Origin of the sequence: Nocardioides sp. NPDC058538 (assembly GCF_042719275.1) — a bacterium.
In the GTDB taxonomy this organism is placed as follows: domain Bacteria; phylum Actinomycetota; class Actinomycetes; order Propionibacteriales; family Nocardioidaceae; genus Nocardioides.
Map to the genome: position 1 here is coordinate 1 of NZ_JBHXNY010000015.1, position 113,283 is coordinate 113,283.

Consider the following 113,283-nt stretch of genomic DNA (forward strand, 5'->3'; position numbering starts at 1 on the left):
CCCGCCCCAGCCTCCCCCCGTCTGTTTGAGCCCCCCTTCGCCTGCCTATCTCGCCCGTCCGGTGCGCTCTTGTCGTGGGGGGAGGCCCCCCCCCCGGCGCGAGTGACTTCTCGACGGGCTCGGCCCGGTTGGATCAGGTCAGTCGAACTTGCGCTTCTGCCGCGGCTTGCGGGGGCGGTCACCGAAGTCGGAGCTGCTGCCCGGCCGGCCGCCCTTGTCGAAGCGGCCGCCGGAGCGACGCACGGGCCCGCCGCCGGAGTCCTCGGAGAGCTCGATGAGCTTGCCGGAGATGCGGGTCGACTCGAGCGCCTTCCAGGTCTCGGGGGCCAGGTCCGCGGGGAGCTCGACGAGGGAGAAGTCGTTGCGGATCGAGATGTTGCCGAAGTCGGCGCGGCGCAGGCCGCCCTCGTTGGCGATGGCGCCGACGATCTGGCGCGGCTCGACGCGGTGGCGCTTGCCCACCTGGATCTTGTAGGTGGCCAGCGGTTGACCCGTCTGACGCGACGTACCCGTCTCGCGGCGAGGGCCGCGGTCGCTGTCGCGGTCATCGCGACGTCCGCGACGGTCCTCGTAGGCGGGCTTCTCGGGCTCGGGGTCGAGGAGCAGCGGCTCCTCGCCGTGGAGCACCGCGGCCAGAGCGGCCGCGACATCGACCTCGGGGACGTCGTGCTCATCGACGTAGTGACGCACGACCTCGCGGAAGAACTCGATGCGCTCGCCCTCCTGCAGCGCGGCGGTGATGCCGTCGTCGAAGCGGGAGAGGCGGGTCGCGTTGACCTCGTCGACCGAGGGCAGGTTCATCTGCTTCGGCGATGCCTTGGTGTGCTTCTCGATTGCGCGCAGCAGCCACCGCTCACGCGGGGTGACGAACGAGATCGCGTCGCCGGTGCGGCCGGCACGCCCGGTGCGGCCGATGCGGTGGACGTACGCCTCGACGTCGGTCGGCAGGTCGTAGTTGACCACGTGCGAGATCCGCTCGACATCAAGACCACGAGCCGCGACGTCGGTCGCGACCAGGATGTCCAGCGAGCCGTCCTTGAGCTGGTTGACGGTCTTCTCACGCTGGTTCTGAGCGATGTCACCGTTGATCGCGGTGGCCAGGAAACCTCGCGCGCGGAGCTTCTCGGCCAGCGACTCGGTCTCGGACTTGGTGCGCGTGAAGACGATCATGCCCTCGAAGTTCTCGACCTCGAGGATGCGGGTGAGCGCGTCGACCTTCTGGGGGTAGGACACCATCAGGTAGCGCTGGGTGATGTTGGTCGCGGTCTGGGTCTTCGCCTTGACCGAGATCTCCTTCGCATCGCGAAGGTACTTCTTCGACAGCCGGCGGATCTGCGCGGGCATCGTCGCCGAGAAGAGCGCGACCTGCTTGTCCTCGGGGGTGTCGGCGAGGATGGTCTCGACGTCCTCCGCGAAGCCCATGTTGAGCATCTCGTCGGCCTCGTCGAGCACCAGGAAGCGCAGCTGGGAGAGGTCGAGCGTGCCCTTCTCCAGGTGGTCCATGATCCGGCCGGGGGTGCCGACGACGACGTGGACGCCACGACGCAGCGCGGTCAGCTGCGGGCCGTAGCCCTGCCCGCCGTAGACCGGCAGGATGCGTACGCCGTTCAGGTTGGACGCGTAACGCTCGAACGCCTCGCACACCTGCAGGGCCAGCTCGCGCGTCGGCGCGAGCACCAGCGCCTGGGGCGCGTTCTGGTAGATGTCGAGGTTCGAGAGCACCGGCAGCGCGAACGCGGCGGTCTTCCCGGTGCCGGTCTGCGCGAGACCGACGACGTCGCGGCCCTCGAGCAGCGACGGGATGGTCGCGGCCTGGATCGCGCTCGGCGTCTCGTAACCGAGCGCCTTCACGGCGTCGAGGACACCGGCGGACAGACCGAGTGAGTCGAAGGTCGGACCCTGCTCTGCCTCCACGCTGGGCTCACCGCTGGTCGCTTCGGGCGCGGGAGTAGTGGATACGGCAGATTCAGCGTCGGTGCTCACCCTCCAACGGTAGGCCCATATAGCACGATCTCGACATTCCTCGGCGCGGTGGGCCCCGTCACTCAGGACACGATGACTTCGTCGCCGACTGCGATCTCACCGGGGTGCTCGACGCCGAGATGCACCGCCGCCCAGGTCTTGCCGCCCCACCTTCGATGGATCGCGAGCGTACGCAACGGCTCCTTGCTCTTCTCCAGCGTCACCGGATCGATGGTGGTCATCACGCAGCGCGGGACCGGCGAGACCACCCGGAACCGGACCGGACCGATGCCGATCTCGTTCCACCCGTCCTCCACGAACGCCTCCTCGGCACCCTCGACCAAGAGACTGGGCCGGAACCGCTGCGCGGTGATCGTCGCCTCGCTCCAGGAGTCGATCGCAGCGACCGAGGCGTCGGTGATCAGCGAGACCGCGGAGTCGTCCTGGAAGGCCGCGTGGTCGGAGGCGGCGAACCCGTCCTCGGCGTCGAGCACCCGCCGGAACGGGTCGTGGCACCACACCAGGGACAGGTCATCGCGGCCGAGGACACGGCGCAGCCACGTGTCGGCCTCCGGACCTGCCGGGCGCACACGCATCTTCGGACGTTTGAACATCTGGACGTCACGTACGTCCTGGCTCGGGAGCGCCACCTCCATCGGCTCGTGTCCGGGCGCACTCAGCCGGAGGTCGGCGCCGCCGCCGGTCGCCGGGGTGTCGGCGACGATGGTGAAGAGCTCCCGGATCTCCCGCGCGGAGACCAGCTCTCCCGCACCGTCGACGACCATCCACTCCCGGTCCCCGACGAGCCCGGCCCTGCCGACGTACGCCTCCTGCACCGGCCTGATCGCCGTCGACTTCACCGGATGGAGATTGATACCCGCCAGACGCATGGCCCGATTGAACCGCTCTTGGCTACTCAACGGTTACCGATTTAGCGAGATTCCGCGGCTTGTCGACGTCGTGACCGAGGGCCTTGGCGGCGTGGAAGGCGATCAGCTGGAGCGGGATGGTCAGCAGGATGGGGTCGAGCTCGACCTCGTTCTTCGGTACGTCGACGCGCAGCGCGTCGAGCTCGCCGAGGTCGACATCGGGGTGGGTGACGACGACCAGCGGCCCGCGGCGGGCGCTGATCTCGTGCAGGGCCGCGACGTTCCGGTCGGTCAGCTCGTCCTGCGGCACGATCGCCACGGTCGGAACGGACTCGGAGATCAGCGCGAGCGGACCGTGCTTGAGCTCGGAGGTCTGGTACGCCTCGGCGTGCCGGTAGGAGATCTCCTTCAGCTTCTGGGCGCCTTCGCGCGCGACCGGGTAGCCGCGTACGCGACCGACGAAGAACATCGACTCGGCCTCGGCCAGCCGGGCCGCGACCTCCTCGAGGTGTGACTCGCTCTTGAGGATCTCCTCGATCTGGGTCGGCAACGCCTGCAGGCCGGCGATGAGCCGCTTCCCGTCGGCGATCGAGAGGTCGCGTACGCGGCCCAGCTGGAGCGCCAGGAGCGAGAACGCGACGTACATGTTGGTGAGCGCCTTGGTCGAGGCGACCGCGATCTCCGGACCGGCGTGCAGGTAGATGCCGCCGTCGACCGCGCGCGCGATCGCCGAGCCGACGACGTTGACGACGCCGAGGACCCGGCCGCCCTTGCGCTTGATCTCCTGCACGGCGAGCAGCGTGTCGATCGTCTCGCCGGACTGGGACACCGCGACATAGAGGGTGTCGGGCTCGATGATCGGGTTGCGGTAGCGGAACTCCGACGCCGCCTCGGCGTCGGCGGGGACCCGGGCCAGCTCCTCGATCAGTCCGGCACCCATCTGGCCGACGTAGTAGGCCGAGCCGCAGCCGAGGATCTTCACCCGGCGGATCGCGCGCAGCTCGCGCGGGTCGAGGTTGAGCCCGCCGAGGTGGGCCGTGCCGAACCGCTCGTCGAGCCGCCCCCGCAGCGCCCGCTCGACCGAGGACGGCTGCTCCAGGATCTCGGTGAACATCCGCGGCTCGTCGGCGAGCTCGCCGTACTCGTACGCCGACGGGTCCACATCGACCTCGCGAGCCGTCGTGGTGGTCGTCGTCAGATCCTGGCGGAAGGTCGTGAAGCCGGTCGCGGTGATGGTCGCGAGCTCACCGTCGTCGAGGTGGGCGACGGTGGTGGTGTGGCGTACGACCGCGGCCAGGTCCGAGGCGACGTACATCTCCCCGTCGCCGACGCCGACGATCAGCGGTGAGCCGTTACGGGCGACGACCATGCGGTCGGGGAAGTCGGCATGCACGACAGCCAGGCCCCAGGTGCCCTCGACCTGGGAGAGCGCGTCGACGACCTTGGCCTCGAGCGTGTCTGCGGTCGACACTCCGATGAGGTGGGCGAAGACCTCGGTGTCGGTGTCGCTGACCAGCTCGACGCCCGCCTCGGTGAGCCGCCCCCGCAGCGAGGCGGCGTTGTCGACGATCCCGTTGTGGACCACGGCCACGCGACCGTCGGCGGAGACGTGCGGGTGGGCGTTGGCGTCGTTGGCCGGGCCATGGGTCGCCCACCGGGTGTGACCGATGCCGACCTTGCCGGCGAAGCGCTTCGGCAGGGCATCGACCAGATCGCGTACGCGGCCGGCCTTCTTCACCACCTGGAGCCTGCTGCCCAGCACCGCGACGCCCGCCGAGTCATAACCGCGGTGCTCCAGCCGGGCCAGCCCCTCGGTGAGCAGGCCAGCAGCCTGCTGGGGTCCGATGTAGCCGACGATTCCGCACATGTGTCCCGTCCAATCTTTCCGTCGTTCTATCCGTAGATGAGCCGTCGCAGCTGCCGTTCGGTCAGCTGCGGCGCGGCGACGACCCGCGCCCGAAGCTCCTCGGCGAGCTGCGCGAAGATCGCGTCGTTCTTCGCGCCGTAGGTCTTCAGCTGTGAATGCCGGCGGCGTACGTAGGCCTCGACCGGTTCGTCGAAGTACGCCACCACGTCCTCGATCACTCGCGCCGCCTCCGCGGGCACGAGCCCAGTGGTGGCGACCAGGTGGTCGATCAGCGCTTGCTCGGCCTTCACTCCACCAACTGTGAGCCACCCACGGGACAAGGTTCAAGTTTCTGCCCGATTTCGGGCAGGACTTGCCCTTTTGGCCCAAGTGGGGCGCCACGCGCCCGCCTAGCCCCTTTCGAGGGCTCGAAGTGGAGCACCGCACGCCACTTGGCCCACTGCTTGGACATAGGAGTGGGGGTGCGGTACCTTAGGTGAACACAAGGTGAACAGGAGGTGTCTGATGAACGGAAATAAAGTGACTGGCAAGCTCGAGCTCCGCTGGCTCCCCGTCGTCGACCGCCGCGGCCGTAAGCACATGGAGGCCCGCTGGGTCGAAGTCAGTGCACCCGCGACCGCTCGTCACGCTGCCTGACAACCGCTCAACACGCACGAGGCCCGCCCCCGACAGGGGAGCGGGCCTCGTGCATTTAGGGATAGCGTTGTCACTGCAACCAATTTTCCCCCCGTCGTCAGGAAAGGCCACGCGAGCGGGAACATTGGGAGAGATTCCCCCGTTATGATGATTGCAGTTTCAACCAATTCTTCCAGGAGCACACTCGCTATGGGTATTTTCAGCAAGAAGGACACGGCACCCGCCGAGACCGAGTTCGACGCCCCGACCGCCGCCATCGAGGACATCGCGGGTGACTACACCCTCGACATCGCCCACACCCGTCTGGGCTTCTCGGCTCGCCACGCGATGGTGACCACCGTCCGGGGCTCGTTCAAGGAGTTCGAGGGCACCGCGACGATCGACACCGCCGAGCCGTCCAAGTCCAAGGTCTCGCTGACGATCAAGGCTGCATCCGTCGACACCGGCAACGCCGACCGCGACGGCCACCTGCTCTCGGGCGACTTCTTCGAGAACGAGGCCCACCCCAACATCACCTTCGAGTCGACCGAGGTCGAGTTCGACGGCGAGACCTGGAACATCACCGGCGACCTGACCATCAAGGGCACCACCAAGTCGGTCACCGTTCCCTTCGAGCAGACCGGCTCCGCCAAGGACCCGTTCGGCAACACCCGCGTCGGCTTCGAGGGTGCGGTCGCGATCAACCGCACCGACTGGGGCCTCTCCTTCAACGCCGCCCTCGAGACCGGCGGCGTCCTCGTCTCCGAGAAGATCAAGCTCGAGTTCGACATCTCCGCGATCAAGAACGCGGACGAGGCTGCCTGATCCTGAGGTCGATCTGACCCACGACTGCGTCGGGGCCACCGGGAGATCTCCCGGTGGCCCCGACGCATCTCATCCGTGGATCGCTCAGGGCGCGTCCTGGACGTAGTAGTGCTTCTCCGCCCCGACCCGACCGACGCCGACGACGTCCACGGACGAAGAGTCACCGGTCGCTCCCCCGGCGAAGCCGACCTTGTCCGTGCCGAGATCGACACCGCGACCGCCGCCCAGGGGCGAGCCGGTGCCCTCGTCATGGTGGACGACGCCACCGCCGGCGGCATTGTCGACCGGAGACTCGACGTGCGCGCGGCCACTGGCCACGACCGTCGTCCCATCGGTCGTCACCGTCACGGCCGCGTCGCTGCCGGCCGCCGCTCCCGAGATCGTCACCGGACCCGCGGGTCCGCGGTCCGGAGTCTTGATCGGTTGCTGGGCCACCGAGGCGGCCCGGCCGTCGGCCTGCTCAGCGGACTGCGAGTCGGCGCAGGCGACCGCGGCACCGGCGACGATCAAGCCACCTGCCGCAAGGGTCACCGCCGCCGATCGCCGAAGTCCCTGGAGGACCTTCGAGTTCATCGCGTTCTCCTGACGTGGTCGGGGATTGAGGGAATGCGGGACCCCGTCAGCGCCTGCACCCGGCGCCCGAGCGCACGGGGATCGCGGCTGACACCGACGGGGTCCCGCCGAGCGGGGCGAGCGAGGTCCTGGTCACGCTCATAGCCCCACCCATCGGACCGGACGGATCGGCAGTCTGAGACGACTGGCCAGCTTCACGCCCGGTGGTAGATCCATGCAGGGCGACGCCCCCCGGCGTCCAATCGCCCACATGGATCCGTTGCTCGGTTCGACGCTCGACCGTCACGGCGCGTCCGGCATCACGAGCCGTCGCGGCACGGCTCACACCGTGGCCTCGACTGCTCGTCGAGGCCGTCACAGCCTCATTGCTCACCATGGACGCTCCCGAGTTCGGTCCGAATCAGAGCTTTCAGTACTTGTTACGTACGTCGATGCGCCGATGTTGCAGTTCTCGGAGAAATATCGAAGAAGTCCCGCAAACACGTCGCGGAGACGTGTTTGCGGGACTTTGTATCCGAGTCAGTAGCCCCTCAGTGCACCTCCGTCGTCGAGCTCAGCTCCTCGACGACACCCTCGTCGCCCGCGTCGACCGAGTAGTCCGCCGCCGAGGTGGCGTCCTCACCGTCCGGCACGTTGAGCGCCCTCAGGATCGGGGTCAGGACGACGACCACGATGAGATTGAGCAGGAACGCGGTGAGCGCGATGTAGATAGGCGTCTCCGTGCCCGGGAACGGCGCCAAGGGTCCACCGAAATGCTCCTGCGTGGGCGAGGAGACGCCGTACGCGACGATCGTCCCGTACGCCATCCCGACCGCCCAGCCGGCCAGGACCGCCCACCGGTGGAACCACCGGGTGTAGAGCCCGACGACGATCGCCGGCAGCGTCTGCAGGATCCAGACACCGCCGAGCAGCTGCAGGTTGATGGCGTACGACTTCGAGAGCGCCAGCACGAAGATCAGCGCTCCGAACTTCACGATCAGGGACACGATCTTGGCCTGCTTGGCCTCGTCCTGCGGGGTCGCGTCGGGCTTCAGGTAGGCCTTGTAGATGTTGCGCGTCCACAGGTTCGCCGCCGCGATCGACATGATCGCCGCCGGCACCAGCGCACCGATGACGACGGCCGCGTAGGCGACGCCCGCGAACCACGCCGGGAACTGGTCCTCGAAGAGCTGCGGGATCGCCAGCTGCGGGTTCGGCGGGTCGCCGACCATGACCCCCGCCGCGAGGGCGACGAACCCGAGCAGCGCCAGGAGCCCCAGCAGGAACGAGTACGCCGGCAGCAGCGAGGCGTTGCGGCGGATCACGTTGCGGCTGCGGGTGGAGAGGACGCCGGTGATCGAGTGCGGGTACATGAACAGCGCGAGCGCCGAGCCGAGGGCCAGGGAGGCGTAGGCCCACTGGCCGGCCGCCTGCGACGGGAACAGCGCCTTCGGGGCGGCGTCGCCGGCGGCGATCGCGTCGGCGTTCTCGGTGTTGAACGTGTCGAAGCTGTTCTGCACCGTGTCGAAGATGTTCGCCCAGCCACCGAGCTGGGACGGGATGTAGAGGATCGCCACGATGATCACGATGTAGATCAGCGAGTCCTTCACGAACGCGATCAGCGCCGGCGCCCGCAACCCGGAGGAGTACGTGTAGGCGGCGAGCACCGCGAACGCGATGAAGAGCGGCAGGTCACGGATGAACCAGTTCGAGGAGTCGCTCTGCAGACCCATCACCTCGAGCACGACCTCCATGCCCACCAGCTGCAGCGCGATGTACGGCATCGTGGCCAGCAGGCCGGTGACCGCGACGGCCAGACCCAGGGACCTGGATCCGTAGCGGCCGACGACGAAGTCGGCCGGGGTGACGTAGCCGTGCTTGTGCGAGACCGACCACAGCTTCGGCAGGAACGCGAAGATCAGCGGGTAGACGAGGATCGTGTAGGGCACCGCGAAGAACCCGACCGCCGATCCGGCGAACAGCGTCGCGGGCACCGCGATGAAGGTGTACGCCGTGTAGAGGTCGCCTCCGATGAGGAACCAGGCCACGAACGTACCGAAGCCGCGGCCACCAAGACCCCACTCGTCGAGGTTGTCCATCGACTTCGCCCGGCGCCAGCGCGCGGCGGAGAAGCCGAGGATCGTGACCAGCAGGAAGAGGAAGGCGAAGACGGAGACCGCTACCACGCTCACTGGCCACCCTCCTTCCACGGGCGCCCGGCGGTGGCACGGTCACGCCGGAACGCGGCCTTGGCGACGAAGTAGGCGATGGTCGTGAACAGGACCGAACAGGGGATGAGGACGAGCTGGAACCAGAAGTAGAACGGGAATCCGGCGAACGTCGGATCCTCCTTCGCGTACAGCGGCACCGCGAGTGACGGCGCTGCTGCCGCGAACAGGAGGACCCCGACAAGGATCCACGAGCCCTTGGACGAGGACGGCATGGGTCACCTCCGAGAATCTGTCGAAGTGGGGTTCGGACGATCTGTGACCTTGGTCACAATTGCGGACGGTGTCCAGCCCAATTGGACCGATACGACGACGAACGGTCGTTCTGCCGGGACGAACGGTCGAATCGCCTGCCGAGGAACCCCTTCAGGGCTAGCCTGCGAGGTGATCCTCCCCCTCGGCACAGGAGCGCCCCATGAGCACTGAAGTCCCCCGGATCGACCGCCGCCGTCTGCTCGGCGCTGCCGCAGCCGGCGCCGTGGCGGCACCGCTTCTCGCCGGTTCGGCGGGAGCCTCGACCGAGCAGGTCTCACCGCTGGGTGGTGGGGCGGCGGTCAGGACCGGCGCCGAGCGAGCCGCCGGCGACGGCTGGTCGGTGCTGTCTGGCGATCGGGTCGGCATCATCACCAACCCCACCGGCGTGCTCGGCAACCTGCGCAACATCGTCGACGAGATGCACGAGTCGGGAGCGGTCCGGATCGCCGGTGTCTTCGGTCCCGAGCACGGCTTCCGCGGCACCGCTCAGGCGGGCGGCTCGGAGGGCACCTTCGTCGACGAGCGCACCGGGCTGACCGTCTACGACGCCTACGGCGCCAACGTGGCGAAGATGACCGAGCTGTTCACGACCGCCGACGTCGAGACCGTCGTCTTCGACATCCAGGACGTCGGCTCCCGGTTCTACACCTACATCTGGACGATGTGGACGGCGATGCAGGCGGCCGTCGCGACCGAGAAGCGCTTCGTGGTCCTCGACCGCCCCAACCCCGTGGGCGGGACCGCCCGCGGACCGATGATGACCGCGGCGTACACCTCGGGCGTCGGCGCCCGCGAGATCGTCCAGCAGCACGGGATGTCGGTCGGTGAGCTCGCCCGGTTCTTCGACGGCGAGTTCCTCGGGGAGCACGCCGGCGGGCAGCTGGCGCAGCTCGACATCGTCCAGGTCTCCGGCTGGCGGAGAAGGACGTTGTACGCCGACACCGGTCTCGACTTCGTTCTGCCGAGCCCCAACATGCCGACCTCCGACGCCGCGCTGGCCTACCCCGGCACCTGCATGTTCGAGGGCACCAACCTGTCCGAGGGACGTGGCACCACCAAGCCGTTCGAGCTGATCGGGGCGCCGTTCGTCGACCACCGCTGGGCCGCGGCGCTGGAGGAGGCGAACCTGCCGGGCGTGACGTTCCGGGAGGCGTACTTCAACCCCTCGGTCAACAAGTTCGCCGGCCAGGTCTGCGGCGGGGTGCAGGTCACGATCCAGGATCGCGACCGCTTCGATCCCGTCCGCACCGGCGTCGAGATGCTGGTCACTGCCAAGGCCCTCTACCCGGAGTTCGCCTGGCGCCAGGACTCCTGGGACACCGCCCGGCCGTTCTGGATCGACAAGCTCACCGGGTCGACGAGGCTGCGTACGCAGATCGACGCGGGCGCCACCGGCGACGAGGTCGAGGCGGCCTGGCGAGACGAGCTGGCCGACTTCGACGCGACCCGTCGCCAGTACCTGCTCTACCGCTGACCTCGCCCACCCGGCGAGGTCAGCGGAGGTCAGCGAAGGGCGGCGGTGGCGGCTGCGAGGGCGGTGACGCGGTCCCAGTCACCGGAGGCGAGCGCGTCGGCGGGGGTGAGCCAGGAGCCGCCGACGCAGCCGACGTTGCCGAGGCTGAGGTAGCTGGGGGCGGTCGCGAGCGAGATGCCGCCGGTGGGGCAGAAGCGCGCGTCGGGGAGCACGGACGGCAGCGAGCCCAGGTACTTGACGCCGCCGGAGGCCTCTGCCGGGAAGAACTTCATCGCGGTGTGGCCGGTCTCGAGCACCGCGATGGCCTCGGAGACGGTGGCCGTGCCGGGCAGGAACGGTAGGCCGGTGTCGCGCATCGCGCCGTGCAGCGTCGGGGTGGCACCCGGCGAGACCAGGAACTGGGCGCCGGCCGCGGCGGCCTCCTTGGCGAGCACGGGAGTGGTCACGGTGCCGGCGCCGATCAGGACCTCCGGCACCTCCTCGGCGATGGCTCGGATGGCGTCGAGAGCCACCGGCGTACGCAGGGTCAGCTCGACCACGGGCACGCCACCCTCGGCGAGGGCACGGGCCACGGGCACCGCCTGGTCGACGGAGTCGACGACGACGACCGGGATCACCGGGGAGAGGTCGAGCAGGTGGGCGGAGGTGAGGTCAGACATGAACGGGGGTCTCCTGGGGCGAGGCGAACTGGAAGACGGACGCGCCGGTGTCGGCGGAGCCGACGGTGGCGCGGAAGGCGGAGAAGAGCTCTCGGCCGGTGCCGCGCCACTCGGCGTCGAGCGGCGCCCGACCGGTGGTGGGACGGTGCGCGAACTCGTCGGCGTCGACCCCGATGCTCAGGGTGCCGGCGACGGCGTCGACAGTGATCAGGTCGCCGTCCTGCACGCGGGCGAGCGGGCCGCCGAGCGCGGCCTCGGGGGTGAGGTGGATGGCCGCGGGCACCTTCCCCGACGCGCCAGACATCCGGCCGTCGGTGACGATGGCGACGTGCTGGCCGCGGTCCTGCATCACCCCGAGAGCCGGGGTCAGCTTGTGCAGCTCGGGCATGCCGTTGGCCGCGGGGCCCTGGTAGCGGATCACCGCGACGAAGTCGCGCCCGTCGAGGCGCTTCTCGGAGAAGGCGGTCAGGAAGTCGGCCTGGTCGTCGAAGACGACCGCCGGGGCGGAGACCACCTGGTGCTCGGGCGCGACCGCCGAGGTCTTGATGACGGCGGTGCCGAGCTCGCCGGTCAGCACCCGCAGACCACCGTCGCTTGAGAACGGGTCGTCTGCCGGGCGCAGCACGTCGAGGTCGCCGGAGACCGGGGCGCCCTCGACCAGCTCGATCTCGCCGTCGCGGGTGAGCCGCGACTCCTGGGTGTAGGCCGACAGGCCCGGGCCCAGGATCGTGGTCACGTCCTCGTGGAGCAGACCGGCCTCGAGCAGGGTGCGGACCAGGAAGCTGACGCCACCGGCGGCATGGAAGTGGTTCACGTCGGCGGAGCCGTTGGGGTACATCCGGCTCAGCAGCGGGACCACCGGCGACAGGTCGGAGATGTCGGCCCAGGTCAGCTGGATCCCGGCGGCGCGGGCGATCGCGACCAGGTGGAGGGTGTGGTTGGTCGAGCCGCCCGAGGCGAGCAGCGCGACACAGGCGTTGATGATCGACTTCTCGTCGATCATCTCGCCCACACCCGGGCCGCCGGTGAGCGCCAGCTCGGTGGCACGCGCGGCGGCGGCGCGGTTGAGCGCGGCCCGCAGCAGGGTGTCCGGCGAGGCGAACGAGGAGCCCGGCAGGTGCAGCCCGAGCACCTCCATCAGCAGCTGGTTGGAGTTGGCGGTGCCGTAGAAGGTGCAGGTGCCGCGGGAGTGGTAGCTGGCGGCCTCGGCCTCGAGCAGCTCCTCGCGGGTGGCCTCGCCTGCTGCGTACCGCTGTCGGACGCGGGCCTTCTCCTTGTTGGGGAGCCCCGAGGACATCGGGCCGGCCGGCACGAAGACGGTCGGCAGGTGACCGAACGAGAGGGCCCCGATCAGCAGGCCGGGCACGATCTTGTCGCACACGCCGAGCATCAGCGCGGCGTCGAACATGTCGTGCGAGAGGGCGATCCCGGCCGACATGGCGATCACGTCACGGGAGAAGAGGGAGACCTGCATCCCGTCGCGGCCCTGGGTGATGCCGTCGCACATCGCGGGTACGCCGCCGGCGACCTGCGCGAGCCCGCCGGCCCGCATCACCGCGGCCTTGAGGAGCGGCGGGTAGGTCTCGTAGGGCGCATGCGCGGAGAGCATGTCGTTGTAGGAGGTCACGATCGCGACGTTGGGCTTCGCGGCGGGGGTGACCACCTTGAGCTCGGCCTTCGTCGGCGCGGTGGAGGCCGCGAAGCCGTGGGCCAGGTTGCTGCACGCGAGCCGGCCGCGGGCGGGTCCGGTCGCACGGGCGGACGCGATGCGGGACAGGTAGTCGGCCCGCGTGGCCGCGGAACGCTCGATGAGGCGGGCGGTGACGTCAGCGACGGTTGGGGAAACGGCGGTCACGGGTCCTCCAAAAGACAGTGTGCTTTGGCACACCTTGACACGATCTTTGGATCGATACAAGTAATTCTTTGGTACATGAAAGACATAAGGGGCGTACGCTTCACCCCATGCCCGAGATGACAACCGCCGCCGACGTCCTCGCTCTGGTGCGTTCCGGACGCGCCCTGACCCGCAGCGATCTGCAGAAGACGACCGGTCTCTCGCGTACGGCTGTGGTCTCCCGGGTCTCGGCTCTCGTCGACGCCGGACTGATCCTCACCGGGGAGGAGCTCGCCTCCACCGGTGGCCGGCCTCCTGGCTCGCTGACCTTCAACGCCGACGCCGGGGTGGTGCTGGCGGTGGCGATCGGGCGCTCACGCAGCCAGCTCGCTGTCTTCGACCTCGACGGCCGCGAGCTCGCCGGCGACACCCGTGACCACGAGGTCGGGATCGCCGCCGACGACCTCATGCCCGACGTGACCGACCGGCTCGAGCGGCTCCTGGAAGGCATCGAGCCGCCCGTTCTCGGCGTCGGGATGAGCCTGCCCGGCGTCGTCGACCCCGTCCGCCTGGTCTCGGTCGACTCACCGGTGATGCGGGGCTGGGACGGCGTGGCGCTCGACCCCTACTTCGACCGGCTCACCGACGGGCCGCTGGTGCTCGTCAACGACACCGACGCGCTGGCCACCGCGGAGCTCTTCGGTAGCGGGCTGCACCCGCGCGACGCGCTCGTCGTGAAGGCGTCGACCGGTCTCGGCCTCGCGGTCATCGCCGACGGTCGGGTGCTGCGCGGCCACGCCGGTGCGGTCGGCGAGATCGGCCACACCCGGGTCGAGTCCGCCGGCGAGCGCCCCTGCCGCTGCGGTGCCACCGGGTGCCTGGAGACGGTCGCGGCCGGCTGGGCGCTGACGCAGGGCCTGGTCGACTCCGGCGTCTCAGCCGGACACATCCGCGACCTGGTCGCCGCCGCGCTCGCCGGCGACGCCATCGCCCGCGGCCTGCTGCGCGAGGCCGGTCGCCAGCTCGGCGAGGTGCTCGCGATCGCGATCAACCTGCTCAACCCGGAGGTGGTCGTCATCGGTGGCGACATGGCCGGGGCCTTCGACCTCTACACCGCGGGCGTACGCGAGACCGTCTACTCCCGCTCGACCGCCCTGGCCACCCGCGACCTGACCTTCGTCCCCTCCACCCACGCCGACTCCACCGGCATGGTCGGCTGTGCCGCGGTGGTCATCAACCACCTGCTCTCGCCCGAGCGCCTCGATGCCCACCTCGACGCCGTCGCCAAATGACCCCTACTTCGCTCCGACGGTGAAGGCTGCCTCCACCTCGGCGTAGACCGAGATGTCGTCGGGATCGAAGGCGAGATCGGGTGCTCCGGGGGCCGACTTCCGGGCTCCGGCCGGGGCCATCTCCATGTCCAACGCCGCCGCGTACGTCACCTCGCGGCTGACCCCGACGTCGTTGATGCTCCGGACCTCGACCGGACCGAGGTCGAGCGCATCGGCGTAGTCCTGCGCGCGCACCTTGGCCTGGCGCACCGCCTCCTGACGTACGTCACGCTCGACCTTCAGACGGCTCTCCTTGGTCAGCTGCCACGAGACGTGGTCGACCCGGAGTCCCTCGTTGCCCGCGGTGCGGCCGACCCATGTCGACAGCGCCTTGAAGTCGACGAACTCCGCCCAGAGGCCGACCGTCGCACGGTGCACCAGCGGCAGCTGCTTGCCGTCCTTGTGCCAGGGCCGCTCTGCCGACGTGCGCGCCCGCTGGATGACGAGCCTCTTGATCGCGCCCTCCCGCTCGAGCCGCTCGAGCTCCGTACGCACGCCGTGCAGCCCACGCCGCAGCTGCTCCATCACCGGCTCCGGCGCGGGGCCGTCGAACCGGACCTCGGCGGACACCACCCCTCGCTCCGGCGCCACCTCGACACTGTGGGACCCACGCACCTTGATCAGGACTTCGCTCATGCCGCCGCCTCCGTTCGATAGATCGAAGAGTGCGGAACCGGCGGCCTGAGGCCTGTTGTCGCTCGCTGGCGCTCGCTCATGCAACGAACGTACGTCCTCAGGACATATCCTCACCAGGGTGACCGCAACCAGCCGCCTCCGCCAGATGACCGGACGCGACCCGCACGAAGCGCATCGGGCCGCGACTCCCTTGGAGCTGCTCTTCGACCTCACCTTCGTCGTGGCCTTCGGCATGAGTGGCGACGAGCTGGCCCATCAGCTCGCGGAGGGCCACGTCGTGGCGGGGATCGTGGCGTTCTGCTTCGCCTCGTTCGCGATCTGCTGGGCCTGGATCAACTACTCCTGGATGGCCTCGGCCTACGACACCGACGACTGGGCGTTCCGGCTGCTCACGATGGTGCAGATGGTCGGCGTGATCATCATGGCTCTCGGCCTGCCGGAGATGTTCGAGAGCATCCACGAGGGCGATCGGCTCCACAACGAGATCCTGATCGCCGGGTACGTCGTGATGCGGGTCGCGCTCTGCGGCCAGTGGCTGCGCGCCTGGCGCCAGGATCCTGCCCGACGCGGCGCGCACCAGGTCTATCTGGTCACCATCCTCACAGCGCAGGTGCTCTGGTGCGTCATCGCGGTGCTGCCGCTGAGCGTGCCCGTCGCGTTCGCGGCGATGATGGTGCCGCTGGTGATCGAGCTGGTCGGCCCGTTCATCGCCGAGCGCCGCTTCGGCGGCACTCCCTGGCACGCGGACCACATCGCCGAGCGCTACGGGCTGCTGACGATCATCACCCTCGGCGAGGGCGTCATCGGCACCGTCGCGGTGATGTCCGCGATCGTCCACGAGCCGGAGCTGGGGTGGAGCCTCAACGCGATGTTGCTGCTCGCCGCCGGTATCGGCCTGACCTTCGGCCAGTGGTGGACCTACTTCATCATCCCCTGGGCCACGATGCTCGAGCGGCACCGCGACCGCTCGTTCCTGTGGGGCTACGGCCACATCCTGGTCTTCGCCTCGATCGCGGCCACCGGAGCCGGCCTCCACGTGGCCGCCTACCTGCTCGAGGACCATTCCGAGCTCGGCGAGGTCGGCACGGTCCTCTCCGTCGCCATTCCCGTCGGGGCGTACGCCCTGGTCCTCTACCTCCTCTACAACTCGTTCATGCACGTGATCGACCTGTTCCACATCATCCTGGCCGTCCTCACCGCGGCCGTCCTGGTCGCAAGCGTCCTGATGGCGGCCGCGGGCGTGCCGGTGGCGTGGTGCCTCGTGGTCGTGGCTCTGGCGCCGGTGGTCACCATCGTCGGCTACGAGGTTGTCGGCCACCGCCACATCGCCGACCACCTCGAGACCTTCTGATCAGGCCTTCGGGTCGGGGCCGGGCTCGTTGTCCTCGGTCTCCTCGACCTCGTCGATCTGCTCGGCGGTGACGGTGTGTTCGTCGTCGCCGGCCGCGAGGATGCCGTAGAGCTTGCGCCGGGTGTCGGCGAGAACGTCGGCGGCGGCCTGGCGCTGGGCGTCGGTGCCGGAGGTGGCGAGCTGCCACACGGCCGGGAGGACCTGGGCGAGCTCGCCGCCGAGGACTCCGAAGCCGGCCAGGTCGCCCAGACCGCTGGGACCACCACGACCGCCGCGGCCCTGGCCGCGGGCGTTGTCGACGGCCTTGTCGAACGGCGTCCAGACGGCTGCCAGCTCGTCGGCGTGCTCGGTGGCGTAGGTCTTGCCGGCCTCGGTCAGCCGGATCGCCCGGCGGCCGTGCTCGTCGTCGGACTCCACGAGACCCTCGTCCTCGAGCTGCTGGATGGTCGGGTAGACCGAGCCGGGGCTCGGCCGCCACTCACCCGAGCTGCGCTCGGAGATCTGCTGGATCACCTGGTAGCCGTTGATCACCTGGCCCTGCTCGGCCGCTTCGGCCATCACGTAGATGATGGCGGAGCGTACGTCACCACGACGGACCCGGGGACCGGGCCGCTGCGGGGGCTGGTTCTCGAAGCCGAGCAGTGCCGCGATCCACGGCGGCGGACCAGCCGGTCCACGACCGCGACCGTGGTGGCCACCCTGCCAACCGGGGCCGCCGGGTCCGCCCCAACCGGGACCACCCTGCCAGCCATGGGAGCGGCGTGGGCCGCCCTTGCCGAACTCTCGACCCATCTGGTCGATCCACTCACCCCAGGGGTTGCTGTTGTTGTACGTCATCAGGTTTCTCTCTAACTTTCGGAAGACTAGATCGCGTTCCTTCGCGATATATCGTGATCTTACGCCGAAGATCAGAGCGATTCAAGCCAAAACGAAGGGAGCCCCCAGATACCCGGGGGCTCCCTGACGTGACCCTGAGGGTCGCGAGTGCGATCAGACGCCGGGCGCCTGCGGCGGCGTCGGGTTCTGAGCGGTCGGCGCAGCAGCCGAACGCGCGCCGCTCTCGGCCTGGAGCCGCTCCAACTGCCGGGCGGCAGCGTCGCGACCGCCGAGACCGAAGGCGAGCGCCGCAGCAGCGGCACCACCGACGACCACGGCACCGAAGCCGAGGTTGATGATCGAGTCGGCAAGCCCCATGAAGCTCAGCCCGATCGCGACGAAGAGCACGATCGTGGCGTACTTCAGGATCTGCGACGCCGATCCGGGCACGATCTTCGCGAGCACCGAGGCGATCACGACACCGGCAGCGATGATCGCGCCACCGAAGACGACCCGTCCACCCAGCTCGAGCACCTCGGCGATGAACGCGGTGATCTGCGGGAACTCCAGCATCTGCGCCGCCATCACGGCGAAGAAGAGCACGATGCCGATCTGGATCACCTTGGTGATCGCCGGGGTCGCGCTCTGACCCTGCGGCAGCACGTCCATGGAGTGGAGGGCGCGGTCGAAGCCGAGCCCGTCGATGAGCTGACCGAGGACGTCGGCGGCGAAGCGGGCGATGACCACGCCGATGCCGAGCAGGATCGCGGCGGCGATGAGCTTCGGGATCGCGGCCAGGATCATGGCGAGCATGAGCTCCGCAGGCCGCGAGATCGAGCTGATCCCGAGAATCTGCAGAGAGGCGATGGCCACCACGATCATGATGATCGCGTAGAGAACGAGACCGATGACCTTGACGATCTGCGCGGCAGCACCCGAGGGCGCAGCCGATGCATCGTACGGGTCGGCGGCGGTGTCCACACCCACTGTCGCGTCGACCTGGCCGGAGAGCTTGCTGCCGCTGCCGAGCCACTTGTCGAACGGGACCGCACCGAGCGCGGTCTCGACGAGCTGGCGGACGACCTTGGCGACGAGCGCGCCGACGATGAAGACGAAGACCGCGCCGATGAGGTTGGGCAGGAAGCCCAGCACACCGTCGAGCAGGCCCTGGATCGGCGTCAGCACCGAGCTGAGCCCGAACAGGTCCAGCAGCGCGATCAGACCGAAGAGCCACACCAGCAAGGCGGCCACGGAACCGAGGCTCTTGCCGATGGTGTCCCCGTCATTTCCAGCCTTCTGGAGCACCGGGATCTTCGAGGTCAGCTTCGCGAACGCCCAAGCGACGATCTTCGCGATGATCCACGTGACCACCAGGATGACGATCGCGGCGAGCACCTTGCTCCCGAGACCCACCCAGTCGATGTCCTTCACGGCATCCATTTGTCTCTCCCCTCAATAGGGTTCTGAAAAGGTGCCTGAGATCGACGAGCAGCCCGAGTGATGCGCGCAACAGGCACCTCTGCTTCCAGAGACGTTCGTCCAGATGGAGCCTTGAAGCAAGTTTGGCGCTCCAGCGGACGCAAATAGGCAATTGATTTACAATCCCGCTTCTCCTGTAAGGAACGCCGTGAAACGTTGCCTAAGAGACCAACCAGGCAGCGTACGCATCGAAGGAGTAGGGCCGGCCGAGGAAGTCGGCGACCAGGTCGGCGGCGTCCTTCTCGCCACCGCGGGCGAGCACCAGATCGCGGTAGCGGCCCGCCACCTCCGGGTCGAACAGGTTGTCCCGGTCGAAGGCGCTGAACAGGTCCTTCGCGATGACCAGCGACCACATGTAGGTGTAGTAGGCCGAGGAGTAACCGCCCAGGTGGCCGAAGTTGGCGAAGAAGTGGGTGCCCTCGAGATAGGGGTAGGGAGAGTACGCCGCCTGGAGCTCCTCGAGCCGCTTGGTCAGATCGTCGGGCTGTTCCTTGTGGAACCAGTAGGAGATCGCGGCGTAGAACATCTGCTGCCGGGCGTGATAGCCCTTGCCGAAATCGTCCGCGGCCCGCATCCGCGCGACCAGGTCGGCGGGGATCGGCTCGCCGGCCGCGTTGGTGGCGAAGGTCTGGAGTACGTCGGCGTCCCAGGCCCACTCCTCGAGCATCTGGCTCGGCGCCTCGACGAAGTCCCACTCCGTCGCGACCCCGGAGAAGCGCGCCCACTCGCCCTGTCCGCCGAGCACGTGGTGGATCAGGTGGCCGAACTCGTGGAAGAGGGTCACCACGTGGTCGTGCTCCATCAGACCGCGGGAGAAGTTGCAGACCAGCACGCCCTCAGGGAGCTGCCGGCCCTTCACGCCGGGGGCGAGGTCGAACTGCGCGGCGTGCTTGTACTTGCCCTCGCGGGGGTGCAGATCGAGAAAGATCCGGCCGAGGGGCTCGTCGCCGTCCTGCTGATAGACGTCGAAGACGCTCACATCCTCGTGCCAGGTGACGACGTCGGCGACCGGCTCGTAGCGCAGTCCGAAGAGCCGGCCGGTGACGTCCAGCAGGCCCTGGTGCACCTTCGCGAAGTCGAAGAACGTACGCACCACCTGGCTGTCGACGTCGTACTTCTCCTGCCGCACCAGCTCCTCGTAGTAGAGCGCGTCGGCGGCGGAGACCGCACTGGCGCCGGGGACATCGCGGTCGTAGCGGTCGAGGAGCACCTCGAGGTCGCGCTTCATCCTCCCCTCGGAGGCACCGGCGATCTTGTCGATGAACTCCGGGATCGCCGGTCCCTCGCCGATCATCTTCACCGCGGCGTCGAAGGCGGGCCAGTCCTCGAAGCCGACCAGGTTCGCCAGCTCGTGACGCAGCGCGAACATCTCCTTCAGGACCGCGTCGTTGTGCGGCCAGCCGCGCTCGAGGCCGGCCACGGTGACGGCGCGACGGATCGCGGGATCCTTCACGAACATCCGGGCGGGAAGCGCGTCAGGGTAGTCGGTGGTGATCTCGACGAGCCCCTTGTCGTTGACCGGGTGCGCCTCCAGCCAGTCGGCCGGCATCCCGTCCAGCTGTTCGGGCGTGGCCAGGGTGATGCGTACGTCGTCCCGGGCCACCCGGGAGAACTCGAGGTTGAGCTCGGTGAGCCGTTCGTTGATCTCGGTGAGCCGGGCCCGGGTGGCGTCGTCGCGGTCGACGCCGGCGCGGGTGAAGTCCTGCAGCGTCTTCTCCAGGAGCCGCTCGGCCAGCGGGTCGAGCGCATCCGTCTGGTCTGATGGTAGGTCCGCGAACACCCGGTAGAGCGCCTGGTCCTGAGTGAGCTCGGTGCGCAGCCGGTCGACCTCGACCTCGGTGTCCTCGCACGCCGTCCGCACCGCCTCGACGGGATGAACATTGGCGAGCAGGCCGGCCAGGCCACCGAGCGAGCCGAGCTCCAGGGACAGCTCGTCCCAGGCCTCGAGCACCTCGATCGCCTCGCTCGGCGGCGCGGTCCGCAGCTTGTCGGCCAGCTCCCGCACATGGGCCAGCGTCGCGGACGTACGCTCCTTGACCCAGCTCTCCGCGGCTTCGGTGTCGGGCAGGGCAAGCGGCTCTGGCGTCATGCGGCAAGCCTGCCACGACCTGAAACGCTTCGCGGCCGAGATCCGGCGAAGCGTTGGTTCAGGTCCGAGGCTCAGTCGTCCCAGGAATACTCGTTCGGGAAGCGGTGGACCTCCTGCGGCCAGTCGAGGCAGACCGCCACCTTGCCGGCCCAGTAGCGCGCCGCCTCGTCATCGGGCACGTCGATGACCGTGAAGCCGCCGATGTGCTCCTTCGTCTCGACATAGGGACCGTCGGTGAAGACGGCCTCGCCGTTGTCCGCGTCGACGCTGAAGAGAGCGGTCGAGGCGTCGATCCCGCCGTTGGCGTAGACGAAGACCCCGGCCGCCTTCATCTCGTCGAGCACGGCCTTCGAGGCGATGCTCTTCTCGCGCAGCTGCTCCGTCGTGTGCTCGTCCACCCACTCGTCGTTGAACGCGATCATGTACTCGGGCATTCGTGTCGTCTCCTCGTCTCCGGGGCGGCCCGGTGACCGCCGCTCACTCCTTCTACGAACACACCTGCCTTGATCCGACAGCCCCGGACGAAATCAGTTCAAATTCGTCCGAGCTGGTCCCTGCGCCTGGTCAGCAGCGCGACCTCGGCGGCGTTCTCGGCGAGCTCGATGGCACTGTCGTACGCCACGCGGGACTCGCCGCTGCGGCCGAGGCGGCGCAGAAGATCGGCTCGGGTGGCATGGAAGGCGTGGTAGTCGTCCAGGCCGAGCCGGTCGATCTCGGCGAGCGCGACCTCGGGGCCGTCGAGCTCGGCGACGGCGATCGCCCGGTTGAGGCGGACGATGGGCGAGCCGTCGACCCGGATCATCTGGTCGTAGAGCGCGACGATCTGGGACCAGTCGGTGTCACGGGCGTCGCGCACCGAGGTGTGGACGGCGTTGATGGCGGCCAGGATCTGGTAGCGCCCGGGCCGCGGGCCGCCGCTCGCGACGACACCGAGCCGCTCGCGCACCAGCGCGTGACCCTCGGCGATCAGCGCGAGATCCCACGAGCCGCGGTCCTGCTCGTCGAGCCGGACCAGCTCTCCGGTCGCCGAGATCCGTGCCGTGCGCCGCGCCTCGATCAGCAGCATCAGAGCCAGCAGGCCGGCGACCTCGCCGTCGTCGGGGAGCAGCGCACGGACCAGGCGGGTCAGCCGGATGGCCTCGAGGGTCAGGTCGCCGCGTACGGGATTCTCGTGGCCGCCGGAGGAGAGGTAGCCCTCGTTGAAGACCAGGAAGAGGACGGCCAGAACACCCGAGACGCGCTCGGGGAGGTCGGCCGCCTCAGGAACCCGGTACGGGATGTGGGCGGCCTTGATCTTGGTCTTCGCACGGGTGATCCGCTGGCCCATCGTGGTCTCCTGGACCAGGAAGGCGTTCGCGATCTCGGGCACGGTCAGGCCGCCGACCATACGCAGCGTCAGCGCGATCCGCGCCTCGGGCGCGAGCGCGGGGTGGCAGCAGGTGAACAGCAGTCGGAGCCGGTCGTCATCGATCGCGCCGAGAGGCTCGTGCGGGGTGTCATCGTGCATCGCGACGGCCTCCTTCTGCTTGTCGTCACGCTTGGACTCGCGGCGGATCCGGTCGATCGCGCGGCGGTTGGCCGTGGTGGTGAGCCACGCGCCCGGGTTCGGCGGTACGCCATCGAGCGGCCAGCGCTCGACTGCGACCGTGAACGCCTCGGCCGCGGCCTCCTCGGCGATGTCGAGGTCGCCGAAGCGCTTGGTGAGACTGGCGACCACCCGTGCCCACTCCTCTTGGTGTGCGCGGGTGATCGCCTCGTCAATATCCGTCAACGGCGAGTCACGCCTCGGGGCCGGTCTGCATCGGACGCACCTCGACCTTGCCGAGGCAGGCCGCGGAGGCCTCGCCGGCAAGCTTGAGGGCGACATCGAGGTCGGGAACGTCGATGATCCAGAAGCCCGCCATGTACTCCTTGGCTTCTGCGTAGGGGCCGTCGGTGATGACCGGCTTCTCGCCCTGACCGTCGACGACGGTCGCCGTCTTCGCGGCATCGAGGCCGTCAGCGAAGACGAAGTAGCCCTCCTGCTGCAGCTTGTCGTTGAACTTCCCGGTCGCCTCGAACGACGCCATCATCTCTTCCTCCGAGGCGTAGCCGTAGTTCTCCTTCTCGTAGTCCGAGTCGGGACCCCAGACGGACATCAGGTACTTGGCCATGGTGCTCACTCCTTTGTGTCGGACGGCCTCGGTGGCCGCCTCTCACCCTTGCTACGAACGTCTACACCCCGATCCGACACCTCACATCAGAATTTCTCCAGGTAAATTCATTCGCTTAGCATTGCGAACCATGTCGAAGACCGCGCAACGATGAGCATCAGCTCCAAGCTCAGGGGTGCCGTCGCGGACACCCGCCCGCTCCAGGAGCCGCACTTCCGGCGCCTGTGGATCGCCGGGATCATCACCATGATCGGCGCGCAACTGACCGTCGTCGCGGTGCCGGCCCAGATCTACGCGGACACCGGCTCCTCGGCGTACGTCGGGCTGACGGGTGTCTTCGGACTGGTCCCGCTGATCGTCTTCGGCCTCTACGGTGGCGCGCTCGCGGACCACTTCGACCGGCGTACGATCCTGATGGTCTCGACCACCGGGCTGATCGGCACGAGTGCGCTCTTCTGGCTCCAGTCCGCGCTCGGCAACACCAACGTCTGGCTGCTGCTGTGCCTCTTCTCGGTCCAGCAGGCCTTCTTCGCGGTCAATCAGCCGACCCGGAACTCGCTCCTGCCCAAGATCCTGCCCACGCACCTGCTCCCGGCCGCCAACTCGCTGCAGATGACGGTCTTCCAGGCGGGCGCCATCGCGGGACCGCTGGTCGCGGGCGTGATGCTGCCGTTCACCGGGTTCACCTGGCTGTACGCCCTCGACACCGTCACCCTCTTCGCGACCCTCTACGCGGTCGTGCTGCTGCCGAGGCTCCCCGTCGAGGGCGCCGGCGCGAAGGTCCCCGGGCTGCGCTCGGTGTGGGACGGCTTCGCCTACCTGCGTCATCAGCCGGTGCTGCTGATGAGCTTCGTGGTCGACCTGATCGCGATGGTCTTCGCGATGCCGAGGGCGCTGTTCCCGCAGATCGCGCACGAGTCCTTCGGCGGCCCCGCTGAGGGCGGGATCGCGTTCGCGCTGCTCTTCGCGGCCATCCCTGCCGGCGCCGTGATCGGCGGGATCTTCTCCGGCTGGGTCTCGCGGATCGAGGCCCAGGGCCGCGTCGTCATCTACTGCATCGGCGTGTGGGCCTTCGGGATCACCCTCTTCGGGCTCACCGTGGCGTTCGCGGACCTCGCCGTGGACAAGCGCAGCACTGCTCTGATGCTGGGTCTCGCCGTGTTCTTCATGATGGTCGCCGGCGCCGCCGACGTGGCCTCCGCGGCCATCCGGATGTCGATCCTGCAGTCGGCGGCCGACGACAACGTACGCGGCCGGCTGCAGGGGGTCTTCACGGTCGTCGTCGCGGGCGGCCCGCGGGTGGCCGACGTCCTGCACGGAGGCGCGGCAGCCGTCGTCGGCACCGCGATCGCGACCACCGGAGGTGGCCTGCTCAACCTGCTCGGGATCGCGCTGTGTGCGCTACTCGTCCCGAGCTTCCTCGCGTACCGGGTCAACCGGACCGCGACCACCGAGCACGCTCTGATCGACAACGAAGGCTCGAAGTAGCCCGGCGAGCAGCTCGGGCTGGTCGATCGGCACCAGCGTGGAGGAGTCCTTGACGATCTCCAGCCGCGCGTCGGGATAGTGCGCCGCCAGGCGTGGACCGTGCTCGGCGGGCATCATCGTGTCCTGGTCGGCCCAGACGACGAGCACCGGCTTGGTGAACTTCTGCTGCCCCTCAGCCAGCTCGAGCAGCTCCTCGCGACCAGGAGCACCGCCGGCGAACTTGATGAAGTCGCGGCGGATAGCCCGGTCGGTCAGCGCCGGCGCGAACCAGCCGTGGACGAGGTCGTCGTAGAGGTGGTAGCTCTTGTCGACCGACATCCCGCCGTAGCCCGAGCTCATCTGCCGGAAGCTCTCCAGGCGCAGCAGCTGCAGCGCCGCGGTGAACAGCGGCGGCATCTTCGAGAGCACTGCCAGCGGCCTGGCCGCCTTGGGCGGGTAGTTGTCGAAGGCCTCACACGCCACCAGCGCCATCCGGGCGATGCGGTCGGTGCGGTCGGCGTTGATCAGGAACTGGCCACCGCCCCAGTCGTTGAGGACCAGGGTCACGTCGTGGAGGTCGAGCGCGTCGAGGAAGTCGCCGAGGATATTCGCGACACCCTGCTGGCTGAGGTCCGCGTCGGGCCGCATCGGCTGCCGGTGACCACCCAGCGGCAGCGTCGGCCGGATCACCCGGAAGCCACCGAGGTAGGGCAGCGCACGGCGCCACAGACGGCCGTCCATCGGCACTCCATGGAGGAGTACGAGGACAGGGCCGTCACCGCCGGTATCCTCGAAATCGATCGGACCGGCCGACAGCTCGACGCTGGGCATTCAGTGGGCTCCTCGAAGCAATGGCGTGGGGTGCCCACACCTTGCCCCCCGGGGAACAGGCGTGCAACGGGAATCGCCCAATTCCCTACTCATCTGGGTATATCGCAGGTCTTAGGTCCCTGAGCCACTAGGGCCGTGTTATACACCCCAGGGCTTCTGGTGGAGACCGACGAGACCCCGGCGCTCAGAGCCCGACCGGCAGGTCCTCCGCGGCTGCGAACGCCTCGATCCCCTTCGCCGGACCACGATCGTCGATCGCCTCGATGAGAGTGGCGAGGTCGTCGCGGCGGTCCTGCGAGACCAGCCAGGCCATCAGGCGCTGACCACGCGGGACGGTGGTCTCCTCGAAGGGGACACCGGCGTCGTACCAGAACTCGAGGACGGCGCCGCGCAGCAACGACCAGTAGCGGTCGGGGTCCTCGGTGGTGGGGTTGACGGCCGCGCGGAAGTGCTCCCACATGTCGATCGGGAGGATCTCGGTGCGCAGCGTACGCATCAGCTTCGCCGAGCCCGAGCCGGCTACCATCTCGACGGTCTGGCGCTTGGTGGTGATCCGCTCGAGCAGGTTGGCGATCTGGGCGCGCTTCTGGGTCGCGGAGGAGAAGTCGGAGCGGACCCGCCAGTCGTAGACGACGTCGGTGAGGATGTCGAAGCTCCTGGCGGCCAGGAACGCCTGGGTCAGGGCCACCTGGTCCTGGTAGCGGGTGCGCTCCGGGAAGGTGATCTCGTTGTCGGTCCAGAAGGAGCGCCGAAAGATCTTGTTCCACACGAACACGTCCGCGAGCATCAGCGGGGCGTCCTCGATCCGGCACCTGAGGCGAGTCCGGGTGTGGTTGCGGCGCATCAGCGGGGTGACGTACCTCCGCTCCTCGCCGTTCACGAGGGTGACGCGCTCGGCCGAGCCGGCGACGAAGTCGGAGCCCGTACGCCGCAGCGTCTTCACCATCGAGCTCCAGGCGTCGCGGGGCAGGATGTCATCGGGATCGACGAAGGTGAGCAGGTCACCGGTGGTGGCCTCGATCCCGGTGTGACGGGCGATCGAGACACCGGAGTTGGGCTGGCAGATCAGCGTGACCCGAGGATCCTGCGCGGCGATGCCCTTGACGATCTCGGCCGACCCGTCGGTGGAGCCGTCGTCGACGACGATCACCTCGATGGCGCAGACCTCACGCAACGGCTGATGAAGGATGCTGTCGAGGCTGTCGGCGACGTAGTCGGCCACGTTGTAGACAGGCACGACGACGCTGAGCAACCTCGGCTTCCTCCTTCTGATTCCCCCCACGCGCATCAACTCTAATTGGGTGCGCATCAGCGCGTCCTCGCGATGGTGAGCGTGTCGACCTCGGAGCCGTTGGTGGCGATGACTTCGAGGTCCAGCCTCGCCTGCCCGTGGGCGTCGCGCGGGTGCGCATCGAAGAACGCGACCGAGTGGGTCGCGTCGCCGACCGCGCGGTAGGTGGTGGCCTCGGGAATCTTCAGGCCGTTCTTGTCCGTGTAGTAGGAGAGCACCGGCAGCACATCGGGATAGGTCGAGCCGCCACCACCGCCGGCGGTGATGTAGATCGTCCCCTCGTTGGTGCTGACCGTGGAGCCGCGCGGCGCCTCCTGGACCGGCTTGCCGTCGCGCATCAGGTGGGTGCGCTCGTAGCAGTGGTTGTGGCCGTTGATCACGACGTCGACCTGGTAGCGGTCGAAGAGCGCCTCCCAGCGGTCGCGGATGCCACCGTCCGAGGCGTGCGCGATGTTGGTGCAGTAGGCGCACTGGTGGAAGCCGACCAGGATGAAGTCGATGTCCTGACGGGCCCGGAAGTCGGCCAGCCGCTCCTCGAGCCAGCTGTCCAGCGTCTCGCCGAGGTAGCCCGCGTTCCGCGTGTACTCGTACGTCGCGTCGTTGCCGTCGAGGGCGATGAAGGCGACGTTGCCGCGCACGAAGGAGTAGGTCTCCTGTCCGCCGCCGGCACCGTTGCCGGGGTGACGGAAGCGAGCGCGGTGGCCGTCGTAGCCGAGCTCGCCGTTGCCGTTCTCCATCTCGTGGTTGCCGACGACGGTCATCCACGGGATCGCGTCGGCGCTGGGCTGGATCTGGCTCAGGAACTCGTCCCAGACACCGAAGTCCTGCTGCGGCTCCTTGCTCTTGCCCTGGCCGCCGGTGTCGGCGTACGCGATGTCGCCGACGACGAAGGCGAACTCGGCGCGCTGCTGACGGATCAGGTTCACGTTGCGCGCCGCGTCCTCGGCGACGCCCATGTCGCCGAAGGCGGCGAAGCGGAAGGACCCGGTGGCCTTCGGGGCGGTGGTGAACGAGCCCCTGGTCGCGGTGCCCCCGTCGTGGCTGAGCCGGTAGTAGTAGCGCGTGCCCGGTCGCAGGTCGCTGAGGTCGACGTGGTGGTAGACGCTGTCGACTCGGATCGAGGAGAGCGACTCAGGCCTCAGGGTCAGGCCGTAGTCGGGGGTCACGCCCAGATCGAGCCGCGGCGCCTGCACCGACCCGGCGGTCGACCAGGAGACGTTCATCTGCTTGACCGGGTCGGCACCGTAGGACAGATGGAGGCCGGTGGCCGGTGCGGCCGACCTGGCCGCCTGCGTCCACAGCATCGGGCCGGCGACGACACCGGCACCACCGATCAGCCCGGCCTTGAGAAAGGTGCGCCTGGAAGGGGCCGTCATCGTCGGGCCAATGTGGGGGCTATCGGTCACGGGAGGATCAACGCATAGGTAGACGAGACGTTAGGCCACGTGCGGTGTCGCCGGGGTGAACGAGTGGTGATCGTTCGTCATGAGACAGCATGAGATACGGCCATTTGTGCACCGAAGGCTGCGTTGTCGCGCACCAGCGCGATGTTGGTCGCCAGCGAGTCGCCGCCGGTCAGCTCGACGATCCTGGCGAGCAGGAACGGGGTGATGTCCTTGCCGTGGATGTCGCGGGCCTCGGCGTCGGCGAGAGCCTGGTCGATGTGTTTCCCGATCACCTCGGCGGGGATCTCGTCGGCGGCCGGGACCGGGTTGGCGATGACCAGGCCGCCGGGGAGTCCGAGGTCCCAGGTCGCCTTCATGACGTTCGCCGCCTCCTCGGGGCCGTCGATGCGCAGCGGCGCCGCGAACCCGGACCTGCGGGAGTAGAAGGCCGGGAACTCGTCGCTCCCGTTGACCAGGACCGGCACCCCGTAGGTCTCCAGGGTCTCGAGGGTCAGGCCGATGTCGAGGATCGACTTCACGCCGGCGCTCACCACCGCGACCTGGGTGCGCGCGAGCTCGGTCAGGTCGGCGGAGACGTCGAAGGACGTCTCCGCGCCCCGGTGTACGCCACCGAGCCCACCGGTCACGAACGTCCTGATCCCCACCATCGCCGCCAGGCGCATGGTGGCCGCGACCGTGGTCGCGCCGTGGAGACCGCGGGCGACGACGTAGGGCAGGTCGCGGACGCTGACCTTGGTGACGTCGGGGTCGGAGGCGAGGAGCTCGAGGTCGTCGGGCGACAGACCGGCTCGAGGGATACCGTCGAGCAGCGCGATCGTGGCCGGGACGGCGCCGTTGTCGCGCACGATCTGCTCGACCTCGGTGGCCATCTTGACGTTGTCGGGATAGGGCATGCCGTGGCTGATGATCGTCGACTCCAGCGCGACGACCGGGCGGCCCTCGGCGAGCGCGACCCCGACCTCCTCGGTGAGCCGGACCTTCACGCCAGCTCCCGGACGAGGCTCTCGCTGAGGTCCATCCGGACGGTGTCGTGGGTGCCGCAGGTCAGCGCCGCCGCGGCATGCCCGAACCGCGCCGCCGCGACCAGGTCGACGCCGCGGAGCAGCTCGTGGGTGAACGCGGCCAGCATCGCGTCGCCCGCGCCGGTCACGTCGACGACGTCGGTCGGCACGGCGGGAAGCTCCTGGTAGACGTCGTTGTAGCTGATCACCGATCCGCGGGCGCCCAGGCGCACCCAGACGACGCCGACACCGCGGTCGTGCAGCGAGTGGACGGCCTTCTCGATCTCCGCGTCGGTGCCGGCGGGCAGGTCGGTCAGCGCGGCCAGCTCGGCCTGGTTGGGCGTGACCAGGTAGAGCTCGCGATCGGCCCGGATCAGGTCGCGCGCCCGCCTCGCCTTCGACACCGATACCGGGTCGAACCCGACAGGCACGTCGAACTCGCGGGCGAGGTCGATCGCCACGTCGGCCGTGCGGACCGGGATGTTGCCCTCGACGAGCACGCCGCGAGCGTTCTTGATCAGGTCGCGGGCCGCCTCCACGACCAGCGGGGAGAACTCGTCGGTCGCGGCCATGTCGGCCACCGCGACCACCAGCTCACCGGAGGAGTCGAGCACGGCGTTGTAGGTGCCGGTGCGTACGTCTGCCCGGCGGCGGACGTAGGTGCAGTCGACGCCGACGTCCTCGGTGTAGCTGATCACCTCGTCGCCGATCGGGTCGTCGCCGACGACCGAGACCAGCGCCACCGAGTCACCCAGCCGGGCGAGGTTCTCCGCGACGTTGCGGCCCACCCCGCCGGGCGAGAGGCCGGCCGATCCGGACATGCTCGAACCCATCACCACCTGCTCGTGCGCCCGAGCGTGGAGATCCATGTTGGAGCCGCCGATCACGACGATGTCTGGCGGAGATAGCGGGTTCATCACTTGAATCGTAAGTGGGGTGCACAGATCGCGCCCCCTCATAAAGTATGAACTTGGCGCGGCCACCCTGGTTCCTCGAGCCGAGAAGGTCGCTGCTCGTGCCCGATCGGGTCACGGAACCCAGACGTGGAGTCAGTACGTCAACTGGTCGGCGCCGCTTCCGCCAGCAAGCTTGTCGGTTCCGGAACCTCCGATGAGTCGGTCCGGATCATCTCCCCCGGACAACGTGTCGTTGCCGGATCCGCCGGAGAGCCAGTCCCGACCCGCTCCACCGAACAGCCAGTCAGCGCCACCTCCGGCCTCGACCTTGTCACCGCCAGCCTCACCCCAGATCCGGTCGGTGCCGCTACCAGCCTTGATCGTGTCCGCGCCGTACGATCCCCAGACTCGGTCGTTCCCGTCGCCGCCGACGAGCGTGTCTGATCCGGTGCCTCCGAACAGCCTGTCGTCTCCGGTGATGCCGTACGCCGAGTCGTCACCAGCGCCGGCGTACAGCTGGTCCTGATCCGCCCCACCCACGAGGAAGTCGTCCCCAAGACCGCCGTAGATGCGGTCGTTGCCCGGCCCCGCCCACATTGCGTCGTTACCCGCGCCGCCGTGGAGGAGGTCGTTCCCCGCACCGCCGTAGACGTCGCCGCCTCGGGCCCGGACGTAGACAGTGTCGGCACCGTTGCCCGCGCTGATGTAGGTGAAGTTGTTGCTGCCGTAGATGGTGTCGTTCCCGTTGCCCCCGTAGATCTCGGGCCCGGAAAACTCGACGATCCCGCCATAGATCAGATCGTCGCCGTCGCCTCCGTAGATCTTTCCGCGCGGACCATCCTCCACACGACAGATCGTGTCGTCGCCCGCAAGCCCGTAGGTTTCGTAGACGTTGTACCCGGTGAGGATGACGTCGTCGCCGTTGGTCGGGCTCTCGCCGTACCGCATGTCGACCGTGACCGTCTTTCCACCGCAGGTCGCGCCCCCAGCGGCTGCGGCAGGCCCGATTCCCCCACCGATACCAGTCACCGGAAGAACGACAGCAGCGGCCACGAGGTGGCGCCAGCGGATACGCATGAACGAGCTCCATCTATCTGTACGGGCGAACTTGCGCAGTCACTTCGTCCCGGATACGACCCGATCTGCGAGCGGGACGCTAGCACCGCAGGTATGTCCCCAGCGATGAACTCGTCGTCCGTTCACAACCTGTACCTGACGCGAGGAGCACCAGTGCTTTCGGCCGACTCAGCCGAGGAGCTCGCGGCCGATCTCCTCGACCGAGCGGCAGCCGACGAGGCCGAGGGAGAGGTCGAGCTCGGCGATCATGTGCTCCAGGACGGCCTGGACGCCGGCGGCACCGGCGAGGGCGAGGCCGTAGACGTAGGGGCGGCCGAGGAGGACCGCGTCGGCACCCAGGGCGAGCGCCTTGAGGATGTCGGCGCCGGAACGGATGCCGGAGTCGAAGAGGACCGGGATGCGGCCGTCGACCTCGTCGACGATGCTCGGCAGGGCGTCGATGGAGGCGATGGCCCCGTCGACCTGACGGCCGCCGTGGTTGGAGACGATGATCCCGTCGACGCCGTGCTCGAGCGCGCGGCGGGCGTCCTCGGGCGCCTGGAGCCCCTTCAGCACGATCGGCAGGTCGGTCATCTCCCGCAGCCGGTCGAGGTCGTCCCAGATCAGGTCGGAGCGGGAGAAGACGTCGAGGAAGGTCTCGACCGCGGCTCGGGCGTGGCCGGAGCGAAGGTTGTCGACGAGCTTGCCGGGATGGTGCTGGGCCATCGAGGCGACCGCGGTCAGCGCCGAGGGGATCTCCCGGAGCCCAGGTCGTACGCTCGTCCCGCTGCCGCCGGTGAGACGCTGCTCGACGAGGGCGCGGAAGGCCGGGTCGGAGGTGTACTGCGCGATCCCCAGCCCCCGCGCGAAGGGCAGATAGCCCAGATCGAGATCACGCGTACGCCACCCGAGCATGTGTGTGTCGAGAGTGACGACCAGCGCGTCGGAGCCGATGGCCTCGGCGCGGCGTACGAAGGACTCGACGATCGTCTCGTCCTTCGACCAGTAGAGCTGGTAGAGCCGTGGGGTGTCGCCCAGGTCCTGTGCGACCTCCTCCATCGGGACGGACGCCTGGGTGGAGATCACCATCGGGATGCCGGTCGCGCGGGCCGCTGCGGCGACCTCGTGCTCGGCGCGGGGGTGGGCGAGCTCGAGCACGCCGACCGGGCCGAGCATCAGTGGCGCCGGCATGTCCACGCCGAACAGCACGGTGCGTAAGTCGCGGGTCTCGACGTTGGTGAGCATGCGCGGCACCAACCGGAAGTGGTCGAAGGCGGCGGTGTTGGCGGCGACGGTGCGCTGCTGGCCGGCTCCGCCGTCGACGTACGCCCAGGCCTCCTTGCTCATCGCCCGCTGGGCAGCCTCGGCGAGCACCGAGGGCTCGGTCGGCACCACGGGGCGGTGGCCGAAAAGGCCCTTGCGGAAGATCGCGGACTGGAGGTCTCTGCCGATGCTCACGCGCGAAGGCTACTCGCGGCGGGCATTTTCCCGCCATGGCGGGATTCTGCCCGCACACGCTCAGCGGGCGGCCGGGTCCGCGACGATCTGGGCGGGCGGCTCCGCCCCGGAGAGCGCCACGATGAGCCGGTAGCACCGAGCAGTCATCTGGCTCGGCGTCACCTCGGGATGATCGAGCCACCAGGTGACGAGCGAGTCGACGACGCTCATCCACACGGCGGTCATCGCGGAGACGTCGAGGGGGTCGTCGTCACCGACGAGTGCCATCAGCTCACCCACCCCCTCCATCGCGAGCCGGGTGATCCGGTCGGTGTAGAACGCTCGAGCCGCGGCGACGTCCCCCGTCTCCGGGGCGGTCGGGTCGAAGAAGAGCCGCCACAGCCACGGCTGGGGCTCCAGGATGCGGAAGATCCCGTCGAGGGTGCGCAGGCCGCGCTCGAGACCGACCGAGTCGTCGGCAGCGACCCGCTCCATGTCGCTGGCGAGCAGCTCGGCACCGTGGGTGAGGCTGGCTGAGAAGAGCCCCTCCTTGGAGCCGAAGTACTGATAGACCAGCGGTTTCGAGATGCCGGCATCGGCGGCGATCCCGGCGACCGACGCCTTGGCGAACCCCATCGTGCCGAAGGCCTCGCAGGCGGCCCGCAGGATCTGCAGCTCGCGGTCGGCGCGCGGGACGCCCTTGGTTCCAGCGTTGGCCCGTGACATGTCCAAGAGTCTAGCGACGGCATATGACCTTGAGGTAACTTACTCAAAGGTCATATCCCCGGGAGGTCCCCCATGAACGACATGCTCGACCCGCTGAAGAACCCCTTGACGTACGCCATCCCGTTCTTCGTGATCTCGATCCTGATCGAGCTGGCGGCCCTGAAATGGCTCGACCACGACGACAACCTGGCCGGTTACGTCTTCAAGGACGCGCGCACCTCGATCCTGATGGGCCTCGGCTCGATCGTGTCGATGACCGTGTTCAAGGTGTTGACCTTCGCGGTCTACGCCGCGATCTTCGCCTACGCGTCGCTGTGGCAGATCCCGGAGACGTGGTGGGGTCTGGCGATCTCGGTCGTGGTCGTCGACCTCGCCTACTACTGGAACCACCGCTTCGTGCACCGGACCAGAGTCGGCTGGGCGGCCCACCAGGCGCACCACTCCAGCGAGTACATGACGTTCGCGACCGCGCTGCGGCAGAAGTGGAACCCGTGGTTCGAGTTCTTCTTCTTCCTGCCGCTGCCGTTCCTCGGCATCTCACCGGCGGCGATCTACATCGCCTTCTCGATCAACCTGATCTACCAGTTCTTCGTGCACACCGAGACGATCGGCAAGCTCTGGCGGCCGCTGGAGCTCGTGCTCAACACGCCCTCGCACCACCGCGTCCACCACGGCTCCGACCCGGAGTATCTGGACAAGAACTACGCCGGCATCCTGATCGTCTGGGACCGCCTCTTCGGCACCTTCCAGCCCGAGCGGCAGCGTCCGACGTACGGCCTGACCTACAAGGTCGACACCTACAACCTGCTCCGGCTGGAGTACGGCGCCTTCCGTGAGCTCTGGACCGACGTACGCAGCGCCGACGGCTGGCGGCTCAAGCTGAGCTACGTCTTCCGGCCGCCGGGGTGGGTGCCGGCGGAGGCTACGCGGCCTTCCGTCGCCCGAGAATCATCACGATGATCAGGCCGAGGAGGCCGACGACGACGAGCACGACGCCCGGGGCGGCGACCTCGACGAGTTTCTGGCCCTCGGGAGACGCGGGCTCGCTGAAGCTCACCTGCTGAGGCTCGGGGGCGATCACGTCGGGGAACTCCTTGGCGATCTCGGCCTGGAGCTTGTCGGTGTACTCCTCCACACGCGGGGCGCTGCCGGCGGCGAGGATCGTGTCGCCCTTCTTCTGAGCGAAGAAGTAGTAGTCCTCGTCGACGGTCAGCGACTTCCTCTGGCACACCCCGGGGTTGAGCGCGACGTCGAGCTTGCTGCCGCCGGTGACGCCCTTGAGCGCCTTGACGACGGTCACCGGGTAGACCACCGGGCCGTCCTTCTTGGCGGCCTTGCCGGGGCCGGTCACCCGTGCGTGGAAGACCAGCGGCTCCTTGACCGCGTCGCTGACCTTGAAGGCCGGGCACTTCGCGGGAGCCGTAGCAGGGGCCGCCGAGGCGGGGGCGGGGCTCGTCGTGACCACCGCTGTTGCGACAAGTGCAACGGCAGCGAGGAGCTGGGGGACGCGGCGCATGGCGAAGATCAAACCAGTCACAGGCCGAAGACTCCAGCCAGGACCCGCGCGACACCGTCATCTTCGTGCCCGGGCGCCAGATGCGAGGCGCACGAGACGACGCTCGGATGGGCGTCCGCCATGGCGTACGAGGTCCCTGCCCAGGTCAGCATCGGCAGGTCGTTGGGCATGTCGCCGAAGGCGATCACCTCCGAGGCGGAGATGCCGAGCTCGGTGCAGACCAGCTCCAGCGTGGAGGCCTTGGTGACCCCGGGAGCGCTCATCTCGAGCAGCGGGAACGACGAGTGCGTGACGTTGACACGATCACCGACGACGGCCGACGCCGCCGCGAGCAGCTCGTCCGCGTCGTCGTGGTCGTGGCGGCGGGCGAGCAGCTTGATCAGCGGCTCGTCGGCGAGCTCCTCGATCGGCGCGCTGCGCCTGGCCGGCCGCTTGGCGTCCGCCATGTGCGCCGCGAACGCCGGCTCGCACGACCATCCTTCGAGCGACTCGGTCGCAAAGCTCAGGCCGGGAAGGTTCGACTTCAGCACCGCGGCCACCTCGGCGGTCAGGGTCGGCTCGATCAGCCGGGTGAGTCGGGGCTGATCGGCGGCGACGTCCCATACCAGGGCCCCGTTGGAGACGATCGCCAGCCCGACGCTGCCGATGTGCTCGAAGAGCTCACGGGTCCAGCGCAGCGGCCGGCCGGTCACGAAGATGACCGGCACGCCGATCTCCTCGAGCTTGACGAGCACGCCACGCGTGAAGTCCGAGACCGAACCGTCCGCTCTGACCAGGGTGCCGTCGAGGTCGGTGGCGACGAGCTTCGGCGTCCTCATTCTTCCATTCTGCCACCGGGCACCGGCCTGGCCATCACCAGATGCCCGTCCTCGTCGGCACCACGCAGCTCGGTGAACCCGCACGTGGCGAGCACTCGCAGGCTGGCCGCGTTGGCGGGCTCGACAGAAGCCCGGATGCGTACGCCCTCTTCGTCCGCGCACGCCAGCAGACCCTTGAGCGCCTCGGTCGCGAAACCCCACCCGCGCGCCTCCTCGATCAGGCCGTAGCCGACCTCGGTCTCCGGGGTGCCGTCAGGGGCGGCGTCGGGCGGCCCGAAGAAGCCGATCGATCCGAGCACGGTCCCGTTGCGCATGATGTAGCGGGAGCTCCACCGGTCGCCCTCGACCCACATCGTCGCCGCGTCGCGGTCGTCCTCGCGCGGAAACTGCGGGTGCCAGCTCTGCGGCCGCCCGATCCCGCCGTTGGGATCACGGATGGCCTCGACGTCGGCGCGGGTCCACAACGGCAGCGTCAGCCGCTCCGTCGTGACGGTGTTGGGAAGAGTCACGAGCGCCAAGACTGTCAGAACAGCACTCTCAGAACCAGCGGGAGAGTTCCAGCGCCGCGCCGTCGTCGGCGACGTGGGCGGTGACGGCGTCGGCGATCTCCTGGACGACGTCGGGGGCGTTGCCCATGGCCACCCCGCGGCCGGCCCACTCGAGCATCTCGACGTCGTTGCGTCCGTCGCCGATGGCGAGCACGTCGGCCGGCTCGAGGTCGAGCTGGTCGCAGACGTAGGAGAGGCCGGATGCCTTGGAGACGCCGACCGGGGTGAGGTCGAGCCAGGCGGTGTAGCCGACCACGTAGTCGATGCCGTGCAGACCGAGCTCACGACCGAGGGCCAGGAAGTCCTCGGGAGTGGCGTCGGGGTCACGGATGATCACTCGGGAGACCGGCTCGGCGACCATCTCGTCGATCGGAGCGATCAGATGAGCACCGTCGAGCTCGCCCTCGGGGAACGGCCGGTTGAACCGGTAGCCGAGACCGCGGTTCTCGACCGCGACCAGCACGTTCGGTCGTCGTTCCACGATCTTCTCGACCGCCGCACGGGCGTCGAAGGTCTCCTCGTGCACCACGTCGACCGGCGGGTAGCGAAGCACCACCGCCCCGTTGGAGGCGACGATCCACAGCCGCTCCGCACCCTCGTCCGGCAGCCCGAGCAGGTCGGCGATCCCGGTCATCGAGTGGGCCGAGCGACCGGAGGAGAGCACCACATGGGCGCCGGACTCGTACGCCCGGCGGACCGCGTCGCGCACCTTGTCCGAGAGCGCCTCGGAGGTGGTGCCTGTGCCGTCGATCCAGCGCAGCAGGGTGCCGTCGATGTCAAGGGCGACGAGCTTCGGGCGCCAGGCGGCCTCGCCCGGCCGGGCGGTGGTGCTCTCGGTCGTGCTCACTTCTGGATCGGCTCCAGAACCTCACGGCCGAGCCACTTCTGCAGCGCCTTCGGCACCCGCACCGACCCGTCGGCCTGCTGGTGGGTCTCCAGCACGGCGACGATGGCGCGGGTGATCGCGGTCAGCGTGCCGTTGAGGGTGGCGACCGGGGTGGTGCCATTCTCCGTACGCGCCCGGATGTCGAGGCGGCGGGCCTGGAAGGTGGTGCAGTTGGACGCCGAGGTGAGCTCGCGGTACTTCCCCTGGGTGGGGATCCACGCCTCGCAGTCGAACTTCCTCAGCGCCGAAGGACCGAGGTCGCCCGCGGCGACGTCGATGACCTGGTAGGCGAGCTCGAGCTTGTCCAGGAAGGACTTCTCCCACTCGAGGAGACGCTGGTGCTCGGCGTACGACTCCTCGAGGGTGGTGTAGACGAACATCTCCACCTTCTCGAACTGGTGGACCCGGATGATGCCCTTGGTGTCCTTGCCCGCCGAGCCGGCCTCCTTGCGGAAGCACGACGAGAAGGCGGCGTAGCGCCGCGGGAGAGTGTCGGGGTCGAGGATCTCGTCGGAGTGGTAGGCCGCCATCGGCACCTCCGAGGTGCCGACGAGGTAGAGGTCGTCGTCCTCGATCTTGTAGACGCCGTCGTCGACCTGGTCGAGGAAGCCGGTGCCCTCCATCGCCTCCGGGCGCACCAGCGCAGGCGCGATGACCTGGGTGAAGCCGGCCTCACGGGCCTGCTCCATCGCCAGGTTGATCAGCGCGAACTCGAGCTCCGCCCCGACCCCGGTCAGGAAGTAGAAGCGGCTGCCCGAGACCTTGGCGCCTCGCTCGAGGTCGATCGCGCCGAGCAGCTTGCCGAGCTCGACGTGGTCACGCGGCTCGAAGCCCTCGGCCTCGAAGTCGCGCGGCTTGCCGACCTTCTCGATCAGGACGAAGTCGTCCTCACCGCCGGCCGGAGCGTCGTCGGCGAGGTTGGGGATGGCCTTGAGAGCCTTCTTCCACTCCTCCTCGGCTACGCCCTGCGCCGCCTCGGCCTCCTTGACGGCCTTCGCGAGGTCCTTGACCTCGGCGAGGAGCTGCTGCTTCTCCTCGCCCTTGGCCTGGGCGACCTTCTTGCCCATCTGCTTCTGCTCGGCCCGCTTGGCCTCGAAGTCCGCGATCGCCGCGCGCCGGGCGCTGTCCGCGGACAGCGCCCGGTCCACCACGTCGGAGGACGCGCCACGGCGCTCCTGCGAGGCACGTACGCGGTCGGGGTCTTCGCGGAGGATGCGCGGGTCGATCATGCGGCAAGGCTAGTCGACCGGACCACCAGATCTCACTTCAGTAATCGGCCGGTCACCAGTAGACCGGGCTGGTCTTGCCACACGGGCGCAGGAACGAGCGGTAGACCTTCACGTCGGTGAAGTTGTAGCCGTAGGAGTCGTTGGTGTGGTAGTTGGCCCTCGTGTAGGTGACGTACGCGGCCGTCGTGTTGTAGGTCTTCGGGAAGCCCGAGGGGTTCGATGCGGTCGAACGGGACCTCTTGCTGGCGATCGTGCCTCGGACCAGCCCGCTCGCACTGCTGGCGTAGATGTAGGCCTGCTTCCACGAGGTGCTGCGCTTGTTGGTGACCGTGTAGCGGATCGACGAGCCGCCACGGACGATGAGGCAGGCGTACCAGTTCGCGGTGCTTACCGAGGTGATGAGCGTGCCCGCTCCGGACATGCCCGCCTTGATCTTCGACCACGTACGCGACCCGACGATGCCGTCGTCCGCCAGCCCCTTCGCCCGCTGGTAGTTCTTCACCCGGGCGGTCGTCGCGGACCCGAACGAACCGTCCGGCTTGAGCCCACCGAGCACCTTCTGGAGCAGCGTCACGCAGCTGCCGGTGTTGCCGGGACGTACGGTCTTCGGGCTGCTGATCGTGCAGCTGACCGCCGCCTCCGCAGGCGCCGTGCCCGCGTCCACGGCGACCAGTCCGCCCGTTGCCACAGCTGCCGCCGCGAGCAGGCCTCCCATGCGCAACCGCACCGATGTCTTCACTGTATGGATCCCTCTCGATTCATGTGCTCGGAACTCGAAAGGGGCAGTGTCGCGAACCGGTGCTGCCGCCCGAACCCGTACCTCTCCCGTACCCGTGCGGCTACGGGATGCGGACGCGCCGCTCGACGGACGAACTGCTGTCGCTGCCGGTGCCGCCGTCGCCGTAGTCGCGGCCGTAGCCGCCGACGAGCCGGTCATTGCCGGAGTGGCCGTAGAGGGAGTCGTTGCCTGAACCGCCCTCGATCCGGTCCGAACCGCCGAGGCCGACCAGCTTGTTGGCCCCGCCGTTGCCCCGCAGGACGTCTGCGTAGTTCGTGCCGGTCAGCCGCTCGAAGGTCAGCAGGCGATCCGCTCCCGCGCCGGTCGACTGGGTTGCGGTGGTGTTGAGCGCGACCTTCACCCCGTTGCGTACGTTCGAGTACGCGACGGTGTCGGTGCCCGAGCCACCCTCCGCGCGGTCGTTGCCGAGGCCGGGGAAGATCGTGTCGCTGCCGCCTCCACCGAGAAGTACGTTGGCGCCCCCGTCTCCGACGAGACGATCGGCGTACGGGCTGCCCGTCAGGTTCTCCATGCCCGCAAGGGTGTCGCTGCCGCCACCCCCGGTCGCGCGAGACATGGTCGCGGTGACGGGATTGTCGGCAGTGAAGTACGACGCCGTGTCGACGCCGGTGCCGCCGTTCAGCGAGTCGTCGCCGGCGTTGCCCGCCAGCAGATCGTCGCCGCTGTCGCCGCGCAGGGAGTCGGTGTTGCTTCCGCCCTCCAAGGTGTCGTTGCCGCTGCCACCCTCGACCACGTCGTTGCCTGCGTCGCCCTTCAGCCGGTCGTTTCCGCCTCCGCCGAGAACTCGGTCGTTGCCGGCCTCCCCGACGACGTTGTCCGCGCCCTCCCCTGCGCTCACGGTGTCGTTGCCGGGGCCAGCCTTGACCGTGTCGTTCCCGTCCCCGGCGTCGATGGTGTCGGCGGATCCGACGGTGGGGCTGTAGTAGTCCTCGTCGCCGTGGATCGCGTCCGCTTCGCCCTTGCCGTAGATCGAGTCGAGGCCGGGACCGCCGATCAGCTCGTCCTTGCCCGCCCCACCCTCGATGAGGTCGTTCCCGGCGCCACCCCTGATGTAGTTGGACTCCGCGGCCCCGTAGATCTTGTCGTCGCCGGCGTCACCGTTAGCCGACAGCGACGTCGATCCCCCGTAGATGATGTCGTTGCCGTTGCCGCCGTTGGCGTCGCCACCGATCGTGCCTACGCGGATCGTGTCGACCCCGTCACCGCCGTACGCGGCCGAGCTCATGCTGCCGGCGAGGGTGATCGCATCGTCCCCGAGACCGCCGAACACTCGTGCGGCACCCACGCCGTTGTTCAGAGTGTCGTTGCCCTCGTCGCCGCTGATCAGGTCCAACGCGCCATAGGGGCCACCGGTGATCGTGTCGTTCCCGCCACCGCCCCACAGCTCGTCGTGGTCGCTGGAACCGGCATTCCGGTTCTCGAGGAAGGTGTCGTCCCCCTCGCCGCCGTGGACGACGTCGTCGCCGGCGCCGTCGCTGAGCGTGTCGTTCCCGGCTCCGGCGTCGATCCGGTCGTTCCCGTACGCACCGTTGATGACGTCGTCGCCGCTGGTGCCGGCGATCACATCTGCGTAGTCCGTGCCCGTGACCGACTCGAAGCCCACGGCCGTCGCACCCCAGTTGGAGGTGCCCGCCGTCATGTCGAGGTCGATCCCGGCGCCCGAACCACCGAGGTAGAAGACATCGATGGCGCTGTCGTCCGACCCGCCGTCGAGGACATCTCCCTCGGATCTGCCTGCTTCGGCATAGATACGGTCGGCCCCGGGACCGCCGTCGACGACATCAGCGCCGTCACCGGAACTGGCAGAGGGACGTACGAGGTCGTTACCGGCACCCCCGTAGATCGAGTCGCTCCCGCCCTCGCCGTAGATGAGGTCGCTCTTGTCGCCGCCATACACGGTGTCGTCACCCGAACCCCCGCGAATGGCGTCATGGCGAGACTCGGTGTTGCTGTAGATGATGTCGTCCCCGGCCTCGCCGTAGATGGTTCCGACACTGGACGTCTCCCGCATGCAGATGACGTCGGCGCCGCCCAACGCGTGCACGCCGGCGTTGAGCCCTTCCGCCAGCAGGATCACGTCGTCACCCTCGGTCGGGACCTGACCCTCGACGGCGAGGTCGACGGTGATGGGCTTGCCGCCACACTCACCTTCGGCAGCGGCGGCCGAGCCGGCGAGGAGGCCACCGACGCCGAGGGCGACGGCGGGGACGGACAGGAGCCCGAGGAGGGCGTACGAGGAGGCGCGAGAGCGCATGAGAGACCTCACAACGACGAGGGACCGAGGGATGCCGGCGCCGACCCGAATCATGCGCGGAGAGCGAACGATAGCGCTCTCGGACATTCCCGGCCCGCGGTTTTGTCCGGCCCGTTCATTCACTGTGTGGAAGACGTATCGCGCATACTGACTCACCGTGCTTGACCTTTCGCGCCGTGCCCTGCTGCTCTGGGCGGCCTCGCTGTTCGCTCTGTGCGCCCTGATCGGGATCGCGGGGATCAACGGGTGGCCGCCGGTCTCGACGATCGACGAGCTCGGCCGGGACGCGACGGAGGTGACCGCTGAGCATGGCTGGATGCTCGACTTCTGGCACGTCGTCGAGGTGATCACCGAGTGGTATCTCGCTGTCGGCGTCGCCCTCCTGGTCGCCGCGGGACTGTTCCGGACCTACCTGCGCGCCGCGGTCTACGTGTTCGGCGTCGTGGTGATCACGCTGGTCGTACGCCGCGCGGTGGTGCTGATCGTCGACCGGGACCGGCCCGCGTGGCAGCTGGCGTCGTGGTTCCACGAGTCGCCGTCGTACCCGTCCGGTCATGCGACCGGGATCGCGGTGCTGGCAGGCGTGATCGCGGTGGTCGTGACGATGTTCGTACGCCGCCGCGGCATCCGCCGCCTGGCCTACACCGGCCTCATCCTGCTGGTCGTGCTCGTTGCCGCCGACCGGGTCTTCCTCGGACGCCACTACCCCTCCGACGTGCTCGGTGGGATCCTCTTCGCCGCCGGTGCCGTCTTCCTCGGCATGGCGCTCTACACGCCGCTGCCCGCCTCGCACGCGCTGGGGCGGCGGCCGCTGGTCGACTCGGTGCGTGGCAACCGGAAGATCGCGGTCGTCCTCAACCCGATCAAGGTCGAGTCGGTCGAGCATTTCAAGACGATGGTCAACACGATGGCCAAGGAGTCCGGCTGGAAGACGCCGACCTGGCACCTGACCACGGTCGACGACCCGGGCAAGGGGATGGCTCTGGCGGCCCAGGCAGAGGGCGCCGACCTGGTCCTCGTCTGTGGCGGCGACGGCACCGTACGCGAGGTCTGCTCCGCCCTGGCCGGCACCGGCATCGCGGTCGGGATCGTCCCCGGTGGCACCGGCAACCTGCTGGCGCGCAACCTGTCGATCCCGCTCTACATCCGCGCCGCGATCGACGTCGCGCTCACCGGGCAGGACCAGGCGATCGACCTGGTCGAGGTCTCGGGCGACAACCTCGAGGACACCAACTTCCTGGTCATGGCCGGGATGGGCTTCGACGCCGCGATCATGAGCGGCGTCAACGAGGACATCAAGAAGCGCATCGGTTGGATGGCGTACGTCCTCTCCGCCTTCAAGAGTCTGATGTTCCCGGCGATGCGGCTGGAGATCTCCGTCGACGACGGCGAGTTCACCAGGCACCGGGCGCGTACGGTCGTGGTCGGCAACGTCGGCTACCTCCAGGCGAACATGCCGCTGCTGCCGGCGGCAGCGCTCGACGACGGCCTCATCGACGTGGTGCTGCTCTATCCGCAGCGATTCTGGTCCTGGCTCCCGCTCGCGGTCCGGGTGCTGAGCAAGCGTCCGCGCACCGACAATCTGGTCAACCGGATGACCGGTGCCAGCGTCGTGATCCGGACCAACCACGACCAGCCGCGGCAGCTCGACGGCGACACGATCTCCGAGGGTCGCGAGCTCCGTATGCAGTGCCTCCCCGGGCGCCTGCTCGTCCGCGTGCCACGCTGACAGCCAGTCCCGATTCGGTCCTGAATCCAAACGACACGCAGTGGGGCCGAACGTCCCGGGAATCTGGGCCTAAAGTCCCTCTTTCTGCGTGATTTCAGCCCGTTTGGCCTCGATTCTCGTGGCAAAACCGAGCCGACTCGCCGACACAGATGCCTTGTTGACAAGTAAATTTTCATAAGGTGTCTGACACGACTCGGCGTGAGCCGAGTCGTCGTCTTCGACCGGGCTCAAGCCTGACTCCGGCCGACGACGTGGCAAGACCCACACACTGGTCGGAAATCCCCCGCGACCAGTGGTCGACTCCCGGGCCGTCCCACCCGCAGCCCGGGTTTGAAAACCGGCACGCTCGGAACGGTTCCCCCGCCACGCCCGAGCGTGCCGGTGTCGTTTTCGGGCCCGGACCAGCCCGGGTCAGCCCGGGTCAGCTCTTGGGCTTGGCCTGCTGGACGGCCTCGGTCTCCTCGGGCGACATCAGCTGGGACGACTTCCAGGCACTGATGCTCTTCGCGTACGACCTCGCCTCGGTGCGGCCGTGGATCGAGGTGAGCACGACCCCGTCGCCGTTGTCGTCGAGCAGCGCAAGGCACCAGCTCAGGTGGCCGCCGGCGTCTCCGAAGGCGTCGAAGCGCACGACCGCGAGGTGGCGCAGGTTCATCGCCGACTCGGCGCGCAGGGCCGCGACCTCGGCGCGCAGACCGGCGACGTCGGTCGGCAGCGACTCGACGGCGGCAGGGTCGGGGCGACGTACGTCCTTGGTCTTCTGCCAGGCCGCTCCGGCGAGGGCCAGGGCGGCGATTGCTGTCAGCAGACTGAGAATTGCAAGAGCGAGCACAACGGGCGAATCTAGACTGTCGCTGTGTCCGAGCCACATCGCATCGCCTATCAGGGCGAACCAGGGTCCAACTCACACATGGTGTGCCAGCGGTACTACCCCGAGCTGGAGTCGGTGCCGTGCGCCTCGTTCGAAGATGTTTTTGCGGCCGTCGAGGCGGCCAGCGGTGAGCAGAGTGCGTCGCTGGCGATGATCCCGATCGACAACTCCCTCGCCGGGCGGGTGGCCGACATCCACCACTTCCTCCCCGAGTCCAGCCTGCACATCATCGCCGAGCACTACCTGCGGATCAGGTTCCACCTGCTCGGCCTTCCGGGCGCCCACCTGGACGACATCCGTACGGTCCACTCCCACGTCCACGCCCTGGGCCAGTGCCGCAACATCATTCGGGAGCACGGCTTCACGCCGGTCGTCTCCGGCGACACGGCCGGGGCCGCGCGTGAGGTGATCGAGGCCGGCGACCCGACGATGGCCGCGATCTCTCCGCCGCTGGCCGCCTCGATCTACGGGCTGGACGTGCTCGCCACCGACATCGAGGACGCCGACCACAACACCACCCGCTTCGTGGTGCTCTCGCCCGATTTCATCCAGGCTCCCGCCGACGCGGGTCCGGTGGTGACCTCGTTCATCTTCAACGTACGCAACCTCCCCGCGGCCCTCTACAAGGCGCTCGGCGGCTTCGCGACCAACGGCGTCAACATGACCAAGCTGGAGTCCTACATGGTGGATGGGAAGTTCACCGCCACCCAGTTCCTCGCCGAGGTCGACGGCCACCCGGACCAGCCGGGGCTGAAGCGGGCGCTGGAGGAGCTGGCCTTCTTCACCACCGACGTGAAGCTGCTGGGCGTATACCCCGCCGACCCGGCGCGGTTCTGAGTCATGTCGGACGACGAGTCCACCGCCGACCTCGGGTTCGCCCGCGTCGACCTCGACCGGGAGCGCCGCACCGGTGACCCCGAGGTCGTGTACGCCGACGGCAAGACCCCCGAGCAGGTCGTCGCGATCCTTCGCCGGCTGCACGAGGCGCATCCCTCGCGCGCCGTCCTGGCCACTCGAGTCTCCGCCGAGGCGGCCGCCCGGGTCGCGGCCGAGCTGCCGACGGCAGTCCACGACGCCGAGGCCCGCGCGGTCACGCTCGGGCCGCTGCCGACCCCGCACGGCCGGGTGTGCGTCGTCGCCGCCGGGACGTCCGACGGACCGGTCGCGGCCGAGGCCGCGCTCGCCTGTCGGGTCCATGGCGCCGGGGTCGAGCGGATCACCGACGTCGGTGTCGCCGGGATCCACCGTCTTCTGGCCGTACGCGACCGGCTCGATGCCGCCGACTGCCTGATCGTCGTCGCCGGGATGGAAGGTGCCTTGCCCTCCGTGGTCGGCGGGCTCGTGGGCGTGCCGATGATCGGGGTGCCGACGTCCGTCGGCTACGGCGCCTCCTTCGGCGGGCTGGCCGCGCTGCTGGCGATGCTCAACTCGTGCGCTCCCGGCGTGACCGTGGTCAACATCGACAACGGCTACGGTGCTGGCGTCGCGGCGGCTCGGATCGCCAGGCGGGCCCGAGGAGGGGAACCGTGAGGACGGACCCCCTCGAGCCGGGTGGACATCAGCGAGAAGTGGTCAAAAGTGGTCGCCGTCCGACGGGTAGGGCGGCCCATTTCGACCACTCTGGGAGCTCTCGATGAGGATCTGGATCGATGCCTCCTCAGGAGCCTCAGGGGACATGCTGCTCGGCGCGCTCGTTGGCGCCGACGTGCCGCTGTCTCTCATCGCCTCCGCGGTCGATGCGGTCACCCCTGAGCCGGTGGGTCTCGCCTCCGAGCAGGTGATGCGCGGTGCTCTCGCCGCGACCCGGTGCCATGTCGAGATCGCCGACTCGGCCCATCACCGCACCTGGACCGACGTCCGGGCACTGCTCACCGACGCCGCCCTGGACGATGCCGTGCGCGACCTGGCACTCCGGGTCTTCGAGCGCCTCGCCGTCGCCGAGGGGGCCGTCCACGGGATCCCACCCGAGGATGTTCACTTCCACGAGGTCGGGGCGCTGGACGCGATCGCGGACGTGGTCGGAGTCTGCGCCGGCTTCGCGCACCTGGGTGCAACCGAGGTGGTCGTCTCCCCGATCGCGGTTGGATCCGGGTCGATCCGGACGGCGCACGGCACTCTCCCAGTGCCGCCTCCGGCCGTGGCGCGGCTGCTCACCGGCGTACCTTCCTTTGCGGGGCCGCTCGGGCATCCCGAGATGGAGATGTGCACGCCGACCGGCGCCGCGCTGCTCACCACCCTCGCCACCTCATGGGGCGACCAGCCGCCGCTGACGACCCGAGCGGTCGGCGTCGGCGCCGGCGGCAGGAACCCGGAGGGCTGGTCGAACACGCTGCGCCTGCTGATCGGTGACGCTGCGGTGCGGCCGGGGGCAGAATCCCGCCATGGCGGGGAAATGCGGGCGGGTCGGGCGGCTGGCGACGACATTTTCCCGCCATGGCGGGAAAATGCGCCGACCGAACTCGTCATCGAGGCGAACATCGACGATCTCGACCCGCGACTGATCCCCGGTGCGCTCGACGCGCTCCTGGCGGCCGGCGCGCACGACGCCTGGGTCACGCCGATCCTGATGAAGAAGGGCCGACCGGCCTACACCCTCCACGCGCTCACCCGTCCCGATGCCGCCGAGGCGGTCCGGCGGGTGCTCTTCCGGGAGACCTCGACGATCGGCGTACGCGAGCACGAGGTCGTCAAGCACGCCCTGCCGCGCGAGATGCTGACCGTGAGCGTCGGCGGCCAGCCGATCGCGGTCAAGGCCGCCCGCCTCGACGGCGAGATCGTCAACCTGCAGCCCGAGTGGGACGACGTCGCCCGCGCGGCTGCCGCGCTCGATCGCCCGCCGATCGACGTGCTCGCCGAGGCGAAGGCCGCCGCCCTCGCCCGACCGCTGGTCGAGCCGGATTCGTGAGGTACGAGCGAATCCGTGTCGAGACCAACATGGATCAATCGAGCGCGACCGCACCGTGTTGGTCTCGACACGCCTCCGCCTAGCGGCTCCGGCGGCTCGACCGACGGGCCGGCCCAGCGGCTCCGGCGGCTGCACCGCCAGGATGCGACGATATGAGCCGGACGTAAAGAAACTGGAACGGAACCCTGATGGACATCACCGTCGTCGCGCTGGCCTTCGCCGCGATCTTCGTCGTCGAGCTCCCGGACAAGACGTTCCTGGCGACACTGGTGCTCTCGACGAAGTACCGGCCGATCTTCGTGTGGCTCGGCGTCGGCGCGGCGTTCGCGGTCCAGACGCTCATCGCGGTGGCGATCGGCGGGGTGGCGACGCTCCTCCCGACCGATCTGATCCACATCGTCGCCGCCCTGCTCTTCCTCGGCGGCGCGGTGTTCCTGTTCATCGAGGGGCGCCGCCACCACGGCACCGCATCCGAGGACGACGGCAGCGAGTTCGCCGAGAAGGCGAAGGACGTACGCGGCTTCCGCCAGGTCCTGGCCAGCTTCATGGTCCTCTTCGCGGCCGAGTGGGGGGACCTCTCCCAGCTGCTGAGCGTCTCGCTGGTGGCTCGCTACCACGACCCGGTCTCGGTCTTCATCGGCTCCTGGGCCGCGTTGCTGGCGGTGTCGGGGCTCGCGGTGCTGCTGGGACGTACGCTGCTCCGGTTCATCAAGCTGCACGTCCTGCACTATGTCGGCGCTGTGGTCTGCCTCGTCCTGGGCATCCTGACGTTGGTCGAGGTGTTCGCCTGAGCTTGTCGAAGGGTGTTCGCCTGAGCGGCTTCATCTAGGCTCTGCGCCATGGTGAGACTTGGCGCCGACAGCGAGGTCGGACGACTGCGTACGGTAATGCTCCACCGGCCCGGCCGGGAGCTGACCCGGCTGACGCCGCGCAACAACGACAAGCTGCTCTTCGACGGCATCCCGTGGGTCAAGCGGGCACAGGACGAGCACGACGCCTTCGCGGCCGCGCTGCGGGATCGCGACGTCGAGGTGCTCTACCTGACCGACCTGCTCACCGAGACCCTCGAGGTGCCCGAGGCGCGGAAGCTGGCGCTCGAGAACGTGCTGGGCTCGCTCACCCTCGGCGACACCCTGCGCGACTACCTGAGCGGCGCCCTCGCTGACGCCGGACCGACCGAGCTGACCGACCACCTGACCGCCGGCGTCCGCAACGACGAGGTACGCGGCGGCCACGGCCTGGTCACCAGCCTCCTCGCCCACGACGACTTCCTGATCGACCCGCTCCCCAACCTGCTCTTCACCCGCGACTCGTCGGTGTGGATCCGCGACCGGGCGACGGTCACCTCGCTGGCGATGCCGGCTCGCAAGCGCGAGACCGCGCTCACCGAGCTGATCTACCAGTTCCACCCGCGCTTCCGGGCCAGCCCGCGGCTGCACGGCGCCCACTTGGAGCACGTCGAGGGTGGGGACGTACTCCTCCTCGCTCCCGGTGTCGTCGCGGTCGGGGTCGGCGAGCGCACCACCCCCGCCGGGGCCGAGCGGCTCGCCCGCCAGGTCTTCGCCGAGGAGCTCGCCCACACCGTGCTCGCGGTGCCGATCGCGCAGGAGCGCGCGACGATGCACCTGGACACCATCGCCACGCTGGTGAACACCGACAAGATGGTGATCTACCCGAACGCGGTCGACTCGCTGGTGGCGTACGCCGTGACCCCCGCGGGCGGCGACGGCCAGCTGAACATCGCGGCCCCGCGCCCGTTCCTCGAGGTCGCGGCCGAGGCGATGGGGATCGACAAGCTTCACCACATCGACACCGGGCTCGACCCGGTCGCCGCCGAGCGCGAGCAGTGGGACGACGGCAACAACACCCTGGCACTGGCGCCGGGCGTGGTCGTGGCGTACGAGCGCAACACCCAGACCAACGGAGCGCTGGAGGCTGCCGGTATCGAGGTCATCGCGATCGCCGGTTCCGAGCTGGGCTCCGGCCGCGGCGGCCCCCGATGCATGAGCTGTCCGATCGCCCGCGACCCGCTGCCCGCATAGGCGACTACACCCGCGGGTAACCCCTGTAGACGAACATCGTTGATCTCTGTAACTGCCGTCACATCGCGGCAGCACCCCACAGCCGACCCCGAAGGAAACCCTCGTGACCGAGTCGTTCTTCTCCATGTTCACGCCCAAGGAGATCGCGCACATCAGCGCCACCGGCACCCGCGTGCACCTGCCCGAGGGCTGGTCGCCGATCTGGGAGGACACCCCGCCGGACAAGGCCTACATCATCCTCGACGGCACCGTCTCGGTCCGCCGGGACAAGGTGGAGATCGCCCAGTGCGGCCCCGGCGACATCATCGGTGAGGCCGCGATCATGCGGGGCTCGCTGCGCACGGCCTCCATCGTCGCCCTCACCCCGCTCGACCTGATCCACCTCAGCGCCGACCAGCTGCAGCAGCTGTCCGTCGAGATGCCGACGTTCGCACGGGCGCTGGAGAAGGTCGCCAAGGAGAGGTTCGACTCCTGACGCTCGAGGACCAGGCTGACGAGGGCCTCGGCCAAGGCCGTAGCCGTGAGGCAGACATCGAGCTGGCCGAGGCGCTCGCCGTGGTCGAGTCCTTCGTCCTCGGCCAGACGCCCACGCTGACCCGCGCCGAGGTGGCGGAGGCTGCCGGCGTGCCCATGGAGGTCACCGAGGACCTCTGGCACCATCTCGGCTTCCCGCATGCGGGCGAGGACGAGATCGCCTTCACCGAGGCAGATGTCGAGGCGTTGCGGATGACGCAGGAGCTCGTACGCCTCGGGGTGCTCAGCGAGGACCGCCAGGCGGCGCTCGTGCGGACCTGGGGACGGTCCTACGCGCGCCTGGCCGAGTGGCAGACCTCGCTGCTGGCCGAGGTCGCCCGGGAGCGGGGTGGCGACGAGGTCGAGGACCTGGTCGCCCTGACGGGGCAGGTGCTGCCGCTGGTCGAGTCGCTGCAGGACTATGTCTGGCGCCGCCATCTGGTCAGCGCGGCGCGGCGGATGCTCACCGTCGCGGACGCCTCCGCGGTGCCGCTCGCGGTCGGCTTCCTCGACATCGTCGGCTACACCTCCCGCTCCAAACGGCTCAGCGACAAGGAGCTGGTCGACTGGGTCGAGGAGTTCGAGGACACCTGCTCCGACATCGTCGTCGAGCACGGCGGGCGGGTGATCAAGTATCTCGGCGACGGGGTGTTCTTCACCTTCGAGGACGTCGCCGCCGCGGCCCGGACCGCCCTGGACCTGGCCGCCCTCGGAGAGGATCGCGACAGCGCGTTTCCGCACGTCAGAGCCGGGATATCCTACGGCGACGTGGTTCTCCGGCTCGGCGACGTCTTCGGGCCGACAGTCAACATCGCCGCCCGCCTCACGACCGTCGCCCGGCCCTCGTCGGTGGTCATCGACGAGAACGCCGCCGCCGCGCTCGAGGACGTCGACGGCTTCCAGGTCGAGAAGATGCGGCGTACGAGCGTGAAGGGCTACTCCCGCCTGCAGGCGTTCCGGCTGCGTTCCCAATCCGACTGAACCCACCCGACCGAACCGGGCCAGGAAAGTCGGGCCCGGAGAGGTGCTCCCCAGCCAGGCTTGATGGCGAAAGGAGGACCACATGATCGGCACGCTCAACACCCTGGTCGACCTGGTCGAGACGGAGCTTCGCAGCGGGCTCACCGGTGAGGTCGACGTGGCTCGGGTCGCCCGCGACCACGGCACCACCGAGTACCACCTGCGCCGGATGTTCTCGGCGCTGGCCGGGATGCCCCTGTCCGAATACGTACGCCGCCGCCGGATGACCCTGGCAGCGGCCGACCTGGTGGCCGGCGCCCCTGACCTCCTGGAGGTCGCGGTGCGCTACGGCTACGGCTCGACCGAGGCGTTCGGGCGCGCGTTCCGTGCCGTGCACGGAACGGCTCCCGCCGACGTACGCCGATCCGGTGGTCCGCTACGCACACAACCCACGCTCAGGTTCCGCCTGAGCGTCGAAGGGAGCACCCCGATGGACGTCACCATCAACGACATGCCCGAGCTGCGGCTGGTCGGCCACGCCACCAAGGTCCCGCTGATCTACGAGGGCGTGAACCCGCACATCCAGACCCACATCGCCTCGATCGCGCCCGAGGATCACGTTCGGCTCAAGGAGCTCAACGACACCGACCCGCGCGGCATCCTCGCCGTCACCGACTCCCCGTCGCCCGACGCGCAGGAGGGGACGATGATCACTTACCTGCACGGGGTCGCGGTCACGCCGTCGGCCGCGGTGCCGGACGGGCTCGACAGCATCACCGTGCCGGCCGGCTCCTGGGCAGTCTTCACCTCCAGCGGCCCGCACCCGGAGACGCTGCAACGGCTCTGGTCCTCGACCGCCACCGACTGGTTCCCGTCGAACCCGTGGCGGCTCCGCCCCGGGCCGTCCGTCCTGCGCTACCTCGAGCTCACCGAGACGTACGCCTCGTGCGAGCTCTGGTTGCCGGTGGAGCGGGCGTGATGGTTCGGCGGATGTTCACCGAGGTAACTCGGTGAACGGTCGCTTTCCTCGCGGAACTCCACGAAGGAGGTGAGTGCTGACCGAGGTACCTCGGTCAGCATCCACCCCGTCAGCGGATGGTGACCTGTCGGTTGGCGAGCCCGGCGCGAGCCGAGCGCACCTCGGGGGTGATCTCGGAGTCGTCGGCGAGCGCCTCGTCGAGCAGCTTCTTGAACGCCACCGCCGGCTCCTCGAGCGCCTCGGCGCCGGTGCCGACCGGCAGGTCCCAGACGGGGGCGAGCAGACCGTGGGCACGGAACATGCCGACGAAACGAGCGTCAGGGACGATCACGTCCTCGCCGGTCACGTGCAGGCGTGCGAGCGCGGTCAGCAGGGCGTCCTCGGGCTCGGGCATCACCCAGCGCAGGTGCTCCTTGGAGCCGACCGAGGTCCAGTACGCAGCCTCGACCGACGCCAGTCGCAGCGTCGGCAGCACCGACTCGTTGGCGTGCTCGAGGGCGTGCTCGAAGTCGCCCTTGTCCTCGACGTCGGCGAGCCACCAGTCGAAGCCCTCGTGGACAGTGACGTCCAGGGACTCGTTGGTGACGATGTCCTGGAGCCGCGGGCCCGGGCCCGGCGCGGAGGTGAGACCGAAGATGCCGGACTCGCCCGCGGCGCGGCTCTCCAGCGCCTGGAGCAGCGCGGCGGCCACGTCACGCGAGACGTCGCCGTAGTTGTGCTGCACCTGCAGCCCGGCCCATACCTCGCCCGAGTCGCGCGACATCGCCGGCGCGGCGCCCGGCAGCAGGGTGCCCAACGTGACGGGGGTCGACTCGAAGCCCTTCACCGTCAGCGACACCGTCGCCGAGGGCACCAGCTCACGCAGTGCGACCAGGTCGCACTCGCCGGGCAGGCCCTCGAACGGGCGCCCCACGAACGCGCCGCCGGCGGCACCGTGGCACGCCTTGTAGCGCTTGCCGGACCCGCACGGGCACGCCGCGCGCGGGTTGGGACCGTCCGTCGGGGCCGCAGCCGCCTGACGGTTCTTGACTCGGGACTTCTTGGCCACGGCCAAACCCTAACCTGCCGGGCCCGCGCGCCAGGTAACACGCCTCAGCGGCCGAGCAGCTCCAGCATGAACCCCGGCCGGTCGGTGATGACCGCGTTGACCCCGATGTCGAGGCAGAGCTTGAGCTGCTCCTCGGTGTTGACGGTGTAGACGTGCAGGTTGCGGCCCTTCGACGCGAGCCGCCGCCCGAGCTTCGGGTGGGCGGTGAGCATCTCGATGCTGGCCCCGAGCCACCAGTCCGGGCCGATCGTGTGCCGCAGGAGCGACCAGTTGGCGGCGCGGTCGACGAGCTGGACCAGAGGTACGCCCGGCGCCAGCCGCTCCACGCGCTGCAGCGCCGTGAACGAGAAGCTCATCACCCGCACCGGGCTGCCCGGACCGGCCCAGCCGAAGTCGTTGAGAACGTCGACCAGACGCCCCTCGGTCAGCCCGCCGTAGCGCGTCGGGTGCTTGGTCTCGATCGCCATCTCGACGTGCCGGCCGTAGTCACGCACGACCCGCAGCAGCCGGTGCAGCGTGAGCACGCCGCGCATGTCCCGGTCGGGCGGCTCGTCCTCCCCCTCCCAGAACCCGTTCTTCCAGGCCGCGAAGTCGATCGCCTGCAGCTCGGCGAGGGTCATCTCCGAGACCAGCCCCCGCGCGCCGATGCGGCGCAGATGGCGGTCGTGGACGCAGACGAGATGCCCGTCCATGGTCAGACGTACGTCGCACTCCAAGGCGTCCGCGCCCGCATCCAGGGCTGCGACGTACGCAGCGAGGGTGTGCTCCGCGATCTCATGACTGGCGCCGCGATGCGCGACGACCTGGGTCCTCATGAGGAGATTGTTGTCCATCGGACAACCGCGTGGGCGCACGACACGACGCCGAAAAGCGTTACCCCGTGACGTACGCCCTCCGGCATCGTCTCGCGAACACGATCCGGTTCGGAGGAGACAGATGGATCTCGGAGACCACAACGTCGGCGGCCCGCGGGACCTGGGTCACTTCCAGGGCCAGGCAGCGTTCGACCGCTTCGCGGTGCCTAGAACGGCACGACCGCGAACCGACCGAACGCCACGAAGGCCGCCAGCGACCAGAAGACCAGGTCACCGGCGGCGGAGCCCCACTCCTTGCGGATGATGCGGGTGGTGGTCGCACCGGTCATGAGCAGCACCAGCCCGAGAGCGGCGAACGGCACCACCCAGGTGGCGACCCCGGTCACTACGGGCAGGATCAGCCCGGCCGCGGCCAGCACCTTCATCACGCCGATGACCTTGAGGAAGCCGCCGGGGAAGTCGTCGGCGTAGTGCCACCCCTCGAAGGCGTTGCGAAACCTCTCCTTCGACAGCAGCAGCATCGCCAGTCCGCCGGCCAGGAACCCGGCAGCCAGAAAGATCGTCACGATCCACAAGATGATGTTCATGCCACCGAGACGAGGTACGTCGCCAGGCTGTGACATCGAACGGAGAGATCACCGCCCGCCGGTCACCCGCAGCGTCGTGGCGGTGACGTACCCGGCCTTCTCGCTCATCAGCCAGGCGACTGCCTCGGCGACCTCGTCGGGTGAGCCTGCACGGCCGATCGGGATCTGGGGCGCCATCCGGGCGATCCGGCCGGGGTCGCCGGTGTTGGCATGCATGTCGGTCTCGGTGAGCCCGGGGGCGACCGCGACGACCCGGATGCCGAGCGGGGCGACCTCGAGCCCGAGGCCCTTCGTGAGCGCGTCGATCCCGGCCTTGGCGGCGGCGTAGTGGACGTACTCCCCCGGCGATCCGAGCGTGGCGGCGCCGGAGGAGATGTTGACGATCACCCCGCCCTCGGCGAGCGCGGACACGGCCGCGCGGGCAATCAGCGTGGGACCGACCAGGTTGACCGCGTACGTCCTCCGGATCTCGTCGGTCGGAGTGTCGACGAGGGGCGCGTAGCGGTAGGTCGCGCCTGCGTTGTTGACCACGCCGGTCACCGGGCCGGCGGCCTCGAAGAGCGCGGCGATCCCGGCGTCGGTGGTGATGTCGGCGGCCACGATCTCGCAGGAGACCCCGAGCGCCCTGATCTCGTCGCGCGTCGCGACAGCAGCAGCTTCGTCGGACAGATATCCGAGCACGAGAGAGTGGCCGTCAGCGGCCAGTCGACGAGCGACAGCGGCACCGATCCCGCGGGTGCCTCCGGTGATGAGAGAGCGTTTCACACCCGAAGAGTGTCACGCAGCCTCCACGCCACCAACGCCAGTGCCAGGACTCCGGCGAGCGCCCATCCGGCGGGGTAGTGCACCGCGGGTTCGTTCCAGCGCTCGTGGAAGTAGACCAGGTGTGAGGAGAGCAGCCCGGCGTCGACCGAACGGCCCTCCTGGATGAGTACGCCGATGGCCACCAGCACCGTCAGCAGCGTCTGCATCGCCCAGCCCAGGATCCAGGCGGGCACCCAGGCGACGACGTCGACGGCGCGGCGTACGGACGTCACGAGCACGGTGACCAGGGCAGCGGCCAGCAGCGCGTCGATGACCGACGACGGCAGCTCGCCGGGGAGCATCCCATCGAGCCAGAGAGGTACGCACACGGCCGGCGCGGCCAGCATCGGCGCCCGCAGCACGCACGGCCCGAGGCTCGCGGCGAGACCGGCGGCGAGACCGGCGACCGTCGTGATCGCGGCGACGGCGATCAGATGGGTCAGCATCGACGAGTTGGTCGCCGCCGGCCCGGCGGCGAACATCAGCCCGAGGAAGGCCGCGGCCACGACACCGGCGCCGGCAAGCACCGCGCTGAGCAGCCGGCGGTCCGGGCGCAGCCCCGCAGCGAGCCCACCGAGCGCGGCGGCGAGCAATGTGAACGAGACCAGCTCGGCGACCATCGGGGCTAGCAGGAGCGGCTGCGGCTGGACGAGCTGCGGAAGGAAACCGACGCCCCAACCCGCGGCAGCGACCAGCGGAACCATCCACAGACGAGTCCGTTCAGTCATGTCGTCCACGGTGACAGGCGGAAGGTGAGGCCAGGCGGCGTACCGGGGAACACCAGCCCAACGTCAGGTGGCCCGACCGTTGCCGTTCTTCCCCAAGGTGGGTGGATTTCTAATTGCAGGGCGCCGATCGGGAATACCTGGGTAGGCTCAAGGGACGGACACGTACCCCACGCGTGGAAGAGGTGAGACCGGCATGACCAAAGCACCCCGAAAATTCTGGGCCAGAAGCATCAGTACAGCGGCGCTGACCAGCATCGGGCCTCGGGCCGTTGCCGCCGTCGCGCTGACCGCTGCCTTCGCGGTCCTGGCCCCGAACGAAGCACGCCTCGACACCGGTCATCAGCAGCCTGAGCTCCCCGATCCGGGCGCGCTCCAGGACCCCCTCGGCATCTCCAATGGCCTGGGTGGCGTGAAGAACCTGACCCCGACCGACGCAGTGAAGCTCGCCTCCAACGCCGAGGAGCTGTCGATCCCGTCGGTCGCTCTGGCTGCGTACCAGCGCTCGGCGACCGTGCTCAACGACGCCGACGCCTCCTGCCGCATCGACTGGGCCCTGGTCGCCGCGATCGGCATGGTCGAGAGCAACCACGGCCGCTTCGGCGGCAGCGAGCTCAACTCCAACGGCCTCGCCCTCCCCGCGATCATCGGCCCGCAGCTCAACGGCGCCGGCAACTTCGCGGCGATCCGCGACACCGACAACGGCCTCTACGACCACGACACGGAGTACGACCACGCTGTCGGCCCGATGCAGTTCATCCCCTCCACCTGGACGGTCATGGGCACCGACGGTGACGGCGACAACCGCCGCGACCCGCAGGACGTCGACGATGCTGCCGTTGCCACCGCGGCCTACCTGTGCGCCGGCACCGAGGACGTCAGCACCAACTCCGGCGCCCAGTCCGCGGTCTACCGCTACAACCAGAGCGACACGTACGTCGAGGCAGTGCTGAAGATCGCCGGCCAGTACCGCAACGGGGAGTTCCCGGGCGCACCGAGCGTGGACGGTGGGTCCACCTCCTCGATGAGACCCACGGCCTCCGCCCTCCCGCGCACCTCGAACACTGTTGCGCCGGCACCGAAGTCGGAGACCAAGTCCGCTCCCAAGGCCGCCTCGAAGCCCCCGGCGCCTGCACCGACACCGTCCCCTACGCCGACCAAGCCTGCGGAGCCCGACGACACCCAGACGGGCGCCGAACCGGACGACAACACGTCGGGCGACGGCGACGGGACGGCGACGCCGACCCCCACGCCGACTCCCACCCCGACGCCCACGGATCCTCCGACGACAGAGGAGCCTGAGCCGGTGCCCACCGTCGCAAGCCGGTGTGAGGAGGCGACCGTCTTCACGTATCCCACTCTCGAGGTGGACAGCGACATCTACAACGCCGTTCTGGTGGCTTGCGCCACTGAGTTTGGCGACACGGTCCCCGATTCGGGACTCGCCAAGGCGTACGTAGCGGGCCTCGATGAATCGGTGGACCCGTCCTTCACCGACCTCCCCGAGCCGGTGAAGGACGACGCCGTCACGGAGCCCGCGCCCGTCGAATGACCCGGGTCAGCTGACCTTGATCACCGTCTTGCCGAAGTTCTGACCCCGGAGCATCCGGTTGAACGCGGCGGGTGCGTTCTCGAGCCCTTCGGTGACGTCCTCGCGATAGCGCAGCTTGCCCTCGGCCAGCCAGCCGGTCGCCTCGGTGAGGAAAGCGCGCTGGTGATCGCGGACGAACTCGTCCTGGATGAAACCCCTGATCAGCAGGGACTTGTTGAGCACGTGCCGCATCAGACCGGGCGCCCGGTCGGGTCCCTCGGGCGCGGCGGTGTCGTTGTAGTGCGCGACGATCCCGCAGACCGGCACCCGGGCGAACTTGTTGAGCCGCGGCAGCACCGCGTTCCACACGTGACCGCCGACGTTCTCGAAGTAGACGTCGATCCCGTCGGGGACCGCGGCCTTCAGCTGATCCTTGAAGTCGGGTGCGCGATGGTCGAGGGCGGCGTCGAAGCCGAGCTCGGTCAGATGCGCGACCTTCTCCGGCCCGCCGGCGATGCCGACCGCGCGGCAGCGGAGGATCTTCGCGATCTGTCCGACCGTGGCGCCGACGGGACCGGTCGCGGCCGCCACGACGACGGTCTCGCCGGGCTTCGGCTGCCCGATCTGGGTCAGCCCCGCGTACGCCGTGAACCCCGGCATCCCCAGCACGCCCAGCGCGGTGGAGACCGGTGCGACGGACGGATCGAGGCGGCGGGTGTGCTTGGCCGGCGCGACGGAGAACCCCTGCCAGCCTCCGTACGCCAGCACCACGTCGCCCACCTGCCGCGACGGATCGCGCGACTCCACCACCTCGGCGACCGTGGCGCCGGGCAGCACGTCGCCCAAGGCGGTCGGAGCGGCGTACGACGGCGCATCGCTCATCCGCCCGCGCATGTAGGGGTCGAGCGAGAGGTATTTCGTACGCAGCAGCACCTCGCCCTCCGCGGGCGCCGGCACCTCGGAGGTGACGATCGAGAAGTCGTCGGCGGTCGGCTCACCGACCGGGCGCGCGCGGAGCAGGATCTGGGTGTTCGTTTCGGTCATCCCGCCATGGTGCCTCACCGGCGGGCAGGCTTGCTTAATCACAACTAAACCTATTGACTTAGCACATGAAGCGATCGGTCGACGTCCACCAGCACCTGTGGCCGCCCGCACTGGTCGAGGAGCTGCGCCGCCGGCGGCAGCCTCCGTACCTCGACGGCTGGGTGCTCCATCTCGACGGCGAGCCGCCCTACTCCGTCGATCCGGCAGACCACGATCTCACCCGCCGTGCGGAGCAGGAGCACCGCCTCGTGCTGCTGTCGCTCTCCAGCCCGCTCGGGATCGAGTCGCTCGCCCCGGTCGAGGCGTACGGACTGCTCGACGCCTGGCACGGCTTCGCCGACGACCTGCCCGCCGACTACGGGCTGTGGGCCGCGCCGGCGCTCGTCGAACCGGACCTCGACGGCCTCACGAAGACCCTGGCGCACGACCGCGTCCACGGCCTCCAGGTACCGGCGACCGCGCTGTCGACCCCGGCCGCGCTCGAGGCCCTCGCGCCGGTACTCGCGACCGCCCAGCAGGCCGACCTGCCCGTCCTCGTGCACCCGGGTCCGGCCGGCCCGAGCACGCCGACCGACGTGCCCAACTGGTGGCCCGCCCTGACCTCGTACGTCGCCCAGCAGAGCGCCGCATGGCACTCCTGGCACGTCGCGGGGCGGTCGCTGCTGCCGACCCTGCGGATCGCCTTCGTGGCGCTGGCCGGGCTCGCGCCGCTCCACCACGAGCGCCTCGCGCAACGCGGCGGGAGCCTCGGTGCGATCGACCGGCACGTCTACTACGAGACCTCGTCCTACGGCACCCAGGCGATCGACGCGATGTCGCGCGTGGTCGGCGTGGACCCGCTGGTGAACGGCTCGGACCGACCCTACGCCGAGCCGACCGACCTCGGCCGAAGCGGAGCCCTCAGCCGGGCGATCCTCGTCGCCAACCCGCACCACCTGCTCACCGGAGGAGCCCGATGACCATCACCGAACCGACCGTCGACACCGTTCTGGGCGCCGCGAACCTGCCCGACCTGCCGAGACGTACGCTCACTCCCGGCGAGCTGCGCGCGTGGGTCGACGAGCTCGCCGCGCACCCCGAGCGGTGGGAGCACCTGGTGCGCCACGACACCGGCGGTCGCCACTACGTATCGCTCTACCGGGACAAGGACATCGACGTCTGGCTGCTGTGTTGGAACACCGTCGACGACACCGGCTGGCACGACCACGACATCTCCTCGGGCGCGGTCGCGGTGACCCACGGATCGGTCTTCGAGCAGCAGCCGAGGTTCGGCGGCGATCCCGTGCAACGGGAGGTCGGCGCGGGTCGCAGCTTCGGCTTCGGGCCCGACCACATCCACCGGATGAGCGGTGCGGTCGACGGCGCGGTCTCGATTCACGCCTACTCGCCGCCCCTGTGGCGGATGGGGCAGTACGCGATCAGCGACGACGGCGTGATGCGCCGCGTCTCGGTCTCCTACGCCGACGAGCTGCGACCGCTGGAGGACTGAACGACCTGCGCCGCGCCGAGTCGACATCTCGGGCGTCGAGTCCCGGGATGTGGCAGATTTCAAGCATCGAGGAACGAGGCTCGGACGGCGAACCCGACGTCCCTGTCCGTTTAACATCTTCGGTTCCTTCCCCAGATCTGGCAGGCTGAGGATCTTGTGCAACGGCGTCCGCAGGTGAAGAACAAAAGACAGGAGCGGTGGCTGTGATCGAGTTCGAGGGCGTCACCAAGTGCTATCCGGACGGCACCGTTGCCGTGGAAGACCTCTCCTTGAAGGTCGACACCGGGCAGATCACCGTGTTCGTCGGGCCGTCGGGATGTGGCAAGACGACCGCGCTGCGGATGATCAACCGGATGATCGAGCCGACCTCCGGCCGGATCCTGATCGACGGTGACGACGTCACCAGCCGCCCGGAGGCGCAGCTGCGGCGCGAGATCGGCTACGTGATCCAGGGCGCCGGGCTCTTCCCGCACCGCACGGTGCTCGACAACGTCGCCACCGTCCCGATCCTGCAGGGCATCTCCCGCCGGGAGGCCCGCACGAGCGCCCTCGACCTGCTCGAGCGCGTCGGGCTCGCCGCCAACCTCGGCGAGCGCTACCCGGCTCAGCTCTCGGGCGGCCAGCAGCAGCGCGTCGGCGTCGCCCGGGCACTCGCGGCGGACCCGCCGGTGCTGCTCATGGACGAGCCGTTCTCGGCCGTCGACCCGGTCGTACGCGACGACCTCCAGCAGGAGCTGCTCAGGCTCCAGGGCGAGCTCGGCAAGACCATCGTCCTGGTCACGCACGACATCGACGAGGCGATCCGTCTCGGCGACAAGGTCGCCGTCTTCGACCAACGAGCCCGCCTGGCCCAGTTCGCCCCGCCCGCCGATCTCCTCGCCGCTCCGGCCGACGACTTCGTCGCCTCGCTCGTCGGTCGCGACCGCGGCTTCCGGGGCCTCGGCTTCGCCGACGGAAGCTCGGTCGCGCTCAAACCCATCGACCACGGCGTCGACGGGCTCACCCTCGAGGTCGACCCCGACGGGCGACCGCTGGGCTGGCGCGGTACCGACGGGCTCCTCCCGACCGAGGGCACCTTCAGCGACGGCGCCAACCTGCGTACGGTCACCGACCTGATCATCCTCTCGCCCGCCGGCGCTGCGATTCGCGTCGACGCCGAGGGTCGGGCAGACGGCCTGGTCCTGCTCGAGGACCTGGCCGGCAGCGTACGTTCGCAGCAGCGGGAGCGCCTGGCGGCGCTGGCCACCTCGGAGGACGCTGGATGAGCGAGATCTGGCGCTACCTCGAGACCAACGCGGACGACGTCCTCACCGCGCTCGTCCAGCACATCTGGCTCGCTCTGATCCCGGTGGCGATCGCCTTCGTCCTGGCCCTGCCGCTGGGCGCCGTGGTCCATCGCTACGTCCCGGCACGCCACATCGCGCTCACCGCGGGCAGCGTGATCTACACCGTCCCGTCGCTGGCGCTGCTCCTGCTCCTCCCGGGCATCCTCGGCACCAGCGTCCTCGACCCGATCAACGTGGTCATCGCGCTCACTCTCTACTCGCTCGCCCTGCTCGTCCGCACGACCGCCGACGGTCTCGACGCGGTCGACACCACGGTCCTGCAGGCCGCCACCGCGATGGGCTATCGACCCGTACGCCGCTGGTTCACGGTCCAGCTGCCGCTGGCGATGCCGGTGATCCTGACCGGTCTGCGGGTGGCGACGGTGGCCAACGTGAGCATGGTCAGCATCGCGGCCCTGATCGGCATCGGCGGCCTCGGGCAGCTCTTCACCCGAGGGTTCCAGCTCGGCTTCTACCTGCCGCCGATCATCATCGGGCTGGTCCTCTCGGTCACCCTCGCGGTCATCGCCGACGTCCTCATCGTCGCTCTCCAGCGCGGGCTCACCCCGTGGGCGAGAGCGGGTGCGCGATGAGTCTCGACTACCTGCTCGACGCCGCCAACTGGTCGCTGACCAGCCCCGACGGCTTCCCCCAGCGCATTCTCGAGCACCTCGGCTACACCTTTCTAGCCCTGGCGATCGCGGCCGTGATCGCCTTCCCGATCGGTCTGCTGATCGGCCACACCGGCCGCGGCGCGCTGATCGCCATCAACCTCGGCAACGCCGGCCGCGCGCTGCCGACCCTCGGCGTGCTCATGCTCGCGCTCGGCCTGGTCGGGATCGGTCTGGTCCCGGTCACGATCGCTCTGGTGGTGCTCGCCGTCCCGCCCATCCTCGCCACGACGTACGCCGGCATCCAGTCCGTCGCCGACGAGACCGTCGACGCGGCACGAGGGGTCGGCATGACCGAGGCCCAGATCGCCTGGCGCGTCGAGGTCCCGATCGCGCTACCGATCATCATCGGCGGCCTGCGCAACGCGTCGCTCCAGGTGGTCTCGACCGCGACCATCGCTGCGTACGTCGGTCTCGGCGGTCTCGGCCGCTATCTCTTCGACGGACTGGCGACGCTCCAGTACGACATGGTGGTCGCCGGTGCGATCGTGCTCGCCGTGCTCGCGGTCGCGATCGACCTGGCGCTCGCGGGTACCCAGCGCCTCCTCGTCTCGCCCGGCGTCGACGGCCGCGAGGCCGGCGACCGTCCGACCACCCTCCGCCCCGAACCCGCCGGCCAACCCGCTGGCGCCGGCTGATCAATCCAGCAACCCGAGAGGTATCTCAATGTCCCGCCGAATCCGCACCACCGCGTACCTGTTCGCGACGCTCGCCGTGGCAGGCACCCTGACCGCCTGCGGCGGTGACCCGCTCGACTCCGGATCGGACTCCGACTCGGGCGGCGGCACGATCGTCGTCGGCTCGGCTAACTTCCCCGAGAGCGAGCTGCTCATGGAGATGTACGCCCAGGCTCTCGAGGCCGAGGGCGTCAAGGTCGAGACCAAGCCCAACATCGGGTCCCGCGAGGTCTACATGGAGGCCTTCAAGAGCGGCGACATCGACCTGCTGCCGGAGTACAACGGCGCCCTGCTGGCCTACCTGAAGCCCGACGGCGTCCCGGAGAACGTCTCGGCCCCCGAGGACGTCTACGAGGCGCTCCAGGAGGTCCTGCCGGAGGGCAGCGAGACCCTTCCGCAGTCGGAGGCCGAGGACAAGGACACCCTCACCGTCTCCAAGGCGACGGCTGACAAGTACTCCCTGAAGAGCATCGAGGACCTGGCTCCGGTCGCGAAGGACCTCTCGCTCGGCGGCGCCTCGGAGTTCAAGGAGCGCCACCAGGGGCTCGTCGGTCTCGATGAGGTCTACGGGGTCACGTTCAAGGAGTTCAAGCCGCTCGACGCCGGCGGCCCGCTGACCACCAGCGCGCTGACCAAGGGCGACATCGACGTCGCCAACGTCTTCTCCACCGACTCTTCGATCCCCACCAATGGCTGGGTGGTCCTGGAGGACCCGGAGAACCTCTTCCTCTCCCAGAACGTCGTCCCACTGATCCGCTCCGAGGCGCTCAGCAGCGACGCCGAGACCGCGCTCAACGCCGTCTCCGAGGCGCTCACCACCGCCAACCTGACCGAGGCGCTCGCCAAGGTCCAGGTCGACAAGGCCGACCCGGCCACGGTCGCCAAGGAGTTCCTCGCCGACAACGGCGTCAGCTGAGAGCTGACCCCAGGCCGCTCCGGTAGGTCAGAAGTCCCTCGAGTCCTCGCAGGAACGTCTCACTTACCGGGGCGGGATCGGTCAGACAGCCGGCAGCCATCGCACCGTCTCGCAACATGACGAAGTGGCGGCCGGCGAACTCCGAGTCGGGCTTGCCGGTCGCCGCGAAGAGATCGGTCATCGTGGCCAGGAACCATTGCCGGTGCTTCAGCACCGCCTGATGGACCACGTGTTCCGGGTCCGGGTATTCGGCCGCGGCGTTGAGGAACGCGCAACCTCGGAACCCCACGCTCTGGATGTCCGCGGCGATCGACCGGCCGACGGCCCGAATGAGGTCGTCGGGGTCCTCGACCTCCGCCCGGGCGGCATCCATGCGCGCCCGGATCGCCTCGTCGGCCTGCGTCAGGTACGCCACGACGAGCTCGTCCTTGCTCCGGAAGTGCCGATAGAGCGTCGCCCGCGTGACCTGCGCCTCGGCGATCACGCGATCCACTCCGACCGAGTGCAGACCCTCGGTGTAGAAGAGCCGACTCGCCGTGCTGAGCAGTCGGTCCCGGGCCTCAGACATCCGTCATTTCCTCTCGTTACTCGTTGTCTCGACGGTAGCAGACAGAACGATCGGTCTTGCATTTGCAGACCGGTTGCTGCAGACTCTCGATCCAGGTAGAACGATCGTTCTGTCTCCCAGTTTGATTCCGAGAAAGGGATCCGATGTCCACCTCCGTCGAGACCGGCCGTTCCGGCACACTGATCACCCCGTCCAGCGCACTGCCGAAGCTCTACTTCTTCCGCTTCGGGTTCGCGATCGTCTGGGCCGTCCTGGTCGCACTCACCGCGACCACGCTCAACGGCGCGAGCATCGCTCTGCTGGTCATCTACCCGCTGTTCGACGTGGTGGCCGCCGTGGTCGACCACCGCACCTCGGGCGCCAAGGGCCCGCGCGTGCTGCTGTACGTCAACATGGCGCTCAGCCTGCTCACCGCAGTCGGCGTCGCCGTCGCGGCCGCCTCCGGGATCCCGGACATCCTGCGGGTGTGGGGCGCCTGGGCGATCACCGCCGGCCTCGTCCAGCTGTTCGTCGCGGTACGCCGCTACCGACTCGGTGGTCAGTGGGCGATGATCCTCAGCGGCGGGATCTCGACCTTCGCCGGAACCGGATTCATCCTGATGGCCGCCGGCCCGAAGGCGTCACTCACCGGCCTCGCGGGCTACGCCACGCTGGGTGGCATCTTCTTCCTGATCTCTGCCCTCCGACTGCGTCAGCGCGCGGGTAAGGTCGACTGACATGACGACCACCAGCAAGGAACTGACCGTCGACGTCATCGTCATCGGGGCCGGACCCACCGGGGAGAACGTCGCGGACCGCGCGGTGCAGGGCGGGCTGAGCGTGGCCGTCGTCGAGAGCGAGCTGGTCGGCGGCGAGTGCTCCTACTGGGCCTGCATGCCGACGAAGGCGTTGCTCCGCGACGCGGCGGCGCTGCGTGCCGCACGCGCCCTCCCGGCCGCCGGCCAGGCGGTCACGGGCACGCTCGACCCCGCCGCCGTGTTCGCCCGGCGCAACAGCTTCGCCTCCAACTGGAACGACTCCGGCCAGGTCGAGTGGCTGACGGGCGCCGGGATCACCCTGGTCCGCGGGCACGGGCGCATCACCGGCACCCGCGCCGTCACGGTCACCGACTCCGACGGCACGACCACGACCCTCCAGGCGCGCCACGCCGTGGTCGTCTCCACCGGCAGCTCCTCCCTCATCCCGCCGATCCCCGGCCTGGACGAGGCCCGCCCCTGGACGAACCGCGAGGCCGCCGGCGCCCAGTCCGTCCCCGATCGCCTGGCGATCATCGGCGGCGGGGTGGTCGGCGCCGAGATGGCGACCGCGTTCAGCGCCCTCGGGTCGCAGGTGACGCTGATCTCCCGCACCCGGCTCCTGCCGGGGGTCGAGAAGTTCGCGGGCGAGCAGGTGGCCGAGGCTCTCCGGACGTACGGGGTGACGCTCCACCTGGACGCCGGCGCGACCGAGGCTCGGCGTGATGATGGCGGCGAGGTGCGGGTGACCCTCTCCGACGGCACCGAGGTGACCGCGGACGAGGTCCTGGTGGCCACCGGTCGGGTCCCCAACACGAAGGACCTCGGTCTGGAGCACGTCGGTCTCGAGCCCGGAAGCTGGCTGAAGGTCGACGACGCCCTGGCCGTGGTCGACGACAGCGGGCAGCTCGAGGAGGGCTGGCTCTACGCCGCGGGTGACGTCAACCATCGAGCGCTGCTGACCCACCACGGGAAGTACCAGGCCCGCTCGCTCGGCGATCTGATCGCGGCACGCGCTCGCGGCGAGAAGCCCGACCTGAGCGCATGGGGGCGTCACGCCGCCACCGCCGACGAGCGCGCCGTCACCCAGGTGATCTTCACCGACCCCGAGGTCATCGCCGTCGGACACACCGCGGAGTCGGCCGAGGCGGCCGGCATCGAGGTCGGCGTCGTCGACTACGACCTCGGCTCGATCGCCGGATCGTCGCTCCACGCGGACGGCTACCGCGGTCAGGCGCGGATGGTCATCGACGAGCAGCGCAAGGTTCTCGTCGGCTTCACCGCTGTCGGCCCGGACATCTCCGAGCTCCTGCACGCCGCCACCATCGCGATCGTCGGCGAGGTCCCGCTCGACCGCCTCTGGCACGCGGTCCCCGCCTACCCGACCATCAGCGAGATCTGGCTCCGCCTGCTCGAGACCGCGGGACGCGATCGCTAGAACAGCTGGCGGAGGTTGGCCTTGCTGAGGTCGATCAGCTCGTCACCCCGACCCGACATGACCGACCGGAGGGCGTAGAGGGTGAAGCCCTTGAGCTGTTCGGCGGTGATGTTGGGCGGGATGGAGAGCTCCTGGCGTTCGGTGACGACGTCGAGGAGCGCAGGGCCGTCGTGAGCGAGGACGTCGGCGACCGCGTCCGGGAGGTCGGCGGAGTGTTCGACGCGACGCGCGTAGATGCCCATCGCGTTGGCGACGTCGGCGAAGTTCGGGTTCACCAGGTCGGTGCCGTACGTGACGAAGCCGGCGGCCTTCATCTCGAGCTCGACGAAGTTGAGCGAGGAGTTGTTGAACACGACTAGCTTGACCGGGAGCCGGTTCTGGATGAGGGTGACCAGCTCACCGAGGAGCATCGTGAGCCCGCCGTCACCGGCGAGCGCGACGATCTGCCGGCCCGGATGGGCGACCTGGGCTCCGACGGCCTGTGACAGCGCGTTGGCCATCGAACCGTGGGCGAAGGAGCCGATCAGCCGGCGGCGACCGTTCATGGTCAGATAGCGCGCCGCCCACACGACCGGGGAGCCGACGTCGGGGATGAAGACGGCGTCGTCGGAGGCGGTCTGGTCGACCAGACGGGCGAGGTACTGCGGATGGATCGGCGCCTTCGACCGGGACGGGGTGGCCAGCTCGTCGAGCTTGGTCCGGGTGCGCCGGTAATGGTCCAGGGAGTCGTCCAGGTGCCGCCGGTCACCGCTGCGGTCGAGCAGCGGCAGCAACGCCGAGGCCGTGTCCTTCACCGTCCCCACCAACCCGAGCTCGATCGGGTGGCGACGGCCGAGCTGCTCGCCGCGTACGTCGACCTGGATGGTTGTGGCGTGCTTCGGGAAGAACTGCCGATAGGGGAAGTCGGTGCCGAGCATCAGCAGCGTGTCGGCCCGCTCCATCGCGCGATAGCCGGAGGCGAAGCCCAGCAGGCCGGTCATCCCGACGTCGTAGGGGTTGTCGTACTCCAGGAACTCCTTGCCGCGGAGCGCGTGCACCACCGGGGCGCCGAGCGTCTCGGCCAGGGCCACGACCTCGTCGTGCGCGCCGGCACAGCCGGCACCGGCGAGGATGGTGACCCTCTCACCGGCGTTCAGCAGGTCGGCCGCCCGCCTGATCGCGTCCTCGTCCGGGATGACCCGCGAGCGCGTTGGGCGGATCTCGACGGTCCGCTCGACCACGGACTCGGCCAGCGCGACGTCGCCGGGAATCACCAGCACGGCCACACCCTGCTTCTCGACCGCCGTACGCATCGCGATCTCGAGCACGTGCGGCATCTGGCTCGGCTGGGCGACGTACTCGGTGTAGACCGAGCACTCCCGGAACAGCTCCTGCGGATGCGTCTCCTGAAAGTAGTTGGTGCCGATCTCGGCGGTCGGGATCTGCGCGGCGATCGCGAGCACCGGCACCCGGGAGCGGTTGGCGTCGAAGAGCCCGTTGATCAGGTGCAGGTTGCCCGGCCCGCAGCTCCCGGCGACCACCGCCAGCTCACCCGTCACCGCCGCGTCGGCAGCCGCCGCGAACGCGGCAGCCTCCTCGTGACGTACGTGGATCCAGTCGATGTCCCCGTTCTTGCGGAGCGCGTCGGTGAACCCGTTGAGGGAGTCACCCGGGATCCCGTAGACGCGGCGGACGCCACTGGCGGACAAGGTGGACACGATCTGTTCGGCGATGGTCGACATGCAGTCTCCTTCTCGGCGCGTACGTCCTCCACCGTAGAGCAGCGTCGATGCGGTCCGGCTGACTCAGCCGCGGAGGCCGGCAGATCCGAGTACTGCCTACTGCTAACCCTGCTGGCGTAGGTAGCGGCCGAAATGAGGGACAGTGAAGGCGATCCGGCCGCGCTCACCGGAGTAGATCAGGCCCTTCTTCATCAGCGCGTCACGTGCAGGGGAGAGCGACTGCGGCTTCTTGTTCAAGAAGGCGGCGACGTCCGCGGTGGCGACGGTGCCGATGTCGTCGGCGCCGAGCTCGACGGCCGCGTCGGCCATCGCCCGCAGGTAGTCCCGCTCGGCAGGAGTGGCGCGCTCGTAGCGCGAGCCGAAGAAGCCGACCGCCAGCTCGCGCTCGGCCTCGGGGGCGGCGACCTTCACGTCCTCGACGGTGATCGGGGAGCGGGGCGCCTGGTCCCACACGGTCTTGCCGTAGGCCTGGATGAAGTAGGGGTAACCGCCGGTGGCGGCGTACATCTCCGCCAGGGCGGCAGGCTCGAACTCGGCCTCCTCCTCGCCCGCGGGGGCGGCAAGGGCACGGTCGGCGGCGTCGCGCTGCAGACGGTCGATGCGCTGGTAGGAGAAGAGCCGCTCGGAGTAGGACTTGCTCGCCGAGAGCACGGCCGGCAGGTGCGGCAGGCCGGCGCCGACGACGATCACCGGCAGCCCCGACTGGCTGATCTCGTGACACGCCGCGCACATCGCCGAGACGTCGTCGGGGCCGAGGTCCTGCATCTCGTCGATGAATACGCCGGCGCCCTTGCCGACGTCAGCGGCGAGCCCGCCGACGTCGGTGAGCAGCTCGACCAGGTCGATCTCTATGTCACCGGAGTCGGCCCGGCCCCGCACCGCCGGCGCCTCGATGCCCGGGGACCACTGCTCGCGCAGCTTGGCGTTGGGACCGGCCTCCCGCTGGGCGAAGGAGCGGATCACGCCGAGCACGTGGTCGACGTCGTCGGAGCTCGGATGCCCCAGCTCGCGCACCGCCTGGTGCAGGGCGCTCGACAGCGGCCGGCGCAGCGACTGGTCGGGGCGCGCCTCCATCTTCCCGGTGCCCCAGCCCTTACGGACCGCCGCAGAACGCAGGGTGTTGAGCAGGACCGTCTTGCCGACGCCGCGGAGCCCGGTGAGCACCAGCGACCGCTCCGGACGACCGCGCGCCACCCGCTCCAGCACCACGTCGAACTGCCCGAGCTGCTCGTTACGACCAGCGAGCTCAGGGGGCCGCTGACCGGCGCCAGGAGCGTACGGATTGCGGATGGGGTCCATGATCAGACGATATCCACATCTATAGGACGCGTCTTAGATTTGGCTAGCGAGCCACATCTTTCATGAGCGTAGGTCTCTATTCGCCTTTCTAGGATGGATCTTAGAAAGGCGCAGACACTCACATCGATCGCTAGCGTCGAACGTGTGTTCGATCGTAGCGGGATTTCCTCCCCTCACGCAAGCCTGACGATCTAGACTCGCGGACATGCCGGAACTCCCCGAGGTGGAAGCGCTCGCCGAGGACCTGCGCGGGCGCCTCGACGGCCGTGCGATCACGAAGGTGCACGTCGCGCAGTTCAGCGCCCTGAAGACGTACGATCCGCCGCTGACCGCCGTCGAGGGCACGCTCGTCGACAACGTGACCCGCCACGGCAAGTTCATCGACATCGAGGCGAGCGGCGTCCACCTCGTGCTGCACCTGGCCCGCGGCGGCTGGATCAGGTGGCGCGACGAGATCCCGGCGACACCGCCACGGCCGGGATCGAAGTCAGGGCTGGCGATCCGGGTCGTGCTCGACGACGACACCGGGCTGGACATCACCGAGGGCGGCACCAAGAAGCGCCTGGCGCTCTACGTCGTCCACGATCCGCACGACGTCCCGGGTGTTGCCTCACTGGGCCCCGACCCGCTGGCCGACGACTTCACGCTGGCCCGCTTCCGCGAGATCCTCGCCGGTCAGGGCCGCAAGCAGATCAAGGGCGTGCTGCGGATGCAGTCGATCATCGCGGGCATCGGCAACGCCTACTCCGACGAGATCCTGTGGGCGGCGAAGATGTCGCCGTTCAAGCCCGCCGAGATGACCGAGGAGGAGTCGGAGAGCCTCTACAACGCGCTGCGGACGACCCTGAAGGAGGCCGTCGAGCGCGACTCCGGCCTGGCGATGAGCGAGCTGAAGGGCGAGAAGAAGTCCAACCTCGCCGTGCACGGCAAGGCCGGCAAGAAGTGCCCGGTCTGCGGAGACACGGTCCTCGAGGTCAGTTTCGCCGACTCGAGCCTGCAGTACTGCCCCACCTGCCAGACCGGCGGGAAGCCGCTCGCCGATCGGCGGATGTCCCGGCTCCTCAAGTAGGCTTGACCGGTGACCATCCCCACCGTCGAGATCACCGGAGTGCCCGATCCCCTGCCCGTGGCCGTCCTGGACGTCCGCGAGGACGACGAGTGGGCCGCGGGCCACATCGAGGGCGCGACCCACATCCCGCTCCAGGAGCTCCCGGCGCGACTCGGTGAGCTTCCCGAGGGCCAGACCCTGGTGGTCTGCAAGGTCGGCGGACGCAGTGCCCAGGCGGTCAACTACCTCGCCCAGCAAGGCTTCGAGGTCGTCAACCTCTCCGGCGGGATGCTCGACTGGGCCGCCGCCGGGCGACCGATGGTCAGCGAGACCGGCGCCGAGGCGTACGTCCTCTAGGACCACCGCTAGGACTCGGCCGGAGGACCGCCGAACGCCTCCGGGAGCGGTAGCCTGAGCGCCTTCTCCAGGCGGTCGAGGTAGTCGTTGCGACCCACCTCGACGACGCCGAGCGAGGCCAGATGGTCGGTGCGCCACTGCACGTCCAGGATCCGCTGGTCGATCGACCCCGCCTCGCCCAGAGCCGAGACCAGCCCGACCAGGGCGACCTTGGACGCGTCGCGGACCCGGTGGAACATCGACTCCCCGGCGAAGAGACCGCCGATCGCGACCCCGTAGAGCCCACCGACCAGTCGATCGTCCTGCCACGCCTCGACCGAGTGCGCCCAGCCCAGCTCGTGCAGGTCGCCGTAGGCCCGCCGGATCCGCTTGTCGATCCAGCCGTGGGGCCGGCGCGGGTCGGCGCACGAGGCCACCACCTCGTCGAAGCTGGTGTCGATCCTGATCTCGAAGTCCCGCACCGACCTGCGCAAGGACCGCGAGACGACGAGCCCGTCCAGCGGGAGTACGCCGCGCCTGACCGGCGAGAACCACATCATCGGATCGCGCGGGGACTCCCCGGGCATCGGGAAGATCCCGTGCCGGTACGCGGCCAGGAGTGTCCCGGGCGCGACGTCCGCGCCCATTCCCACCAGATCGTCCAGCTCGGCCCCGCCATGGCCCGCGCCCGGGTCCCGGAGGTCGGCGAAAGCCCACGGCGAGGGCTCGGGTTCGATCGGTCCCCGAAGATTCGCCACGACGAAACGTTATCGCCCCGTGCGGCGCCAACCACCACACACTTAAGATTTGGCTCATGATCGGTCCCAAGGCAGTGCTCACCAGTGCGGCTGGCCGGCTCGCACCCAAGGTCATCCAGTCCGCTCCCGGCGTGACCACCACCGTGGTCCGGCAGGCGCTGCACCACGCGATCGTCGGGGTGGGCCCGCTCCCAGGAGCTGCCGCGGCCGCCGAGAAGCACCTCAAGGACCATGACAACGACGTCGATCTCGCGGTGAAGCAGGTCATCGACAACCACGTGCGGCTGGCCGGTGTCGGCGGCTTCGCGACCAACATCGGCGGTCTGGTCACCCAGGCGATCACGCTCCCGGCCAACATCACCGGGATGGCCATCATCCAGTGCCGCATGGTGGCCGCGATCGCGCATCTTCGTGGCTACGACCTGACCGATCCTCGGGTGCGCAACGCCATCCTGCTCACCCTCCTGAGCGAGGAGAAGGTCGGCAAGCAGATCCAGGAGAAGAAGATCCCGGCTCCGCCGATGGCCATCGCGACCGCTCCGACCTACGACCGCGCGATCGATGCCATCGTCGCCTCGGAGGTGGCCCAGGAGCTGCTCAGCCGGGTCACTGGCAGGGGCATGATCTCCATGGCCGCCAAGCGGATACCGCTGGTCGGCGGTGTCGTCGGCGGAGGGGCCGATGGGTGGATGACCTACCAGATCGGTCGGTACGCCTCGCGCGAGCTGCTGCCGCGTCACCCCGACAACGGCTGAGCCCGGCTCACAGGAACTTCACAGGTCCGTCCAACGTTCCTCAGAGCACGGAACGCCACACTGTTGGTGTCCGCTTGGGAGGAGCAGCAGATGACCCTCGACACGTCGTACGCCCCGATCAGCCCAGCCCGCGCTGCCGGGGTCGAGGTGAGACCTCACCTGCTCCTCCTGGGCGGCGTACCCGGCGCCGGCAAGAGCACGCTGATCCGGGGCGTGGCCGACCGGCGTCCCGACGTACGGACCCTCGACTCCGAGACCCCGGGTCGCTGGCTCGCGGCACGGCTGCCGGAGGTGCCCTACCGCCTCTACCGGCCACTGGTGCACCTGTGGCACGCGATCGCGACCCTGGTCCTCGTCCTGCTCGGCCCGACCCCCGATCGCCCCACGCTCCTCGTCCACGACCCGGCCACCCGACCCGGCAGGCGCGAGCTGCTCGGGCGCATCGCCCACGCTCGCGGCTGGCGTACGTCGCTGGTCATGATCGACGTGCCGCGCGTCGCCGCGATCGACGGCCAGTGCGAGCGCGGGCGGATGGTCCGCACGGACGCCTTCGAGCGTCACTGGGACCGCTGGACCGATGCTCAGCCGCGGCTCCTGACCGCGGCGACCTTCGGTGACGCCGACGGGTCCTGGGACAAGGTCCACGTCTTCGACCGTGCCCGCGCCGCGGCACGGCTCGAGGCGATCCTCTAACGGCGGACGAGGCGGTAGAGCTTCAGGACCGCCCGGCCCCACCAGCGACGCTCGAGACCCTCGCGGGCCCGCTGCTTCGGCACCAGCGACCGGGTGTGCTCCAGCTCGGCGCGCAGCTCATCGACCTCGTCCTCCAGCCGGGCCTCGGACTTGCGCAGCCGGATGGCCTCCTGGAGCAGAGCGTCGATGGTCGCGACGCCGGCGTCGAGGACCTCGCGCGAGGAGATGGTGTCCGGGTCGACGAACGGCTTGTCCGCCAGGTCAACTGGGACCAGCAGCTCCTCCAGCCCGCCGACCACGTCGTAGCCACGTCCCGTCAGCGCCTTGACCCAGCTCTCGGAGAGCGACTCGACCCACGGCAGGATCGAGGGGGACAGCGCCAGGCGCGCGGAGTCGCGGCGCTTGGCCAGCGTGCGGTGGGCCAGGAACTCGCGTACGAAGGGACGGTAGTCGGCCGGCTCGAGCACCGGCACGACCGCCAGGTTGATCTCGCGGAGCAGGGCCGCCTCGGGTACGCCGAGGGACGGGTTGCCGCGGTCGATCCCCTCGAAGTCGATGGTCAGATCATCGAGACCGAAGGCGGTGGAGAACCGCTCCCACAGCAGCGACGAGGACGACCCCGGCGGCGGGACGGTGATCAGGTGGACGCGCTCGGGCGCGATGCCCTGGGTCCACCGGTCGAGGATGTCGGGCAGCTCCTGGACGCCCCAGAACCATGATCCGATCCGGCCCTCGCGGGCGGGGTCGCGGATCTCCTCGAGGAACTCGGCGTAGGTCACGACCGAGCGGTGCTTGACGTTCTCCTGCCACTCGGCCGGGATCTGCCGGGCCAGGTCGCGCGCGGAGAGCATGATGTGGATCTCGGAGTCGCCCAGCGAGTCCAGCGCGTGCTTGGCCTGCTGCCAGGACGCGCTCGCCAGGATCTCGTGGGAGATGATCACGGTGCCGTTCTCGACGGCGCGCACCTTCTCCGCGAGGGCGTCCCAGGCGCCGGTCGCCTCCTCCTCGATGCCGCCCCAGGGCAGATCCATCAGATCGAGGGCCGCCAGGAAGTGGGCGTCGAAGCGGTCGGCGAAGTAGTGGACTCCCTGCCCGGTGAGGGACTCCCGGTTATGGAAGAGGACGTCTTGAAGATAGGACGTGCCCGTCTTCGGGGTGCCGACATGAAGCAGCACGCGCCGCCCAGTCTCCAACGTTCTACTCCTCTAGGAACGCCCCGCCAGCAATGACAACGCGAGCGCCAACGCCCGGCACTCGTCGGGACCCTGCGTCGCCGCCCCCGAGGGGAGCAGCCGGTCAGGGTCTCCGTGGAGAGCGTATCCGGCTTGTACCAATGCATCACGTTGGGCCCGCGCCTGTGTTTCGACCCAAGGCAAACTTTCCGGAGGGACGCCGACCTCCCGGGCGTCCGGAACGAGCGGTTCGAGCTTCTCCAACCGCGGTCGCAGCTGGTCGACCAGCAGTTTCCGCTGGGTCTCGAGATCGGTTCGTACGCTGAGAACCTGTCCGATCACGCGAGCGACCTCGTTGCCCTCGGCCGAGATCGACCAGGGGCCGGGCACGCTGTCCACGCCGAGCAGGCCGGGCAGCAGGGCGGGATCGGTGACGATCTCGACGCGGTCCTTCCCGACCCGTCGGGCCCACCAGCGGGCGATCCTGGGCAGATCGGCACGGGGGCCGAGCCAACCGCGCCACTGTGCGTCTCGGATCCAGATGTGCCAGGGGTTGACCCGGTTGGTGAAGGTGCGGAACCTCCACGCACCGGCGGCGATCTCGTCCAGCGGGCCACCGAGGACGTAGACGGTGTAGCCGTCGGCGCCAGGCAGCCTTCCCTGCCACTCCAGCTCCTCGCGGATGGGCAGCGTGAGCCACGGCGAACCGACCAGGCGGTAGGGGAACTTCTCCTGGTCGGGCTCGGACTTCTTGGGCCGGCGCGACCATCTTCGGGGACGCCGCGCGGGCGCGGTCTCCACGCTGGCGAGCAGGTCCTCGGCAAGCAGCACGCTCGCCGCTCTCAGCAGCTCCCGCGCCGACATCGTCGCCGGATCGACGGGCAGCGGGCCGTACGTCCTCGTCTCGGTGTCCCCGAGCAGCGGCAGGTCGCGGCGGCCTCGGCCGGGCGGGCTCGTGCGCAGCAGGGCGTCGACCCGATCAGGATCGGACGGACCTGTCCCGTTGAGCCGCCGCAGCAGCTCGAGCATCTCGGCACCCGGCAGATGGTCGGTCGTGAAGGGCGTGGCGGGCTCGGACCAGGATGCCCAAGGAGTCGTACCGCCCTCGCGCAGGTGCGCGGCCCAACCCCAACCCCTGGTGGGTGCCGGCGTGGCCGGCATCAGGAGCGTCGCCCCTTGACCCGCCGCATCAGGTTCGCAGCACGGGAGGCGACCGGACGCTGGGGCGGGTCGGTGCGCGCGGCCTCGACGACGACCGCGACCAGGGCGTCGATCGCCGCGTCGGCGACGTCCTTGGTGCGCGGCGCGTCCGGGTCGATCCACTCGACGTCGGCGTCGGGTCGCTGCGGGCGGAGGTCATCGAGGTCGCCGGCGATGTCGACCTTGGCCAGCTCGGCCCACTCGATCCACGACTCCGCGACCTGGTCGGCCCAGTCGAAGGCGGTCGGCGGCAAGGTGACCCGCTCGCGACCGTCACGGTGGGCGAGGGTGCGCTTGGCGATCACCTCGGTGACCATGTGGCGGTAGTCCTCGCGGGGGAGCTCCTGCGACTCGAGCCGCGCGTTGAGCCGGCGAAGCAGTGTCGCCTCGGCGCGGCCGAGCGACTGGTTGTGGCGGTCGCTGTCGATCGGGGTCCAGGACTCCTCGATCCCGACCACCTCGCAGAACCGGCGCCAGAGCAGCTCGCTCGGCGCCCCGTCGGGCGGCACGGTGACCAGGTGCACGCGCTCGGGCGGCAGGTTGCGACCCCACCGGCTGAGCACGTCCGGCAGGCCGTGCGTACGCCAGAACCAGGCGGCCGAGCGCGACTGCTTCGCGGTCTGCATCCGCTCGAGGTAGCGCGCGAAGGTGACCTTGCGCTCACGCTGCACCTGGTCCTGCCACTCCGCCGCCAGCACGCGCGCGATGTCGCGAGCCGTGTAGACGATGTGCACCTCGGTGCGGCCGCCCTCGCCGAGGTCGGTCATGGCCTTCTCGACCCGGTCGGGCCTGGCCCCGGCGAAGAGGTGGTGGCTGATCAGGATCGTCTCGGACTCGTCGCGGCGCACCCGCTTGACCAGCGCGTCCCACTCGCCGTGGACGGTCTTCCTCATCCCGCCCCACGGGCGGTCGATCAGGTCGAGCGCCGGCCGGAAGAAATCTGGCTGGCTGCCGACCGGGTAGAAGACGCCATGTTTCTCCAGGGACACCCGGTTGTGGAACAACCTGTCCTGGAGGTACGTCGTGCCCGTCTTCGGAGCGCCGACGTGGAGGAAGACTTTGCGCGCCATGATCCCGCTATTCTGCACCAAGTTAGTAGAGATTGTCGCGGCGGTCCGTCTTTTGTCACCCGGCCGTCACTCTTGGGTGCAGTCTAGGGCGTGTCTCCAGCTAGGACCGCAAGGCACGTACGACAGCCGACGGGCTCGGCCTACCGAGGTGGTCGGCGAGCCAGCTGCTCGTGTCGGCGACCTTGTCGAGATCGACACCGTGCTCGATCCCCAGGCCGTCGAGCATCCAGAGCAGGTCCTCGGTCGCCAGGTTGCCCGTGGCTGACTTGGCATAGGGGCAGCCGCCCAGGCCGCCGGCGCTCGCGTCGTAGGTGCTCACCCCGGACTGGAGGCCGGCGAGGGTGTTGGCCAGGGCCTGGCCGTAGGTGTCGTGGAAGTGCAGCGCGAGCCGGTCGGTCGTAACGCCTTCTTCTTTGAACGCTCCGATCAGCGCCTTCACGTGGCCGGCGGTCGCGACGCCGATCGTGTCGCCGAGGCTGAGCTCGTCGGCGCCGAGATCCAGGAGCCGCTTGCCCGCCTCGACCACCTTCGCGATCTCGACCTGGCCCTCCCAGGGGTCGCCGAAGCACATGCTGAGGTAGCCGCGGACGGTCATGTTCGCGTCTTTGGCCCGCGTCATCGTCGGCTCGAACATCGCCCACTGGCCGTCGAAGGTCTGGTTGAGGTTCTTGTTGGCGAACGTCTCCGTCGCGCTGCCGAAGATCGCGATGTGACGCAGCCCCAGCTCAAGCGCGCGGTCGAGACCCTTCTCGTTGGGGACCAGGACGGGGAGCTCTCGCGCCCTGTCGCCGAGGCGGTCGACCAGCTCCTCCATGAGCTGTTTCGCATCAGCCAGCTGCGGCACCCACTTCGGGTGCACGAAGCTCGTCGCCTCCACCGGGCTCAGCCCGGCGTCGAGCAGCCGCGTGATCAGGTCCGCCTTGACGCCGGTGTCGATCGCCGTCTTCTCGTTCTGGAGGCCGTCACGCGCCCCGACCTCGTAGATCGTGATCCTGCTGGGCAGGTCGTCGTGGCGTACGACTGCGGGGAGATCCGTCATGAGGTCGGCTCCACCACGAACAGCTCCGCCCCGAGCGGCACCTGGGATCCGGCTGACGCGCCGACGACAGTCACGGTGCCGGCGAACGGGGCCTTGAGGGAGACCTCCATCTTCATCGCCTCCATGACGCCGAGGACCTGGCCCTCCTCGACCTGGTCACCGACCTGGACGCGTACGTCGATGACGGTGCCGGGCATCTTGGCCTCGACCGCGCCGTCACTGTGGTGGGCGGCGGCGCCGGCGACGCGGTCGGGCGGGGAGAAGTCGAAGCGGTGGCCCTGGTGGACGATCTCGGCGAGGCCGGGCTGGACGTTGATGGCCGCCCGGTGGCGTACGCCGTCGACGATCGCCACGAGGACGTGGTCGGCCGCACTGAGCTGTCTGACCAGGTGGTCGTCCACGCGGCCGGAGGGGCGGTCGACGGTGACGCTGCGGTCGAGGTCGACGACGGTCGGCGCCGGGGACCCGGCAAGGCGCCAGCCGTCGGCACGGAACGGAGTCGTGGTGTCCGACGCCGCCGACAACATCGCGCTGACCCAGGCGACGAGTGCGCGCGGGACCTCGGGGTCGGGTGCCGGCACCTCGTTGCGGTCGAGCCAGGCGGTGTCGATCTCCGCGTCGCGGAAGGCGTCGGAGGCGGCCAGCACGCGCAGGAAGCCGGTGTTGGTGGTCAGCCCGAGGACGGCGGTCGCGTCGAGCGCCTTGACCATCGCCGTACGGGCTTCCTCGCGGTCGGCGCCGTGGACGATGACCTTGGCGAGCATCGGGTCGTAGGCGGTGCTGACGACCTGCTCGCTCTCCAGAGCGTGCTCCACGCGAGCGCTCTCGGGCCAGCGCACGATCGAGGTCCGGCCGGCCTGCGGCAGGAAGCCCTCGAAGGCGTCCTCCGCGTAGACCCGGACCTCGATGGCGTGGCCGTCGATGCGTACGTCGTCCTGGGCGATACCCAAGGGCTCGCCGGCGGCCACCCGGAGCTGGAGCGCGACGAGATCGGCGGCGGACCCGTCGATGCGTACCGCCTCCTCGGTGACCGGGTGCTCGACCTGGAGACGGGTGTTCATCTCCAGGAAGTACGCCTCGCCGGACGCCTCGTCGAGGAGGAACTCGACCGTCCCGGCGCCGGTGTAGTCGACCTGCCGAGCGAGCGCGACGGCGCTGGTCAGGACCAGGTTCCGCTGCTCGTCGGTGAGCGTCGGGGCGGGCGCCTCCTCGATCACCTTCTGGTGGCGGCGCTGGACCGAGCAGTCCCGCTCGAAGAGGTGGATGACGTTGCCGTGGGTGTCGCCGAAGACCTGCACCTCGATGTGGCGGCCACGCTCGACGTACTTCTCGATGAGGAGGGTCTCGTCGCCGAACGCGCTCAGCGCCTCACGGGCCGCAGCCGCGCGGGCCTCGTCCAGCTCCTCCGGGGAGCGGACGATGCGCATGCCCTTGCCGCCGCCGCCCGCCGCGGCCTTGACCAGCAGCGGGTAGGGGCTGTCCTCGCCCCGCGGAACCACAGGTACGCCGGCAGCGACCGCGATCTCCCGGGCCGCGTCCTTACGGCCCATCTGCTCGATCACCTCCGGCGTCGGACCGACCCAGGTCAGCCCCGCCTTCGCCACCGCGCGGGCGAACTCGGCCCGCTCGGAGAGGAACCCGTAGCCCGGGTGGACGGCCTCGGCACCTGCCTCGGCGGCGGCCGCGACCACCGCATCGGCGTCGAGGTAGGACGCGACCTCGACGGCCTCGTCGGCGTCGCGTACGTGAGGCGCGTCCGCGTCGAGCGCGGTGTAGATCGCAACAGTGCGGATCCCCAGCTCACGACAGGTGCGGAAGACGCGTCGCGCGATCTCGCCGCGGTTGGCGACCAGAACACTCTCGAACATCCCAGACTCAAACATCCCAGGCTCAAACATTCCAGTCACATCCTGAAGATTCCGTAGCGGGGCTCGGGGGTCGGCGCGTTCGCCGCCACCGCGAGCCCCATCGCCAGCACCCGTCGGGTGTCGGCGGGGTCGATGATGCCGTCATCCCACAGGCGCGCGGTGGCGTAGTAGGGAGAGCCCTGGGTCTCGTACTGGTCCCGGATCGGCGCCTTGAACTCCTCGTCGTCCGGCTTGCCTGCGACGGTCGCGAGCACCGATGCGGCCTGCTCGCCGCCCATGACCGAGATCCGCGCGTTGGGCCACATCCACAGGAAGCGCGGGTCGTACGCGCGCCCGCACATGCCGTAGTTGCCGGCGCCGTAGGAGCCGCCGATGACGACGGTGAACTTCGGGACCACCGAGCAGGCGACGGCGGTGACGAGCTTGGCGCCGTCACGGGCGATGCCCTTGTTCTCGTACTCCTTGCCGACCATGAACCCGGTGATGTTCTGCAGGAACACCAGCGGGATGCCGCGCTGGTTGCACAGCTCCACGAAGTGGGCGCCCTTGAGCGCCGACTCGGAGAAGAGGATGCCGTTGTTGGCGACGATGCCGACCGGCTGCCCCTCGATGTGGGCGAACCCGCAGACCAGCGTCTCGCCGTAGAGCTGCTTGAACTCCTGCAGCTTCGACCCGTCGACGATGCGGCGGATCACCTCGCGTACGTCATAGGGGGTCTTCGTGTCGGCGGGCACGACGTCGGCGAGCGTCTCGGGGGACTCGACCGGCTCGTCGTAGGCCTCGACGGGCCGCGTGTCCTGGGCGGGGAGAGTCGAGACGATGCCGCGGACGATCTCGAGGGCGTGCTTGTCGTCGTCGGCCAGGTGGTCGACGACGCCCGATTTGGTGGCGTGGACGAGGCCGCCGCCGAGCTCCTCGGCGGTGACCTCCTCGCCCGTGGCCGCCTTCACCAGCGGCGGGCCACCGAGGAAGATCGTGCCCTGGTCGCGCACGATCACGGTCTCGTCGCTCATCGCCGGCACGTAGGCGCCACCGGCGGTGCACGAGCCCATCACGCTCGCGATCTGCGGGATCCCGCGCGCCGACATGTTGGCCTGGTTGAAGAAGATCCGCCCGAAGTGCTCGCGGTCGGGGAAGACCTCGTCCTGCTTCGGCAGGAACGCGCCGCCGGAGTCGACGAGGTAGATGCACGGGAGGTTGTTCTCCGCCGCGATCGTCTGCGCTCGCAGGTGCTTCTTGACCGTCAGCGGGTAGTACGTGCCGCCCTTCACGGTCGCGTCGTTCCCCACAACCATGCACTTGCGGCCGGCGACCATCCCGATCCCGGCGACCACCCCCGCCGACGGCACCGCCCATTCGTCGCCGTCGTCGTACATTCCGTACGCCGCGAGCGGGCTCACCTCCAGGAACGGTGACCCGGGGTCGAGGAGACCGTCCACCCGGTCGCGCGGGAGCAGCTTCCCGCGGTCGGTGTGCCGTTGCCGGGAGCGTTCGCTCCCCCCTTGCCGTACGCGCTCGAGCCGCTCTCGCAGCTCGAGCGTCAGCTCGCGCAGATTCGACGCCATGCACCGAGGTTAACGTTCATTAACCTCGGGTGACAAGCCCCACACCGAAGTCACTCTCCCCGGAGGGAACTCGGCGGCTACTCCGCGAGGGCGCCCCGGGCCATCTTGGTGAGGACCGCGCGGGTCGCTTCCTCGGGGAGAACCCGGTTATGAGGGGTGGAGTTGATGAGGCCGAAGACGGCGTGGGCCATCGCGCGGGCGCTGTCGAGAGCCAGCGCCGGGTTGCGGTCGCGGAGCTGGTCGGCCCAGAGGTCGACGTACTTCCGCTGCAGGGTGCGCACCTGCTCGCGCGCCTCGTGCGGAAGCGACTGCCAGTCACGCTCCTGGACGACGATCAGGGCGCGGTCGCGCAGCGCGAAGTCGACGTGCCAGTCGATCAGCGCCTCGATGGCCTCAGCAGTGCTCGAGGCACCCTTCACGCGGACGCGTCCTTCGCGGAGCAGCTCCTGGGAGATCGAGACGAGCATCTCGGCGAGCATCGCGTCCTTGCTCGGGAAGTGCTTGTAGAGCGCCGGGCCGGAGATGCCGCAGGCAGCGCCGAGCTCGGAGACGGAGACTCCGTGGAACCCGCGGGCCGCGAAGAGCTCGGCCGCGGTGTCCAGGATCTGCTCGCGCCTGGTCTTCGTCGGGGCCGAGGTCATTGCACGAGGTTATCGCGTGAGCTCCGGAGGCATCTCACTCCTCGAGCAGGTGGCGTGCCCGGAGCACCGCGTCGAGCGCGATCTCGACGTCGTCGACCTGGTCTCGCGCCGCCTCGACCGGCGCAGCCGCGCCGGTCCCCGACGACACTGCCGGCCGATCCTGACGTAGCCCCCTGCGCAGGCCACCCAGCAGCTCGTCACGCTCCGCCCCGCGAAGGTGAAGCAGCGCGGACGCGTCGCGATCGACGATCCAGCAGAGCTGGTGCAGCACCGCGAGCGAGTGACCGCACACCGCGTGCCAGTGCCCGCACGTGCAGGTCACCGCGAGCTCCTCGCCATAGGGAACCAGCTCGACCCCGGCCTCCTCGGCGTGCTCGGCCACATCCAACGGCAGCTCGCCAACCAGCAGCGCCTCGGCCCGCGCGGACGAGGCGCCGAGGACCTCCAGGAGCGCGGCGACGGACTCTGCGCCCAGCACCGGAACCGTGCCGGTCACCGTCCACAACCCGAGCTCGTCATCGACCGCCGCCGCGAACCGGCCGGGCTCGACGACCAGCCCGCCGATCCGCCCCGAGCGGGCGAGCGACCGAGCACCGGACAGCTGGTTGTCGTCGTACGCCAGCTCCTCGATCGCCCGCAGCAACGCTCGGCCCCACCACGACTGGACCCGCACCATCCCACGCCGGTGCGGCTCGCGGGCGAAGGTCAATGCCATTCTCATGAGGCGATCCGGCGACGTTTTCGGCGCTTCTGGGGACCGAGCTTGACCAGCTCACGGAGCTCGGCGTTGGAGAGCTCGGTGAAGGCGGCCTCGCCGCCTCCGAGGACCGCGTCGGCGAGCACCCGTTTGCGCTGCAGCAGCTCCGCGACGCGCTCCTCGACGGTGCCTTGGGTGATGAGCCGGTGGACCTGAACCGTACGCGTCTGGCCGATGCGGTGAGCCCGGTCGGTGGCCTGGTCCTCGACCGCCGGGTTCCACCAGCGGTCGACGTGGATGACGTGGTCGGCGCGAGTCAGGTTGAGCCCGACCCCGCCGGCCTTGAGCGAGAGCAGGAAGACCGGCACCTCGCCGTCCTGGAAGCGCTCGACCATCCGGGAGCGCTCGGCCACCGGGGTGCCGCCGTGCAGGAACTGGTGAGCGACACCGGCGGAGGCCCAGTGGGTCTCGAGGAGACGGGCCATCGCGACGTACTGCGTGAAGATCAGGACGGCCCCCGACTCGGCGAGCACGGTCGAGACCAGCTCGTCGAGGAGGTCGATCTTCTGTGACCGCCCCGCGATCCGCCCGCCTTCCTGCTTCAAGAACTGCGCCGGGTGGTTGCAGATCTGCTTGAGCCCGGTGAGCAGGCTGAGCACCAGCCCGCGACGCTGAGGGTCATCGGCGTCGAGCCTCTCGATCCGCGCCATCGCGTCGCGTACGTAGGCCTCGTAGAGCACCGTCTGCTCCCGCGTCAGTGCCAGCAGGTGGTCGGTCTCGGTCTTGGGCGGCAGCTCGGGAGCCACCCCGGGGTCCGACTTGCGGCGGCGCAGCATGAACGGGCCGACCAGCGAGGCGAACTCCTTCGCCTTCCCGACATCGGCACCGGCCTCGATCTGGCTCGCCCAGGCGCGGCGGAAGGCCAGCCGGCTCCCCAGCAGACCTGGCACGCACCAGTCGAGCAGCGCCCACAGCTCGGTCAGGTTGTTCTCCACAGGGGTGCCGGTCAGGGCCACCCGGGCGTGCGAAGGGATCTCGCGGAGCGCCTTCGCGGTCGCGGAGGCAGCGTTCTTCACGTGCTGCGCCTCATCGGCGACGACGAGCCCCCACGGCTCCGCCGAGAGCAGCTCGGTGTCGCGCCGCATCGTCCCGTACGTCGTCAGCACCACCCCGCTCGCGCCCTCGACGTCGCGCTCGGCGCCATGGTGGCGGCGCACCTCCACCTCGGGAGCGAACCGGGCGAGCTCGGCCTCCCAGTTGCCCAGCAGGCTCGCCGGGCAGACCACCAGGGTCGGCCCCGAATGCTCCTTCTGCCGATGGAGGTGGAGCGCGATCGTCATCAGCGTCTTCCCGAGCCCCATGTCGTCGGCCAGACAGCCGCCGAGCCCGAGCGAGGTGATCCCGGCCAACCAGGTCAGCCCCTCGACCTGGTAGCCACGCATGGTCGCCTGCAGCCCGGTGGGCACCTCGACAGCAGGCCCCGAGGTCGCCGCGATCACCTCGTCGCGGAGGCGCGCGATCGATGCTCCGATGATCACCTGCTCGCCCGGTGCCGCCTCGGCGACCTCCTTCGGCACCTGACCGGTCAGGGCGACGGCCAGTGCCTCCCCGCCGCTGATCCGCTTGAGCAGCCGCTTGCGCGCCCGTCGGAGAACCGAAGGATGGACGACCGCCCACGCCCCTCTCAGTCGCAGCACCGGACCCGCGGCCGCTGCCAGTGAGTCCATCTCGGCGGCATCGAGCGGCTCGCCGCCGAGCGCCAGCTGCCACTGGAACGCGAAGAGCCCCTTCTCCCCGAGCGGCGACTCGCGCATCAGGTCCTCGCGCGCGCCGTGACGCCCGGTGGTCGAGCTTGTCGAGACCACCCGGTCCACGGCCACCGACGTCGTCAGGTCCCGTGAAAGCGAGCGCGGCCAGAGCACGTCGACACCGCGCTCCTTGAGCCACTCGACGCCGTCCTCGAGCAGGCCGACGACCTCGTCGCTCGCCAGGGTCAACCCCGAGGGCACCGGCAGGTCGAGCATCCGGTCGAGGACCGGCCACGCCTCCGCTGCACCGCGGAGAGCGACCTGCGCATGCGTACGCGCCCGGGGGCCGAACCCGTGATCGTCGGCCTCGTCCCACAGTCTCGCGGCATCCGCGACGTGCAGCGGGTCGGCCTCGTCATGCACCTGCGGCACCAACGTCAGCGACCCCACGAGCAGGTCCTCCTCCGGCGCCTCGACCCGGAACGAGAGCCGCACCAACGACGGCAACGAGGCCGTCACCGGCCCCTCATCGGTCCGATAGCGCGACAACCGGGTCTGCAACGACTCCCGGAACGCACTCGACCCGGAGGCCTTCGGCGCCGAGGTCGGCACCGCGTCCGCGACCGCGGCCACGATCTCGCGCACCAGCAGCTCGGCCGCCTCGTAGTCCAGATCCTCGTAGGCGCGCGAGGAGGCCAGCAGCCGCACCCGCTCCTCGTCCTCCGGCGTGTAGCGGACCGCCCACGAGCCATCGGCGGGCTCCAGCTGCCCCGCGGCCACGAACCGGAGCCCGAGATGGGCTGCCGACGCGACCAGGGCGACCGAAGGATGCAGGTCTGTGGCTGCGTACGCCTTCTTCAGGACCGGCAGCGCGGCCCGCATCGGCAACGACACCGACCGCCGGGAGTCCACGAACTCGACGGCCGAGTCCCGTGGCGGCTGCGCCGGGCGGAAGACCGCGCGACCGGTGACGGGTACGAAGGACATGGACATGGACATGACCGTAGCCGCCGCCACCGACGGTTTCTCATCCTCGAGGATGAGGTGGTCGCGCCCCAAGGTTGAGGCGCGTCGTGCCGAGGCACTGCCACGGTGGCTGACATGACTGAGACCACCCACCTACGCACCGCCCTCCCGCCAGGACAGCGGCGCATCGACTTCTTCCCGCGCTTCGGCCGACGTGTCGACCAGCCCCCACCGACGGTGCGCGAACATCCGACGGTGGTGTTCGGCGGAGCGCTCACGACGCCGATCGAGATCGCCGTGGAGGAGCTCGTCGGCAAGGATCGTCGCGACCTCCACGCCGACTTCCACTGCGTCGCCGGATGGTCGGTGACCGGCCTTCAGTGGGAGGGCGTCGCCTTCGCCGAGGTCTATCGGCGCTACGTCGCACCCGCCCTCGCACCAGGCACGATCGTGACTCACGTCCGCGTGCGCGGCCTCGACGGCGAACTCTTCGTGGCCGAGCTGGACGATCTCCTGGCCGACGACGTACTCCTCGCCGATCGACTCGGTGGTCGGCAACTCGACGGCAACCACGGCGCCCCGCTGCGACTGGTCAACCCGGCGCAGTACGGGTACGCCAACATCAAGCACGTGTGCCGCATCGAAGTGCTCACCGGAGCGCCGGCGGCAGGCTCACCGGCGCTGGTCGACCGGCTGTTGCAGTCCCACCCGCGGGCGCGGGTCTGGGAGGAGGAGCGCCACGGCACGGTGCCCGGCCGGCTGATCCGCCCGGTCTACCGTGCGATCAAGACCGTCATGCTCGCCACGGCCGCTCGCCGCGACAGGACCGCGGGTGAGCCAGGTCACCAGTCAAATGCAAAATAATGGCTAGGGGACCTAGCAACCCACACGTAGGCTGTCAACCCGTGACAGACATTTCTGCCAAGAAGGCACCGGACGATCACCTCGACAAGAGCGTGCTCATCGTCGCGGGCGTCGTCGTACTCGGATCGATCATGTCGATCCTCGACATCACCGTTGTCTCCGTCGCGCTGGAGACCTTCCAGCGCGAGTTCGACGCCACCTCTGCCGAGGTCGCCTGGACGATGACCGGCTACACCCTCGCCCTGGCGACGGTGATCCCGCTGACTGGTTGGGCCGCCGACCGGTTCGGCACCAAACGCCTCTACATGACCGCGATCGTGCTCTTCGCGCTCGGCTCGGCGCTGTGCGCGCTGGCCACGACGCTGCCGATGCTGGTCGGCTTCCGCGTACTCCAGGGCCTCGGCGGCGGCATGCTGATGCCGCTCGGCATGACGATCCTGACCCGCGCCGCCGGCCCCGAGCGGGTCGGTCGCGTGATGGCGATCCTGGGCGTACCCATGCTCCTCGGTCCGATCCTCGGCCCCATCATCGGTGGCGCGCTGATCGACTCGGCGTCGTGGCACTGGATCTTCCTGATCAACATCCCGATCGGTGTCGTCGCCCTGGTGTATGCCTGGCGGGCGCTGCCCAAGGACCACGTCGAGCCGTCGCAGTCCTTCGACTTCCTCGGCATGGTGCTGCTGTCCCCGGGTCTGGCGCTGTTCCTCTACGGCGTCTCCTCGATCCCCGAGGCCGGCACGCTGCTGGACACCAAGGTGCTCTCCTTCATGGTCGCGGGTCTGGTGCTGATCGCCGCGTTCATCCCGTGGGCGCTGTCGTCCCGCAACGACCACCCGCTGATCGACATACGTCTCTTCGGCAACAAGGAGCTCACCGTCGCGGTGATCACCCTGTCGATCTTCGCGATGGCGTTCTTCGGCGCCTCGCTGCTCTTCCCGCTCTACTACCAGCAGGTACGCGGCGAGGACGCCCTTCACGCCGGCCTGCTGCTGGCTCCGCAGGGTCTGGGCGCGATGGTCACGATGCCGATCGCCGGCATGCTCGCGGACCGCACCGGTCCGGGCAAGGTCGTCCTCAGCGGTCTCACCACGATCGCGGTGGGCATGTTCATGTTCTCGCGGCTCGACGAGGCCACGCCCTACTGGTACCTCCTCCTGTCGCTGTTCATCATGGGCCTCGGCATGGGCGCGACGATGATGCCGACCTTCGCCGCCGCCCAGGCGACGCTGCGAGAGCACACCATCGCCCGAGGTACGACCCTGGTGAACATCGTCCAGCAGGTCGCTGCGTCCGCCGGCACCGCGCTCTTCTCGGTGCTTCTCACCAACGCGCTGACCAGCAAGGAGTCGATCTCCACGGCGGATGACCTCGCCGACAAGCTCGGGGTCTCGACCGGCGGTCTGGAGTCGTTCATGGCCGACCCGGCCAACCAGCAGAAGGTCGGTGAGGCTGCCGCTTCGCTGGGTCTCGACCCGGCCAAGCTGCCCGAGGTCTTCAAGGCCATCCCGGTCGAGATGGCCGAGGCGTTCTCGACCACCTTCGTGATCGCCGCGATCCTGGTGCTGGTCACGCTCATTCCCGCGTGGTTCCTGCCCAAGAGCAAGGCCGAGCACGGAGCCGCCGCTCCCACGGTCCTCCACTGATCCGCTCACGTACGCAGGGCCGGGCTGCCATCGGCAGCCCGGCCCTCGTTCTGCTCGTCGGCCTGTTCTCCCTGGCAGGCTGCGGCTCCCCTTCTGTCGCACTCCCACCGACCGAAGGTGACTTCGACTACCAGCTCGGCGCCGCTGCCGATCGGCTGACCGACGGCACGCCTCTCGATGTGGTCGTACGCGACGCCACCGCCACCCCGCTCGAGGACGCCTACAACGTCTGCTACGTCAACGGCTTCCAGACCCAGCCCGGCTCCGACTGGTCCGATCGCCCGTCCGCGCTCCTTCGCGACGCCTCCGGCGAGCCCGTACGCGACCCCGACTGGCCCGACGAGATCATCCTCGACCCCTCCACCGCCTCCGTTCGCGCCTCGATCCTCGAGGTGATCGAGCCGGTCATCGAAGGCTGCGCGGACGAGGGCTTCGACGCCGTCGAGATCGACAACCTCGACACCTGGACCCGCTTCGATGCGATCTCGAAGGACGGCGCCCTCGCCCTGGCCTCCGCATATGTCACCGCCGCCCACGACCTCGGCTTGGCGATCGCCCAGAAGAACGCCGCCGAAGCCGCCCGCCCCGCCCACGACGACCTCGGCTTCGACTTCGCCGTGGTCGAGGAGTGCGGCGCCTACTCCGAATGCGGCGCCTACACCGACGCCTACGGCTCGCATGTGCTCCAGATCGAGTACCCCGACTCGCTAGCCGAAGCCGACCTCTCCTTCGCCGACGTCTGCGCCGATCCCGCCCGCGCCCCGCTCACCATCCTCCGCGACCGCGACCTCGTCCGACAGGACAACGCGACGTACGTCTATGAGGCCTGCTGATCAGCATCAATTGAAGTTAAACGGACGCAAAGCGACTCGAACATGGTTACATGACTGCATGACAGTAAGGGGCGCCGTCTCGGGCGCATTCGCGGTCGCGATGCTGCTGGTAGCGACAGCAGCATGCTCTGTCTCCTTTAACGCGGGGTCCTCCTTGGACAGAGCAAAAGTCGAGCAGACGCTCACCAAGGCGCTCGAGGAGGAGACCGGAACGAAGCCGGACAAGGTCGATTGCCCCGGAGACCTCGAAGGCAAGCTGGACACCACCATGGAGTGCACGCTGACCAAAGACAGCGCTGAGTACGCCGTCAAGCTGACCGTGACGAAGGTAGACGGCCTCGACGTCCGATTCGACTACAAGGTCGCCTCGACCGCGAAGAACGGAAGTACCCCGGAGGTGACCTTCGGCGAGACCATGCTCGAGGAGCGGGTCTCCAGCATCTTGGAGGAGGAGGTCGGTCAACGCCCTGACAAGATCGACTGCCCCGGCGACCTGGCCGGCAAAGTGGGCGAGACGATGAGGTGCACGCTCAGCGCTGGAACCGACGAAATCGGTCTCACGGTCACCGTCACCGAAGTCGAAGGAACCTCGATGAACTTCAACGTCGAAGTCGACGAGAGCTGAGCACGTACGTCCACGCCAATCCGGGAACTGCTCCCTCAGATCGTGATGCTGAACGTCTCAGACCAGCCTTTCAGCTTCTTCGCCCAGGGGAACCAGATCATCGGCTGGTGGGATATCGCCAAGGTGACCAGCCTCTATCCGACACAGGCGACCCAAGCTGACGAGTCCTACCGCTTGACCGTCACCATCAACGAGCGGGACGGGACATTCGACTACAACGAGCTCCGCGCGTCGACCGAATGGGAGGTGGGTATCACCGACGACGGCTTCACGCTCGGTGGCGAGATGCAGTGGCACACGGGCAAGCGCGTCGAGAAGTCCTGGAGCTTCCAGTTCGGCGGCCTCAACCGCTCCTCAACCGCCCGCGACGACCCCGAAGTGAGCATCGATCCAGTGATCTACTCCTTCGAGACCAGTCGGATCAAGGACCCGCTCTTCGGCTGGCTCCAGTCTCACGGCTGGAGTCACAAGGGCCTCCTCGGCAAACTCTTCGCTCGCTGAGACGTCAGCGACTCGTGCCAATGAGGTTCACGCAGGCCTCGCACCTGTGCGATCTTTACGTTTAGAAACCCGGTTTGCGGGTATGAGGGTCATAAGCGAAGCGGCCGCCCATCCAATCTCGGGCCGCGACATCTTGGGGGCACACATGAGCAGCGACATCGTCGTCATTCCACGGGACCTGCGTCGTTCGGCGAGCAACATGGAGTCGGCCGCGGACGACGTCACGAAGGCCGATCCGAGCAGCCACATCAAGGCGATCTCGTCCGCGATGCGTGGGAGCGCCAGCGCTGGACAGGTCGGAGAGCTCGAGTACAGGTTGCAGTGGCGCTTCAAGAACTGGCCAGAGAAGGCCCGGAGCTATAGCGAGGCCTTGGCTAATGCCGCCCGCGAGTACAAGGCATCGGACCACGACGCGGAAGCAGCGGGCCGCCAGAGCGCGCAGCAATTCAACTCGGTGGGCTGAGGAGACGTCGCGTGCCTACCATCGCCGAACTGCTCGGCTGGCAACCCGACAGCCTCGCCAAGTTGGCCGACAGCCTCTTCGCATCGCGCCGCAGGCTCAAGGGGCTCCAAGAGGAGATCAACACCGGAAAGCCTCCGGAATCTTGGGACGCTCCGGCCACACCGAGCGCGGTGAGTGACTACGACGACTTACATCAACGCCTCAACGACATTGCCGCACAGGTATCCGACCTTGCCGTCACGGTCGAAGAAACCTCAGCTGAGGTTCGCGCGGCCCGGTCGGACCTCGAGGATGCGTTGACGGAGGCCGACCGCGAGAAATGCTCGGTTAACCGTCAAACGGGTGACATCACTGCACCTCCGCTCCCGGTGACCGATTTTCCTACAGGTGACCCCCGTCAGGTCACTGAGAATGCGCGAGTTCGGCAGCAGACCCGAGAGCGAGACCAGCGAGTCGACCAGATTGCTGCGGACATCGACCGTGCATTGAAGCGTGCCGACGCGGCCGACGTCGGTCTGGCCAAGGCCATGATCTCCAGCATCGAGTACGAAGTGCGCGGGGGCGACGGCACCATCGCAGAAGCCATCGCAGCCCAACTACCACCGTCCCTGGAGGGCCTGACTCCACAAGAGGTCGCCGAGAAACTCGGCGGCGACATCGGCCTCGCCACGATGAAAGCCTATCTTGAAGGCGAAATGCCGCTCCACAGATGGTTCAAGGCTGAGTACGGCGTCGCAGCCGATTACAAGGTGATGATGGACGGCACAGTGAAGATGAGCCTTCAGGTCGAAGGAGGCATCGGAGTCGCACTCGCTGGGTCCGGCGGAGGGGCGAGCCTCATGGCCGGCCGGACCGGCGAGGTCGAACTCAGCTTCAAGAGTGAAGAAGAGGCAGAGCGGTTCTTGAGTGGATTCGAAGATGCTGCCACTGACATCGACCTATCGACGTTCCGAACGGGTGGGGGTCTGGCTGGCAACGTCGCACAGAATATCGCCGAGTACATTCGCGACCAGGAAGTCACTGGTCTAAAAACAGGGATCTATGCCAAGGGTGAGATCGAATTCGATACGAACTTTGTCAAGGGCGATGCCAACGGCCGTATCGATGCCTATCGCGACTTCGATCAGGACGAGTACGGTTTCAAGGTGCACGGCACCTTGAGCGGCGAGCATAAAGCGTCCGGCGTTGGCGGATCCGCAAGTTTCACTGGCGAGCTCAAGACAGACCTGGAAGGCACACCTAAGTCGCTCTCCCTGGCAGGGGAAGTCAGCGGAAAGGTCGCGGCGGAGAAGTTGGGCATAGATATCCCCGGCAGACGTGGCGAGACGGGCGCTGATGTGGAACTGAAGGTGGACCAAGGAAACGTGATGTGGGACGAGATCCACGAAGCCGTCAAGCGCGGCGACATGGATCGCGCCACCGATCTCGCCATGGACCATGGTCAGGTTGTCGTCAAGCAGACCGCGATTGGCGGCTCGGATTTCGACGCCAAACGACCGGAAGGCGGCATCGAATGGGGAACTGAGTCCAAGACTACCCAGAATGTCTGGGTCAGAGACGCAAACTCCAACGAAGTGGTCTCGATCGACCCGAAAACCGGCGCGGCAAAGTCAGTTGCAGGAGGAAACTAATGCCAGCCATGGCGGACCCGCCAATTCTGATGAACGTCCAGGCCGTCGATATTGACGCGGTTCAAACCAGAGCACCCCGAAGTCCGTGCCATCACGTTACGGGATCCCATGGCGAGATGTGGCAATGGTACGGGGATGGCCGCGACCTCATCACGAGAATCGTTGTAGTTCGCCGCCCATGCATGGCATCAGCGACCGCAGTTCGTCACCTGTTGAGCGCAGAGATGCGCCGCATCTCGGACGAGTTTGACGACGACCCCACCGACACGGGAGCGTCCGTCTCGCATGTGCGCGGATCACGGGCCGCCTTCCGCGCCACCTCGTCCGGAATCACCAGCGGGATACGCCTGCACAATGATGTTCTGATGGCGACGGACGAAAGCTCGCTCTACCTGTTTCGAGTCGTCTCACCAGACACCGCCGACGGAAGAGGGCTGGCCGAAGCTATGAACTCACACATTCAATTCTCTCAGAGGGCAGACTGGTGCTGAAAGTCATTGGGTTCTTTGTCGGTTCGATCGTACTGTTGGGGGCGATCTTCTGCGGAGTGGTCTGGTTCCTTTTCAACAACGCCGAAGACCAGAGTTACCTAACCAAGCGCGTCGCTGCCACGGAAGTTCAGTCCAAATGGAATGGCGACCAATACATTGTGGTATATGGTTACGATGTTGACGGGACCACGTACTACGGCGAAGACCGTCTGTACCGCCGGAACTGGCAACCTGGCGATAGCCTTCGAGTTTGCGTCGATCCAAGTGATGTGGCTCAGCACGCCTTGGCGAATCAAGAATGTGGATCGTCCACTCTAGCCACTTCCACCCAAACGGGATCGACGACGAAACCGTCAATCAACTAGTGCCAGCATCCCGTCGAACCACCCGAATCGCACGCTCCACCAACTTGGCGTGGTAATAAGACGATGACTTCGGATGCCACAGCATCACTACTACTGCGATCGCCAGCGCCTCGTTGACGATATTGTAGGCGACAGATGGAAAGATGATCGTTTCAGAGAAGACCGATGAGAAGATGACGAAAATGGCGTAAAGAAGGCCGACCGAGGCCAGCATGGTAGCGACGATGCGCGCCCATCTGAAACCCCGTCGATTAGTCAAAGCCATCGTTACCCAGAGGCCGACTTCAAGCACCGCAAAGCCAATAGCAAACCCCATCGAGATCATCAGTCCCGTCTGAACTAATCCGTCTGTGGTGGCGTAATCGGCTCCGAATGTCTTCCGGTTGGTCGCATCTACCTCCAGATAGAAGACGTAGACGCCGAGTACGGCCATCGCTGCGCCGACCCACATTCCGATGACTGCCCACTTGATAGTCCAAGGCCGCGAATGCTCCGTCGGTGGCCGGATGGCCGCACCGAGTCCAGCGTTGCCTTGCAGATCTGACATGAAATCCCCCGAGTCGGCTTCGAGACCACGGTACTCGATGCTAACGGCCCCGGCACAGCAACGTTCTTCGTGTCAGCACCGCTAGTTGGTGTCACCGGCCTCGGCCCGACTCGCGGGCCGAGGGCGCTCGAGATCCCCGATCTGGGCTCGAGGTGGCCAACCCGGGAATGCCGGATTCGGCCACCCCTTTCGACAGGGACCATCAGGACACGGTGCTTCCGAGGTGCGGACAGTGTTCTGGCCACTGAGCGACGATCACGCCCCGTCGGCGTCAGCGGCGCTTCTTCTCGTCGATGTCGTCGCTCGGCTGTGCGTTGGGGACCCACCCGCGGGACGCGTTGGGATCTAGGACGTCGCTGGCGGTCTCGGTCCAGTCGTCGGTGTAGTCGGCTTCCCATTCTTGGTTCTGGCTGCCGTTCTGGTCCCGCTTCTTGGCACCGCGGCCACCCGCTGGGCCAGCTCCGCCACGGCCACCGGCCCCGGCCCGGCCGGCGCCACGTCCTCCAGCACCGGTGCCGCGCGCGCCGGCTCCCGTGCCACGAGCACCAGCGCCGCGAGCACCTGCACCAGCACCGGCTCCCGCGCGGGCACCGGCGGTGCCGGCCCTGGCAGCTCCGGACCGGGCGGCGGCTGACCTCGACGCGGCGCCGGCGGTTGCTGCCTTCGCAGATGCACCAGCGGAGAGCTTGCTGGCTATCGCCTTGGCCACGCCGGCACCGAGCAGGGCTCCGCCGCCGGCGATCGCGAGTGCAGACATGCCGCCCGTTCCGCCAGCGAGCGGCGCGAGGCCGTCAGCGGTCTCGACCATCGCGTACGACGTCGAGGGGGCGGGGGTGCCATCGGCGTTGATCCACTCGGTGCCGTTCCACTCGGGCTTGTTCTCAGCCTTGTGCGCCTCGATATTGGCTTTCTCCTGAGCGATCAGCTCGTGGCCCCAACCATCGGTGTAGAGGGTGCCGGAGTTGTACTTAGCCATGCGGGCCTGAGCGGCCGCGACCTGACTCGCCGAGCCGGGCGAGCTCGAGCTGCCAGCGGGGACTGGATCAGAACCGCTGCCGTCGTCGTAGAGGGCCCTTACCTTGGGTTCGGCGTCGTCGATCGAGGTGTCTACGTCCTGTACGTGTTGGGCTGCGATCCGCTCGGCCTCGGCGATAGCGGCCTCCCGGGCTGTGTGTGCCGCGCGATCTGCCTGTAGAGCCTTCTGGTTCTGCGTCGCGCGCGCTCCGTCGACACCGGTTCCGGATTGTGCGTACTTCGGGTCGGAGGCGTCTGGCGCAGCACCGTGAGTCTCGGGGAGCGTCGACTCGAGCCTGGCGTGTTCACGCATCGCGGCGGTGATCTTGCCTCGTACGTCCTGTAGCGCTGCGACAGCGACCTTGATCACGTCGCTCTTGTCGCTCGTATCGCCGCCTGACGACTCCATGCTGCGTCGGGCTGCCTGCCCTGACATCGACGCCGCCGAGAACCCATCCTCTGCGGCCTTCCCGCTGTCGACAAGTGTCTTGCCAGCAGCACGAAAACGATTATCAGCTTGATTCCACGCGTCGATCAGCGCATCGATTGTGGACGGGTCTGCGCCGGTGACGTACGTCTTCAAGCGCTCCATCCATGGCCCTCGTACAGTCATGCTTTCCTCCCCGAGCTACGACGATCGGGGTCCGACCGCCCCGCGACCACTATTAGACATGACGGCCGTTACCTCGTCACCTCGTTCGTCGGTTGCTCTAGAGTGCGATCCCATGAGGACGTCTCGGGCGATCACCATCGCCGCCCTGCCCCTGACCATCTCAATGGCAATCTCCGGGTGCGGGTCTGATGACCCTCCGAGCGAAGACCCGAGCAGCGCATCTCCAAGCGCGGGTTCGGGTTCAACGCCCGCCGCACCGAGCGGCCCCGACGTACCAGCGAATTGGCAAGTTGCGTCAGTGAAAGCGGCTCAACTCCAGGTTCCTCCCGACTGGGAACTGAGTTCAAGCGCTGATCTCTCACAGACAATGAGGGCCCCGGAGGATGCCATCGGCATCTCGCCGGGCGCTGGCAACATCCAGGCCAACGTCTACTCCACAGATGTAACCGCAGCCGACCTCGAAGAGCTGGCCAAGCTCCACGAAAAGGACCTCAAGGAAGACTTCGCAAACCTGAAGCGCCTGCCAAACGAGACCATCAACGGCCAGCCCTTCTTTCGTTTCCAGGCCGATGACGGCCAGGTCTGGTACGACGAGTACGTCACCCTGGAACCCGACGGCCAATATCAGATCTCCGTCACCTGGCGCTTCAACAAGACGGACGTCGATCGCAAGGGCGCCGAGGCTCTGATCGATCAGGTCATGCCGACGTACCAGGCCCTCTGAGTCGGTCGGCGACCCGTCAGATCATCGGGATCTTGCCACCGAACTCCTTGCTGAAGATGACAAGCGGGTTGCTCATCACGGCCAGTGCCTCAGCCATCTTCTTCGCGACGATGGCTGCGCCCTCGTCCGTCGCAGCAATGTCGTGGATGGCGTCGTCGACGGCGCTGGCGTACTTCTCCAGCCCCTCGACGGTCTCCTTCTTCGCCTTGCCGATGTTCTCGTGACCCTTGATCACCGCGTTGGCGAGCCACTCGCCCTTGGCTGAACCACCGAACGCGCTCGCTGCCGGGGCGCGCCCGAGGTCGAGGCTCTGAACCAGACCCTTCTGCTCCTCGAGGTCCCGATGGACCTTGTTCAGATTGTCGTAGTCAACGGTGAGCTCGTTGCCGTTACCCATGGTCCGCCCTCCCGAGGCTTCCGTACGCACCCCGGCGGGTGCCTCAGTAGGAGTAGTACACCACGGGTCACAGTGCTACGGGCAGGGATGCGTAGCCGCGGAGGATGCGGGTGGGGCGGCGTACGGCGTCGCCCGAGACCCGGAGAGTCGGGTAGCGCTCGAAGAGCAGGCGGAGACCGACGCGGGCTTCGAGGCGGGCGAGGCTGGCGCCGAGGCAGAAGTGGGCGCCGGCAGAGAAGGAGAGGTGCTGGTCGGCGTTGGCGCGGGTGATGTCGTACGTGTCGGGGTCCTCGAACACCGACGGGTCTCGGTTGGCGCCGCCGAGGACGACGGCGACAGCGGTGCCCTTGGCCACGTCGACGCCCGCCACGCTCGTGGCGGCGTAGGCCTCGCGGACGGTGGCCATGACGGGCGGGTCCCAGCGCAGGGTCTCCTCGATGGCGCCGTCGACCAGCGACGGGTCGCCGACGAAGAGCGCACGCTGGGCGGGATGGGCATCAAGCGCCGCGACTGCGTTGCCGAGCAGGTTGACGGTGGTCTCGAAGCCGGCGGCCAAGAGCAGGAGACCGAGAGCGTGGAGCTCGATGTCGTCGAGATCGCCGGCGATCACCAGGGCGCTGAGGAGGTCGTCGCCGGGATCGGCGCGGAGGCGGCGTACGTGGTCCTCGAACCAGTGGTGGAGGGACCGCATCGCGGCCTCGACCCGGGAGTAGTCCCGCCACGACAGTCCCGGATCGAGGATGGCAGCGGCCTGGTCGCCCCAGCACAGGATGTCGGCCCGGTCCGAGTCCGGCACTCCGAGCAGCTCAGCGATCACGGCGATCGGGAGCTTCGCGGCGTACTCCTCGATGATGTCGACGCGCCCCTTGCGCGGGTCGACCTCGTCGAGCAGGTCGCCGGCGACCGCGGTGACCATCTCGGCCATCGAGCTGATCCGGCGGGCGGTGAACGCCTTCGAGACGTGCTTGCGGTAGCGGGTGTGCAGCGGTGGGTCGACGGCGAGCATCGACGGTGGGTCGACAGGGCCCAGGGCGTCGGGTGCGCTCACCTTGCCGAGCAGCCACCGCAGCGGCACGGGCAGCTCTCCCTGGCCGTCTCCGACGCCGAAGTCGCTGCCGCGCAGGATCTCGTTGGCGGCCGTGTACGACACCATGCCGGCCATGAACGGGTTGATGTGGATCGGGCCGCGCGCTCGCAGACGGCCGTAGTCCGGCACGCCCCGCGACCACATCAGCTCGGCGAGCGGGTCGCCGCGCCTCGACGCGAAGCTCAGCACCGCTCGGTTGATGCCTTGGGAGAGAGCCCAGCGGGCGTACGACCTCGGCCTGTCGAACAGTGACAGCTCAGGCCGAGGCATCGGCCAGCTCCTCGCGGAACTCGTGGGTGCCGATCCGGCCCATCAGCGGCGCCAGATCGGCCAGCAGGTCGGCGAAGGTCGCCTCGTACTCCTCCGGCGACAGGGTCGGGTCGAGCTGCGCCTGGAACCGGATCCGCCACCGATGCCGGAGGGCCTGAGCCAGACGCTCCGGGGTGCCGAAGGCCTCGGCATAGGCCGGTGACCATGGCAGCCGGCGCGCGAAGCCGGATCGCAGCTCCGCCTCGGCCTCGTTCAGCAGCCGGTAGCGCTCATGGGTCTGGTTCCACGTCATCGTCCTCACCGTCTCCGTTGTCGTCGGGATGGTTTCGACGCTACGGAGCGGAGACACCTCGGCACATCGGTCGCTGGCAGGCACCTGCGTTCCTACCGTGGTAGGAGAGCGGGCGCCTGCCGTGGTCGGATGCGACGCGAGTCAAGCGTTTCTAGACTGAGCGGCATGAGTGTCCAGGACTCGGCTCGCGACGTGCGTGACTTCCTGGAACAGCGCTGCCGCAGCAAGAACCTCGACATCCCCTGGTGGGCGCCGCTGCTGTCGGCCTTCGGGCTCGTCGCGATGGTCACCGTGGCGGTGCTTCAGCGCGAGGCCGCCGGCGCAATGGTCGTCGCCGGCCTGGTCATCGTCGTCCCGTCGCTGAGCATCTTCTTCATCCCGAACACCGGTGAGTGGCTCAAGAACCACATGTGGGCGGTCGACCTCGTGCCGACCCTGGCCGGGTCGGCCTGGCTGATGTCGCAGCCCGCCTCCGCGTTCTGGCCACAGCACGACTTCGCGCCGGCGGTGCTGGTCCCGCTGACTCTCGAGATGGTCGTCCGGGAAGGCTTCCGGACCGGCACCCTCTATGCGATCGCCTCGGCCGTGGTGATGGGGGTCTTCGCCTCGGACACACCCAGCGGCATCGGGGTCCACTTCCTGCTGCTCTTCGTCGGCTGGATCCTCGGGCTGCTGATCCTCGCCCAGATGCGGGCGCTGCGAGCCGAACGGCAGGCGCGATCACAGGAGCACGCCCGCGCGACCGAGGCCGAGCGCATCCGGATCGCCCGCGAGATCCACGACCTGGTGGGGCACTCGCTCTCGATCACCCTGTTACACCTGACGGCGGCGCGACGCTCCATCGCCGAGGGCGACGAACCGGACGAGGCGGTGTCCGCGCTCACCGAGGCGGAGGCCGTCGGGCGCCGGGCGATGGCCGAGATCCGCCGTACGATTGGGGGACTGTCGATCGGGGCGCTGTCCACCACCGGTGCCGGCACCGCGCCGCTCCCCGGTGCCGCGGACGTGGTCCGGCTCGTGGAAGAGGGCCGCAGCGCGGGCCAGGCGATCACGTTCTCGTCATCCGGCGACCTCGCCCGCATCGACGCCGGGGTCGGGCTGGGCATCTACCGGATCCTGCAGGAGTCGCTCGCCAACGCCATCCGGCACGCTCCCGGCGCACCGGTCTCGGTCTCGTTGGCGGTCGCCGACGGCGTACGTCTCTCCGTGCAGAACCCGCTCGTCGGCACCCGGCGCGGGGTCGGCGAGGGGTCCGGGCTGGCGGGCATGGCGGCCCGCGCCGAGCAGCTCCGCGGCCGGTTGTCGGCGGGCGCCGAGGAGTCGATGTGGAAGGTTGACCTGGTGATCCCATCGCACTGTCTCGTACGCAAGGCCCTCGCATGACGCCGGTCAACGGCTCGCCGATCCGGGTGGTCGTGGTCGACGACCAAGAGCTCGTACGCAGCGGACTGCGCCGCATCCTGCGACGGCGCGACGGGCTCGAGATCGTCGCCGAGTGCGGCGACGGCTCGGAGGTGGTCGCGGCTCTCGAGGCCAACCCGGCCGACGTAGTCGTCATGGATCTCCGGATGCGGCAGGTCGACGGGATCACCGCCACCGGCCTGGTCCGGGCGCTGCCGTCGGCGCCGCCGGTGCTGGTGCTGACCACGTTCGACGAGGACGAGCTCGTCTCCGGCGCACTCCGTGCCGGCGCCGCCGGCTTCATCCTCAAGGACTCGCCCGCCGAGGAGCTGGTCATGGCCGTACGCTCCGTCGCACTCGGCGACGCCTGGCTCGACCCAGCCATCACCGGCCGCGTCCTGGCCACCTACCGCTCCGCCGTCGCGCCCGCGTCGAGCGCCGTCGAGGTCTCCGAGCTCACCGACCGCGAGCTCGAGGTCCTCCGTGGCCTCGCCTCCGGCTGGACCAACTCCGAGATCGCCGAACGGCTCGTGATCTCCGAGCTCACCGTGAAGTCCCACATCGGCCGCATCTTCGCCAAGCTCGATCTCCGAGACCGCGCCGCCGCCATCGTTTTCGCGTACGACCACGGCATCGTCCGGCCGGCCGTCTGACAAGTCGCGCGATGCCAGGGGCGGCCGAGCCCACCCCTGGCATCACCTGACGGACTTCAGTGGAGCGGGTCCTCGACCAGTACCACGTAGGTAGCGGTGGTGTAGCCCGGTTTGGTGAGCGTCACCGCCAACCGGAGCGAGCTGTTCTTCCAAGCTCCGACCAGCTCGAGCGACTCATCGATGCCGACTTCCTCGTAGACCGGCGTGCTCTGACCGGTCTCCTTCTGGCGAATCTGCCACGAGTACGCGACGTTCGCACCGTCCGGAGCGGTGAACTCGGCGCGGATGGTCTCGGTGATCCACACGTTTCCGTTGATCACAGGGGCGTCGACCGCCTGGAACACACCCTCGACGATCACACCGGACGGCTCCGAGACTGCCTTGCCCTGCTCCCAGGTCGATTTGCTTGCGGTCACCTCCACCGAGATCGCGGCGTTGAGGTCGTCGGCGCCAAGGGCGTAGGTCTCGTCCGTGGCTCCGGCGATGCGGGCCCCGTCGCGCAGCCACTGGTAGGCGAACGTGGCACCGTCGGCGGTCCAAACGCCCGGGTAGGCGGTGAGCGTCTCCCCGACCTGCGGCGTACCGCTCACGATCGGCGCCTGGGCATTCACCAGCAGACCGTGCGAAACCTCGTCTGTCGCTTCAGAGGCCGCCGTCCCGGAGACGTAGCCCGTCTTCTCCGCGGTCACCCGCACGCTGAGAGCGTGCCCTGCGTCCGCTTCACCGATGGCGTACGTCGTCTCGACCGCACCTTCGATCGGATCACCGTCACGCTGCCACTGATAGCTGACCGAGACGCCGTCGACATCCCACTCACCGGCGGTGGCCCTCAGCGTCTCCCCGACGAGGGCCGCACCCGACACCACCGGAGGCGCGAGGGAGGTGATCGCAGGTGGCTGCTTCTCTTCGATGACGAGATTGCGAGTCACCGCTCCGGAGTCGCCCGCCGCGATCGTGAACTCGTCGGAGTGCGCGGGAAGGTGCACGTCGTCCCACAGGTTGATGGCCACCCGGTAGGTCCCCGGCTCCAACGCCGGGCTGCTGTAGTGGCCGTCGCTGTCGGTGAAGGCGTACGTCACCATGCCCCACTCTCCGCCGGAGGCGTCGTCGAGGAACTGCTGGACCTGGACCTCGCCCCACTCGACCGGGCTGCCGTTGGCGAGCGTCACCCGGCCCGCCACCGTGGCGCCCGTGCTCAGCTCTGCGTCGGCCGTGCTGGTCTCACGGACGTTGACCACGACATCATCGGCCTCTTCGAAGGAGGACTTGTCGGAGAACCACTCGCTGCGATGGCCCTCGTTGCTGGCGAAGCGGAGGCTGTAGGTGCCCGCGGGAACGCCGCGGATCTTGTAGCTGCCGTCGGAGTAGTCGGTGTAGCCGCTGCGTACGTAGTCCTCGGTGTCAGCGGTGTAGACCTCGACATATCCGTCGCCGATCGGTTCGCCATCGGCACCGGTCAGGACGCCGCTGATCAGACCTCCTGTCGACACCCGTAGGTCGGCGGTGGCGGGAGCACCGTCCACCACGTCGACGTACTTATAGCGCTCTTCGGCATACAGATAGTCGCCGTTGACGTTGAAGTTGACCTCGTACTGGCCAGCCTTCAGGCCGGGGAAGGAGTAGGTGCCGCCCTCGCCCGAGGTGGCGGAGCCGATCCAGCTCCATTGGTCCACGCGGTAGACGTCGATGGAGACGCCAGCGACGGGTTGCCCCGCGTCGTCGGTCACTGTGCCGGTGATCGATCCGCCGCCCGTGCTCGGTGCCAGAGTTGCGGTGACCGGTCCGGACTCGCCGGCGATCACGTCAGTGGCTTCCCCGATGGAAGCAGCGTCGGAGTAGAACTCCTTGACCCAGCCCGTGCCTGAGAACGCGACGCGGTAGGTTCCGCCGGGCTTCAGGCCACGGAACGCGAAGCGCCCACTGCTGTCGGTGGAGACGTCGGTGACCGCGCTCCAATCGCCTGAGGGCTCGTACAGGATGACGCGGATGTCATCGAGCGGATCGCCAGCCTCATTGGTCACCGTGCCGGAGATGGTCTCGCCCAGGGACAGAGCGGCATCAATGCCGCTCGTCGTCTCGGGGCCGACCACGACGTCGGCCGCTTGCTCGCGGGTGGCGACATCGTCGTAGTACTCACCAAGGAAACCCTGCTCTGCCGCCTCGAACCCGACCTTGTACGTGCCCTCGGCGAGGTTCAGCCGGTAAGTCCCATCGGCGCCCGTGCTGGCGCCTCGGGCCCGCTCCCACTCCTGCGACTCGTCGTTGAAGGACCAGGCGCTGGCGTACGCATTCTCGATCGGGGTTCCATCAGCTGCGGTGACCTGGCCGGTGATCTGACCGTAGGCCGACATCACCGCATTGATGCCGGACGTCTCGCTAAGCCCGACGCTGATCGTCCGGCCGGCGTCGACCGTGGCCGCAGCGTCGTAGTAGACGGGTCTGACTGTGGCAGGTTCGGTGAGGTCGTCGTAGTTGATCTGAGAGAAGCCGAAGCGGTAGTCGCCAGTAGGAACATAGAGAACGTAGTCGCCGCTCTGGTCGGTGACGACTCGGTGGGAGGGGCGATCTTCCCAGTATTCGCCGTCCTGCAGCGTGTAGGCGGTCACGGTGATGCCGTCCAGTGGCTCACCGGAACTGCGCTCAACGTGCCCCGTCACAGTGCCATGCGGCGCCTCGGCCAACTCACGATCGACCCCGGTAACGGTCGTGCCGCGCTCGATGACCTGCTCGGCGTACGTCTCCGTCTCCCACCGAACAGACTCGTTGCGAAGGCCGGGGCTGCCCTCGCCACCGCTACGGTCAGAAGTGTTGAACACGATGCGGTAGGTGTCAGCGGGCACGCGGAGCTCGTAGGTGCCATCGCTCTTCGTCTTGCCGACGCCGATGACGTTGTCCAGCCACCCGCCCTGCTCTGAAAAGGTCCTGGCCTCGAGCCTGATCCCGGCGAGCGGGCCGACGCCAGCACCGGTCACCGTTCCGGTGACGACGCTGTTGGCTACGAGCTCGAAGTCCGCCGTCACGGGCGCGTCGACGACGACGAGGTCGGTGCCGCCGTCGTTCGGCCGCTCAGCGTCGGACCCGAAGACCGCGTCGGGGTAGTCGCTGCTCGCTGGTCGGACCCAGAGGCGATAGGTGCCGGCAGCCAACGGCAGGTCGTACGAGCCGTCCGTTGAAGTCTTGGCGGCGATGTCGTTCCAGCGGTCGTCGTAGCACGGCGCCCAGTAGCCCTCTTCAAGGCAGAAGGCCGTAACGGTCGCATCGGCGATGCCGGCGCCGGTGTCAGCATCCACGACACGGCCAGTGATTCCTGGCCCGTCGAGTGCAGCAGCCGGTGAGGCTTCGCCCATCAGGGCCAGCGCGCCGGCGGCCAGTAGCACGGCCAGCGAACCGGCCAGTGCTCGAAGAATGGTTCTCATCTATGTCTCTCACTACCCACGTCGCGTGCGCGGACAGCAAACCATGCGCCGAGACACTACGGACCTGCCCTCCCGCAGAGGCCGGCCGCGCCGACAGGGCGGGATCAGTGTGGGATAAGTAAAACCACAGCAACGTAAATGCAGCCACTCAACGAAGCAACAGTCCCGCCGAATGGTTGGGCAGCGCCGTGACCTCTCGGCGAGCGCGGGTGACGGCTCGACCAGCGACGTCAGGTGGTGGTGGCGAGGACGAGGGGGTGGACGGTGGCGGCGCCGGCGTCGAGGAGGGCTCGGGCGGCGAGGGTGACGGTCCAGCCGGTCGCGATGCGGTCGTCGATGAGGAGTACGTCGGCACCCGGAGGGACATCGGCGTGGAGCGAGAAGCGGCGGCCGATGGCGGCGACACGCTGGGCGGAGTTGGAGGCGCCCTGGCCAGGACCGACGTCGGGGTCGACGATGGCCCACGAGCCGAGGACGGGGACGCGGAGATAGCGCGAGAGGCCTTCGGCGAAGTCGCGGGTCAGGGTGGGGCGGCTGGACGACTCGACGTAGACGATGCCGCCGACTCGTGGACGCCAGTCGCCGAGGACCTCGACGACCGCCTTCACCAGCGGAACCGGGACCGGCCCGTCCTGCGCGGGTTCGCGAAAGAGGTCGCGCAGCGCCTGGCCGTAGCCGAGGTCGGTCAGTCGCGCGACCGCGCGCCCCTCGAGCGGGCCGTCCTTGATCTTGCCCTTGAGCGAGATGCCGAGCCGGTCGAGGCCGGTGGGCCACATCTTCTTCGGCTCCACGACCACTCCGGGGCGCGACAGCCGCGCCGAGGCCTCCTCGACCGCACCCTCGGAGACCGACGACGTCACCGCGAAGCCACCGCAGTTGTCGCACCGGCCGCAGTCGACGGCACCGGGATCGTCGAGCTGCTCGCGCAGGAACCGCATCCGGCACTGGTCGGTCGAGATGTAGCCGAGCATCGCCTCCTGCTCCCGGCGACGGGCCTCGGCGACCCGGGCATACCGCTCCGCGTCGTAGTCCCACGGAACTCCTGTCGCCTCCCAGCCACCACCGACCCGGCGGGCGGCGCCGTCGACGTCGAGCACCTTGAGCATCTGCTCCAGACGTGACCGCGACAGGTCGACGTACGTCTCCAGCGCCTGTGTCGACAGGGCCCGGCCCGCCTCCGAGAGGACCCCCAGGGTCTGGCGCACCTGCTCCTCACGAGGGAACGCCAACGAGGCGAAGTAGGCCCAGATGTCGCGGTCCTCGATGCCCGGGAGGAGTACGACGGAGGCATCGGAGGTGCCACGCCCGGCGCGGCCCACCTGCTGGTAGTAGGAGACGGGCGAGGAGGGCGCACCCATGTTGACCACGAAGCCGAGCGTCGCGTCGAAGCCCATCCCGAGCGCCGAGGTCGCCACCAGTGCCTTGACCTTCCCGGCGGCCAGCGACTCCTCCAGGTCGGCCCGCTCGGCGGCCTCCGTGCGCCCCGAGTAGGCGGCCACGTCATGACCGCGCGAGCGCAGATAGTCGGCGATCTCCTCGGTCGCGGCCACGGTCAGGCAGTAGACGATGCCCGAACCGGGCTGCTCGGAGAGATGGTCGGAGAGCCAGGCCAGCCGCTGCTCGGGGGTCTTCAGATTGACCACTCCGAGCCGCAGCGACTCCCGGTCCAACGACCCTCGAAGAACGAGAACCCCCGAACCCATCTGCTCGGCGACGTCCGAGGTGACCCGAGAGTTGGCGGTCGCGGTGGTCGCGAGCACCGGGATCCCGTCGGGGAGGTCGGCCAGCAGTGTGCGGATCCGGCGGTAGTCGGGCCGGAAGTCGTGCCCCCAGTCGGAGATGCAGTGGGCCTCGTCGACCACCAGCAGCCCGCATTCGGCAGCCAGCCGCGGCAGCACCGCGTCGCGGAACTTCGGGTTGTTGAGCCGCTCGGGGGAGACCAGCAGGACATCCACCTCGCCGGCGTGGATGGCCTCCTCGATCGAGACCCAGTCCTCGGGGTTGGTCGAGTTGATCGTCACCGCCCGGATCCCGGCCCGTTGCGCCGCCGCGATCTGGTTGCGCATCAGCGCGAGCAGCGGCGAGACGATCACGGTCGGCCCGAGGCCGGCCTCGCGGAGCAGCAGCGTCGCCACGAAGTAGACCGCCGACTTCCCCCAACCCGTCTTCTGCACGACCAGCGCCCGGCGACGATCGACGGCGAGCGCCGAGATCGCCGACCACTGGTCCTCACGCAGCGTGGCGTCATCTCGGCCCACGAGGGCCCGCAGATGCGCTTCAGCACGAGAACGTACGTCGCCAGCCGGATCAGTCATGACCACAGGTCTATCAGGCGTCTCCGACAGAGTCGCCCAACGGCATCCGGGGCCAGCGGCAGCGCGAGGTCGAGCCGCCGCGAACCGTCACTCACCCGAGTGCACACAAAACAACGCCGAGCCGGCGCTGTTGGTCCTCCCCCACGGGGACCCGCAGAACCGGCTCGGCATCTCCAGTATGCGTCCAATCGCCGAACCGGCATAACCACACGCCCGAATTCGTACTTTAGTTACCCAAAGCGGTCGACGGCGCCGCCTCCGGTAGGAAACGGCGCCGTCGGGCCACTCTGTTGTCAGTGTGGCGAGATCAGCTCACCGAGACCGCGGTCCACGCCGCCTCGACGGCCGTGACCTCGGGGCTGGAGGCACCGTAGAGGTCCGAGGCCGCCTTCACCGTCGCGTCGCGCGCGCCGGCGTAGTCGGTGGTCGAGGTGAAGTAGGTCGAGTTGGCCCGGAACCAGATCTGCTCCGCCTTGTCGCGACCGATCCCGGCGATCGTCGAGCTGTCACAGGTCGTGCTCGAGTGCTCGACCCCACCGATCGTCTTCGTACCCGAGCCCTCGGAGAGCAGGTAGAAGAAGTGGTTGCCGACGCCGCTGGAGTAGTGGACGTCGAGGTCACCGGTCGAGGACGACCAGCAGTTGACCGAGTTGCCGTCGAAGGACGGGTTGTCCATCCGGCGCAGCGGGTCGCCGCCGTCGAGGATGAAGGACTCACCGATCAGGTAGTCGCCCTGGTCCTCGGCGTTGTCGGCGTAGAACTCGACCGCCGTGCCGAAGATGTCCGAGGTCGACTCGTTGAGGCCACCGGACTCACCGGAATACTCCAGGCCCGAGGTGTTCTCGGTGACACCGTGGGTCATCTCGTGGCCGGCGACGTCCAGCGAGACCAGCGGTCCGTAGCCGACACCGTCGCCGTCGCCGTACGTCATCTTCTCGCCGTCCCAGAAGGCGTTGACGTAGTCGTTGCCGTAGTGGACCCGGTTGTAGGAGCCCGAGCCGTCGCCGAAGATGCCGTCGCGGGCGTGGACGTTCTTGAAGTAGTCCCAGGTGACGTTGGTGCCGTACTGCGCGTCTGCAGCCGCGGTCGCCCGGTCGTCGTTGGAGCCGTTGCCGAAGGTGGTGGTCGGGCTGGTGACCACCGTCCCCGCCGCGCACCCGAACCCGAGGAGCTGGCACAGCAGGCTGTCCTCGGCGTTGTTCATGTCGGTCGTGTAGGTGCCGCCGCGGGTCTCGTCACGCAGCTCGTACGTCGAGCCGTTCTGCTTCACCTGCAGCGGGACGGTCCCGGAGTAGAGGGTGTTGCCCTCGCCGTCGATGGTGTGGATGCCCTCGACCCGGCGCAGCACCTTGCCGGTCTCCGCGTCGACGTACGTCGCCAGGCGCGAGGGGGTGCCGTCGGCCTGCTTGCCCTTGGTGGTCACCCGCCACGCCAGCGTCGGGGTGCCGTCGACCGCGTCGACGACGAGCTCGGGTGCGTACTTCTTGTCGGCCTGGAGCTTGGTGATCGTCTTGGTCACGGCGTCCAAGGTCAGCGCTGCCTTGGTGGCCACGGTCTCGCTGACGGCCGGCTTCACCGAGAGGTCGAGCACCTTGGTCAGCCCCTGGGAGACCGAGGTCAGGGTGCCGGCCTTGCTCTGGTGGGCGACCAGGTCGCCGCCGACGACCTCGAGGCCCTCGTACGTCCGGTTCATCCGAACGTGGGTGGCGCCGTTGGTGTCCTTCAGGGTCACCACGGGCTCGAGCTCCTGGCCCGCGCCGACCTTCCAGGTCGACGGCTTGCTCGTCAGCGCGCGGATCGCCTTGTCCGCGATCGACTCGTCGTCGATGACCTTCTGGGCAGCCAGGCCCGTCTGCGTGATGCTCGTCGGCGTGATGGCGGAGGCGGGTGCGGCAGGGGTGGCGCCGGCTGGGGTTCCGAAGGAGGCGATGAAGGCGGTTCCTGCAACGGCGGCAGCGGTGGTGGCACCAGCCGCTCGAACGAATCTACGCATGGGGGTTCTCCTCGAGATCAGGACCAGGATCGGACCGGATCCTTCCACCCGAATCGGGTGTGCGACCGAACAAATTCCTGCAATGCAGCTTTATGAAGCGGTCGCCCCGCGTAACTCGTTTACGTCGTTATCAAATATTAACCGAACGCACCCGGGGGCATGTCACCAGATGCGCACCCGGTCCTCCGGATCGAGCCACAGTCCGTCGCCCGGAGAGGTGCCGAAAACCTCGTGGAACTCGTCCAGGTTCCGGGCGATGTTGGCACGGAACTCCGGCGGGCTGTGCGGGTCGATCGTGAGGTACTGCTGCGCCTGCTCCTTGCGTCGCACCGTACGCCACACATAGGCCCAGTTGAGGAAGAGCCGCTGCCGGTCGCCGACGCCGGCGGAACCGTCGGTGGCGAGCATGTACGCGGCGTGCGCGATCGTCAGGCCACCCAGGTCGCCGATGTTCTCGCCGACGGTCAGCGCACCGTTGACGAACTCACCCGGCAGGTCCCGCGGCGAGAGCGCCGAATACTGATCGATGAGCGCCTTGGTCTTCACCTCGAAGGCCGCCTTGTCCGCCGGCGACCACCAGTCCTGCATGTTGCCGTCGCCGTCGAACTGGGCACCCTGGTCGTCGAAGCCGTGCCCGACCTCGTGGCCGATGACCGCGCCGATGCCGCCGTAGTTCTCCGCCGGGTGCGCGTCCTTGTCGAAGAACGGGCGCTGCAGGATCCCGGCCGGGAAGCAGATCTCGTTGGTGCCGGGGTTGTAGTAGGCGTTGACCGTCTGCGGCAGCATGAACCACTCGTCGCGGTCCACCGGGCTGCCGAGCTTGCCGAGCTGCCGGTCGGTCTCGAAGACCGAGGCCGCCGAGACGTTGCCGATCAGGTCGTCCTTGGAGATGGTCAGCGCCGAGTAGTCGCGCCACTTCGAGGGGTAGCCGATCTTCGGCGTGAACTTGTCGAGCTTCTCGTACGCCTTCTCCTTGGTCTCCTCGCCCATCCAGTCGAGCTCGGAGATCGACTTGCGGTAGGCCTCGAGGAGGTTGTGGACGAGCTCGTCCATCTGCGCCTTCGCCTCGGGCGGGAAGTGACGCGCGGCGTACTCCTTGCCGACCGCCTCGCCGATGGCGCCCTCCACGATCGCCACTCCGCGCTTCCAGCGTTCGCGCAGCTCAGGGGTGCCGTTGAGGGTGCGGCCGTAGAAGTCGAAGTTGGTCTCGACGAAGTCGTCGGTCAGGTAGGGCGCCGCCCAGCGCAGCACGTGGAAGTAGAGCCACGACTTCCAGTCGTCGATGTCGACCTCGCCGAGCACCGTCGAGAGGTGCGCGAAGAACGACGGCTGCCGCACGACCACCTCACCGAGCACCGCCTCGGTGGTCAGCTTCGAGCCGGAGAGGTTGCGGACGTACGCATCCCAGTTGAAGTTGGGGGCCAGCTCGCGCAGCTCGGCGAGGGTCAGCAGGTTGTAGGTCTTCTGCTTGTCGCGGGTCTCCTCGCGCGCCCAGTGGCCCTCGGCCAGGCGGGTGTCGATCCGGATGATCGTCTCGGCGGCCGCACGCGGGTCGGGGTGCTCGGCGAGCTCGTAGAGGCGGGTCAGGTAGTCGGCGTACTTCCCCAGCACCTCGGCGAACTTCTCGTCGAAGTAGTAGTCCTTGTCGGGCAGCCCGAGGCCGCCCTGGAGCAGGTTGAAGATGTAGCGGTCGGACTGCTTGTCGTCGTTGTCGACGTAGGACCCGAACAGCCCGTGACCGCCGATCCGCTCGACCTCGCCCAGGAACGCCGCCAGGTCGTCCGCGTCGCGAAGCCCGTCCACGGCAGCCCTCAGACCATCAAGAGGACGTACGCCGCGCGCGGCCACCCCCTCCACGTCCATGAAGCTCGCGAAGAGGTCGCCGATCTTCTGGGCGTCGCTGCCCGGCTCGCCGCCGGAGGCCGCGAGCTCCTCGATGATCGCGCGCACGTCCTTCTCGGCCTGGTCGGCGAGCATCACGAACGGCCCCCAGCTGGACCGGTCGGACGGAATCTCGACCTCCCGGAGCCAGGTGCCGTTGACGAACCCGAACAGGTCGTCCTGCGGTCGAATGCTGTCGTCCATGCCCGGGCGGGCGTCATCGAGGATCGTCACGCCCCCAGCGTAGATGCGAGGTCCCAAGCAGGTCAGCAACAACCCCGGATCAGCCCGGTTTGACGATGCGGTTCATCTCGAAGTGCATGGGGTCGGTCCACTTCCAGTTGCCGCCCCAGGTGAAGCCCCAGCGCTCGAAGATGGCGACGACGGTGCGGTCCATCTCACCGACGGTGCCGCGCTGGTTGCCGGCGGTGTTGAGGTCGACGGCGGTGCCGAAGGCGTGGTTGGAGAGCTGGGCGGTGTTGGCGATGAAGCGGGGGTAGTAGCAGCCGGCGTACTGCTTCGGGTCGATCGTCCTGGCGAGGCCACGATCGACGACCTCCTGGAGCGCGGCGCGCAGCTGCGGGATCATCACCTTGTTGCAGGTCACCGAGCCGAGGATCGGCACCTGGGCGGTCACGATGTGGGAGCTCACCCAGCTCGCGGCGGGGGTGATGGTGCCGTCGCCGTTGGCCCGGTAGGTGTAGTTGCCGACGGCCTCGGCGACGGTGCCGACGACGTACGCCTTCTGGGGAGCGTTGGGGTCGAGACCCGCGCGGGCGACGACGTCGAGGCGCTGGACGGAGGCGTCCGAGCCGACGACCTTCTGGATCGGCTTGACGACTCGGTTGGGGGCGATGGCGGCGGTGGAGACGATGAGCGCGTTGCCCTTCTCCATACCCATCTCCTCGCCCCACTTGTGGTTGACGACGGCCGCGGCGAGACCCGGCGGCTGGGGAGCGTAGGCACCGACGTGGACGGAGGCCGCGTCCTTCTTGGAGCCGAGCCGCACGAACCCGTCCTTGTCGGCCGGGAGCTCGTCCTGGCGCTCGGGGTCGATCGCCACCTCGCCACCGGCGACGCGCTGCCAGACCTCGTCGGAGTCGGCGCTCTGGAAGGGGGCGAAGTTGCGGTAGGTCGACGGGTCGACGGCGACCACCTTGACCAGCCGTCCCTCGACGCTGACCTGGGCCATCGAGATCTGCTCGACGCCGGAGACGCCGTCGAGTCCTCGGATCTTCTTGACGTCGGCGGACGAGAGGGTGTCCTCGGAGAGGATCAGCAGGTCGGTGGAGTGCAGCGTGCCCTCGCGCTTGCCGGGGATGTCGACGGCGTGCGAGGGGTCGGCTATTGGGCTCTCGTCCTTCGCTGCCCCGCTGGCGCTCGGACTCGCGCTGCCGCTCGGCGAGGCCGGCTTCGACGGCTCACCCGCGCAGGCGGCCAGGGTCACCACGAGCACCGCGCCGATTGCCGCAGCCGCTCTCCACGAGACCTGTCGCATCCATCTACCTCCCCGCAGGAAGGTTAGGCGAGGCCTGGTCAGCACCCAACTCGCTGGTAACTCAGCCGTTCAGGACCCGCGAGATCAGCCACGCGATGTCGTCGGCGGTCTCGTCGGGTGACTTGGTGGGCTGCATGACATGGCTGAGGACCACGCGGACGGTCATCTCGATGGCGGTGTCCGCCTGGTCGTCGGTCAGCCCGTGCCCGAACTTCTCGACGCGCTCGTGGATGAGCTCGGTCGCATAGCCCAGCAGCCCCTCGCTGTGGCTGGTGAGGTAGGGCAGCAGCTCGGTGTCGGCACCGTGGGTCGCCGAGACGACCGCGTGCAGCAGCTTGTTGTCCTGGGCTCGGTCGAGGACGCCGTACGTCGCCTGGCGGATCGCCCGGATGAAGTCGTCCTCCTGGTCGAAGGCCGTGCTCACGACCGCGAGGAACTGCTCCAGCTCACGCAGGATCAGCGACTTCGCCAGGGCCGGCTTGGCGCCGATGTCGTTGTAGACCGTCTGCCGGCTGACCCCGCACCGCTGGGCGATGCGGGACATCGTCACACTCGCCCACCCGGTCTCGGTGGTCATCTCGACGGCGGCATCGAGGATCCGCTGTCGGGTGGTTTCAGGTGCGCCGGCCGCCATGAAGGCAAAGTCTACGGCCATGCCTCCCTGCGGATGACCGGCCGGGTTAACTGCCCCACATCGTTTTGCACTCAATACCCCCGAGGTGCAACAATGCACTCTATGAGTGAGAGTGCAATCGGCTGTGGCGTATCGGGCCTGTCGAGATGATGCGACGGGATCGCACCGCGGCCGCCATCCATCGCGCCGCGCTCCAGATGACCGACGAGTTCGGCTTCGACGGCTGGACCATGGACCATCTCGCCGAGCGGGTCGGCGTCTCGCGACGTACGTTGTTCAACCACGTTCCGAGCAAGATGGACGCCGTCCTCGGTCCTGACCACGAGCCCGATCCCGAGCTGGGCGCGACCTTCGTCGGAGGCGGCCCCACCGGACACGTCGGCCGCGACCTCGGCGTCCTCGTGCGCACGGTGCTCGAGGCCGAGAAGGTGGACCACGACGACCTCGTCCTCATCCGGCGCGTCCTCAAGACCGACAAGCAGGTGCTCGACGCCGCGCACGCGCGCTTCGAGAAGGCGACGGCTCACTTCGCCGAGGTGATCTCTCAACGCGAAGGCGACCAGATGACCCCGGAGCTCGCCGGCGTCGCACTGCGTCTGGTGATCGTCGTCTTCGACGCCGCGCTCGACGCCTACCTCGCCAATCCTTCGGCCGGCACCGTCGCCGACCACTTCACCCGGATCTTCGACGACCTCGTCGATCTGTTCTGAACCACTGACCAGGGGGAACCCCGAAATGGCCAAGCTGCTCTATCGACTCGGAAAGACCGCCTACCGGCGGTGGCCGATCTTCGTCGCCGTCTGGATGATCGTGATCATCGGGATCGGCGCCGTGGCGACCACGATGTCCAAGCCGATGTCCACGACCTTCACCATGCCCGGCCTCGAGTCGGTCGAGGCCGCCGAGGAGCTGCCCGAGATCATGGGCAGCGAGGAGGGCTCGGTGCTCGACGCCGCCTCCATCGAGGTGGTCGTCGCGGCGCCCGAGGGCGAGACCCTCACGAGCTCCGACAACCAGGCCGCCGTGGCCGAGCTCGTCACGAACCTCGCGGCGCTCGACGACGTACCCGACCAGATCTCCTACATCTGGACCCCGGAGATGGCCGAGGCAGCCGCCCCGGCGACGGCCCAGGCGATGTCCGCGCAGGGTGGTCAGCAGGTGAGCGAGAAGCAGGCGCTGCAGATGCTGCTCGGCCAGCTCGAGGCCCAGCCGACGCTGTCCGACGACGGCCGGATCGGCCTGATCTCGACCCAGTTCGAGGACGTCGACGTCTCCGAGGTGACCCCGGAGATGCAGCAGGAGGTCACCGACGTCGTCGAGGAGGCCGACGCGGCCTCCGGCCTCCAGGTCGAGGTACGCGGCCAGGGCATGCAGGTCCAGGAGATCGGCGGCGCCAGCGCCGAGCTGGTCGGCATCGTGCTCGCCCTGCTCATCCTGCTGCTGACCTTCGGCTCGTTCGTGGCCGCCGGGCTCCCGATCCTCACCGCCGCCATCGGCGTCGGCATCGGCACCATGGGGATCACGGCACTCACCGCGTTCACCGACGTCTCCTCGACCACCCCGATGCTCGCCACGATGATCGGCCTCGCGGTCGGGATCGACTACGCGCTGTTCATCCTGGCGCGCTACCGCAGCGAGCTCGACCACACCGACGACCGTGAGGAGGCGATCGGCGTCGCCGTCGGCACCGCCGGCTCCGCGGTCGTCTTCGCCGGCCTCACCGTCGTGATCGCACTCTCCGCGCTCAGCGTCGTCGGCATCCCGTTCCTGACCTACATGGGCCTGGGTGCCGCGGCCACCGTCGTGGTCGCCGTCCTGGTCGCGCTGACCCTGCTCCCGGCACTGCTGGGTGTGTTCAAGTCGAAGGCCTTCGGCCTGTCGGTACGCCACTACAACCCCAAGCGCGAGGCCAACGGTCGCGTGCTCAACAACGGTGTCCGCTGGGCCCGGTTCATCGGCAAGGCGCCCATCGTCTGGGTGCTGATCGTGGTCATCGGCCTGGGCGCCCTGGCCATCCCCTTCAAGGACCTGCACCTGGGCATGCCGGGCGACAGCACCGCCCCCGCGGACAGCTCGCGCCGGCAGGCGGTCGAGCTGGTCGAGGAGGGCTTCGGCCCGGGCCGCCTCGACCCGATGATGCTGGTGGTCGATGCCCGCGAGACGCCCGGCGACGCGGCCGCCAAGCAGGCCACCTACGCCCGGGTGGCGGAGTGGGCCGGCTCCCTGGACGGGGTAGCCAAGGTGGTGCCCCCGTCGGGCAACGAGAACGGCGCGGTGATCCTGATCGAGCCGGAGACCGCCCCGGAGGACGAGGCGACCGAGGACCTGCTGGCGGAGCTGCGCGAGGGCGAAGGCGCTCTCGAGGAGGAGACCGGCGCGGACCTCGCGGTCACCGGCACCTCCGCGATCATGTCCGACATCTCCGAGAAGCTCAACGACGCACTGCTGCCCTACCTCGCGATCGTGATCGGGTTGGCGTTCCTCCTGCTGATGCTCGTCTTCCGCTCGATCCTGGTGCCGCTGACCGCGACGCTCGGCTTCCTGCTGTCGGTCCTGGCCACCCTCGGCGTCACCGTCGCGGTCTTCCAGGAGGGTGCCTTCGGGATCTTCGACGGCCAGCCCATCGTCAGCTTCATGCCGATCTTCCTGATCGGGCTGGTCTTCGGCCTGGCGATGGACTACCAGGTCTTCCTGGTCACCCGGATCCGGGAGGCCCACGTCCACGGTGCCTCCTACAAGGAGGCCGTGGTCGACGGGTTCCGCAACTCGGCCCGGGTGGTCACGGCCGCCGCGCTGATCATGACCGCCGTCTTCTCGGGCTTCATCCTGATGGACGACCCGATCATCAAGTCCATGGGCTTCGCGCTCGCCGCGGCGGTCGTCTTCGACGCCTTCATCGTGCGGATGCTCCTCATCCCGACGCTGATGTACCTGATGAGGGAGAAGGCCTGGTGGCTGCCGAAGTGGCTCGACCGGATCCTCCCGAACGTCGACGTCGAGGGTGAGAGCCTGGAGCGTCACTACCTCGC

The 113,283-nt window shown here is 68.7% G+C and carries 102 protein-coding genes (1 of these 102 only partly in view); 40 read left to right on the forward strand and 62 right to left on the reverse strand.

Features of this window, described 5'->3' with window-relative positions; all coding sequences use genetic code 11:
* Positions 1 to 138 precede the first annotated feature (138 nt).
* The 4 genes from ACFWQC_RS15040 to ACFWQC_RS15055 all read right to left on the reverse strand — a co-directional run bounded on the left by ACFWQC_RS15040 (position 139) and on the right by ACFWQC_RS15055 (position 4,988).
* Positions 139 to 1,983, reverse strand: a complete 1,845-nt coding sequence (locus tag ACFWQC_RS15040) for a DEAD/DEAH box helicase (protein ID WP_378679159.1) — start codon at positions 1,981 to 1,983, stop codon at positions 139 to 141.
* A 62-nt stretch (positions 1,984 to 2,045) separates the two neighbouring features.
* Positions 2,046 to 2,852, reverse strand: a complete 807-nt coding sequence (locus ACFWQC_RS15045) for an MOSC domain-containing protein (protein WP_378679162.1) — start codon at positions 2,850 to 2,852, stop codon at positions 2,046 to 2,048.
* Between the two features lie 22 nt (positions 2,853 to 2,874).
* The gene (gene glmS / locus ACFWQC_RS15050) at positions 2,875 to 4,698 is read right to left on the reverse strand and encodes a glutamine--fructose-6-phosphate transaminase (isomerizing) (RefSeq protein WP_378679165.1); all 1,824 of its coding nucleotides are present in this window, start codon (positions 4,696 to 4,698) and stop codon (positions 2,875 to 2,877) included.
* A 26-nt stretch (positions 4,699 to 4,724) separates the two neighbouring features.
* Entirely contained in the window at positions 4,725 to 4,988 is a 264-nt protein-coding gene (locus ACFWQC_RS15055; RefSeq protein WP_378679168.1) for a hypothetical protein, read from the reverse strand.
* Positions 4,989 to 5,523: 535 nt separating this feature from the next.
* On the opposite strand from ACFWQC_RS15055, the gene ACFWQC_RS15060 reads away from it, so the two are divergent.
* The gene (locus tag ACFWQC_RS15060) at positions 5,524 to 6,138 is read left to right on the forward strand and encodes a YceI family protein (RefSeq protein WP_378679171.1); all 615 of its coding nucleotides are present in this window, start codon (positions 5,524 to 5,526) and stop codon (positions 6,136 to 6,138) included.
* Between the two features lie 84 nt (positions 6,139 to 6,222).
* On the opposite strand, the gene ACFWQC_RS15065 is transcribed toward ACFWQC_RS15060, so the two are convergent.
* From ACFWQC_RS15065 to ACFWQC_RS15075, 3 genes are all read right to left on the reverse strand, one after another.
* The gene (locus ACFWQC_RS15065) at positions 6,223 to 6,711 is read right to left on the reverse strand and encodes a hypothetical protein (RefSeq protein WP_378679174.1); all 489 of its coding nucleotides are present in this window, start codon (positions 6,709 to 6,711) and stop codon (positions 6,223 to 6,225) included.
* 530 nt (positions 6,712 to 7,241) lie between these two features.
* Complete coding sequence (gene mctP / locus ACFWQC_RS15070; RefSeq protein WP_378679176.1) at positions 7,242 to 8,882, reverse strand: monocarboxylate uptake permease MctP; 1,641 nt, start codon at positions 8,880 to 8,882, stop codon at positions 7,242 to 7,244.
* Complete coding sequence (locus ACFWQC_RS15075) at positions 8,879 to 9,133, reverse strand: DUF3311 domain-containing protein (protein WP_378679179.1); 255 nt, start codon at positions 9,131 to 9,133, stop codon at positions 8,879 to 8,881. The genes mctP and ACFWQC_RS15075 overlap by 4 nt, the downstream gene beginning before the upstream one ends.
* A gap of 200 nt (positions 9,134 to 9,333) precedes the next feature.
* Here ACFWQC_RS15075 and ACFWQC_RS15080 point away from each other — a divergent pair, with 200 nt between their 5' ends.
* Positions 9,334 to 10,647, forward strand: a complete 1,314-nt coding sequence (locus tag ACFWQC_RS15080) for an exo-beta-N-acetylmuramidase NamZ domain-containing protein (RefSeq protein ID WP_378679182.1) — start codon at positions 9,334 to 9,336, stop codon at positions 10,645 to 10,647.
* 29 nt (positions 10,648 to 10,676) lie between these two features.
* Here the strand turns inward: ACFWQC_RS15080 and eda are convergent, their stop codons facing one another.
* Together eda and edd are read right to left on the reverse strand one after the other, a co-directional pair.
* On the reverse strand, positions 10,677 to 11,306 hold the full coding sequence (eda, locus tag ACFWQC_RS15085) for a bifunctional 4-hydroxy-2-oxoglutarate aldolase/2-dehydro-3-deoxy-phosphogluconate aldolase (protein ID WP_378679185.1): 630 nt from the start codon (positions 11,304 to 11,306) through the stop codon (positions 10,677 to 10,679).
* Complete coding sequence (gene edd / locus ACFWQC_RS15090) at positions 11,299 to 13,161, reverse strand: phosphogluconate dehydratase (protein WP_378679188.1); 1,863 nt, start codon at positions 13,159 to 13,161, stop codon at positions 11,299 to 11,301. Before edd ends, eda begins: the two co-directional genes overlap by 8 nt.
* A gap of 107 nt (positions 13,162 to 13,268) precedes the next feature.
* Between edd and ACFWQC_RS15095 the strand changes: the two genes are divergently transcribed.
* Positions 13,269 to 14,432, forward strand: a complete 1,164-nt coding sequence (locus ACFWQC_RS15095; protein WP_355229052.1) for an ROK family protein — start codon at positions 13,269 to 13,271, stop codon at positions 14,430 to 14,432.
* A 3-nt stretch (positions 14,433 to 14,435) separates the two neighbouring features.
* On the opposite strand, the gene ACFWQC_RS15100 is transcribed toward ACFWQC_RS15095, so the two are convergent.
* Complete coding sequence (locus ACFWQC_RS15100) at positions 14,436 to 15,107, reverse strand: SIMPL domain-containing protein (protein ID WP_378679192.1); 672 nt, start codon at positions 15,105 to 15,107, stop codon at positions 14,436 to 14,438.
* A gap of 118 nt (positions 15,108 to 15,225) precedes the next feature.
* On the opposite strand from ACFWQC_RS15100, the gene ACFWQC_RS15105 reads away from it, so the two are divergent.
* The gene (locus tag ACFWQC_RS15105; protein WP_378679194.1) at positions 15,226 to 16,458 is read left to right on the forward strand and encodes a low temperature requirement protein A; all 1,233 of its coding nucleotides are present in this window, start codon (positions 15,226 to 15,228) and stop codon (positions 16,456 to 16,458) included.
* Here the strand turns inward: ACFWQC_RS15105 and ACFWQC_RS15110 are convergent, their stop codons facing one another.
* The 6 genes from ACFWQC_RS15110 to ACFWQC_RS15135 all read right to left on the reverse strand — a co-directional run bounded on the left by ACFWQC_RS15110 (position 16,459) and on the right by ACFWQC_RS15135 (position 22,995).
* On the reverse strand, positions 16,459 to 17,295 hold the full coding sequence (locus ACFWQC_RS15110) for a PadR family transcriptional regulator (RefSeq protein WP_378679197.1): 837 nt from the start codon (positions 17,293 to 17,295) through the stop codon (positions 16,459 to 16,461).
* A gap of 153 nt (positions 17,296 to 17,448) precedes the next feature.
* Entirely contained in the window at positions 17,449 to 18,714 is a 1,266-nt protein-coding gene (locus tag ACFWQC_RS15115; RefSeq protein WP_378679200.1) for a mechanosensitive ion channel, read from the reverse strand.
* 199 nt (positions 18,715 to 18,913) lie between these two features.
* Positions 18,914 to 20,842 (reverse strand): M3 family metallopeptidase, encoded by a 1,929-nt coding sequence (locus ACFWQC_RS15120; protein ID WP_378679202.1) that lies wholly within the window; start codon positions 20,840 to 20,842, stop codon positions 18,914 to 18,916.
* A gap of 71 nt (positions 20,843 to 20,913) precedes the next feature.
* Positions 20,914 to 21,276: a YciI family protein gene (locus ACFWQC_RS15125; protein ID WP_378679205.1), complete on the reverse strand. Its 363-nt coding sequence runs from the start codon at positions 21,274 to 21,276 to the stop codon at positions 20,914 to 20,916.
* 98 nt (positions 21,277 to 21,374) lie between these two features.
* Positions 21,375 to 22,613, reverse strand: coding sequence for an RNA polymerase sigma factor (locus ACFWQC_RS15130; RefSeq protein ID WP_378679208.1), 1,239 nt, complete (start codon positions 22,611 to 22,613; stop codon positions 21,375 to 21,377).
* Between the two features lie 7 nt (positions 22,614 to 22,620).
* Positions 22,621 to 22,995, reverse strand: coding sequence for a YciI family protein (locus ACFWQC_RS15135; protein WP_378679211.1), 375 nt, complete (start codon positions 22,993 to 22,995; stop codon positions 22,621 to 22,623).
* A 150-nt stretch (positions 22,996 to 23,145) separates the two neighbouring features.
* Here ACFWQC_RS15135 and ACFWQC_RS15140 point away from each other — a divergent pair, with 150 nt between their 5' ends.
* On the forward strand, positions 23,146 to 24,483 hold the full coding sequence (locus tag ACFWQC_RS15140; protein ID WP_378679214.1) for an MFS transporter: 1,338 nt from the start codon (positions 23,146 to 23,148) through the stop codon (positions 24,481 to 24,483).
* Here ACFWQC_RS15140 and ACFWQC_RS15145 read toward each other — a convergent pair.
* The 8 genes from ACFWQC_RS15145 to ACFWQC_RS15180 form a co-directional block, all read right to left on the reverse strand.
* The gene (locus ACFWQC_RS15145; protein ID WP_378679217.1) at positions 24,397 to 25,293 is read right to left on the reverse strand and encodes an alpha/beta fold hydrolase; all 897 of its coding nucleotides are present in this window, start codon (positions 25,291 to 25,293) and stop codon (positions 24,397 to 24,399) included. The two genes, ACFWQC_RS15140 and ACFWQC_RS15145, sit on opposite strands and share 87 nt — an antisense overlap.
* A gap of 184 nt (positions 25,294 to 25,477) precedes the next feature.
* A complete protein-coding gene (locus ACFWQC_RS15150; protein ID WP_378679220.1) occupies positions 25,478 to 26,602 on the reverse strand; it encodes a glycosyltransferase family 2 protein in 1,125 nt (374 codons plus the stop codon).
* Positions 26,602 to 27,960: a purple acid phosphatase family protein gene (locus tag ACFWQC_RS15155; RefSeq protein WP_378679222.1), complete on the reverse strand. Its 1,359-nt coding sequence runs from the start codon at positions 27,958 to 27,960 to the stop codon at positions 26,602 to 26,604. The genes ACFWQC_RS15150 and ACFWQC_RS15155 overlap by 1 nt, the downstream gene beginning before the upstream one ends.
* A gap of 107 nt (positions 27,961 to 28,067) precedes the next feature.
* Positions 28,068 to 28,973, reverse strand: a complete 906-nt coding sequence (locus tag ACFWQC_RS15160; protein WP_378679225.1) for a pseudouridine-5'-phosphate glycosidase — start codon at positions 28,971 to 28,973, stop codon at positions 28,068 to 28,070.
* Positions 28,970 to 29,908: a carbohydrate kinase family protein gene (locus ACFWQC_RS15165; RefSeq protein WP_378679228.1), complete on the reverse strand. Its 939-nt coding sequence runs from the start codon at positions 29,906 to 29,908 to the stop codon at positions 28,970 to 28,972. The genes ACFWQC_RS15160 and ACFWQC_RS15165 overlap by 4 nt, the downstream gene beginning before the upstream one ends.
* Positions 29,909 to 30,040: 132 nt before the next feature.
* On the reverse strand, positions 30,041 to 30,964 hold the full coding sequence (locus ACFWQC_RS15170; protein WP_378679231.1) for a calcium-binding protein: 924 nt from the start codon (positions 30,962 to 30,964) through the stop codon (positions 30,041 to 30,043).
* A gap of 168 nt (positions 30,965 to 31,132) precedes the next feature.
* Positions 31,133 to 32,401, reverse strand: a complete 1,269-nt coding sequence (locus ACFWQC_RS15175) for an alpha-hydroxy-acid oxidizing protein (protein ID WP_378679234.1) — start codon at positions 32,399 to 32,401, stop codon at positions 31,133 to 31,135.
* Between the two features lie 60 nt (positions 32,402 to 32,461).
* Positions 32,462 to 33,106 (reverse strand): TetR/AcrR family transcriptional regulator, encoded by a 645-nt coding sequence (locus ACFWQC_RS15180; RefSeq protein ID WP_378679237.1) that lies wholly within the window; start codon positions 33,104 to 33,106, stop codon positions 32,462 to 32,464.
* A gap of 72 nt (positions 33,107 to 33,178) precedes the next feature.
* Here ACFWQC_RS15180 and ACFWQC_RS15185 point away from each other — a divergent pair, with 72 nt between their 5' ends.
* Positions 33,179 to 34,066, forward strand: a complete 888-nt coding sequence (locus ACFWQC_RS15185; protein ID WP_378679239.1) for a sterol desaturase family protein — start codon at positions 33,179 to 33,181, stop codon at positions 34,064 to 34,066.
* Here ACFWQC_RS15185 and ACFWQC_RS15190 read toward each other — a convergent pair.
* The 7 genes from ACFWQC_RS15190 to ACFWQC_RS15220 form a co-directional block, all read right to left on the reverse strand.
* Complete coding sequence (locus ACFWQC_RS15190; protein ID WP_378679242.1) at positions 34,029 to 34,643, reverse strand: hypothetical protein; 615 nt, start codon at positions 34,641 to 34,643, stop codon at positions 34,029 to 34,031. The genes ACFWQC_RS15185 and ACFWQC_RS15190 overlap by 38 nt on opposite strands.
* Positions 34,640 to 35,440 (reverse strand): HAD family hydrolase, encoded by an 801-nt coding sequence (locus ACFWQC_RS15195; protein ID WP_378679245.1) that lies wholly within the window; start codon positions 35,438 to 35,440, stop codon positions 34,640 to 34,642. Before ACFWQC_RS15195 ends, ACFWQC_RS15190 begins: the two co-directional genes overlap by 4 nt.
* Positions 35,437 to 35,949, reverse strand: coding sequence for a GNAT family N-acetyltransferase (locus ACFWQC_RS15200; protein WP_378679248.1), 513 nt, complete (start codon positions 35,947 to 35,949; stop codon positions 35,437 to 35,439). The genes ACFWQC_RS15195 and ACFWQC_RS15200 overlap by 4 nt, the downstream gene beginning before the upstream one ends.
* A 28-nt stretch (positions 35,950 to 35,977) precedes the next feature.
* Complete coding sequence (locus tag ACFWQC_RS15205; protein WP_378679251.1) at positions 35,978 to 36,835, reverse strand: HAD family hydrolase; 858 nt, start codon at positions 36,833 to 36,835, stop codon at positions 35,978 to 35,980.
* Positions 36,832 to 38,103, reverse strand: a complete 1,272-nt coding sequence (gene serS / locus ACFWQC_RS15210; protein WP_378679254.1) for a serine--tRNA ligase — start codon at positions 38,101 to 38,103, stop codon at positions 36,832 to 36,834. The genes ACFWQC_RS15205 and serS overlap by 4 nt, the downstream gene beginning before the upstream one ends.
* Before the next feature lie 52 nt (positions 38,104 to 38,155).
* Positions 38,156 to 38,842 (reverse strand): peptidoglycan-binding protein, encoded by a 687-nt coding sequence (locus ACFWQC_RS15215; protein ID WP_378679257.1) that lies wholly within the window; start codon positions 38,840 to 38,842, stop codon positions 38,156 to 38,158.
* 100 nt (positions 38,843 to 38,942) lie between these two features.
* Positions 38,943 to 41,156: a calcium-binding protein gene (locus tag ACFWQC_RS15220; RefSeq protein WP_378679260.1), complete on the reverse strand. Its 2,214-nt coding sequence runs from the start codon at positions 41,154 to 41,156 to the stop codon at positions 38,943 to 38,945.
* A gap of 157 nt (positions 41,157 to 41,313) precedes the next feature.
* On the opposite strand from ACFWQC_RS15220, the gene ACFWQC_RS15225 reads away from it, so the two are divergent.
* On the forward strand, positions 41,314 to 42,885 hold the full coding sequence (locus tag ACFWQC_RS15225) for a YegS/Rv2252/BmrU family lipid kinase (protein ID WP_378679263.1): 1,572 nt from the start codon (positions 41,314 to 41,316) through the stop codon (positions 42,883 to 42,885).
* Between the two features lie 421 nt (positions 42,886 to 43,306).
* Here ACFWQC_RS15225 and ACFWQC_RS15230 read toward each other — a convergent pair whose 3' ends face one another.
* The gene (locus ACFWQC_RS15230; RefSeq protein WP_378679266.1) at positions 43,307 to 43,717 is read right to left on the reverse strand and encodes a DUF4446 family protein; all 411 of its coding nucleotides are present in this window, start codon (positions 43,715 to 43,717) and stop codon (positions 43,307 to 43,309) included.
* Between the two features lie 24 nt (positions 43,718 to 43,741).
* Here ACFWQC_RS15230 and ACFWQC_RS15235 point away from each other — a divergent pair, with 24 nt between their 5' ends.
* The 8 genes from ACFWQC_RS15235 to ACFWQC_RS15270 all read left to right on the forward strand — a co-directional run bounded on the left by ACFWQC_RS15235 (position 43,742) and on the right by ACFWQC_RS15270 (position 51,155).
* A complete protein-coding gene (locus tag ACFWQC_RS15235) occupies positions 43,742 to 44,593 on the forward strand; it encodes a prephenate dehydratase (protein WP_378679269.1) in 852 nt (283 codons plus the stop codon).
* Positions 44,594 to 44,596: 3 nt separating this feature from the next.
* Positions 44,597 to 45,286, forward strand: coding sequence for a nickel pincer cofactor biosynthesis protein LarB (gene larB / locus ACFWQC_RS15240; protein ID WP_378679272.1), 690 nt, complete (start codon positions 44,597 to 44,599; stop codon positions 45,284 to 45,286).
* Positions 45,287 to 45,389: 103 nt separating this feature from the next.
* The gene (larC, locus tag ACFWQC_RS15245; RefSeq protein WP_378679275.1) at positions 45,390 to 46,661 is read left to right on the forward strand and encodes a nickel pincer cofactor biosynthesis protein LarC; all 1,272 of its coding nucleotides are present in this window, start codon (positions 45,390 to 45,392) and stop codon (positions 46,659 to 46,661) included.
* A 188-nt stretch (positions 46,662 to 46,849) separates the two neighbouring features.
* On the forward strand, positions 46,850 to 47,452 hold the full coding sequence (locus ACFWQC_RS15250; RefSeq protein ID WP_355018704.1) for a TMEM165/GDT1 family protein: 603 nt from the start codon (positions 46,850 to 46,852) through the stop codon (positions 47,450 to 47,452).
* A 48-nt stretch (positions 47,453 to 47,500) separates the two neighbouring features.
* Positions 47,501 to 48,703: an arginine deiminase gene (locus ACFWQC_RS15255; protein ID WP_378679279.1), complete on the forward strand. Its 1,203-nt coding sequence runs from the start codon at positions 47,501 to 47,503 to the stop codon at positions 48,701 to 48,703.
* Between the two features lie 103 nt (positions 48,704 to 48,806).
* Positions 48,807 to 49,178 carry a cyclic nucleotide-binding domain-containing protein gene (locus tag ACFWQC_RS15260; RefSeq protein WP_378679282.1) on the forward strand — a complete coding sequence of 124 codons (372 nt, stop codon included), beginning with the start codon at positions 48,807 to 48,809 and terminating at the stop codon, positions 49,176 to 49,178.
* Between the two features lie 80 nt (positions 49,179 to 49,258).
* Entirely contained in the window at positions 49,259 to 50,197 is a 939-nt protein-coding gene (locus ACFWQC_RS15265; RefSeq protein ID WP_378679285.1) for an adenylate/guanylate cyclase domain-containing protein, read from the forward strand.
* An 82-nt stretch (positions 50,198 to 50,279) separates the two neighbouring features.
* Positions 50,280 to 51,155: a GyrI-like domain-containing protein gene (locus ACFWQC_RS15270; protein ID WP_378679287.1), complete on the forward strand. Its 876-nt coding sequence runs from the start codon at positions 50,280 to 50,282 to the stop codon at positions 51,153 to 51,155.
* A 109-nt stretch (positions 51,156 to 51,264) separates the two neighbouring features.
* Here ACFWQC_RS15270 and ACFWQC_RS15275 read toward each other — a convergent pair whose 3' ends face one another.
* From ACFWQC_RS15275 to ACFWQC_RS15295, 5 genes are all read right to left on the reverse strand, one after another.
* Positions 51,265 to 52,203, reverse strand: coding sequence for a DUF5926 family protein (locus ACFWQC_RS15275; protein ID WP_378679290.1), 939 nt, complete (start codon positions 52,201 to 52,203; stop codon positions 51,265 to 51,267).
* 44 nt (positions 52,204 to 52,247) lie between these two features.
* Entirely contained in the window at positions 52,248 to 53,018 is a 771-nt protein-coding gene (locus ACFWQC_RS15280; protein WP_378679293.1) for a glycerophosphodiester phosphodiesterase family protein, read from the reverse strand.
* 206 nt (positions 53,019 to 53,224) lie between these two features.
* Positions 53,225 to 53,605, reverse strand: coding sequence for a DoxX family protein (locus tag ACFWQC_RS15285; RefSeq protein ID WP_378679295.1), 381 nt, complete (start codon positions 53,603 to 53,605; stop codon positions 53,225 to 53,227).
* A 48-nt stretch (positions 53,606 to 53,653) separates the two neighbouring features.
* On the reverse strand, positions 53,654 to 54,370 hold the full coding sequence (locus tag ACFWQC_RS15290) for an SDR family NAD(P)-dependent oxidoreductase (RefSeq protein WP_378679298.1): 717 nt from the start codon (positions 54,368 to 54,370) through the stop codon (positions 53,654 to 53,656).
* Entirely contained in the window at positions 54,367 to 55,137 is a 771-nt protein-coding gene (locus ACFWQC_RS15295) for a hypothetical protein (protein WP_378679300.1), read from the reverse strand. Before ACFWQC_RS15295 ends, ACFWQC_RS15290 begins: the two co-directional genes overlap by 4 nt.
* 193 nt (positions 55,138 to 55,330) lie before the next feature.
* On the opposite strand from ACFWQC_RS15295, the gene ACFWQC_RS15300 reads away from it, so the two are divergent.
* The gene (locus ACFWQC_RS15300; protein WP_378679303.1) at positions 55,331 to 56,686 is read left to right on the forward strand and encodes a lytic murein transglycosylase; all 1,356 of its coding nucleotides are present in this window, start codon (positions 55,331 to 55,333) and stop codon (positions 56,684 to 56,686) included.
* A 6-nt stretch (positions 56,687 to 56,692) separates the two neighbouring features.
* Here the strand turns inward: ACFWQC_RS15300 and ACFWQC_RS15305 are convergent, their stop codons facing one another.
* A complete protein-coding gene (locus tag ACFWQC_RS15305) occupies positions 56,693 to 57,709 on the reverse strand; it encodes an NADP-dependent oxidoreductase (protein ID WP_378679306.1) in 1,017 nt (338 codons plus the stop codon).
* Between the two features lie 65 nt (positions 57,710 to 57,774).
* Between ACFWQC_RS15305 and ACFWQC_RS15310 the strand changes: the two genes are divergently transcribed.
* The 6 genes from ACFWQC_RS15310 (at position 57,775) to ACFWQC_RS15335 (ending at position 62,787) form a co-directional block, all read left to right on the forward strand.
* The gene (locus ACFWQC_RS15310) at positions 57,775 to 58,668 is read left to right on the forward strand and encodes an amidohydrolase (RefSeq protein WP_378679309.1); all 894 of its coding nucleotides are present in this window, start codon (positions 57,775 to 57,777) and stop codon (positions 58,666 to 58,668) included.
* On the forward strand, positions 58,665 to 59,198 hold the full coding sequence (locus ACFWQC_RS15315) for a cysteine dioxygenase (protein ID WP_378679312.1): 534 nt from the start codon (positions 58,665 to 58,667) through the stop codon (positions 59,196 to 59,198). The genes ACFWQC_RS15310 and ACFWQC_RS15315 overlap by 4 nt, the downstream gene beginning before the upstream one ends.
* A gap of 203 nt (positions 59,199 to 59,401) precedes the next feature.
* Positions 59,402 to 60,463, forward strand: coding sequence for an ABC transporter ATP-binding protein (locus tag ACFWQC_RS15320; protein WP_378679468.1), 1,062 nt, complete (start codon positions 59,402 to 59,404; stop codon positions 60,461 to 60,463).
* Positions 60,460 to 61,116, forward strand: a complete 657-nt coding sequence (locus ACFWQC_RS15325; RefSeq protein WP_378679315.1) for an ABC transporter permease — start codon at positions 60,460 to 60,462, stop codon at positions 61,114 to 61,116. The genes ACFWQC_RS15320 and ACFWQC_RS15325 overlap by 4 nt, the downstream gene beginning before the upstream one ends.
* Positions 61,113 to 61,832, forward strand: coding sequence for an ABC transporter permease (locus tag ACFWQC_RS15330; RefSeq protein WP_378679318.1), 720 nt, complete (start codon positions 61,113 to 61,115; stop codon positions 61,830 to 61,832). Before ACFWQC_RS15325 ends, ACFWQC_RS15330 begins: the two co-directional genes overlap by 4 nt.
* Positions 61,833 to 61,860: 28 nt before the next feature.
* Positions 61,861 to 62,787 carry an ABC transporter substrate-binding protein gene (locus ACFWQC_RS15335; protein ID WP_378679321.1) on the forward strand — a complete coding sequence of 309 codons (927 nt, stop codon included), beginning with the start codon at positions 61,861 to 61,863 and terminating at the stop codon, positions 62,785 to 62,787.
* Here ACFWQC_RS15335 and ACFWQC_RS15340 read toward each other — a convergent pair.
* Positions 62,780 to 63,355: a TetR/AcrR family transcriptional regulator gene (locus ACFWQC_RS15340; protein WP_378679324.1), complete on the reverse strand. Its 576-nt coding sequence runs from the start codon at positions 63,353 to 63,355 to the stop codon at positions 62,780 to 62,782. The two genes, ACFWQC_RS15335 and ACFWQC_RS15340, sit on opposite strands and share 8 nt — an antisense overlap.
* Before the next feature lie 143 nt (positions 63,356 to 63,498).
* Between ACFWQC_RS15340 and ACFWQC_RS15345 the strand changes: the two genes are divergently transcribed.
* Positions 63,499 to 64,071 (forward strand): hypothetical protein, encoded by a 573-nt coding sequence (locus ACFWQC_RS15345; RefSeq protein WP_378679327.1) that lies wholly within the window; start codon positions 63,499 to 63,501, stop codon positions 64,069 to 64,071.
* A 1-nt stretch (position 64,072) separates the two neighbouring features.
* A complete protein-coding gene (locus ACFWQC_RS15350) occupies positions 64,073 to 65,527 on the forward strand; it encodes a dihydrolipoyl dehydrogenase family protein (RefSeq protein WP_378679330.1) in 1,455 nt (484 codons plus the stop codon).
* Here ACFWQC_RS15350 and poxB read toward each other — a convergent pair.
* Both poxB and ACFWQC_RS15360 read right to left on the reverse strand, forming a co-directional pair.
* Positions 65,524 to 67,248, reverse strand: a complete 1,725-nt coding sequence (poxB, locus tag ACFWQC_RS15355) for a ubiquinone-dependent pyruvate dehydrogenase (protein WP_378679332.1) — start codon at positions 67,246 to 67,248, stop codon at positions 65,524 to 65,526. The two genes, ACFWQC_RS15350 and poxB, sit on opposite strands and share 4 nt — an antisense overlap.
* A 102-nt stretch (positions 67,249 to 67,350) precedes the next feature.
* Positions 67,351 to 68,547 (reverse strand): AAA family ATPase, encoded by a 1,197-nt coding sequence (locus tag ACFWQC_RS15360; RefSeq protein ID WP_378679334.1) that lies wholly within the window; start codon positions 68,545 to 68,547, stop codon positions 67,351 to 67,353.
* Positions 68,548 to 68,752: 205 nt separating this feature from the next.
* On the opposite strand from ACFWQC_RS15360, the gene ACFWQC_RS15365 reads away from it, so the two are divergent.
* Both ACFWQC_RS15365 and ACFWQC_RS15370 read left to right on the forward strand, forming a co-directional pair.
* Complete coding sequence (locus tag ACFWQC_RS15365; RefSeq protein WP_378679336.1) at positions 68,753 to 69,616, forward strand: Fpg/Nei family DNA glycosylase; 864 nt, start codon at positions 68,753 to 68,755, stop codon at positions 69,614 to 69,616.
* A 9-nt stretch (positions 69,617 to 69,625) separates the two neighbouring features.
* Entirely contained in the window at positions 69,626 to 69,952 is a 327-nt protein-coding gene (locus ACFWQC_RS15370; RefSeq protein ID WP_378679339.1) for a rhodanese-like domain-containing protein, read from the forward strand.
* An 8-nt stretch (positions 69,953 to 69,960) separates the two neighbouring features.
* On the opposite strand, the gene aat is transcribed toward ACFWQC_RS15370, so the two are convergent.
* Positions 69,961 to 70,689, reverse strand: coding sequence for a leucyl/phenylalanyl-tRNA--protein transferase (gene aat, locus ACFWQC_RS15375; RefSeq protein ID WP_378679341.1), 729 nt, complete (start codon positions 70,687 to 70,689; stop codon positions 69,961 to 69,963).
* 56 nt (positions 70,690 to 70,745) lie between these two features.
* On the opposite strand from aat, the gene ACFWQC_RS15380 reads away from it, so the two are divergent.
* Both ACFWQC_RS15380 and ACFWQC_RS15385 read left to right on the forward strand, forming a co-directional pair.
* The gene (locus ACFWQC_RS15380; RefSeq protein ID WP_378679344.1) at positions 70,746 to 71,444 is read left to right on the forward strand and encodes an EcsC family protein; all 699 of its coding nucleotides are present in this window, start codon (positions 70,746 to 70,748) and stop codon (positions 71,442 to 71,444) included.
* Between the two features lie 90 nt (positions 71,445 to 71,534).
* Positions 71,535 to 72,137 carry an AAA family ATPase gene (locus ACFWQC_RS15385; RefSeq protein WP_378679346.1) on the forward strand — a complete coding sequence of 201 codons (603 nt, stop codon included), beginning with the start codon at positions 71,535 to 71,537 and terminating at the stop codon, positions 72,135 to 72,137.
* Here ACFWQC_RS15385 and ACFWQC_RS15390 read toward each other — a convergent pair.
* The 9 genes from ACFWQC_RS15390 to ACFWQC_RS15430 all read right to left on the reverse strand — a co-directional run bounded on the left by ACFWQC_RS15390 (position 72,134) and on the right by ACFWQC_RS15430 (position 84,130).
* Positions 72,134 to 73,312 (reverse strand): hypothetical protein, encoded by a 1,179-nt coding sequence (locus ACFWQC_RS15390; RefSeq protein ID WP_378679349.1) that lies wholly within the window; start codon positions 73,310 to 73,312, stop codon positions 72,134 to 72,136. The two genes, ACFWQC_RS15385 and ACFWQC_RS15390, sit on opposite strands and share 4 nt — an antisense overlap.
* Positions 73,313 to 73,342: 30 nt before the next feature.
* Positions 73,343 to 74,470, reverse strand: coding sequence for a hypothetical protein (locus ACFWQC_RS15395; RefSeq protein WP_378679351.1), 1,128 nt, complete (start codon positions 74,468 to 74,470; stop codon positions 73,343 to 73,345).
* A complete protein-coding gene (locus ACFWQC_RS15400) occupies positions 74,470 to 75,579 on the reverse strand; it encodes a hypothetical protein (protein ID WP_378679354.1) in 1,110 nt (369 codons plus the stop codon). The genes ACFWQC_RS15395 and ACFWQC_RS15400 overlap by 1 nt, the downstream gene beginning before the upstream one ends.
* Before the next feature lie 100 nt (positions 75,580 to 75,679).
* On the reverse strand, positions 75,680 to 76,618 hold the full coding sequence (locus tag ACFWQC_RS15405) for a hydroxymethylglutaryl-CoA lyase (RefSeq protein WP_378679356.1): 939 nt from the start codon (positions 76,616 to 76,618) through the stop codon (positions 75,680 to 75,682).
* Positions 76,615 to 78,486 carry an acetyl/propionyl/methylcrotonyl-CoA carboxylase subunit alpha gene (locus tag ACFWQC_RS15410; protein ID WP_378679359.1) on the reverse strand — a complete coding sequence of 624 codons (1,872 nt, stop codon included), beginning with the start codon at positions 78,484 to 78,486 and terminating at the stop codon, positions 76,615 to 76,617. Before ACFWQC_RS15410 ends, ACFWQC_RS15405 begins: the two co-directional genes overlap by 4 nt.
* A gap of 35 nt (positions 78,487 to 78,521) precedes the next feature.
* Positions 78,522 to 80,051 (reverse strand): carboxyl transferase domain-containing protein, encoded by a 1,530-nt coding sequence (locus ACFWQC_RS15415; RefSeq protein WP_378679362.1) that lies wholly within the window; start codon positions 80,049 to 80,051, stop codon positions 78,522 to 78,524.
* A 77-nt stretch (positions 80,052 to 80,128) separates the two neighbouring features.
* On the reverse strand, positions 80,129 to 80,692 hold the full coding sequence (locus ACFWQC_RS15420) for a TetR/AcrR family transcriptional regulator (RefSeq protein WP_378679364.1): 564 nt from the start codon (positions 80,690 to 80,692) through the stop codon (positions 80,129 to 80,131).
* Positions 80,693 to 80,726: 34 nt separating this feature from the next.
* The gene (locus ACFWQC_RS15425; protein WP_378679367.1) at positions 80,727 to 81,407 is read right to left on the reverse strand and encodes a hypothetical protein; all 681 of its coding nucleotides are present in this window, start codon (positions 81,405 to 81,407) and stop codon (positions 80,727 to 80,729) included.
* A gap of 2 nt (positions 81,408 to 81,409) precedes the next feature.
* Complete coding sequence (locus tag ACFWQC_RS15430) at positions 81,410 to 84,130, reverse strand: DEAD/DEAH box helicase (protein WP_378679370.1); 2,721 nt, start codon at positions 84,128 to 84,130, stop codon at positions 81,410 to 81,412.
* Positions 84,131 to 84,238: 108 nt separating this feature from the next.
* Here ACFWQC_RS15430 and ACFWQC_RS15435 point away from each other — a divergent pair, with 108 nt between their 5' ends.
* The 7 genes from ACFWQC_RS15435 to ACFWQC_RS15465 all read left to right on the forward strand — a co-directional run bounded on the left by ACFWQC_RS15435 (position 84,239) and on the right by ACFWQC_RS15465 (position 90,663).
* The gene (locus ACFWQC_RS15435) at positions 84,239 to 84,967 is read left to right on the forward strand and encodes a molybdopterin-dependent oxidoreductase (protein ID WP_378679373.1); all 729 of its coding nucleotides are present in this window, start codon (positions 84,239 to 84,241) and stop codon (positions 84,965 to 84,967) included.
* Between the two features lie 41 nt (positions 84,968 to 85,008).
* The gene (locus ACFWQC_RS15440; RefSeq protein ID WP_378679376.1) at positions 85,009 to 86,610 is read left to right on the forward strand and encodes a DHA2 family efflux MFS transporter permease subunit; all 1,602 of its coding nucleotides are present in this window, start codon (positions 85,009 to 85,011) and stop codon (positions 86,608 to 86,610) included.
* Positions 86,550 to 87,443 carry an endo alpha-1,4 polygalactosaminidase gene (locus ACFWQC_RS15445; RefSeq protein ID WP_378679378.1) on the forward strand — a complete coding sequence of 298 codons (894 nt, stop codon included), beginning with the start codon at positions 86,550 to 86,552 and terminating at the stop codon, positions 87,441 to 87,443. Before ACFWQC_RS15440 ends, ACFWQC_RS15445 begins: the two co-directional genes overlap by 61 nt.
* A 58-nt stretch (positions 87,444 to 87,501) precedes the next feature.
* Complete coding sequence (locus ACFWQC_RS15450) at positions 87,502 to 88,068, forward strand: DUF4333 domain-containing protein (protein ID WP_378679381.1); 567 nt, start codon at positions 87,502 to 87,504, stop codon at positions 88,066 to 88,068.
* A gap of 45 nt (positions 88,069 to 88,113) precedes the next feature.
* Positions 88,114 to 88,569: a hypothetical protein gene (locus ACFWQC_RS15455; protein WP_378679384.1), complete on the forward strand. Its 456-nt coding sequence runs from the start codon at positions 88,114 to 88,116 to the stop codon at positions 88,567 to 88,569.
* 145 nt (positions 88,570 to 88,714) lie between these two features.
* Positions 88,715 to 89,032 (forward strand): hypothetical protein, encoded by a 318-nt coding sequence (locus tag ACFWQC_RS15460; protein ID WP_378679386.1) that lies wholly within the window; start codon positions 88,715 to 88,717, stop codon positions 89,030 to 89,032.
* A gap of 11 nt (positions 89,033 to 89,043) precedes the next feature.
* Positions 89,044 to 90,663 (forward strand): hypothetical protein, encoded by a 1,620-nt coding sequence (locus tag ACFWQC_RS15465; RefSeq protein ID WP_378679389.1) that lies wholly within the window; start codon positions 89,044 to 89,046, stop codon positions 90,661 to 90,663.
* Between the two features lie 848 nt (positions 90,664 to 91,511).
* On the opposite strand, the gene ACFWQC_RS15470 is transcribed toward ACFWQC_RS15465, so the two are convergent.
* Positions 91,512 to 92,066: a hypothetical protein gene (locus ACFWQC_RS15470; RefSeq protein WP_378679392.1), complete on the reverse strand. Its 555-nt coding sequence runs from the start codon at positions 92,064 to 92,066 to the stop codon at positions 91,512 to 91,514.
* 271 nt (positions 92,067 to 92,337) lie between these two features.
* Positions 92,338 to 93,516, reverse strand: coding sequence for a hypothetical protein (locus tag ACFWQC_RS15475; protein WP_378679394.1), 1,179 nt, complete (start codon positions 93,514 to 93,516; stop codon positions 92,338 to 92,340).
* 544 nt (positions 93,517 to 94,060) lie between these two features.
* Here ACFWQC_RS15475 and ACFWQC_RS15480 point away from each other — a divergent pair.
* On the forward strand, positions 94,061 to 94,417 hold the full coding sequence (locus tag ACFWQC_RS15480; RefSeq protein ID WP_378679397.1) for a hypothetical protein: 357 nt from the start codon (positions 94,061 to 94,063) through the stop codon (positions 94,415 to 94,417).
* Between the two features lie 16 nt (positions 94,418 to 94,433).
* On the opposite strand, the gene ACFWQC_RS15485 is transcribed toward ACFWQC_RS15480, so the two are convergent.
* The 3 genes from ACFWQC_RS15485 to ACFWQC_RS15495 all read right to left on the reverse strand — a co-directional run bounded on the left by ACFWQC_RS15485 (position 94,434) and on the right by ACFWQC_RS15495 (position 96,463).
* Entirely contained in the window at positions 94,434 to 94,814 is a 381-nt protein-coding gene (locus ACFWQC_RS15485; protein WP_378679400.1) for a hypothetical protein, read from the reverse strand.
* Positions 94,815 to 94,881: 67 nt separating this feature from the next.
* Complete coding sequence (locus ACFWQC_RS15490; protein ID WP_378679403.1) at positions 94,882 to 96,171, reverse strand: cytochrome P450; 1,290 nt, start codon at positions 96,169 to 96,171, stop codon at positions 94,882 to 94,884.
* Positions 96,158 to 96,463: a hypothetical protein gene (locus ACFWQC_RS15495; RefSeq protein ID WP_357333922.1), complete on the reverse strand. Its 306-nt coding sequence runs from the start codon at positions 96,461 to 96,463 to the stop codon at positions 96,158 to 96,160. Before ACFWQC_RS15495 ends, ACFWQC_RS15490 begins: the two co-directional genes overlap by 14 nt.
* A gap of 165 nt (positions 96,464 to 96,628) precedes the next feature.
* Here ACFWQC_RS15495 and ACFWQC_RS15500 point away from each other — a divergent pair, with 165 nt between their 5' ends.
* Positions 96,629 to 97,846, forward strand: coding sequence for a sensor histidine kinase (locus ACFWQC_RS15500; RefSeq protein ID WP_378679406.1), 1,218 nt, complete (start codon positions 96,629 to 96,631; stop codon positions 97,844 to 97,846).
* Positions 97,843 to 98,517 carry a response regulator gene (locus ACFWQC_RS15505; protein WP_378679408.1) on the forward strand — a complete coding sequence of 225 codons (675 nt, stop codon included), beginning with the start codon at positions 97,843 to 97,845 and terminating at the stop codon, positions 98,515 to 98,517. The genes ACFWQC_RS15500 and ACFWQC_RS15505 overlap by 4 nt, the downstream gene beginning before the upstream one ends.
* A 56-nt stretch (positions 98,518 to 98,573) precedes the next feature.
* On the opposite strand, the gene ACFWQC_RS15510 is transcribed toward ACFWQC_RS15505, so the two are convergent.
* From ACFWQC_RS15510 to ACFWQC_RS15535, 6 genes are all read right to left on the reverse strand, one after another.
* Positions 98,574 to 101,933 (reverse strand): carboxypeptidase regulatory-like domain-containing protein, encoded by a 3,360-nt coding sequence (locus tag ACFWQC_RS15510; protein ID WP_378679411.1) that lies wholly within the window; start codon positions 101,931 to 101,933, stop codon positions 98,574 to 98,576.
* A 230-nt stretch (positions 101,934 to 102,163) separates the two neighbouring features.
* The gene (locus tag ACFWQC_RS15515) at positions 102,164 to 104,248 is read right to left on the reverse strand and encodes a DEAD/DEAH box helicase (RefSeq protein ID WP_378679414.1); all 2,085 of its coding nucleotides are present in this window, start codon (positions 104,246 to 104,248) and stop codon (positions 102,164 to 102,166) included.
* 307 nt (positions 104,249 to 104,555) lie between these two features.
* Positions 104,556 to 106,241, reverse strand: a complete 1,686-nt coding sequence (locus ACFWQC_RS15520) for a M4 family metallopeptidase (RefSeq protein WP_378679417.1) — start codon at positions 106,239 to 106,241, stop codon at positions 104,556 to 104,558.
* A 162-nt stretch (positions 106,242 to 106,403) separates the two neighbouring features.
* Positions 106,404 to 108,356, reverse strand: a complete 1,953-nt coding sequence (locus tag ACFWQC_RS15525; protein WP_378679420.1) for a M13 family metallopeptidase — start codon at positions 108,354 to 108,356, stop codon at positions 106,404 to 106,406.
* 49 nt (positions 108,357 to 108,405) lie between these two features.
* Positions 108,406 to 109,620 (reverse strand): M15 family metallopeptidase, encoded by a 1,215-nt coding sequence (locus ACFWQC_RS15530; RefSeq protein WP_378679423.1) that lies wholly within the window; start codon positions 109,618 to 109,620, stop codon positions 108,406 to 108,408.
* Between the two features lie 61 nt (positions 109,621 to 109,681).
* Positions 109,682 to 110,275, reverse strand: a complete 594-nt coding sequence (locus ACFWQC_RS15535; RefSeq protein WP_378679426.1) for a TetR family transcriptional regulator — start codon at positions 110,273 to 110,275, stop codon at positions 109,682 to 109,684.
* Between the two features lie 125 nt (positions 110,276 to 110,400).
* Here ACFWQC_RS15535 and ACFWQC_RS15540 point away from each other — a divergent pair, with 125 nt between their 5' ends.
* Together ACFWQC_RS15540 and ACFWQC_RS15545 are read left to right on the forward strand one after the other, a co-directional pair.
* Positions 110,401 to 110,964, forward strand: coding sequence for a TetR/AcrR family transcriptional regulator (locus tag ACFWQC_RS15540; protein WP_378679429.1), 564 nt, complete (start codon positions 110,401 to 110,403; stop codon positions 110,962 to 110,964).
* A 25-nt stretch (positions 110,965 to 110,989) separates the two neighbouring features.
* On the forward strand, positions 110,990 to 113,283 hold the 5' portion of the coding sequence (locus ACFWQC_RS15545; protein WP_378679432.1) for an MMPL family transporter. Its footprint extends 49 nt past the window's final position; the window shows 2,294 of its 2,343 coding nt (coding positions 1-2,294); it begins with the start codon at positions 110,990 to 110,992; its stop codon lies off the right edge, out of view.

What these genes read in the sequence shown, in the direction of transcription:
- ACFWQC_RS15045 (WP_378679162.1), bottom strand. Translation starts at nt 2,852, where the DNA reads ATGCGTCTGGCGGGTATCAATCTCCATCCGGTGAAGTCGACGGCGATC.
- glmS (WP_378679165.1), bottom strand. Translation starts at nt 4,698, where the DNA reads ATGTGCGGAATCGTCGGCTACATCGGACCCCAGCAGGCTGCTGGCCTG.
- ACFWQC_RS15060 (WP_378679171.1), top strand. Translation starts at nt 5,524, where the DNA reads ATGGGTATTTTCAGCAAGAAGGACACGGCACCCGCCGAGACCGAGTTC.
- ACFWQC_RS15065 (WP_378679174.1), bottom strand. Translation starts at nt 6,711, where the DNA reads ATGAACTCGAAGGTCCTCCAGGGACTTCGGCGATCGGCGGCGGTGACC.
- ACFWQC_RS15075 (WP_378679179.1), bottom strand. Translation starts at nt 9,133, where the DNA reads ATGCCGTCCTCGTCCAAGGGCTCGTGGATCCTTGTCGGGGTCCTCCTG.
- ACFWQC_RS15080 (WP_378679182.1), top strand. Translation starts at nt 9,334, where the DNA reads ATGAGCACTGAAGTCCCCCGGATCGACCGCCGCCGTCTGCTCGGCGCT.
- eda (WP_378679185.1), bottom strand. Translation starts at nt 11,306, where the DNA reads ATGTCTGACCTCACCTCCGCCCACCTGCTCGACCTCTCCCCGGTGATC.
- ACFWQC_RS15095 (WP_355229052.1), top strand. Translation starts at nt 13,269, where the DNA reads ATGCCCGAGATGACAACCGCCGCCGACGTCCTCGCTCTGGTGCGTTCC.
- ACFWQC_RS15100 (WP_378679192.1), bottom strand. Translation starts at nt 15,107, where the DNA reads ATGAGCGAAGTCCTGATCAAGGTGCGTGGGTCCCACAGTGTCGAGGTG.
- ACFWQC_RS15110 (WP_378679197.1), bottom strand. Translation starts at nt 17,295, where the DNA reads ATGACGTACAACAACAGCAACCCCTGGGGTGAGTGGATCGACCAGATG.
- ACFWQC_RS15115 (WP_378679200.1), bottom strand. Translation starts at nt 18,714, where the DNA reads ATGGATGCCGTGAAGGACATCGACTGGGTGGGTCTCGGGAGCAAGGTG.
- ACFWQC_RS15120 (WP_378679202.1), bottom strand. Translation starts at nt 20,842, where the DNA reads ATGACGCCAGAGCCGCTTGCCCTGCCCGACACCGAAGCCGCGGAGAGC.
- ACFWQC_RS15125 (WP_378679205.1), bottom strand. Translation starts at nt 21,276, where the DNA reads ATGCCCGAGTACATGATCGCGTTCAACGACGAGTGGGTGGACGAGCAC.
- ACFWQC_RS15135 (WP_378679211.1), bottom strand. Translation starts at nt 22,995, where the DNA reads ATGGCCAAGTACCTGATGTCCGTCTGGGGTCCCGACTCGGACTACGAG.
- ACFWQC_RS15140 (WP_378679214.1), top strand. Translation starts at nt 23,146, where the DNA reads ATGAGCATCAGCTCCAAGCTCAGGGGTGCCGTCGCGGACACCCGCCCG.
- ACFWQC_RS15145 (WP_378679217.1), bottom strand. Translation starts at nt 25,293, where the DNA reads ATGCCCAGCGTCGAGCTGTCGGCCGGTCCGATCGATTTCGAGGATACC.
- ACFWQC_RS15150 (WP_378679220.1), bottom strand. Translation starts at nt 26,602, where the DNA reads ATGCGCACCCAATTAGAGTTGATGCGCGTGGGGGGAATCAGAAGGAGG.
- ACFWQC_RS15155 (WP_378679222.1), bottom strand. Translation starts at nt 27,960, where the DNA reads ATGACGGCCCCTTCCAGGCGCACCTTTCTCAAGGCCGGGCTGATCGGT.
- ACFWQC_RS15165 (WP_378679228.1), bottom strand. Translation starts at nt 29,908, where the DNA reads ATGAACCCGCTATCTCCGCCAGACATCGTCGTGATCGGCGGCTCCAAC.
- ACFWQC_RS15170 (WP_378679231.1), bottom strand. Translation starts at nt 30,964, where the DNA reads ATGCGTATCCGCTGGCGCCACCTCGTGGCCGCTGCTGTCGTTCTTCCG.
- ACFWQC_RS15180 (WP_378679237.1), bottom strand. Translation starts at nt 33,106, where the DNA reads ATGTCACGGGCCAACGCTGGAACCAAGGGCGTCCCGCGCGCCGACCGC.
- ACFWQC_RS15185 (WP_378679239.1), top strand. Translation starts at nt 33,179, where the DNA reads ATGAACGACATGCTCGACCCGCTGAAGAACCCCTTGACGTACGCCATC.
- ACFWQC_RS15195 (WP_378679245.1), bottom strand. Translation starts at nt 35,440, where the DNA reads ATGAGGACGCCGAAGCTCGTCGCCACCGACCTCGACGGCACCCTGGTC.
- serS (WP_378679254.1), bottom strand. Translation starts at nt 38,103, where the DNA reads ATGATCGACCCGCGCATCCTCCGCGAAGACCCCGACCGCGTACGTGCC.
- ACFWQC_RS15220 (WP_378679260.1), bottom strand. Translation starts at nt 41,156, where the DNA reads ATGCGCTCTCGCGCCTCCTCGTACGCCCTCCTCGGGCTCCTGTCCGTC.
- larB (WP_378679272.1), top strand. Translation starts at nt 44,597, where the DNA reads ATGTCGGACGACGAGTCCACCGCCGACCTCGGGTTCGCCCGCGTCGAC.
- larC (WP_378679275.1), top strand. Translation starts at nt 45,390, where the DNA reads ATGAGGATCTGGATCGATGCCTCCTCAGGAGCCTCAGGGGACATGCTG.
- ACFWQC_RS15250 (WP_355018704.1), top strand. Translation starts at nt 46,850, where the DNA reads ATGGACATCACCGTCGTCGCGCTGGCCTTCGCCGCGATCTTCGTCGTC.
- ACFWQC_RS15255 (WP_378679279.1), top strand. Translation starts at nt 47,501, where the DNA reads ATGGTGAGACTTGGCGCCGACAGCGAGGTCGGACGACTGCGTACGGTA.
- ACFWQC_RS15270 (WP_378679287.1), top strand. Translation starts at nt 50,280, where the DNA reads ATGATCGGCACGCTCAACACCCTGGTCGACCTGGTCGAGACGGAGCTT.
- ACFWQC_RS15280 (WP_378679293.1), bottom strand. Translation starts at nt 53,018, where the DNA reads ATGAGGACCCAGGTCGTCGCGCATCGCGGCGCCAGTCATGAGATCGCG.
- ACFWQC_RS15285 (WP_378679295.1), bottom strand. Translation starts at nt 53,605, where the DNA reads ATGAACATCATCTTGTGGATCGTGACGATCTTTCTGGCTGCCGGGTTC.
- ACFWQC_RS15295 (WP_378679300.1), bottom strand. Translation starts at nt 55,137, where the DNA reads ATGACTGAACGGACTCGTCTGTGGATGGTTCCGCTGGTCGCTGCCGCG.
- ACFWQC_RS15300 (WP_378679303.1), top strand. Translation starts at nt 55,331, where the DNA reads ATGACCAAAGCACCCCGAAAATTCTGGGCCAGAAGCATCAGTACAGCG.
- ACFWQC_RS15305 (WP_378679306.1), bottom strand. Translation starts at nt 57,709, where the DNA reads ATGACCGAAACGAACACCCAGATCCTGCTCCGCGCGCGCCCGGTCGGT.
- ACFWQC_RS15310 (WP_378679309.1), top strand. Translation starts at nt 57,775, where the DNA reads ATGAAGCGATCGGTCGACGTCCACCAGCACCTGTGGCCGCCCGCACTG.
- ACFWQC_RS15315 (WP_378679312.1), top strand. Translation starts at nt 58,665, where the DNA reads ATGACCATCACCGAACCGACCGTCGACACCGTTCTGGGCGCCGCGAAC.
- ACFWQC_RS15325 (WP_378679315.1), top strand. Translation starts at nt 60,460, where the DNA reads ATGAGCGAGATCTGGCGCTACCTCGAGACCAACGCGGACGACGTCCTC.
- ACFWQC_RS15330 (WP_378679318.1), top strand. Translation starts at nt 61,113, where the DNA reads ATGAGTCTCGACTACCTGCTCGACGCCGCCAACTGGTCGCTGACCAGC.
- ACFWQC_RS15335 (WP_378679321.1), top strand. Translation starts at nt 61,861, where the DNA reads ATGTCCCGCCGAATCCGCACCACCGCGTACCTGTTCGCGACGCTCGCC.
- ACFWQC_RS15340 (WP_378679324.1), bottom strand. Translation starts at nt 63,355, where the DNA reads ATGTCTGAGGCCCGGGACCGACTGCTCAGCACGGCGAGTCGGCTCTTC.
- ACFWQC_RS15345 (WP_378679327.1), top strand. Translation starts at nt 63,499, where the DNA reads ATGTCCACCTCCGTCGAGACCGGCCGTTCCGGCACACTGATCACCCCG.
- ACFWQC_RS15350 (WP_378679330.1), top strand. Translation starts at nt 64,073, where the DNA reads ATGACGACCACCAGCAAGGAACTGACCGTCGACGTCATCGTCATCGGG.
- poxB (WP_378679332.1), bottom strand. Translation starts at nt 67,248, where the DNA reads ATGTCGACCATCGCCGAACAGATCGTGTCCACCTTGTCCGCCAGTGGC.
- ACFWQC_RS15360 (WP_378679334.1), bottom strand. Translation starts at nt 68,547, where the DNA reads ATGGACCCCATCCGCAATCCGTACGCTCCTGGCGCCGGTCAGCGGCCC.
- ACFWQC_RS15365 (WP_378679336.1), top strand. Translation starts at nt 68,753, where the DNA reads ATGCCGGAACTCCCCGAGGTGGAAGCGCTCGCCGAGGACCTGCGCGGG.
- ACFWQC_RS15380 (WP_378679344.1), top strand. Translation starts at nt 70,746, where the DNA reads ATGATCGGTCCCAAGGCAGTGCTCACCAGTGCGGCTGGCCGGCTCGCA.
- ACFWQC_RS15385 (WP_378679346.1), top strand. Translation starts at nt 71,535, where the DNA reads ATGACCCTCGACACGTCGTACGCCCCGATCAGCCCAGCCCGCGCTGCC.
- ACFWQC_RS15395 (WP_378679351.1), bottom strand. Translation starts at nt 74,470, where the DNA reads ATGCCGGCCACGCCGGCACCCACCAGGGGTTGGGGTTGGGCCGCGCAC.
- ACFWQC_RS15400 (WP_378679354.1), bottom strand. Translation starts at nt 75,579, where the DNA reads ATGGCGCGCAAAGTCTTCCTCCACGTCGGCGCTCCGAAGACGGGCACG.
- ACFWQC_RS15405 (WP_378679356.1), bottom strand. Translation starts at nt 76,618, where the DNA reads ATGACGGATCTCCCCGCAGTCGTACGCCACGACGACCTGCCCAGCAGG.
- ACFWQC_RS15410 (WP_378679359.1), bottom strand. Translation starts at nt 78,486, where the DNA reads ATGTTCGAGAGTGTTCTGGTCGCCAACCGCGGCGAGATCGCGCGACGC.
- ACFWQC_RS15415 (WP_378679362.1), bottom strand. Translation starts at nt 80,051, where the DNA reads ATGGCGTCGAATCTGCGCGAGCTGACGCTCGAGCTGCGAGAGCGGCTC.
- ACFWQC_RS15420 (WP_378679364.1), bottom strand. Translation starts at nt 80,692, where the DNA reads ATGACCTCGGCCCCGACGAAGACCAGGCGCGAGCAGATCCTGGACACC.
- ACFWQC_RS15425 (WP_378679367.1), bottom strand. Translation starts at nt 81,407, where the DNA reads ATGGCATTGACCTTCGCCCGCGAGCCGCACCGGCGTGGGATGGTGCGG.
- ACFWQC_RS15430 (WP_378679370.1), bottom strand. Translation starts at nt 84,130, where the DNA reads ATGTCCATGTCCTTCGTACCCGTCACCGGTCGCGCGGTCTTCCGCCCG.
- ACFWQC_RS15435 (WP_378679373.1), top strand. Translation starts at nt 84,239, where the DNA reads ATGACTGAGACCACCCACCTACGCACCGCCCTCCCGCCAGGACAGCGG.
- ACFWQC_RS15450 (WP_378679381.1), top strand. Translation starts at nt 87,502, where the DNA reads ATGACAGTAAGGGGCGCCGTCTCGGGCGCATTCGCGGTCGCGATGCTG.
- ACFWQC_RS15455 (WP_378679384.1), top strand. Translation starts at nt 88,114, where the DNA reads ATGCTGAACGTCTCAGACCAGCCTTTCAGCTTCTTCGCCCAGGGGAAC.
- ACFWQC_RS15460 (WP_378679386.1), top strand. Translation starts at nt 88,715, where the DNA reads ATGAGCAGCGACATCGTCGTCATTCCACGGGACCTGCGTCGTTCGGCG.
- ACFWQC_RS15470 (WP_378679392.1), bottom strand. Translation starts at nt 92,066, where the DNA reads ATGTCAGATCTGCAAGGCAACGCTGGACTCGGTGCGGCCATCCGGCCA.
- ACFWQC_RS15475 (WP_378679394.1), bottom strand. Translation starts at nt 93,516, where the DNA reads ATGTCAGGGCAGGCAGCCCGACGCAGCATGGAGTCGTCAGGCGGCGAT.
- ACFWQC_RS15480 (WP_378679397.1), top strand. Translation starts at nt 94,061, where the DNA reads ATGAGGGCCCCGGAGGATGCCATCGGCATCTCGCCGGGCGCTGGCAAC.
- ACFWQC_RS15485 (WP_378679400.1), bottom strand. Translation starts at nt 94,814, where the DNA reads ATGGGTAACGGCAACGAGCTCACCGTTGACTACGACAATCTGAACAAG.
- ACFWQC_RS15490 (WP_378679403.1), bottom strand. Translation starts at nt 96,171, where the DNA reads ATGCCTCGGCCTGAGCTGTCACTGTTCGACAGGCCGAGGTCGTACGCC.
- ACFWQC_RS15495 (WP_357333922.1), bottom strand. Translation starts at nt 96,463, where the DNA reads ATGACGTGGAACCAGACCCATGAGCGCTACCGGCTGCTGAACGAGGCC.
- ACFWQC_RS15500 (WP_378679406.1), top strand. Translation starts at nt 96,629, where the DNA reads ATGAGTGTCCAGGACTCGGCTCGCGACGTGCGTGACTTCCTGGAACAG.
- ACFWQC_RS15505 (WP_378679408.1), top strand. Translation starts at nt 97,843, where the DNA reads ATGACGCCGGTCAACGGCTCGCCGATCCGGGTGGTCGTGGTCGACGAC.
- ACFWQC_RS15510 (WP_378679411.1), bottom strand. Translation starts at nt 101,933, where the DNA reads ATGAGAACCATTCTTCGAGCACTGGCCGGTTCGCTGGCCGTGCTACTG.
- ACFWQC_RS15515 (WP_378679414.1), bottom strand. Translation starts at nt 104,248, where the DNA reads ATGACTGATCCGGCTGGCGACGTACGTTCTCGTGCTGAAGCGCATCTG.
- ACFWQC_RS15520 (WP_378679417.1), bottom strand. Translation starts at nt 106,241, where the DNA reads ATGCGTAGATTCGTTCGAGCGGCTGGTGCCACCACCGCTGCCGCCGTT.
- ACFWQC_RS15530 (WP_378679423.1), bottom strand. Translation starts at nt 109,620, where the DNA reads ATGCGACAGGTCTCGTGGAGAGCGGCTGCGGCAATCGGCGCGGTGCTC.
- ACFWQC_RS15535 (WP_378679426.1), bottom strand. Translation starts at nt 110,275, where the DNA reads ATGGCCGTAGACTTTGCCTTCATGGCGGCCGGCGCACCTGAAACCACC.
- ACFWQC_RS15540 (WP_378679429.1), top strand. Translation starts at nt 110,401, where the DNA reads ATGATGCGACGGGATCGCACCGCGGCCGCCATCCATCGCGCCGCGCTC.